At 35.2% G+C, this 115,343-nt stretch carries 120 protein-coding genes and 5 pseudogenes (1 of these 125 running past the window's edge); 93 read left to right on the plus strand and 32 right to left on the minus strand.

Annotated elements, in window-relative coordinates:
- Together AC3WTA_RS17040 and AC3WTA_RS17045 are read right to left on the minus strand one after the other, a co-directional pair.
- Positions 1 to 576: collagen-like repeat preface domain-containing protein (locus tag AC3WTA_RS17040; protein WP_141521286.1), on the minus strand; the 576-nt coding region annotated here is incomplete at its 3' end.
- 113 nt (positions 577 to 689) lie between these two features.
- On the minus strand, positions 690 to 1,655 hold the full coding sequence (locus tag AC3WTA_RS17045) for a tyrosine-type recombinase/integrase (RefSeq protein ID WP_000450155.1): 966 nt from the start codon (positions 1,653 to 1,655) through the stop codon (positions 690 to 692).
- A 113-nt stretch (positions 1,656 to 1,768) separates the two neighbouring features.
- Here AC3WTA_RS17045 and spoVK point away from each other — a divergent pair, with 113 nt between their 5' ends.
- Positions 1,769 to 2,725, plus strand: coding sequence for a stage V sporulation protein K (gene spoVK / locus AC3WTA_RS17050; protein ID WP_000438183.1), 957 nt, complete (start codon positions 1,769 to 1,771; stop codon positions 2,723 to 2,725).
- 30 nt (positions 2,726 to 2,755) lie between these two features.
- Here spoVK and AC3WTA_RS17055 read toward each other — a convergent pair whose 3' ends face one another.
- Together AC3WTA_RS17055 and AC3WTA_RS17060 are read right to left on the minus strand one after the other, a co-directional pair.
- Complete coding sequence (locus AC3WTA_RS17055) at positions 2,756 to 2,893, minus strand: hypothetical protein (protein WP_000181494.1); 138 nt, start codon at positions 2,891 to 2,893, stop codon at positions 2,756 to 2,758.
- A gap of 99 nt (positions 2,894 to 2,992) precedes the next feature.
- Positions 2,993 to 3,616, minus strand: coding sequence for a trimeric intracellular cation channel family protein (locus tag AC3WTA_RS17060; protein ID WP_000312270.1), 624 nt, complete (start codon positions 3,614 to 3,616; stop codon positions 2,993 to 2,995).
- A gap of 92 nt (positions 3,617 to 3,708) precedes the next feature.
- Between AC3WTA_RS17060 and hflX the strand changes: the two genes are divergently transcribed.
- The 7 genes from hflX to AC3WTA_RS17095 all read left to right on the plus strand — a co-directional run bounded on the left by hflX (position 3,709) and on the right by AC3WTA_RS17095 (position 10,165).
- Positions 3,709 to 4,983: a GTPase HflX gene (gene hflX / locus AC3WTA_RS17065; RefSeq protein ID WP_000391405.1), complete on the plus strand. Its 1,275-nt coding sequence runs from the start codon at positions 3,709 to 3,711 to the stop codon at positions 4,981 to 4,983.
- On the plus strand, positions 4,976 to 6,247 hold the full coding sequence (locus tag AC3WTA_RS17070; RefSeq protein WP_000460307.1) for a methionine gamma-lyase family protein: 1,272 nt from the start codon (positions 4,976 to 4,978) through the stop codon (positions 6,245 to 6,247). Before hflX ends, AC3WTA_RS17070 begins: the two co-directional genes overlap by 8 nt.
- A 175-nt stretch (positions 6,248 to 6,422) precedes the next feature.
- Positions 6,423 to 6,812: a transcriptional repressor GlnR gene (gene glnR / locus AC3WTA_RS17075; protein WP_000656785.1), complete on the plus strand. Its 390-nt coding sequence runs from the start codon at positions 6,423 to 6,425 to the stop codon at positions 6,810 to 6,812.
- A gap of 48 nt (positions 6,813 to 6,860) precedes the next feature.
- Positions 6,861 to 8,195: a type I glutamate--ammonia ligase gene (gene glnA, locus AC3WTA_RS17080; RefSeq protein WP_000135339.1), complete on the plus strand. Its 1,335-nt coding sequence runs from the start codon at positions 6,861 to 6,863 to the stop codon at positions 8,193 to 8,195.
- A 304-nt stretch (positions 8,196 to 8,499) separates the two neighbouring features.
- Entirely contained in the window at positions 8,500 to 8,823 is a 324-nt protein-coding gene (locus tag AC3WTA_RS17085) for a PadR family transcriptional regulator (protein ID WP_001102620.1), read from the plus strand.
- A complete protein-coding gene (locus AC3WTA_RS17090; protein WP_492332943.1) occupies positions 8,816 to 9,358 on the plus strand; it encodes a DUF1700 domain-containing protein in 543 nt (180 codons plus the stop codon). The genes AC3WTA_RS17085 and AC3WTA_RS17090 overlap by 8 nt, the downstream gene beginning before the upstream one ends.
- The gene (locus tag AC3WTA_RS17095; RefSeq protein ID WP_000976124.1) at positions 9,359 to 10,165 is read left to right on the plus strand and encodes a DUF4097 family beta strand repeat-containing protein; all 807 of its coding nucleotides are present in this window, start codon (positions 9,359 to 9,361) and stop codon (positions 10,163 to 10,165) included.
- Positions 10,166 to 10,253: 88 nt separating this feature from the next.
- On the opposite strand, the gene lexA is transcribed toward AC3WTA_RS17095, so the two are convergent.
- On the minus strand, positions 10,254 to 10,874 hold the full coding sequence (gene lexA / locus AC3WTA_RS17100; RefSeq protein WP_000413737.1) for a transcriptional repressor LexA: 621 nt from the start codon (positions 10,872 to 10,874) through the stop codon (positions 10,254 to 10,256).
- Between the two features lie 142 nt (positions 10,875 to 11,016).
- Here lexA and AC3WTA_RS17105 point away from each other — a divergent pair, with 142 nt between their 5' ends.
- Entirely contained in the window at positions 11,017 to 11,673 is a 657-nt protein-coding gene (locus AC3WTA_RS17105) for a YneB family resolvase-like protein (RefSeq protein ID WP_000991474.1), read from the plus strand.
- 45 nt (positions 11,674 to 11,718) lie between these two features.
- Positions 11,719 to 11,958 carry a DUF896 domain-containing protein gene (locus AC3WTA_RS17110; protein WP_001190582.1) on the plus strand — a complete coding sequence of 80 codons (240 nt, stop codon included), beginning with the start codon at positions 11,719 to 11,721 and terminating at the stop codon, positions 11,956 to 11,958.
- A 39-nt stretch (positions 11,959 to 11,997) separates the two neighbouring features.
- Here AC3WTA_RS17110 and AC3WTA_RS17115 read toward each other — a convergent pair whose 3' ends face one another.
- The gene (locus AC3WTA_RS17115; protein WP_001069267.1) at positions 11,998 to 13,581 is read right to left on the minus strand and encodes a bifunctional metallophosphatase/5'-nucleotidase; all 1,584 of its coding nucleotides are present in this window, start codon (positions 13,579 to 13,581) and stop codon (positions 11,998 to 12,000) included.
- 184 nt (positions 13,582 to 13,765) lie between these two features.
- On the opposite strand from AC3WTA_RS17115, the gene AC3WTA_RS17120 reads away from it, so the two are divergent.
- The 15 genes and pseudogenes from AC3WTA_RS17120 to AC3WTA_RS17190 all read left to right on the plus strand — a co-directional run bounded on the left by AC3WTA_RS17120 (position 13,766) and on the right by AC3WTA_RS17190 (position 28,596).
- Positions 13,766 to 14,704, plus strand: a complete 939-nt coding sequence (locus AC3WTA_RS17120; protein WP_000915074.1) for a phosphate/phosphite/phosphonate ABC transporter substrate-binding protein — start codon at positions 13,766 to 13,768, stop codon at positions 14,702 to 14,704.
- 84 nt (positions 14,705 to 14,788) lie between these two features.
- Positions 14,789 to 15,562, plus strand: coding sequence for a phosphonate ABC transporter ATP-binding protein (gene phnC / locus AC3WTA_RS17125; RefSeq protein ID WP_070169034.1), 774 nt, complete (start codon positions 14,789 to 14,791; stop codon positions 15,560 to 15,562).
- A complete protein-coding gene (gene phnE / locus AC3WTA_RS17130) occupies positions 15,559 to 16,353 on the plus strand; it encodes a phosphonate ABC transporter, permease protein PhnE (protein ID WP_000996078.1) in 795 nt (264 codons plus the stop codon). The genes phnC and phnE (AC3WTA_RS17130) overlap by 4 nt, the downstream gene beginning before the upstream one ends.
- Positions 16,353 to 17,156 (plus strand): phosphonate ABC transporter, permease protein PhnE, encoded by an 804-nt coding sequence (phnE, locus tag AC3WTA_RS17135; RefSeq protein ID WP_070169033.1) that lies wholly within the window; start codon positions 16,353 to 16,355, stop codon positions 17,154 to 17,156. Before phnE (AC3WTA_RS17130) ends, phnE (AC3WTA_RS17135) begins: the two co-directional genes overlap by 1 nt.
- 74 nt (positions 17,157 to 17,230) lie before the next feature.
- The gene (locus AC3WTA_RS17140; RefSeq protein ID WP_001207847.1) at positions 17,231 to 17,713 is read left to right on the plus strand and encodes a hypothetical protein; all 483 of its coding nucleotides are present in this window, start codon (positions 17,231 to 17,233) and stop codon (positions 17,711 to 17,713) included.
- 223 nt (positions 17,714 to 17,936) lie between these two features.
- Positions 17,937 to 19,937 (plus strand): transketolase, encoded by a 2,001-nt coding sequence (gene tkt, locus AC3WTA_RS17145; RefSeq protein ID WP_000019757.1) that lies wholly within the window; start codon positions 17,937 to 17,939, stop codon positions 19,935 to 19,937.
- 156 nt (positions 19,938 to 20,093) lie between these two features.
- Positions 20,094 to 20,534 (plus strand): sporulation inhibitor of replication protein SirA, encoded by a 441-nt coding sequence (sirA, locus tag AC3WTA_RS17150; RefSeq protein WP_000860651.1) that lies wholly within the window; start codon positions 20,094 to 20,096, stop codon positions 20,532 to 20,534.
- 78 nt (positions 20,535 to 20,612) lie between these two features.
- A complete protein-coding gene (locus tag AC3WTA_RS17155) occupies positions 20,613 to 20,834 on the plus strand; it encodes a YneF family protein (RefSeq protein WP_001123316.1) in 222 nt (73 codons plus the stop codon).
- A gap of 125 nt (positions 20,835 to 20,959) precedes the next feature.
- A complete protein-coding gene (locus AC3WTA_RS17160; protein WP_000862361.1) occupies positions 20,960 to 22,711 on the plus strand; it encodes an ABC transporter ATP-binding protein in 1,752 nt (583 codons plus the stop codon).
- Positions 22,711 to 24,474 (plus strand): ABC transporter ATP-binding protein, encoded by a 1,764-nt coding sequence (locus tag AC3WTA_RS17165; protein ID WP_000145979.1) that lies wholly within the window; start codon positions 22,711 to 22,713, stop codon positions 24,472 to 24,474. Before AC3WTA_RS17160 ends, AC3WTA_RS17165 begins: the two co-directional genes overlap by 1 nt.
- A 132-nt stretch (positions 24,475 to 24,606) precedes the next feature.
- A pseudogene (locus AC3WTA_RS17170) lies at positions 24,607 to 25,577 on the plus strand (GH25 family lysozyme); the annotation flags it as partial.
- Positions 25,578 to 25,796: 219 nt separating this feature from the next.
- Positions 25,797 to 26,816 carry a nuclease-related domain-containing protein gene (locus AC3WTA_RS17175; protein WP_000385078.1) on the plus strand — a complete coding sequence of 340 codons (1,020 nt, stop codon included), beginning with the start codon at positions 25,797 to 25,799 and terminating at the stop codon, positions 26,814 to 26,816.
- A 6-nt stretch (positions 26,817 to 26,822) separates the two neighbouring features.
- Positions 26,823 to 27,389: a hypothetical protein gene (locus AC3WTA_RS17180; RefSeq protein WP_098828877.1), complete on the plus strand. Its 567-nt coding sequence runs from the start codon at positions 26,823 to 26,825 to the stop codon at positions 27,387 to 27,389.
- Between the two features lie 206 nt (positions 27,390 to 27,595).
- A complete protein-coding gene (locus AC3WTA_RS17185) occupies positions 27,596 to 27,742 on the plus strand; it encodes a BC1881 family protein (protein WP_000644411.1) in 147 nt (48 codons plus the stop codon).
- 98 nt (positions 27,743 to 27,840) lie between these two features.
- Entirely contained in the window at positions 27,841 to 28,596 is a 756-nt protein-coding gene (locus AC3WTA_RS17190; RefSeq protein ID WP_000974680.1) for a sulfite exporter TauE/SafE family protein, read from the plus strand.
- Positions 28,597 to 28,905: 309 nt separating this feature from the next.
- Here the strand turns inward: AC3WTA_RS17190 and AC3WTA_RS17195 are convergent, their stop codons facing one another.
- Positions 28,906 to 29,112 carry a DUF3903 domain-containing protein gene (locus tag AC3WTA_RS17195; RefSeq protein WP_000624204.1) on the minus strand — a complete coding sequence of 69 codons (207 nt, stop codon included), beginning with the start codon at positions 29,110 to 29,112 and terminating at the stop codon, positions 28,906 to 28,908.
- 141 nt (positions 29,113 to 29,253) lie between these two features.
- On the opposite strand from AC3WTA_RS17195, the gene AC3WTA_RS17200 reads away from it, so the two are divergent.
- Entirely contained in the window at positions 29,254 to 29,667 is a 414-nt protein-coding gene (locus AC3WTA_RS17200) for an NUDIX hydrolase (protein WP_098828878.1), read from the plus strand.
- 12 nt (positions 29,668 to 29,679) lie between these two features.
- On the opposite strand, the gene AC3WTA_RS17205 is transcribed toward AC3WTA_RS17200, so the two are convergent.
- Positions 29,680 to 30,357, minus strand: coding sequence for an LrgB family protein (locus tag AC3WTA_RS17205; RefSeq protein WP_000578956.1), 678 nt, complete (start codon positions 30,355 to 30,357; stop codon positions 29,680 to 29,682).
- Complete coding sequence (locus tag AC3WTA_RS17210) at positions 30,354 to 30,719, minus strand: CidA/LrgA family holin-like protein (protein ID WP_000872362.1); 366 nt, start codon at positions 30,717 to 30,719, stop codon at positions 30,354 to 30,356. The genes AC3WTA_RS17205 and AC3WTA_RS17210 overlap by 4 nt, the downstream gene beginning before the upstream one ends.
- Positions 30,720 to 30,871: 152 nt before the next feature.
- On the opposite strand from AC3WTA_RS17210, the gene alsR reads away from it, so the two are divergent.
- On the plus strand, positions 30,872 to 31,777 hold the full coding sequence (gene alsR / locus AC3WTA_RS17215; RefSeq protein ID WP_000423222.1) for an acetoin biosynthesis transcriptional regulator AlsR: 906 nt from the start codon (positions 30,872 to 30,874) through the stop codon (positions 31,775 to 31,777).
- Positions 31,778 to 31,840: 63 nt separating this feature from the next.
- Here the strand turns inward: alsR and AC3WTA_RS17220 are convergent, their stop codons facing one another.
- The gene (locus tag AC3WTA_RS17220) at positions 31,841 to 32,440 is read right to left on the minus strand and encodes a YgaN family protein (protein WP_001220595.1); all 600 of its coding nucleotides are present in this window, start codon (positions 32,438 to 32,440) and stop codon (positions 31,841 to 31,843) included.
- Between the two features lie 174 nt (positions 32,441 to 32,614).
- Between AC3WTA_RS17220 and AC3WTA_RS17225 the strand changes: the two genes are divergently transcribed.
- The 3 genes from AC3WTA_RS17225 (at position 32,615) to AC3WTA_RS17235 (ending at position 35,129) form a co-directional block, all read left to right on the plus strand.
- On the plus strand, positions 32,615 to 33,172 hold the full coding sequence (locus AC3WTA_RS17225; RefSeq protein ID WP_000050588.1) for an FtsX-like permease family protein: 558 nt from the start codon (positions 32,615 to 32,617) through the stop codon (positions 33,170 to 33,172).
- 108 nt (positions 33,173 to 33,280) lie between these two features.
- The gene (locus AC3WTA_RS17230; RefSeq protein WP_000180644.1) at positions 33,281 to 34,192 is read left to right on the plus strand and encodes an ABC transporter ATP-binding protein; all 912 of its coding nucleotides are present in this window, start codon (positions 33,281 to 33,283) and stop codon (positions 34,190 to 34,192) included.
- Positions 34,185 to 35,129, plus strand: coding sequence for an ABC transporter permease (locus AC3WTA_RS17235; protein ID WP_000482782.1), 945 nt, complete (start codon positions 34,185 to 34,187; stop codon positions 35,127 to 35,129). The genes AC3WTA_RS17230 and AC3WTA_RS17235 overlap by 8 nt, the downstream gene beginning before the upstream one ends.
- Before the next feature lie 37 nt (positions 35,130 to 35,166).
- On the opposite strand, the gene AC3WTA_RS17240 is transcribed toward AC3WTA_RS17235, so the two are convergent.
- Together AC3WTA_RS17240 and AC3WTA_RS17245 are read right to left on the minus strand one after the other, a co-directional pair.
- Positions 35,167 to 36,312 carry a M20 peptidase aminoacylase family protein gene (locus AC3WTA_RS17240; RefSeq protein WP_000729786.1) on the minus strand — a complete coding sequence of 382 codons (1,146 nt, stop codon included), beginning with the start codon at positions 36,310 to 36,312 and terminating at the stop codon, positions 35,167 to 35,169.
- A gap of 88 nt (positions 36,313 to 36,400) precedes the next feature.
- Positions 36,401 to 37,309: an EamA family transporter gene (locus tag AC3WTA_RS17245; RefSeq protein WP_000947017.1), complete on the minus strand. Its 909-nt coding sequence runs from the start codon at positions 37,307 to 37,309 to the stop codon at positions 36,401 to 36,403.
- 325 nt (positions 37,310 to 37,634) lie between these two features.
- Here AC3WTA_RS17245 and AC3WTA_RS17250 point away from each other — a divergent pair, with 325 nt between their 5' ends.
- From AC3WTA_RS17250 to AC3WTA_RS17260, 3 genes are all read left to right on the plus strand, one after another.
- Positions 37,635 to 37,778, plus strand: coding sequence for a peptidase T (locus tag AC3WTA_RS17250; RefSeq protein WP_098208976.1), 144 nt, complete (start codon positions 37,635 to 37,637; stop codon positions 37,776 to 37,778).
- Positions 37,779 to 37,794: 16 nt separating this feature from the next.
- Entirely contained in the window at positions 37,795 to 38,502 is a 708-nt protein-coding gene (gene ccdA / locus AC3WTA_RS17255; RefSeq protein ID WP_001152684.1) for a cytochrome c-type biogenesis protein CcdA, read from the plus strand.
- A gap of 90 nt (positions 38,503 to 38,592) precedes the next feature.
- A complete protein-coding gene (locus AC3WTA_RS17260; RefSeq protein ID WP_001028637.1) occupies positions 38,593 to 39,099 on the plus strand; it encodes a CcdC family protein in 507 nt (168 codons plus the stop codon).
- A 71-nt stretch (positions 39,100 to 39,170) separates the two neighbouring features.
- On the opposite strand, the gene AC3WTA_RS17265 is transcribed toward AC3WTA_RS17260, so the two are convergent.
- Together AC3WTA_RS17265 and AC3WTA_RS17270 are read right to left on the minus strand one after the other, a co-directional pair.
- Positions 39,171 to 39,602: a DUF2621 domain-containing protein gene (locus AC3WTA_RS17265; RefSeq protein ID WP_000889390.1), complete on the minus strand. Its 432-nt coding sequence runs from the start codon at positions 39,600 to 39,602 to the stop codon at positions 39,171 to 39,173.
- A 103-nt stretch (positions 39,603 to 39,705) separates the two neighbouring features.
- Positions 39,706 to 40,002, minus strand: a complete 297-nt coding sequence (locus AC3WTA_RS17270; protein ID WP_000262403.1) for a hypothetical protein — start codon at positions 40,000 to 40,002, stop codon at positions 39,706 to 39,708.
- A 244-nt stretch (positions 40,003 to 40,246) separates the two neighbouring features.
- Between AC3WTA_RS17270 and AC3WTA_RS17275 the strand changes: the two genes are divergently transcribed.
- Together AC3WTA_RS17275 and AC3WTA_RS17280 are read left to right on the plus strand one after the other, a co-directional pair.
- Complete coding sequence (locus AC3WTA_RS17275) at positions 40,247 to 40,834, plus strand: AAA family ATPase (protein WP_070169031.1); 588 nt, start codon at positions 40,247 to 40,249, stop codon at positions 40,832 to 40,834.
- Entirely contained in the window at positions 40,831 to 41,403 is a 573-nt protein-coding gene (locus AC3WTA_RS17280) for a DJ-1/PfpI family protein (protein WP_000722192.1), read from the plus strand. Before AC3WTA_RS17275 ends, AC3WTA_RS17280 begins: the two co-directional genes overlap by 4 nt.
- 13 nt (positions 41,404 to 41,416) lie before the next feature.
- On the opposite strand, the gene AC3WTA_RS17285 is transcribed toward AC3WTA_RS17280, so the two are convergent.
- The gene (locus AC3WTA_RS17285) at positions 41,417 to 42,364 is read right to left on the minus strand and encodes a class I SAM-dependent methyltransferase (RefSeq protein WP_000166767.1); all 948 of its coding nucleotides are present in this window, start codon (positions 42,362 to 42,364) and stop codon (positions 41,417 to 41,419) included.
- Between the two features lie 194 nt (positions 42,365 to 42,558).
- Here AC3WTA_RS17285 and hutP point away from each other — a divergent pair, with 194 nt between their 5' ends.
- From hutP to AC3WTA_RS17335, 10 genes are all read left to right on the plus strand, one after another.
- Complete coding sequence (gene hutP, locus AC3WTA_RS17290; protein ID WP_000926520.1) at positions 42,559 to 42,999, plus strand: histidine utilization transcription antiterminator HutP; 441 nt, start codon at positions 42,559 to 42,561, stop codon at positions 42,997 to 42,999.
- Positions 43,000 to 43,102: 103 nt separating this feature from the next.
- On the plus strand, positions 43,103 to 44,620 hold the full coding sequence (gene hutH, locus AC3WTA_RS17295; RefSeq protein WP_000631836.1) for a histidine ammonia-lyase: 1,518 nt from the start codon (positions 43,103 to 43,105) through the stop codon (positions 44,618 to 44,620).
- A 23-nt stretch (positions 44,621 to 44,643) separates the two neighbouring features.
- Positions 44,644 to 46,302: a urocanate hydratase gene (hutU, locus tag AC3WTA_RS17300; RefSeq protein ID WP_000416701.1), complete on the plus strand. Its 1,659-nt coding sequence runs from the start codon at positions 44,644 to 44,646 to the stop codon at positions 46,300 to 46,302.
- A 12-nt stretch (positions 46,303 to 46,314) separates the two neighbouring features.
- The gene (gene hutI, locus AC3WTA_RS17305) at positions 46,315 to 47,586 is read left to right on the plus strand and encodes an imidazolonepropionase (RefSeq protein ID WP_000887534.1); all 1,272 of its coding nucleotides are present in this window, start codon (positions 46,315 to 46,317) and stop codon (positions 47,584 to 47,586) included.
- Positions 47,565 to 48,536, plus strand: a complete 972-nt coding sequence (gene hutG / locus AC3WTA_RS17310) for a formimidoylglutamase (protein WP_000399819.1) — start codon at positions 47,565 to 47,567, stop codon at positions 48,534 to 48,536. Before hutI ends, hutG begins: the two co-directional genes overlap by 22 nt.
- A 281-nt stretch (positions 48,537 to 48,817) precedes the next feature.
- A complete protein-coding gene (locus AC3WTA_RS17315; protein WP_170771247.1) occupies positions 48,818 to 49,279 on the plus strand; it encodes a CarD family transcriptional regulator in 462 nt (153 codons plus the stop codon).
- Positions 49,280 to 50,197: 918 nt separating this feature from the next.
- Positions 50,198 to 51,325, plus strand: coding sequence for an alkene reductase (locus AC3WTA_RS17320; protein ID WP_000204412.1), 1,128 nt, complete (start codon positions 50,198 to 50,200; stop codon positions 51,323 to 51,325).
- A gap of 67 nt (positions 51,326 to 51,392) precedes the next feature.
- Positions 51,393 to 52,961, plus strand: a complete 1,569-nt coding sequence (locus AC3WTA_RS17325; protein ID WP_000005190.1) for an FMN-binding glutamate synthase family protein — start codon at positions 51,393 to 51,395, stop codon at positions 52,959 to 52,961.
- A 382-nt stretch (positions 52,962 to 53,343) separates the two neighbouring features.
- Positions 53,344 to 54,282 carry a ring-cleaving dioxygenase gene (locus AC3WTA_RS17330; RefSeq protein WP_492332944.1) on the plus strand — a complete coding sequence of 313 codons (939 nt, stop codon included), beginning with the start codon at positions 53,344 to 53,346 and terminating at the stop codon, positions 54,280 to 54,282.
- Between the two features lie 24 nt (positions 54,283 to 54,306).
- Entirely contained in the window at positions 54,307 to 54,918 is a 612-nt protein-coding gene (locus AC3WTA_RS17335) for an alpha/beta hydrolase (RefSeq protein WP_000975460.1), read from the plus strand.
- A 47-nt stretch (positions 54,919 to 54,965) separates the two neighbouring features.
- On the opposite strand, the gene AC3WTA_RS17340 is transcribed toward AC3WTA_RS17335, so the two are convergent.
- Positions 54,966 to 56,498: a BA3702 family sensor histidine kinase gene (locus AC3WTA_RS17340; RefSeq protein ID WP_000087690.1), complete on the minus strand. Its 1,533-nt coding sequence runs from the start codon at positions 56,496 to 56,498 to the stop codon at positions 54,966 to 54,968.
- Between the two features lie 235 nt (positions 56,499 to 56,733).
- On the opposite strand from AC3WTA_RS17340, the gene AC3WTA_RS17345 reads away from it, so the two are divergent.
- On the plus strand, positions 56,734 to 57,105 hold the full coding sequence (locus tag AC3WTA_RS17345) for a VOC family protein (protein ID WP_001246940.1): 372 nt from the start codon (positions 56,734 to 56,736) through the stop codon (positions 57,103 to 57,105).
- A gap of 20 nt (positions 57,106 to 57,125) precedes the next feature.
- On the opposite strand, the gene AC3WTA_RS17350 is transcribed toward AC3WTA_RS17345, so the two are convergent.
- On the minus strand, positions 57,126 to 57,935 hold the full coding sequence (locus tag AC3WTA_RS17350; protein ID WP_000251341.1) for a YitT family protein: 810 nt from the start codon (positions 57,933 to 57,935) through the stop codon (positions 57,126 to 57,128).
- A gap of 144 nt (positions 57,936 to 58,079) precedes the next feature.
- Between AC3WTA_RS17350 and AC3WTA_RS17355 the strand changes: the two genes are divergently transcribed.
- The 4 genes from AC3WTA_RS17355 to AC3WTA_RS17370 all read left to right on the plus strand — a co-directional run bounded on the left by AC3WTA_RS17355 (position 58,080) and on the right by AC3WTA_RS17370 (position 61,543).
- Positions 58,080 to 58,883 carry a protein phosphatase 2C domain-containing protein gene (locus AC3WTA_RS17355; protein WP_000865497.1) on the plus strand — a complete coding sequence of 268 codons (804 nt, stop codon included), beginning with the start codon at positions 58,080 to 58,082 and terminating at the stop codon, positions 58,881 to 58,883.
- Between the two features lie 14 nt (positions 58,884 to 58,897).
- The gene (locus AC3WTA_RS17360; protein WP_000402968.1) at positions 58,898 to 59,350 is read left to right on the plus strand and encodes a peptidoglycan recognition protein family protein; all 453 of its coding nucleotides are present in this window, start codon (positions 58,898 to 58,900) and stop codon (positions 59,348 to 59,350) included.
- Between the two features lie 17 nt (positions 59,351 to 59,367).
- Positions 59,368 to 59,619 carry a DUF2164 domain-containing protein gene (locus AC3WTA_RS17365; RefSeq protein ID WP_001983516.1) on the plus strand — a complete coding sequence of 84 codons (252 nt, stop codon included), beginning with the start codon at positions 59,368 to 59,370 and terminating at the stop codon, positions 59,617 to 59,619.
- A 445-nt stretch (positions 59,620 to 60,064) separates the two neighbouring features.
- Positions 60,065 to 61,543, plus strand: coding sequence for a DUF4822 domain-containing protein (locus AC3WTA_RS17370; protein WP_002096386.1), 1,479 nt, complete (start codon positions 60,065 to 60,067; stop codon positions 61,541 to 61,543).
- Positions 61,544 to 61,770: 227 nt separating this feature from the next.
- Here AC3WTA_RS17370 and AC3WTA_RS17375 read toward each other — a convergent pair whose 3' ends face one another.
- Together AC3WTA_RS17375 and AC3WTA_RS17380 are read right to left on the minus strand one after the other, a co-directional pair.
- Positions 61,771 to 61,983, minus strand: coding sequence for a CsbD family protein (locus AC3WTA_RS17375; protein ID WP_000160658.1), 213 nt, complete (start codon positions 61,981 to 61,983; stop codon positions 61,771 to 61,773).
- Between the two features lie 171 nt (positions 61,984 to 62,154).
- Positions 62,155 to 62,967 (minus strand): annotated as a pseudogene (locus tag AC3WTA_RS17380) (GNAT family N-acetyltransferase).
- Between the two features lie 152 nt (positions 62,968 to 63,119).
- Here AC3WTA_RS17380 and AC3WTA_RS17385 point away from each other — a divergent pair.
- From AC3WTA_RS17385 to AC3WTA_RS17425, 9 genes and pseudogenes are all read left to right on the plus strand, one after another.
- Positions 63,120 to 63,323, plus strand: coding sequence for a hypothetical protein (locus tag AC3WTA_RS17385; protein WP_000810206.1), 204 nt, complete (start codon positions 63,120 to 63,122; stop codon positions 63,321 to 63,323).
- Between the two features lie 3 nt (positions 63,324 to 63,326).
- Positions 63,327 to 63,495: pseudogene (locus tag AC3WTA_RS17390) on the plus strand (GNAT family N-acetyltransferase); the annotation flags it as partial.
- Positions 63,496 to 63,756: 261 nt separating this feature from the next.
- Positions 63,757 to 64,545: a helix-turn-helix domain-containing protein gene (locus AC3WTA_RS17395; RefSeq protein ID WP_000505612.1), complete on the plus strand. Its 789-nt coding sequence runs from the start codon at positions 63,757 to 63,759 to the stop codon at positions 64,543 to 64,545.
- 46 nt (positions 64,546 to 64,591) lie between these two features.
- Positions 64,592 to 65,443 (plus strand): ABC transporter ATP-binding protein, encoded by an 852-nt coding sequence (locus tag AC3WTA_RS17400; RefSeq protein ID WP_241950161.1) that lies wholly within the window; start codon positions 64,592 to 64,594, stop codon positions 65,441 to 65,443.
- Positions 65,444 to 66,094, plus strand: coding sequence for an ABC-2 transporter permease (locus AC3WTA_RS17405; RefSeq protein WP_001214691.1), 651 nt, complete (start codon positions 65,444 to 65,446; stop codon positions 66,092 to 66,094).
- Between the two features lie 136 nt (positions 66,095 to 66,230).
- Entirely contained in the window at positions 66,231 to 67,844 is a 1,614-nt protein-coding gene (locus tag AC3WTA_RS17410; RefSeq protein ID WP_000980197.1) for a long-chain fatty acid--CoA ligase, read from the plus strand.
- A 118-nt stretch (positions 67,845 to 67,962) separates the two neighbouring features.
- On the plus strand, positions 67,963 to 68,538 hold the full coding sequence (locus tag AC3WTA_RS17415) for a biotin transporter BioY (RefSeq protein ID WP_001093321.1): 576 nt from the start codon (positions 67,963 to 67,965) through the stop codon (positions 68,536 to 68,538).
- A 65-nt stretch (positions 68,539 to 68,603) separates the two neighbouring features.
- A complete protein-coding gene (locus AC3WTA_RS17420; RefSeq protein WP_000513186.1) occupies positions 68,604 to 70,067 on the plus strand; it encodes an acyl-CoA synthetase in 1,464 nt (487 codons plus the stop codon).
- Positions 70,060 to 71,151, plus strand: a complete 1,092-nt coding sequence (locus AC3WTA_RS17425) for an acetyl-CoA C-acyltransferase (protein ID WP_001077993.1) — start codon at positions 70,060 to 70,062, stop codon at positions 71,149 to 71,151. The genes AC3WTA_RS17420 and AC3WTA_RS17425 overlap by 8 nt, the downstream gene beginning before the upstream one ends.
- A 7-nt stretch (positions 71,152 to 71,158) precedes the next feature.
- Here AC3WTA_RS17425 and AC3WTA_RS17430 read toward each other — a convergent pair whose 3' ends face one another.
- The gene (locus AC3WTA_RS17430; RefSeq protein ID WP_088113589.1) at positions 71,159 to 71,740 is read right to left on the minus strand and encodes a DUF6434 domain-containing protein; all 582 of its coding nucleotides are present in this window, start codon (positions 71,738 to 71,740) and stop codon (positions 71,159 to 71,161) included.
- A gap of 104 nt (positions 71,741 to 71,844) precedes the next feature.
- Here AC3WTA_RS17430 and AC3WTA_RS17435 point away from each other — a divergent pair, with 104 nt between their 5' ends.
- Complete coding sequence (locus AC3WTA_RS17435) at positions 71,845 to 72,288, plus strand: NUDIX hydrolase (RefSeq protein ID WP_000446730.1); 444 nt, start codon at positions 71,845 to 71,847, stop codon at positions 72,286 to 72,288.
- 44 nt (positions 72,289 to 72,332) lie between these two features.
- On the opposite strand, the gene AC3WTA_RS17440 is transcribed toward AC3WTA_RS17435, so the two are convergent.
- The gene (locus AC3WTA_RS17440) at positions 72,333 to 73,535 is read right to left on the minus strand and encodes a serine-tRNA(Ala) deacylase AlaX (RefSeq protein ID WP_000435897.1); all 1,203 of its coding nucleotides are present in this window, start codon (positions 73,533 to 73,535) and stop codon (positions 72,333 to 72,335) included.
- A gap of 134 nt (positions 73,536 to 73,669) precedes the next feature.
- Here AC3WTA_RS17440 and AC3WTA_RS17445 point away from each other — a divergent pair, with 134 nt between their 5' ends.
- Together AC3WTA_RS17445 and AC3WTA_RS17450 are read left to right on the plus strand one after the other, a co-directional pair.
- Complete coding sequence (locus AC3WTA_RS17445) at positions 73,670 to 74,077, plus strand: hypothetical protein (protein ID WP_000965144.1); 408 nt, start codon at positions 73,670 to 73,672, stop codon at positions 74,075 to 74,077.
- Between the two features lie 67 nt (positions 74,078 to 74,144).
- Entirely contained in the window at positions 74,145 to 75,383 is a 1,239-nt protein-coding gene (locus AC3WTA_RS17450; protein ID WP_002203589.1) for an MDR family MFS transporter, read from the plus strand.
- Positions 75,384 to 75,623: 240 nt separating this feature from the next.
- On the opposite strand, the gene AC3WTA_RS17455 is transcribed toward AC3WTA_RS17450, so the two are convergent.
- Complete coding sequence (locus tag AC3WTA_RS17455) at positions 75,624 to 76,010, minus strand: Hsp20/alpha crystallin family protein (RefSeq protein ID WP_000516734.1); 387 nt, start codon at positions 76,008 to 76,010, stop codon at positions 75,624 to 75,626.
- 124 nt (positions 76,011 to 76,134) lie between these two features.
- Positions 76,135 to 76,257, minus strand: a complete 123-nt coding sequence (locus AC3WTA_RS17460) for a small acid-soluble spore protein P (RefSeq protein WP_000517650.1) — start codon at positions 76,255 to 76,257, stop codon at positions 76,135 to 76,137.
- 121 nt (positions 76,258 to 76,378) lie between these two features.
- Here AC3WTA_RS17460 and AC3WTA_RS17465 point away from each other — a divergent pair, with 121 nt between their 5' ends.
- Together AC3WTA_RS17465 and pdaB are read left to right on the plus strand one after the other, a co-directional pair.
- Positions 76,379 to 76,642, plus strand: coding sequence for a hypothetical protein (locus AC3WTA_RS17465; protein WP_001146292.1), 264 nt, complete (start codon positions 76,379 to 76,381; stop codon positions 76,640 to 76,642).
- Positions 76,643 to 76,687: 45 nt separating this feature from the next.
- The gene (pdaB, locus tag AC3WTA_RS17470; RefSeq protein WP_096001630.1) at positions 76,688 to 77,413 is read left to right on the plus strand and encodes a polysaccharide deacetylase family sporulation protein PdaB; all 726 of its coding nucleotides are present in this window, start codon (positions 76,688 to 76,690) and stop codon (positions 77,411 to 77,413) included.
- 41 nt (positions 77,414 to 77,454) lie between these two features.
- On the opposite strand, the gene sspO is transcribed toward pdaB, so the two are convergent.
- Positions 77,455 to 77,604: a small acid-soluble spore protein SspO gene (gene sspO / locus AC3WTA_RS17475; RefSeq protein WP_000518057.1), complete on the minus strand. Its 150-nt coding sequence runs from the start codon at positions 77,602 to 77,604 to the stop codon at positions 77,455 to 77,457.
- A gap of 291 nt (positions 77,605 to 77,895) precedes the next feature.
- Between sspO and acnA the strand changes: the two genes are divergently transcribed.
- A complete protein-coding gene (gene acnA / locus AC3WTA_RS17480; RefSeq protein WP_000238585.1) occupies positions 77,896 to 80,619 on the plus strand; it encodes an aconitate hydratase AcnA in 2,724 nt (907 codons plus the stop codon).
- A gap of 127 nt (positions 80,620 to 80,746) precedes the next feature.
- Entirely contained in the window at positions 80,747 to 82,375 is a 1,629-nt protein-coding gene (locus AC3WTA_RS17485) for an ABC transporter ATP-binding protein (protein WP_000937168.1), read from the plus strand.
- A gap of 23 nt (positions 82,376 to 82,398) precedes the next feature.
- On the opposite strand, the gene AC3WTA_RS17490 is transcribed toward AC3WTA_RS17485, so the two are convergent.
- On the minus strand, positions 82,399 to 82,656 hold the full coding sequence (locus AC3WTA_RS17490) for a hypothetical protein (protein ID WP_001083871.1): 258 nt from the start codon (positions 82,654 to 82,656) through the stop codon (positions 82,399 to 82,401).
- Between the two features lie 249 nt (positions 82,657 to 82,905).
- Here AC3WTA_RS17490 and AC3WTA_RS17495 point away from each other — a divergent pair, with 249 nt between their 5' ends.
- From AC3WTA_RS17495 to sspN, 4 genes are all read left to right on the plus strand, one after another.
- Positions 82,906 to 83,481 carry a TlpA family protein disulfide reductase gene (locus AC3WTA_RS17495; RefSeq protein WP_000269060.1) on the plus strand — a complete coding sequence of 192 codons (576 nt, stop codon included), beginning with the start codon at positions 82,906 to 82,908 and terminating at the stop codon, positions 83,479 to 83,481.
- Between the two features lie 115 nt (positions 83,482 to 83,596).
- Entirely contained in the window at positions 83,597 to 84,544 is a 948-nt protein-coding gene (locus tag AC3WTA_RS17500) for a 3'-5' exonuclease (protein ID WP_000526921.1), read from the plus strand.
- Between the two features lie 141 nt (positions 84,545 to 84,685).
- On the plus strand, positions 84,686 to 84,829 hold the full coding sequence (locus AC3WTA_RS17505) for an FbpB family small basic protein (protein ID WP_001254698.1): 144 nt from the start codon (positions 84,686 to 84,688) through the stop codon (positions 84,827 to 84,829).
- Positions 84,830 to 84,872: 43 nt separating this feature from the next.
- Positions 84,873 to 85,007, plus strand: coding sequence for an acid-soluble spore protein SspN (gene sspN / locus AC3WTA_RS17510; RefSeq protein WP_000527987.1), 135 nt, complete (start codon positions 84,873 to 84,875; stop codon positions 85,005 to 85,007).
- 67 nt (positions 85,008 to 85,074) lie between these two features.
- Here the strand turns inward: sspN and AC3WTA_RS17515 are convergent, their stop codons facing one another.
- Positions 85,075 to 86,367, minus strand: a complete 1,293-nt coding sequence (locus AC3WTA_RS17515; protein WP_000614842.1) for a glycoside hydrolase family 18 protein — start codon at positions 86,365 to 86,367, stop codon at positions 85,075 to 85,077.
- Positions 86,368 to 86,476: 109 nt separating this feature from the next.
- On the opposite strand from AC3WTA_RS17515, the gene AC3WTA_RS17520 reads away from it, so the two are divergent.
- Positions 86,477 to 86,896, plus strand: coding sequence for an acyl-CoA thioesterase (locus AC3WTA_RS17520; protein WP_000495804.1), 420 nt, complete (start codon positions 86,477 to 86,479; stop codon positions 86,894 to 86,896).
- A gap of 26 nt (positions 86,897 to 86,922) precedes the next feature.
- Here the strand turns inward: AC3WTA_RS17520 and AC3WTA_RS17525 are convergent, their stop codons facing one another.
- Positions 86,923 to 87,213 (minus strand): HesB/YadR/YfhF family protein, encoded by a 291-nt coding sequence (locus AC3WTA_RS17525; protein ID WP_001054448.1) that lies wholly within the window; start codon positions 87,211 to 87,213, stop codon positions 86,923 to 86,925.
- Between the two features lie 108 nt (positions 87,214 to 87,321).
- A complete protein-coding gene (plsY, locus tag AC3WTA_RS17530) occupies positions 87,322 to 87,918 on the minus strand; it encodes a glycerol-3-phosphate 1-O-acyltransferase PlsY (RefSeq protein ID WP_000258967.1) in 597 nt (198 codons plus the stop codon).
- A gap of 225 nt (positions 87,919 to 88,143) precedes the next feature.
- Here plsY and AC3WTA_RS17535 point away from each other — a divergent pair, with 225 nt between their 5' ends.
- The 8 genes from AC3WTA_RS17535 to AC3WTA_RS17570 all read left to right on the plus strand — a co-directional run bounded on the left by AC3WTA_RS17535 (position 88,144) and on the right by AC3WTA_RS17570 (position 99,108).
- Positions 88,144 to 90,000 carry an anaerobic ribonucleoside triphosphate reductase gene (locus AC3WTA_RS17535; RefSeq protein ID WP_000941750.1) on the plus strand — a complete coding sequence of 619 codons (1,857 nt, stop codon included), beginning with the start codon at positions 88,144 to 88,146 and terminating at the stop codon, positions 89,998 to 90,000.
- Entirely contained in the window at positions 89,997 to 90,449 is a 453-nt protein-coding gene (gene nrdG, locus AC3WTA_RS17540; RefSeq protein ID WP_000867068.1) for an anaerobic ribonucleoside-triphosphate reductase activating protein, read from the plus strand. Before AC3WTA_RS17535 ends, nrdG begins: the two co-directional genes overlap by 4 nt.
- A gap of 18 nt (positions 90,450 to 90,467) precedes the next feature.
- Positions 90,468 to 91,145, plus strand: a complete 678-nt coding sequence (locus AC3WTA_RS17545; RefSeq protein ID WP_001044675.1) for a response regulator transcription factor — start codon at positions 90,468 to 90,470, stop codon at positions 91,143 to 91,145.
- Between the two features lie 203 nt (positions 91,146 to 91,348).
- Positions 91,349 to 92,590: a S1C family serine protease gene (locus tag AC3WTA_RS17550; RefSeq protein WP_000542628.1), complete on the plus strand. Its 1,242-nt coding sequence runs from the start codon at positions 91,349 to 91,351 to the stop codon at positions 92,588 to 92,590.
- 79 nt (positions 92,591 to 92,669) lie between these two features.
- Positions 92,670 to 93,083 carry a CoA-binding protein gene (locus AC3WTA_RS17555; RefSeq protein WP_000151395.1) on the plus strand — a complete coding sequence of 138 codons (414 nt, stop codon included), beginning with the start codon at positions 92,670 to 92,672 and terminating at the stop codon, positions 93,081 to 93,083.
- Positions 93,084 to 93,457: 374 nt separating this feature from the next.
- Positions 93,458 to 95,422, plus strand: a complete 1,965-nt coding sequence (gene parE, locus AC3WTA_RS17560; protein ID WP_001062190.1) for a DNA topoisomerase IV subunit B — start codon at positions 93,458 to 93,460, stop codon at positions 95,420 to 95,422.
- Position 95,423: 1 nt separating this feature from the next.
- Positions 95,424 to 97,847, plus strand: coding sequence for a DNA topoisomerase IV subunit A (gene parC, locus AC3WTA_RS17565; protein ID WP_001147484.1), 2,424 nt, complete (start codon positions 95,424 to 95,426; stop codon positions 97,845 to 97,847).
- 229 nt (positions 97,848 to 98,076) lie between these two features.
- A complete protein-coding gene (locus tag AC3WTA_RS17570) occupies positions 98,077 to 99,108 on the plus strand; it encodes an oxidoreductase (RefSeq protein WP_000719729.1) in 1,032 nt (343 codons plus the stop codon).
- Positions 99,109 to 99,165: 57 nt separating this feature from the next.
- On the opposite strand, the gene AC3WTA_RS17575 is transcribed toward AC3WTA_RS17570, so the two are convergent.
- The gene (locus AC3WTA_RS17575; RefSeq protein WP_000171328.1) at positions 99,166 to 99,609 is read right to left on the minus strand and encodes a VOC family protein; all 444 of its coding nucleotides are present in this window, start codon (positions 99,607 to 99,609) and stop codon (positions 99,166 to 99,168) included.
- 82 nt (positions 99,610 to 99,691) lie between these two features.
- Here AC3WTA_RS17575 and AC3WTA_RS17580 point away from each other — a divergent pair, with 82 nt between their 5' ends.
- On the plus strand, positions 99,692 to 100,636 hold the full coding sequence (locus tag AC3WTA_RS17580) for a helix-turn-helix transcriptional regulator (protein WP_000750563.1): 945 nt from the start codon (positions 99,692 to 99,694) through the stop codon (positions 100,634 to 100,636).
- A 94-nt stretch (positions 100,637 to 100,730) separates the two neighbouring features.
- Here AC3WTA_RS17580 and AC3WTA_RS17585 read toward each other — a convergent pair whose 3' ends face one another.
- Positions 100,731 to 101,333 (minus strand): TetR/AcrR family transcriptional regulator, encoded by a 603-nt coding sequence (locus AC3WTA_RS17585; RefSeq protein ID WP_240515195.1) that lies wholly within the window; start codon positions 101,331 to 101,333, stop codon positions 100,731 to 100,733.
- Positions 101,334 to 101,488: 155 nt separating this feature from the next.
- On the opposite strand from AC3WTA_RS17585, the gene AC3WTA_RS17590 reads away from it, so the two are divergent.
- From AC3WTA_RS17590 to AC3WTA_RS17605, 4 genes and pseudogenes are all read left to right on the plus strand, one after another.
- Positions 101,489 to 102,382, plus strand: a complete 894-nt coding sequence (locus AC3WTA_RS17590; RefSeq protein ID WP_000626605.1) for an ABC transporter ATP-binding protein — start codon at positions 101,489 to 101,491, stop codon at positions 102,380 to 102,382.
- Positions 102,375 to 103,181, plus strand: a complete 807-nt coding sequence (locus AC3WTA_RS17595) for an ABC transporter permease subunit (RefSeq protein WP_001041452.1) — start codon at positions 102,375 to 102,377, stop codon at positions 103,179 to 103,181. Before AC3WTA_RS17590 ends, AC3WTA_RS17595 begins: the two co-directional genes overlap by 8 nt.
- A gap of 50 nt (positions 103,182 to 103,231) precedes the next feature.
- Positions 103,232 to 103,603 (plus strand): VOC family protein, encoded by a 372-nt coding sequence (locus AC3WTA_RS17600; protein ID WP_001015954.1) that lies wholly within the window; start codon positions 103,232 to 103,234, stop codon positions 103,601 to 103,603.
- Between the two features lie 210 nt (positions 103,604 to 103,813).
- Positions 103,814 to 104,239: pseudogene (locus tag AC3WTA_RS17605) on the plus strand (sigma-70 family RNA polymerase sigma factor); the annotation flags it as partial.
- Here AC3WTA_RS17605 and AC3WTA_RS17610 read toward each other — a convergent pair.
- Positions 104,211 to 104,306, minus strand: a pseudogene (locus tag AC3WTA_RS17610) (hypothetical protein); the annotation flags it as partial. The pseudogenes AC3WTA_RS17605 and AC3WTA_RS17610 sit on opposite strands and share 29 nt — an antisense overlap.
- On the opposite strand from AC3WTA_RS17610, the gene AC3WTA_RS17615 reads away from it, so the two are divergent.
- The 6 genes from AC3WTA_RS17615 (at position 104,276) to AC3WTA_RS17640 (ending at position 113,332) form a co-directional block, all read left to right on the plus strand.
- A complete protein-coding gene (locus tag AC3WTA_RS17615; protein WP_000368965.1) occupies positions 104,276 to 105,274 on the plus strand; it encodes a hypothetical protein in 999 nt (332 codons plus the stop codon). The pseudogene AC3WTA_RS17610 and the gene AC3WTA_RS17615 overlap by 31 nt on opposite strands.
- 17 nt (positions 105,275 to 105,291) lie before the next feature.
- Complete coding sequence (locus AC3WTA_RS17620; protein ID WP_000432318.1) at positions 105,292 to 106,329, plus strand: LCP family protein; 1,038 nt, start codon at positions 105,292 to 105,294, stop codon at positions 106,327 to 106,329.
- 346 nt (positions 106,330 to 106,675) lie between these two features.
- Positions 106,676 to 108,388 (plus strand): peptide ABC transporter substrate-binding protein, encoded by a 1,713-nt coding sequence (locus tag AC3WTA_RS17625; protein WP_000727523.1) that lies wholly within the window; start codon positions 106,676 to 106,678, stop codon positions 108,386 to 108,388.
- Between the two features lie 377 nt (positions 108,389 to 108,765).
- A complete protein-coding gene (locus AC3WTA_RS17630) occupies positions 108,766 to 110,472 on the plus strand; it encodes a peptide ABC transporter substrate-binding protein (RefSeq protein WP_000728448.1) in 1,707 nt (568 codons plus the stop codon).
- Positions 110,473 to 110,756: 284 nt separating this feature from the next.
- Positions 110,757 to 112,463: a peptide ABC transporter substrate-binding protein gene (locus tag AC3WTA_RS17635; RefSeq protein WP_000728490.1), complete on the plus strand. Its 1,707-nt coding sequence runs from the start codon at positions 110,757 to 110,759 to the stop codon at positions 112,461 to 112,463.
- A gap of 149 nt (positions 112,464 to 112,612) precedes the next feature.
- On the plus strand, positions 112,613 to 113,332 hold the full coding sequence (locus tag AC3WTA_RS17640) for a class I SAM-dependent methyltransferase (RefSeq protein ID WP_492332945.1): 720 nt from the start codon (positions 112,613 to 112,615) through the stop codon (positions 113,330 to 113,332).
- Positions 113,333 to 113,372: 40 nt separating this feature from the next.
- Here AC3WTA_RS17640 and AC3WTA_RS17645 read toward each other — a convergent pair whose 3' ends face one another.
- The gene (locus AC3WTA_RS17645) at positions 113,373 to 113,756 is read right to left on the minus strand and encodes a hypothetical protein (RefSeq protein WP_000554974.1); all 384 of its coding nucleotides are present in this window, start codon (positions 113,754 to 113,756) and stop codon (positions 113,373 to 113,375) included.
- A 134-nt stretch (positions 113,757 to 113,890) separates the two neighbouring features.
- Between AC3WTA_RS17645 and AC3WTA_RS17650 the strand changes: the two genes are divergently transcribed.
- The 3 genes from AC3WTA_RS17650 to AC3WTA_RS17660 form a co-directional block, all read left to right on the plus strand.
- Complete coding sequence (locus AC3WTA_RS17650; protein WP_000842880.1) at positions 113,891 to 114,226, plus strand: hypothetical protein; 336 nt, start codon at positions 113,891 to 113,893, stop codon at positions 114,224 to 114,226.
- A gap of 71 nt (positions 114,227 to 114,297) precedes the next feature.
- On the plus strand, positions 114,298 to 114,636 hold the full coding sequence (locus tag AC3WTA_RS17655; protein ID WP_000693979.1) for a VOC family protein: 339 nt from the start codon (positions 114,298 to 114,300) through the stop codon (positions 114,634 to 114,636).
- A 256-nt stretch (positions 114,637 to 114,892) separates the two neighbouring features.
- A protein-coding gene (locus tag AC3WTA_RS17660; RefSeq protein WP_000702094.1) for a vWA domain-containing protein crosses the window boundary here: on the plus strand, positions 114,893 to 115,343 show its beginning. Its footprint extends 1,649 nt past the window's final position; 451 of the gene's 2,100 nt are visible here — the first part of the coding sequence; it begins with the start codon at positions 114,893 to 114,895; the stop codon falls past the right edge of the window.

The following is a 115,343-nucleotide window of genomic DNA, read 5'->3' on the forward strand; positions in this document are numbered from 1 at the left end:
AGGTCCAGTGGCACCAGTAGAGCCTGTGTTACCTTGAGGCCCAGTAGCACCGGTAGCGCCTGTGTTCCCTCGAGGTCCAGTAGGCCCAGTAGGCCCGGTAGGACCTCTGCCGAACGAAGCTGAATTAACTAGAGTAGTTTGTAACTCTGCAATTAATTTAAGGAGTTCTTGGAGTGTACAATGATCGATTCGGAATAACTTTGTGATGTAAAGTAAATAATTAATTAAAATTTGGAGTTCAACAAATACAGCACTTGCTACGAAAGTTGGATTTTTTAATATAGTTATTAAGTTTTTAATAATAGCTAATCCTTGCGCTTTCAGGGAGGAAGTAGCTTCTAGTGAACAAATAAATTTACTTAGTAGGTTCAATGTATCAATTAGATCTTCAATATTTTTGGGAGATGGATTTGCAAAAAGTTTTGGGATTATTTTTGTTAAATCGATAATGATTGCGCGAAATGTTCTAAGTTGTGCTTTAGTAATTGGGATCGATGGGGTATTTGGGATTCGTCCAGCGCTACTTGGAAAGCATGGTTTGGAGAATTTGTTTTGACTGTCGTCATAACGAGACATTAAATCTCTCCTTTCTAATGAGAATGTGAATGAAACTCATCATAGTAGATGCAAAAATTAGTTAAATGGTCATAGTAAAATCGTTTGTTTAAAGAAAAAATAGAAAAAACGCCTTATGATAAGGCGTTTTTTCTATTTTCTGCGTATTGATAATATCGTTTTAGTGAAACTTTTGATTTGAATCCAGCTAGTTTTATAATTTCTGACTCTGGAGTTTCTTTTTTTATTAAGTTTAAAATATAGGTGTTACGAAAGTGTTGTCCTGAGATTCCTTTGCGTAAATTAGCTCTAGATACTTCAAGGCGAATCATTTTTTGGATAGCGATTTCTGTTAATCCCTTCGGTGCATCATTTTCGTATACCCATCTGTATGTTCCGCGATTAAAATCAAATGCGATAAATAATGGGTCATGACTATGGTATTTTGGACGAACGGGTTCAGGGATGCTTTTGTAATAAGTATATAGTTGTTTTTTGTCTTCGTTAGTTAATGTAATTGTTCTTTCTACCCCTGCGGTTGCTGGGATAGAAAATGTGTTAGTTTCAAAGTGAACGTGATGCATAGTTAACGCTGTAAGTTCCTGTAAGGATAATCCATAGTCGATTAATAAGTTTAAAATAGCAACATTACGATCCATTAATAAAGGGCGCACAGGACGTTGTTTTTCTGAAAGTCCTTCTAATGAAGTGATTATATGTTTTAATCTTTTTTCTTCATCAGATGAAATGAAATCTTCGTTACGAAGTGTGCGGTCTGGTTGAATAGAAATTTCCATGTTCTTTAATGGGTTAGGGATATTTAGAAAATGATGCATTCTATTTAATACAATAAATACACGGTGCATCGTTTTCTCTGAGTAATGTCGATTCTTTTTTAGGTCGGAAAAGTAATCTTCGTAGTCTTTTGTACAAAGTGTAGCCCATATATTACTGGAAGGGAGCTTTTTGTTTTTTTCTAACCAATGTCCGAAATCTTCAATGTCATAAACATAACGTTTAATGGTTGAAGCTTTTCGGCCTTTATTCAATAAAAAAATAGAAAAGGCTTGTATTGTATCATGGAATTCCGATGTCTCCATAGTCCCACCACCTTCATTATTTCTTATATTATAGCAAACTTTTCTGAAAATAGTCATTTGCAAGGGAGACAGGAATAATAATATTTGGTGAGTGGATAAAATGAGGTGATTGTATGGAACAATCGATGCGAAAGAAAAATAATAATCAAATTAACATTGTGTTAAATCATCGAAAGAAAATTTCTTTACCAGCCGCAGAAAATAAAACAGTAATTTCAAATGAAACTACTACGAAACATGAGATGCTGCAAAGAATTGAAGAAGAGATGGGGAAGCTTGTTGGGATGGATGATATAAAAAAGATAATAAAAGAAATATATGCTTGGATTTATGTGAATAAAAAAAGACAAGAAATAGGGTTGAAATCTGAGAAGCAAGTACTCCATATGTTGTTTAAAGGGAATCCAGGTACAGGGAAGACAACTGTTGCTAGAATGATAGGGAAATTGTTGTTTGAGATGAATATTTTATCAAAAGGGCACTTAGTTGAAGCTGAACGTGCAGATCTTGTAGGAGAGTACATCGGACATACAGCTCAAAAAACAAGAGATTTAATAAAAAAAGCAATGGGAGGTATTTTGTTTATAGATGAGGCGTATTCATTGGCTCGAGGGGGAGAAAAAGATTTTGGGAAAGAAGCAATTGATACGCTTGTAAAACATATGGAAGATAAACAACACGGTTTTGTATTGATTTTAGCTGGATATTCAAGAGAGATGAATCATTTTCTTTCATTAAATCCAGGACTACAATCACGTTTTCCATTTATAATTGAATTTTCTGATTACTCAGTAAATCAACTGTTGGAAATTGGGAAGAGGATGTATGAAGAGCGTGAATACCAGTTATCGAAAGAGGCTGAATGGAAATTTAGAGATCATTTACATGCTGTAAAGTACTCGTCGCAAATTACATCGTTTAGTAATGGACGATATGTACGGAATATTGTTGAAAAATCGATTCGTACACAGGCTATGCGGTTGTTGCAAGAGGATACGTATGATAAATATGATTTAATTGGGATATCAAGTTGTGATTTGATGCTTGAAGAGGAGACGCACAGTACGTAAACTGTGCGTCTGTTTTTTGTATAAGTGCTTTTACTCTTTTTTTGCTTTTCCTTGATAAGATTTATGGAAGTGTTCCATTTTAGCGCTTTTTTCGTGTGCAGAATTAGGATCGTGTCCAATTTGACCTACTGAGCTTTTTTGAGCGCCTTTATTAACATGGTTTGTCATTTGTATTCACCTCGCTTTGAGGATTAGTATAAACATTATGTAAAGAAAAACTCATTAGAAAAGAAAAACCTCTTTACGATATGTAAAGAGGTTAGATTGCTATTTATGCATTGAACGTTCTTTTGTATCGATACGTCTATGCGGTAAATGCCATTTGTAATGAATAGAAACCATGCGGAAGCAAACAATTAAAATGAATAAGGTATATAGAGCCCAATCGCTAACAATAATTTGAGCGCCGATTAAGAAACCTGCTAGAATCGTCCAAAAGGCATATACTTCAGCTCGAAGGACGAGAGGTTTTCTGCGGGCTAAAAGATCGCGGATGATACCACCGCCAATACCAGTTAAAACAGCTGCTACGATTGTAGCGCTAATTGGTAAATTTAATTTTTGAGCATATAATGCTCCTTGTACGGCGAATGCTGATAAGCCGATAGCATCAGTGATATTTTCCCACTTTTTCCAATGTCTAATTAATTTATTAGGAAAAAGAAAAATAATCGTCATTGATAGTAGTGCGATTTGGAATAACATGTCTTGTTGCCAAAACGCGACAATCGGATAACCGATTAATAAATTACGAAGGGCACCTCCCCCAAATGCGGTTGCCATTCCTAAAATATACACCCCGAAAATATCATAATCCTCTTCCATTGCAACAATGGCTCCGCTTAGTGCGAAAGCGATTGTGCCTATGATGCTAAAAATCTCCCATGCCATGAATTTTCTCCCCCGCTAACTAGATGAAATGTGCTTCCTCTGCTATTATATTAGAAGGTTTAAATTTCGAAAAGGATGAGTGAACATATTTGATGGAAGAAAAAGAAAAAGTCATATTAGTAGGCTGTCAATTGCCACAAGATGATGATGAAAAGTTTATGCATTCCATGAAAGAGCTTGCATCGCTAGCGAAGACTGCACGAGCAGAATTGTTAGTGTCTACAACGCAAAAACGACCGAAGTTTCATCCGGCGACTTATATAGGTAAAGGTAAATTAGAAGAGCTTACAATGTTAACGGAAGAATTAGAACCGGATGTTATCGTATTTAATAACGAATTAACGCCGAGTCAAATTCGGAATTTATCCTCGGTATTAGATGCGAGGGTAATTGATCGAACGCAACTAATATTAGATATTTTTGCGCAACGTGCGAAGTCGAGGGAAGGTAAGCTTCAAGTAGAATTAGCTCAGTTGCAATATACAATGCCACGTCTTATGGGGCAAGGATTGTCTTTATCACGTCTTGGTGGTGGTATTGGAACGAGAGGGCCGGGTGAGACGAAACTTGAGACGGATCGTCGTCATATTCGATCACGCGTTGATGAAATAAAGAAACAACTTGCAGTTGTTGTGGAGCATCGAAAAAGATATCGTGAGAGAAGAAAAGATAATAAAGTATTTCAAGTTTCATTAATAGGGTATACGAATGCGGGAAAATCTACACTGTTTAATAGATTGACGGAAGCAGATACGTTTGAAGAAAACTTGTTGTTTGCAACGCTAGACCCGACGACAAGGAAGATGCCGTTACCTTCAGGTTATACAGTATTACTGACTGATACGGTGGGCTTTATACAAGATTTACCTACGTCATTAATTGCTGCTTTTCGTTCGACATTAGAAGAAGCTGGTGAAGCGGATGTTATTTTACATGTAGTTGATTCAGCGGATCCTAATTATGTAGGGCATGAGAAAACAGTAAAACAATTATTGTCAGAACTTGAAATTAATCATATTCCTATTATTACGTTATATAATAAAAAAGATGAATTACATCAAAATTTTATTCCGTTTCCGAAAAGTGACTTCTTAATGACTAGTGCCTTTGAACAAAGTGATTTATTGCATATAAAAGAAGCGATAGAAACGAAAATGAAGGAAGAAATGAATCGTTATCAAGTGGAAATTCCACCGAGTGAAGGTAAGTTGTTAATGCTATTAAAGACGGAGACGCTATTAACAAAGATGGAGTTTCTGGAAGATAAATTTGTATATGATTGCGTGGGGTATATTTTTGCTCATTCATCGCTTAATGTGCAATTAAAGAGATTTTTAGTGGAAGAAGGAGAAAATAAAAATGTTTGATCGTTTGAAAAATGGAGAAAAAATTGCTCCAATCGTAAAAGAAGTAGAGAGCCAGATTACAGAAGTACATAAACGCGCGGATGAAGTAATTGAAAGCAATCAGTTTCGAGTGTTAGAAAGTTTCCGTAAACATAAAATTAGTGATTCGCATTTTATTCCGACGACAGGTTACGGTTATGATGATATTGGCCGTGATACGTTAGAAAAAGTGTATGCGGATGTATTTGGAGCGGAAGCTGGTCTTGTTCGTCCGCAAATTATTTCAGGTACTCATGCTATTTCTACAGCGTTATTCGGTGTTTTACGTCCGGGAGATGAGTTATTGTACATCACTGGCAAACCGTATGATACGTTAGAAGAAATCGTTGGTGTACGCGGAAAAGGTGTAGGTTCATTTAAAGAATATAATATTGGTTATAATGCAGTTCCGCTTACTGAAGAGGGGCTTGTTGATTTTGGAGCTGTTGCGACTGCAATTCATAGTAATACGAAGATGATTGGGATTCAGCGCTCAAAAGGTTATGCTACTCGTCCATCGTTTACTATTTCTCAAATTAAAGAGATGATAGCATTCGTTAAAGAAATTAAACCTGATGTTGTTGTGTTTGTAGATAACTGTTATGGTGAGTTTATTGAAGAGCAAGAGCCATGTCATGTTGGTGCAGATTTAATGGCAGGTTCGCTTATTAAAAATCCTGGTGGTGGAATTGTTAAAACTGGTGGTTACATTGTTGGTAAAGAACAGTATGTTGAAGCGTGTGCATATCGTTTAACATCTCCGGGAATCGGTGCGGAAGCAGGGGCATCTTTATACAGTCTGCAAGAAATGTATCAAGGTTTCTTCTTAGCGCCGCATGTAGCGGGACAAGCACTAAAAGGTGCGATTTTTACAGCTGCATTTTTAGAGAAGTTAGGAATGAATACATCACCAGCATGGAATGCACCAAGAACAGATTTAATTCAGTCTGTTCAATTTGATGATAAAGATCGTATGATTGCATTCTGCCAAGCGATTCAATATGCATCTCCAATTAATTCTCACTTCACTCCATATGCCAACTATATGCCGGGTTATGAAGATGATGTAATTATGGCTGCGGGAACGTTTATTCAAGGTGCAAGTATTGAATTGTCAGCTGATGGTCCAATTCGTCCGCCTTATGTTGCTTACGTGCAAGGTGGGTTAACTTATTCACATGTGAAGATTGCGATTTGTTCTGCAATTGATGCGTTAATTGAAAAAGAATTATTAACAATTTCTTAAGGGGAAGCTGTCGATTTCGACAGCTTTTTTCTAATGAAAGTAATGATTAATTTCATTAGAAAAAAGAATGAAAAAATTTATAAAAAAATCATGTAAGAAAAGCTAACATCTATTGACACTAAACGTAACATGGTATAAAATGAGAAGCAGTTAAGGCGAAGGAGGAACTGAAACAATGAAAGAAGATAGACGTTCTGCCCCGCTGTTTCCTATTGGTATTGTTATGGATTTAACACAATTATCTGCACGTCAAATTCGCTACTATGAAGAGCATAATCTTGTTTCTCCAACCCGTACAAAGGGGAATCGTAGATTATTTTCATTTAACGATGTAGATAAGTTGTTAGAGATTAAAGATTTATTAGATCAAGGTTTGAATATGGCTGGTATTAAACAAGTGTTACTAATGAAAGTAAATCAAACAGAAACAGTGAAAGTAAAAGAAGAAACGAAAGAAATTTCAAAAACTGAGCTTCGCAAAATACTTCGAGATGAACTACAACATACAGGTAGATTTAATCGGACTTCATTGCGACAAGGTGACATTTCAAGGTTTTTTCACTAAAGATAACTGATTCTGAAGGTGTTTAGAGGGACTAAGGAGGAATTTATAATGGCTAGGTACACAAGAGAAGATATTTTCCGTTTGGCGAAAGAAGAGAATGTAAAGTATATCCGCTTACAATTTACGGACCTTTTAGGAGTAATTAAAAACGTAGAAATTCCAGTGAGCCAATTAACAAAAGCTCTTGATAACAAAATGATGTTTGATGGATCTTCTATTGAAGGTTTCGTACGTATTGAAGAATCGGATATGTATTTATATCCGGATTTGGATACTTGGGTAATTTTCCCTTGGACAGCTGAAAAAGGGAAAGTAGCTCGATTAATCTGTGATATTTACAATGCAGATGGCACTCCATTTGATGGTGATCCACGTAACAACTTAAAGCGTGTATTAAAAGAAATGGAAGCATTAGGATTCTCAGATTTCAATCTTGGACCAGAGCCGGAATTCTTCCTATTTAAAGTAGATGAAAAAGGAAATCCAACATTAGAATTAAACGATAACGGTGGGTACTTCGACCTTGCGCCGATGGATCTAGGGGAAAACTGTCGTCGTGATATCGTTCTTGAACTTGAAGAAATGGGCTTTGAAATTGAAGCGTCTCACCATGAGGTTGCTCCAGGGCAACACGAAATTGACTTTAAATATGCAAATGCAATTCGCTCATGTGATGACATTCAAACATTCAAACTTGTTGTAAAAACAATTGCTCGTAAACACGGTTTACACGCAACATTTATGCCAAAACCATTATACGGTGTGAACGGTTCAGGTATGCACTGTAACTTATCACTATTCAAAAATGGTGAGAACGTATTCTTCGATCAAAACGGTGAATTACAATTAAGTGATGATGCTCGTCACTTCATCGCAGGTATTTTAAAACACGCACCAGCATTTACAGCGGTAGCAAATCCAACTGTAAACTCTTACAAGCGTTTAGTACCTGGATACGAAGCTCCTTGTTACGTAGCATGGTCTGCACAAAACCGTAGCCCATTAGTACGTATCCCTGCATCTCGTGGTATTAGTACACGCGTAGAAGTACGTAGTGTTGACCCAGCTGCAAACCCATATTTAGTAATGGCTACATTATTAGCAGCAGGTCTTGATGGAATTAAAAACAAATTAACTCCACCAGCTGCAGTAGACCGTAACATCTATGTAATGACGAAAGAAGAGCGCGAAGAAGCTGGCATCGTTGACTTACCAGCAACATTAGCGCAAGCATTAGTTACATTACAATCTAATGAAGTAGTATGCGGTGCACTAGGAGAGCATTTACTTGAGCACTTCATCGAAGCGAAAGAGATTGAGTGGGACATCTTCCGCACGCAAGTTCACCAATGGGAACGCGATCAATATATGTCTCTATACTAAGAGAGAAAAAAGCCTTGATACTACGGTATCAGGGCTTTTTTTATTTGTGGGCAAATATAAAGGCTTGTGAAATGAATTAGATGGGTGCCCGCAAAATGCCCGAAAAAAGTCATGTGGATTATTTAAAATGCGTGCTAGCTATGAATGAAAATGTGGAAGTTGAAATATGGTGTGGATGTATTTAATTCGAAAATTAAGTATTGAAAAATATAGTACCTTGCAATGAATAATACTAAGTGTTATATTATGGATATAATAGGTACCGTGTATTGAATAGTACTGAAATGAGAAAGGGGGATTGACCTTGAACGTTCAGTTTAAAAAAGGCGTGTTAGAACTTTGTGTTTTAGCACTTGTGAAACGTAAAGATTGTTACGGCTATGAACTTGTTCAGCAAATCTCAAATAAATTTTTAATATCGGAAGGGTCAGTGTATCCTTTATTACGTCGTTTAACGAAAGAAGGATATTTTCAAACGTATTTAAAAGAATCTACAGAGGGGCCACCTCGTAAATATTATCAACTAACGGAGCAAGGGGAGACGCAACTGAATTTGTTAGTAACGGAGTGGCGTGATTTTGCAAAAGGCGTACAAGAAATTATTGAAGGGGTGGAATGGGATGAGTAAAGAACAGTTCCTTAAAGAATTATCAAGTCATCTTAGAAAGTTACCGGAAGAAGAGGGGAAAGATATTTTATTTGATTATGAAGAGCATTTTCAGTTTGGGAAAGAAGAGGGGAAAACTGAATCGGAAATAATAAAAGGCCTTGGTTCTCCGAAAGTAATTGCGAAAGACTTACTTGCTTTGTATCGCTTTGATGAAATGAAAAAGGACCCATCTACTTCGAATATAACAAGGGCTGTCATGGCTGCGATTGGACTTAGTTTGTTTAATTTCATTATTGTGTTAGGCCCGTTAGTTGCAATTATCGCTTTTATATTTTCTTTTTGGGTCGGTGGGATTGCTAGTGTAGTGACACCATTTTTGGTTATTGCAAAAGTATTTATGGGTACTTTTATATGGTTGGATGTATTCGTTAGTATAACGTTTGTTGGAGTAGGTTTGTTGTTATGTATTATCGCTTATTATAGTACGAAGTGGTTTAAAAAGTTATGCGTACGTTATGTAATATGGAACTTCAAAATGATAAAAGGGGAGTAGATGATGAAGAAAATATTGTTAGTAGCTATCGCTTGTATCATTATTGGAGTAATAGGGATTTCACAAACATATGAAAAAGCAGTGCAAACTGCAGAAAAAGGAAACAAAGAAGACGTTATTAAAAACGAAACATTAAAAAATATACAAGTTAAGTTAGACGCTGGGGATATTGTTGTCCAAAAATCTCCCGACTCTTCTTTTTATGTAAAGCACACAGGAGATGCACGTAAACAAGAGATTCGTATTGCCGAAGATGGTGATACATTAAAAATTATTGGGGAAAGAGAAAAAGGTGCTTCATTTGATTTTTCCTTTTACAATTTCAAGTTTCAAACGTCTACATTGACTATATTTGTACCAGAACGTTCTTACCAAGAGATAAAAATAAATTCATCAACTGGACAAATAGAAGTAAGTGATGTGAAAAGTGATCGTGTAAGTGTTGGGACACTCGCTGGAGAAGTAGATTTGAAACATGTCACAGCTAAGAGTGTGGAGGGTTCTACAAAAGCTGGTGAGGTGAATTTAAAAAAGGTAATAGGGAAAGTAACAGCGAAAACGGCTAGCGGGGATGTATATGTTGTGGATCATGATCCGAAGTATGATGTAGAGGCAAGTTCAACTGCTGGGGATGTAGATATTACTTTATTAGAAAAACCACAAGATGCAGTTATAACTGGGCAAAGCGCTGCTGGCGACGTGATGATTTTTAATGAAGAAAATAAAAATATAACAATTGGCAATGGTAGTAAAAAGATTAGCGGTAAAACAGCTGCTGGCGATGTGACGATTGAAACTCGTTCATAAGAAATAAAATGTATGAAAATCTATCAAAATACAAAAAAAGAAGATAATTACCGTATATAGATAAGGTAATTATCTTCTTTTATTATTCTTAATGTAAATCACGATATACGCCAATTACTTTTCCAATAACTGACACTTGTTTTAAAATGATAGGTTCTAATGAAGAGTTTTCCGGTTGTAGACGGAAATGGTCTTTTTCTTTATAGAAACGTTTAACAGTTGCTTCGTTATCTTCTGTTAAAGCGACTACAATTTCACCGTTGTATGCAGACTGTTGTTGGCGAACAACAACTAAATCCCCATCGAAAATACCAGCTTCAATCATACTATCTCCGGAAATACGTAACATAAATACTTGGTCTGCTCCAGCAACAATGCTAGCTGGAAGTGGGAAGTGATCTTCTACACTTTCAACTGCTGTAATCGGTAATCCAGCAGTAACTTTTCCGACAATTGGAACTTGAATAACAGATTGTGTTTCTGTATCCATTCGGTTGTCACCTAAAATTTCAATTGCTCGTGGTTTTGTTGGATCGCGTCGAATATATCCTTTTTCTTCTAGTCGTGATAAATGTCCGTGCACTGTAGAACTAGAAGCGAGGCCGACTGCTTGACCGATTTCACGTACGGAAGGTGGATATCCTTTTTCTTGTACTTTTAGCTTAATAAAGTCGAGAATGTCTTGCTGGCGTTTCGTTAACTTTTCCATGTTTTCTAACACCTCGTTTTCTTTCATTTTTCTTATTAATAAGTATAACATGCGAAAAAACATTCTACAAACATAAGTTCGAACGAAAGACGAATTTATGATACACTAATAAGGAAAATATAGTGAGAAAGAAGGGTTCAAAATGAATGCAATTATTTATGCACGTGTGAGCACAACAAAAGAAGAACAGGAAACATCATTATTGCGTCAAAAAGATGAATTATTGCATTTAGCTGAGCGCTATCAAATGAATGTTGTAAAGGTGATTGAGGAGCAGGCTAGTGGTTATACAATTGAACGTGATGGCATATTAGAAGTGCTAGATACAATTCGCGATGAACAAGTTGATGTACTTCTCATACAAGATGAAACGCGCCTTGGTAGAGGGAATGCAAAGATTGCATTAATGCACTGTTTACATAAAGAGGGAATAAAAGTATATACGCATAGGCATAATGGAGAATTAGAACTCTCTGACTCTGATTCGATGGTGCTAGATATAATTGGGATTGTTGAAGAGTATCAAAGAAAGATCCACAATTTAAAAATTAAACGTGGCATGCAAAGAGCGGTAGAGAAAGGATTTCGTCCAGAGAATAATTTGAAAAATCGTCATTTAAGTATAGGACGTGAGAAAAAAGAAGTGCCAATTGAGGAAATTGTACGTTTACGCCGGAATGAATTAACTTTTGAAGAAATTGCAGCAACACTTCGTGGTTTTGGTCATGATGTTTCAAAAGCAACTGTACATCGAAGATATGTAGAATATACAAAGCAATTGCTTGATAAAGAGGACTAACTATTGTATGATAATAATCAGTTTTGAGTAAAAGGGGGATTCGAGATGCAAAGTCACGAACTCATTGAACGCATTAACTTCTTAGCGAAAAAAGCAAAAGCTGAAGGTTTAACTGAAGAAGAACAACGTGAGCGCCAATCGCTACGTGAACAATATTTAAAAGGATTTCGTCAAAATATGTTAAACGAACTTAAAGGAATTAAAGTTGTTAACGAAGAAGGTACTGATGTTACACCGGCGAAATTAAAAGCTTTAAAAAAGCAAGATAATGCAAAATTAAACTAAAAGATGGGCGAAGCCCATCTTTTTTATTTATTATATCCGTTATTTAATAACTTTCCAGTTGTTATTGACTGTTGCTTCTATCTTTTTGTGCTTCAATATATAGTTAGCGATAAGTTCAGACATATCTGTTGGTATGTCTTTTATTACGGGCTTATTTTGAAACATAAAGAAGTTCCCTCCGCCGCTTGCGCGATAATTATTCATAACGACGTCATATTCTTCGTTCATATGAAGTGGAGCGCCTTTATACTGTAAGGATTCTGCTCTCTCGCCAATTGGTTTGGAAATGTTTAATACGTACGAAATTCCTTCCCACATATCGTAATTATAGTGTTGCGGCTTTGGTTCTATGTAGGCAGGGTTTACGATGATAGTTCCATCTGCTTTTAATATGAAATAAGAAGCAGAGAGTTCAAGGGCATCTTTTATATCCGCTCCAGTTATTCTAATTACTTTTAATGTATTTGGATAAATATAATTAGAAACGATGTCACGCATTGTTACGCGATTAGGGAAACCTGGAGATGTATTATGGAATAAGCTTGTACAAGAAATGGAAACATTAGCTATATCCATTTGTATTTTATTTATGAATTCAATAAAAGGATGATCTTGCAAACGAGTTTGCATAGCATCTGAAATTTGCATGTCCCCATAGATTATTCCAATTGGTTGATCGAGCCAATTTTGTGTATTCTCTTCATAATCAGATGCTAAGGAAAGAACATCTGAATCTGCCTCAATTCCTTGCACCGTCAACAACTCTGAATAACTTTCTTTTTTAAGCCACTTCTGTTCCATTCTTTCGAAGGTTACGGTTATTTTTCCAACTGATTGCCCATTACATCCAGTCTGTAAAATTGTTACACCATTCATTACGGTGTGAGCGATTTCCCGGTGTTGGTGGCCTGTTAGTAAAATGTCTATGCCTTCAATTTCATGGCACATTGCATATCCTTGGTTTTCACCTGTTAAAACTTCAGTCGGTAACCCAGTTTGTAAATCGCGTTCAAATCCCCCATGGTAGGCTACGACTAATAAATCGGGTTTCTCGTGTTCGCGAATGTAAGAAACCCATCTTTTTGTTGTTTCTAATGCATCTTCAAATTGTAAATCTTGAATGTGATGGGGTTGTTCCCAATTGGGAATGTAATGCGTTGTCATCCCTAAAATAGCAATTTTTATATTTGATTCAATATGTTTTATTATATATGGTTTCCCGAAATAAGGTTCTTTTCTGTTTTTATCTAAAATATTTGCTGATAGATAGGGAAAGTTTGCAGTAGAAATAGCATTATTTAATATGTCCATTCCATAATTAAATTCATGATTCCCAATAACTGCAGCATCATAACGTAAATAGTTCGCTAATAAAGACATTGGATTTTTCTTATCTTCTTCATATGTAGCGTAATGATAAGTAAAGGGTGTTCCTTGTATGAAGTCACCGTTATCAATTAAAAGAACGTTTCTATTTTGGGAACGTTCTTTTTTTATAAGAGTAGAAATTTTGGCTAAACCAATTTCAGCTTGAGAGTTATCTTGGTAGTGAATTGGATAAACAGTGCCATGTATATCACTTGTTAATAAAATGTTTAAAGTTACAATTTGATTTGGATTCAATATCATTCACCTTTTCTATTGTTATCTACTAATTAAGCATATCAAATATATGAAGAGAATTTTAATGAGAATGTATAGAATGTGTAAAGATTCTGTAAATAAGCAATTATACGTGAAAATGTGTGATATATTTCTTCATGTTTACGGAAGGCGATTTTATAACAACAAAAATGGAGGCATTAATATGTTGAAAAAAGTTTTTGCAATGAGTACGACAGTTGTACTAGCGGCGGGATTATTAAGTGGTTGTGGAACGAAAGAATCAAGTGCAAGTAAAACTGAAGATACGAAAAAAGGTTATGTACCGAAGACCTTAAATGTTCAATTTGTTCCTTCTCAAAATGCAGATACGTTAGAGGCGAAGGCAAAACCATTGGAAAAGCTATTAAGTGATAAGTTAAATATTCCAGTAAAAGTTAGTATTTCAACGAATTACAATACAATTGTAGAAGCGATGGCATCTAAGCAAGTAGATGTAGGATTTTTACCCCCAACAGCGTATGTGCTAGCGCATGAGAAAAAGGCTGCAAACGTAATTTTACAAGCACAACGTTTTGGAGTAGATGATGAAACGGGAGCTCCTACAAAGGATTTAGTAGACTTTTATAAATCTGAGTTTGTAGTTAAGAAAGATTCAAATATTAATAGTGTAAAAGATTTAAAAGGTAAAAAAATTGGTTATCAAGATGTAACGTCATCAGCGGGATATGTGTGGCCTGCGGCTGTACTATTAAAAGAGGGCGTTGATCCGTTAAAAGATGTGAAACCTGTTACATTAAAAGGTCACGATCAGTCGCTTATTGCGCTTTTAAATGGTGATGTAGATGCAGCTGTTGTATTCCAAGATGCTCGTAATATTGTGAAAAAAGATTATCCGAATATATTCGATCAAACGAAAATAGTGAAATTTACGGAAAACATTCCAAACGATACGATTTCGGTACGTTCTGATTTAGATGCAGAGTGGAGTAAGAAATTACAGGACGCTTTCATTGAAATAGGAAAGAATGAGGAAGGTCACAAAATCATTAAAGAAGTATATTCACATGAAGGATATGTTAAATCTGATGATAGTAAATTTGATATCGTTCGTGAATATGGAAAGAAAGTAAAAACGCAATAATACATATGGAAATGGCAGCTAACTGGAAGGTGTATGTTTCCAGTTAGTTTGCCATTTTGAATACATAGAAGGTAGGTAAGATGTGTGATAGAATTTCGAAATGTTTCCAAAATGTATTCGAATGGTACAAAAGGATTGAATAATATAAACTTGAACATTCAAAAAGGTGAGTTTGTTGTAATGGTAGGGCTGTCGGGGGCTGGAAAGTCTACACTTCTTAGATCGGTAAATCGCCTTCATGAGATTACAGAAGGAGAAATCTTGATTGAAGGTGAGTCTATTACTGCTGCGAAAGGAAAAGAATTACGACGCATGCGCCGGGATATTGGTATGATTTTTCAAAGTTTTAACCTTGTAAAACGATCAACGGTTTTGAAGAATGTATTAGCTGGGCGTGTTGGATACCATTCGACTTTTCGTACAACGTTAGGTCTATTTCCAAAAGAAGATTTGGAGCTTGCCTTTCAATCGTTAAAAAGGGTGAATATTTTAGAAAAAGCATATGCGCGAGCTGATGAATTATCAGGAGGACAACAGCAACGTGTATCGATTGCTAGAGCGTTGGCGCAAGAAGCAAAAATCATATTGGCAGATGAACCTGTTGCGTCGTTAGATCCGCTAACAACAAAGCAAGTATTAGATGATTTGAAAAAAATTAATGAAGATTTTGGGATTACAACAATTGTAAACTTACATTCTATTGATTTAGCTAGGCAATATGCGACACGCATTATTGGATTACATGCAGGCGAAATTGTTTTTGATGGTTCAGTAGAAGAGGCAACGGATGAAAAATTTGCTGAAATTTATGGAGACGTAGCGCAGAAAAGTGAATTATTAGAGGTGGCAGTTAAATGAATGACGCGACGATATATTCGAAATCGATACCGAAGCCGCCGAGTAAGTTGAAACATATGTTAACGGCTATTCTAGTCATTTTACTGTTGTGGGGAAGTAGTGTACAGGTCGACGCATCATTTTCAAAGCTAGTAGTTGGTTTTCCTAATATAATTGATTTGTTAAAAGAGATGGTGCCGCCTGATTGGAGTTATTTTCAAGTTATTACAACAGCGATGTTAGATACAATACGTATGGCGATTATGGGGACGACTTTAGGAGCGATTTTAGCTATTCCACTGGCACTATTTGCGGCAAGTAATGTGTTTACTAGTACATTTTTGTACGGTCCAGCTCGATTGGTTTTAAATTTTATCCGAACGATACCAGATTTATTATTAGCGGCAATTTTCGTAGCTATTTTTGGAATAGGACCACTTCCAGGTATTTTAGCTCTTACTTTTTTCTCAATTGGGCTCGTGGCGAAATTGTTGTATGAGTCAATGGAATCGATTGATCCAGGTCCATTAGAGGCGATGACAGCAGTAGGAGCAAATAAAGTGCAATGGATTGTGTATGGGGTAATTCCGCAAGTGAAAGCACATTTTGTCTCCTATGTTCTTTATACATTTGAGGTGAACGTACGTGCAGCAGCTGTTTTAGGTTTAGTAGGAGCGGGTGGTATTGGGTTGTACTATGACCGTACACTTGGATTTTTACAATATCAACAAACTGCATCTATTATTATTTATACTCTTGTTGTTGTATTGTTAATTGATTATGTAAGTACATTGTTGCGGGAGAAATTATAATGAGTAAAACGACGATAATTGTACCAAAACCGAAGAAACCGAGTGTGTATCGCTGGTTTATTTTTATAGCACTTGCATTTGTTTATGTATGGGCTTTTTCAGGAGTCCCGCTAGAGGGAATAAAGGATACGGCAGGAGAAATTACAAAAGCAATTATGACAGGTGTATTGAATCCAGATTGGTCGTATGTATCTTTGCCAGATGGTGAAGATTTATTACATGGCTTAATTGATACGTTGGCAATTGCGATATTAGGTACATTTATTTCTGCCTTTTTATCTGTTCCATTCGCTTTTTGGGCGGCAACGAATATGAGCAGTGGAAAATTAACGTCAGGAACTGGGAAATTTGTACTTAGTTTTGTTCGTACATTTCCTGAATTAGTTATGGCTCTTTTATTTATAAAAGCTGTTGGACCAGGCTCCTTTGCCGGAGTTCTAGCTTTAGGATTACACTCTATCGGAATGTTAGGGAAATTATATTCAGAAGGAATTGAAAATATAGATAAAGGACCGACGGAAGCGTTAATAGCTACAGGTGCGAATCGCTTTCAAATACTTTGGTATGCAGTATTGCCACAAGTATTACCGGATTTTCTATCGTATACGTTATACAGGTTCGAAATTAATGTACGATCCGCTGCTATTTTAGGTGTTATTGGAGCAGGTGGGATTGGTACGCCTCTAATTTTTGCACTGAGTTCACGCAATTGGTCTCGTGTGGGTATTATTTTATTGGGTATTATTTTAATGGTAATTATCATTGATTTTATTTCAAGTTCGATACGGAAGAAAATTGTATAATTTATTTTAAGCACCTATAAAAGGTGCTTTTTTATATAATAAGAATAATAAATGTGAGCAATAGGGGGGATAATTTGGCTTTACAGCACGAGTTTGTATTTGTTTCGAATGAAAAAAAAGGGTTGGATTTTATAGGTATAGATTGGATTGAACTTTGTTTTCTATATAAAGAAGAGGCAAAGATAGATGAGTGTGTTGTATTAAGTGATGAGCTAATCGTATATCTATTAGATTTTACCCATTGGATTCCGAACTATTATCCAGCGAAAAGAGCAGAAGGATTTGGAATTCACTATTATGGTATTACGAAAATAGAACAGCAAGGGGCAGTGATAGCAGAACAGTTATTTTGTTCGCTAGTTAACATGTTTTCTCTAGCGCCAGAAACAATCGAACTGACAGGGCAGTTTCAATGGGAAAATGATAATAATACTGATGGAGAATATGAAAGATACGTATTTGATCGAGATAAATTATGCCAAGATTTAAATTCTTTTATTCGTTTGCTTTGCAGAGTGAAAAATGGGGAAGGATATATTTTGCATTATGGAATTTGAAAATGATGAATAAATATACAGATAATTCCCTTTCTTTTTAAAATAAAAATAATGAAAAAGTATGTCATATTGAATGCCCATACATTCCCTAAATCATTGATTTTTTTATGAAAATCCAAAAAAATATCAACATATTTGTCGATACATGTTGTATAATCTTGCGTGGGAAGCTATCATATAAATGTATAAAACGTTTACTAATATAAGCGAAGGGAAGAATAGCATGTCACATTCAATCGAACAACTTTCTATCAACACGATTCGCACATTATCCATCGATGCGATTGAAAAAGCAAACTCTGGTCACCCAGGAATGCCAATGGGTGCAGCACCAATGGCTTATACATTATGGACTCAATTTATGAAACACAATCCAAATAACCCAACGTGGTTTAACCGTGATCGTTTCGTATTATCTGCAGGTCATGGTTCAATGTTATTATACAGCCTACTTCACCTATCTGGTTATGATGTAACAATGGATGACTTAAAGAACTTCCGTCAATGGGGAAGCAAAACTCCAGGACATCCTGAGTACGGTCATACAGCAGGTGTAGACGCAACTACTGGTCCACTTGGACAAGGTATTGCAACTGCTGTAGGTATGGCAATGGCTGAAAGACATTTAGCGGCTAAATATAACCGTGATGCGTATAATGTAGTAGATCATCATACATACGCTATTTGTGGTGATGGAGATTTAATGGAAGGCGTTTCTGCTGAAGCATCTTCATTAGCTGCTCATTTACAATTAGGTCGTCTAGTTGTGCTTTATGATTCAAACGATATTTCATTAGATGGCGATTTAAATCGTTCATTCTCTGAAAGTGTAGAAGATCGTTACAAAGCATACGGATGGCAAGTAATCCGTGTTGAGGATGGAAACGATATTGAAGCTATCGCGAAAGCAATCGAAGAAGCGAAAGCTGACGAAAAACGCCCAACGCTAATTGAAGTAAGAACGACAATTGGTTTCGGTTCTCCAAACAAATCAGGAAAATCAGCTTCACATGGTTCTCCACTTGGTGTAGACGAAACAAAATTAACGAAAGAAGCATATGCTTGGACTGCTGAGCAAGACTTCCATGTAGCAGAAGAAGTATATGACAACTTCCGTAAAACAGTACAAGATGTTGGTGAAACTGCGCAAGCAGCGTGGAACACGATGCTAGGTGAATATGCACAAGCATACCCAGAATTAGCAAATGAATTGCAAGCGGCAATGAATGGTCTTCTTCCAGAAGGTTGGGAGCAAAACTTACCAACTTATGAATTAGGATCAAAAGCAGCAACTCGTAATTCTTCAGGTGCTGTAATTAATGCAATTGCAGAGTCTGTACCATCATTCTTCGGTGGATCTGCTGACCTTGCTGGTTCTAACAAAACATACATGAATAACGAAAAAGACTTTACAAGAGATGATTACAGCGGTAAAAACATTTGGTACGGTGTACGTGAGTTTGCAATGGGTGCAGCAATGAACGGTATTGCACTACATGGCGGTTTAAAAACTTACGGTGGTACGTTCTTCGTATTCTCTGATTACTTACGTCCAGCAATTCGTCTTGCAGCATTAATGCAATTGCCAGTAACGTATGTATTCACACACGACAGTATCGCTGTTGGTGAAGACGGTCCAACACATGAACCAGTCGAGCAATTAGCAGCGCTTCGTGCAATGCCAAATGTATCTGTTATTCGTCCAGCTGATGGTAACGAATCTGTTGCAGCTTGGAGACTAGCTCTAGAATCTACAAACAAACCAACTGCTTTAGTATTAACTCGTCAAGACCTTCCAACATTAGAAGGTGCAAAAGACGATACGTATGAAAAAGTAGCAAAAGGTGCATATGTAGTTTCTGCAAGCAAGAAAGAAACGGCTGATGTAATCTTACTTGCAACTGGATCTGAAGTAAGTCTAGCTATTGAAGCACAAAAAGTTCTAGCAGTAGACGGCGTTGACGCAGCTGTTGTCAGCATGCCATCTATGGATCGCTTTGAAGCTCAAACTGCTGAGTACAAAGAATCTGTATTACCAAAAGCAGTAACAAAACGTTTCGCAATCGAAATGGGTGCTACATTCGGATGGCACCGTTACGTAGGTCTTGACGGAGATGTGTTAGGTATCGATACATTCGGTGCTTCTGCTCCTGGTGAGAAGATTATGGAAGAGTATGGATTTACTGTAGAGAACGTTGTTCGTAAAGTAAAAGAAATGCTTTAATGATTTTAGAAAAATCTCTCCAGCATGGAGAGGTTTTTCTATGTAAATGAGTTTTTTCGACAGAAAAAGTTTTTTATCTCTCCGCAGTCAGACAATCATTGCAAAATTTCTTCTATATAATGAAGGGAAAAGGTTGTCCAGATTGGGAGGCAAAAGATGAAAACGTATGAATTGTATTTAATTCAAGAGGATATTGCGAAAGCTTACTTTGGTCGTGAATATTTGTTTTTTGATTTATTTTCTCGATTTTCAGAATCTGTTTCCCTTTCGGAGAAAAAAGTGTTATATAAACAAATGATGTATATAACGAGGCCATTACAAGTAATGAAAATTCATCATAAATTAGAACAAGCTTTGCGGGTTCTTGGTAAATATGATCGAACACACCATACACATACACTTTATACAGGAGCGGAATACGGCGAAATAATGGTGAAACCACACTATATTCGCATGAATACCTCTGGAAATGTCTCTATGGAAACGACTTTCTTTGAGGTGTTAAGAAAGTGTGAATTAACATTTTTAGCTATGGATTATGAAAATACAAAGTATGGATGGCTGAATCCTCTAAAACAAGTACGAACATATGTGTAAAAAATGTCGAATTGTATCTTGTCTTATTGAAAAGGTTTTAGTACACTGTAAGGTAGACAACATGAAGGAGGAAAATATATGCCAATTTGGTTAGGTATTCTAGTGGGCGTAGTAGCACTAGTAGCAGGCGTGGCGTTAGGATTTTTCATTGCCCGCAAATACATGATGAACTACTTAGAAAAAAATCCACCAATTAATGAACAAATGTTAAAAATGATGATGATGCAAATGGGACAAAAACCTTCCCAAAAGAAAATCAATCAAATGATGAGCGCGATGAGCAAGCAACAAACAAAATAAGCGCTAAAGGGCACTCGATAAGAGTGCCCTTTCCTATTGGATTTTTCGAAGCGTTTAAAACTTTTAAAAATTCAGTATTTTTGGTAAACTGAAAACATCGCTCATTTTAAGAGAGGAGGATAAAAATGAAGGTATTTATTAATTTAGCGTGGTTTTTTAAACAAGAAAAACGAGCGTACATAATCGGAATTATTATGTTATTTGGTGTCGCGCTTCTTGAACTTGTAGCTCCGAAAGTACTAGGTATTGTAGTAGATGAAATTAATAATGGAACATTAACATCTGAAAAATTGTTGAAGTGGGTTATTCTGTTAGTAGTTGTAGGGATTACTATGTACATATTACGTTATTTATGGCGTATTATGATTTTTGGATCTTCGTTAAAACTAGCCCGTCAATTACGAAAGAATTTATATGAACATTTTACAAAGATGAGCCCATCTTTCTATCAATCACGTCGTACGGGTGATTTGATGGCGCATGCGACTAATGATATTCAGGCGATTCAACAAACTGCTGGATCGGGCGTTTTAACACTTGTTGACTCATTAGCGGTTGGGGGATGTGTACTCGTAGCGATGGGTTTTACAATTAGTTGGAAGTTAACATTGTTAAGCTTAATTCCAATGCCGATTGTAGCGATTTCGACAAATTATTATGGAACGTTATTACATAAAAGGTTTCATAAAGCGCAGCAATCGTTTTCAGAAATCAATGATAAAGTGCAAGAGAGTATGAGTGGGATGAAGGTAATTCGATCACTTGGACAAGAGAAAGAAGATTTACAAGCATTTCGAAAAAAATCAGAAGATGTTGTACATAAAAATATGTTAGTCGCACGTATTGATTCGTTGTTTGATCCAACAATCTCTCTTATCGTTGGATTTTCTTTTTTAATTGCAGTGTGTTACGGGTCAGTATTAGTTGTGAGGGGTGAATTAACTGTAGGTGATCTCGTTACATTTACAACGTATTTAGGTACCCTCGTTTGGCCAATGTTAGCCTTTGGATGGTTGTTCAACATTATGGAACGTGGGCGTGCTTCGTATGACCGTGTAGAAAAAATTCTCTCGCAAAAATCAGATGTAGTAAATAGAGAAGATGCTGTACATAAAGTAGCAAGCGGTGATGTTACATTTGCGGTCGATTCATTTTCATATAAGAAAAATGAACTGTTACAGCTAATAGATGTTCACTTTGATTTGAAGAAGGGTGAAACACTAGGCGTTGTCGGACGTACAGGAGCAGGGAAAACGACTTTATTAAAATGTTTAATCCGTGAGTATGATCATTTTAGTGGTGAATTAAAAGTTGGGGAGCGGGATATTCGCGATGTAACACTTTACGGTGTCCGTTCTGCCATTTCATACGTGCCGCAAGATCATTTTTTATTTTCAGCGAGTATTGGGGAGAATATTGCCTTCGGAAAGGCGGATGCTACATATAATGAAATAACCCGCGCTGCAGAGATTGCTTGTATTCATAATGACATCCTCCAATTTTCAGAAGGATATGAAACGGTAGTAGGAGAAAGAGGCGTTTCGTTATCTGGAGGCCAAAAACAGAGAATCTCTATTGCACGTGCTTTATTAACGAATGCGGAAATTTTAATTTTAGATGATTGTTTATCAGCGGTAGATGCAAAAACAGAAGAAACGATTTTAAATGCATTAAAGAGGGAAAGAGAAGGAAAAACAACGATTATTACTGCTCATCGTTTAAGTGCAATTCAACATGCCAATCTTATACTTGTTGTGGATGAAGGCAGAATTGTGCAACGAGGTACACATGAACAATTAATGAAAGAAAACGGTTGGTATAAAGAAATGTACGAGAGCCAGCAGTTAGAAGCATTAGTCGAGAAAGGAGGCGTATGATGACCGGGAAGAAGCGGAGTGATTTAAGTAGATTACTTTCTTATATGAAGCCATATAAAAGGTTGCTATCTTTAGCATTTATCTTTTTAGTTGGTGCAACTGTAACTGAAATGATGGGTCCTTTTTTAATTAAACAATTTCTTGATGAACATTTAGTACCACGTAACTTTGATCAATCAGCACTTGTTACTCTATTTGTAGTGTATCTTATTGCTCACTTATTAAAAGTATTATTTACTTATTTAGACTTATTGTATTTTCAAAATATCGCTTTTAAAATTGTTCAAGATATGCGTGTTGAAGTATATGATCATGTTCAAAAGTTGTCATTAAGTTTCTTTGATCGTACGCCGATTGGTACGCTTGTATCGCGCATAACGAATGATACGGAAGCAATTAAAGATTTTTATGTCAGTGTATTATCCACATTTGTCAAAAATGTAGTCTTTTTAATAGGTATTTTAGTAGCAATGTTTTTATTAAATGTAAAACTAGCCCTATTTTCTCTCATATTAATTCCGATAATGTTTGCGATTATGGTGCTATATCGCCGGAAAAGTGCAGCCTTTTATTTAGAAGTACGTAATCAATTAAGCGTGTTAAATGCAAAGTTAAATGAGTCCATTCAAGGAATGAATATTGTTCAAGTGTTCAGACAAGAAAAGCGTATGAGAAAAGAGTTTGAAGAAGTGAATAATAAACATTATAGTGCAGGGCGGCGGACGTTAAAGTTAGACGCGTTACTTTTACGTCCAGCAACTGATTTAGTTCATATTGTGGCTATTGCGTTAGTACTTGGTTTATTTGGAATTGATGCATTGAAGAGTCCTGTTGAAGTAGGTGTCTTATATGCGTTTGTTAATTATATACATCGTTTCTTCCAGCCTGTAAATGAGATGATGATGAAATTATCATTCTTCCAACAGGCACTTGTTTCATCATCACGTGTATTTCATTTAATGGATGAGAAAGATTTAGCTCCAGTTCAAAAAGGGGATGGAAATCCTCAAGTTGTTAATGGAGAAATTGAATTTAAAAATGTTACTTTTTCGTATGATGGAAAACGTGATGTTTTAAAAAATGTATCTTTTCACGTGAAACAAGGGCAAACGGTTGCTTTCGTTGGGCACACTGGTAGCGGAAAAAGTACTATTATGAATTTGTTAATGCGATTTTATAATATTAAGTCTGGAAATATTGTAATAGATGGTGTAGATTTAGAGAAATTTGAAGAACGAGAAATTAGAAAGAAAATAGGACTCGTATTGCAAGATGCATTTTTATTTGCGGGAAATGTAAAACAAAATATTCGTATGTACAATGAAGAAATTACGGATGAAGAAGTAAAAGAAGCGGCACAGTTTGTGCAAGCGAATACGTTTATTGAAAAATTACCAGAGCAGTATGAAACAGAAGTAGTAGAAAGAGGAGCTGCATTTTCTAGTGGTCAACGCCAATTAATTGCTTTTGCTAGAACGATAGCAACGAATCCGAAAGTATTAGTATTAGATGAAGCAACAGCTAATATTGATACAGAAACAGAAGATGCGATCCAAACAGCATTACAGCAAATGCGAAAAGGGAGAACGACTATAGCAATTGCACACAGATTATCTACAATTCAAGATGCAGATCAAATTTTTGTTATGCATGATGGAGAAATAGTAGAAAGAGGAACACATCAAGAATTACTGAGTGAGCAAGGGTTGTATTATAATATGTATTTACTACAAAATAAAGGGATCTTACAAAAGGCCTTGTAATTACAAGGCCTTTTTACTTTGTTTATAAAATATGTTTGCTCTCAATGTCTATAGTATAAACGTCGTGACCCTTTATTAAAGTTGTACATATTGTATGTATACGAAATGAAAAAAATTGATAGGAGCTTTTATATGCAAGATAGATCTAGTTCAAATATTACGTTTATCGATGTGTCTCATTGGGAAGGGAACATTGATTGGAATGCAATGAAGGGATCGGATCGGGTATTTCAGCGGCGTATGCAAAAGCGACAGAAGGTGTGAATAATCTTGATCCGACTTTGGTTCAAAATGTACAAGCAGCGCGAAATGCGAATGTATTAATCGGTGCATACCATTTTGCACATCCAGAACTAAATGATGCAATTTCAGAAGCGAAACATTTTGTGAACATATTACAAAGCAATCAGACAGACTTAATGCCAGTTTTAGATTTAGAATCACCGATAAATCCGAGTAATAGTAATTTAACTGGTACTGCTATATCTAATTGGGCAAGAAGTTTCATAAATTATGTGAAACAGGCTACTGGAAAAGACGTCATGTTATATACAGGAGTTTGGTATATTAATGAGTTTGGAATTAACGGATTAAGTGATATTCCACTTTGGATTTCTAAATACTCTAGTACGCCGCCTGCTGATGCTGGTGGATGGACAGAGTGGACAGCATGGCAATACACAGATTCTGGTCGAATTTCAGGTGTAGTAGGAAATTGTGACGTATCAGCAGCGGTTTCATTAGAAGCTTTGCAAGGAAATGGAACCAATGGTGGTGGAAATGTTTCTCCACCTAGTACTGCTACTGCAGTCTACGGCGTTGCTGTAATTAAAGGCGATAATGTAAATTTACGGAGTGGACCATCTTTACAATCTAGTGTAATTCGCCAGCTAAATAGAGGAGAATCGTATGAAGTTTTGAGTGAACAAGATGGTTGGCTTGCTTTAGGTGGAAACGAATGGATATACTATGATCCAAGTTACATTCAGTATAAACATTATGTGGCGACTATTACTGGTGATAATGTGAATCTGCGGGATGCTCCATCATTAAATGGAAATGTTATAAGACAGTTACATCGCGGTGAGGCTTATAGAGTATGGTGTACAATAAAATGCACGTAAAAGGTATCTCGCCTGAGATGCCTTTTATTCTGCTATTTGCAGGCAACCTGAAACAATCAGTGGGGAATGGGGAAAATCGCTTATTAAAGTCTCTCTTCATTAAAAATATGTAATTTTTACAAAGTGTATATTGAAAGCATAGTATAATATAATGGATGTTTATAAAAATAAATGAAAATGAAATAAAGGAGTAAAAATATGGATTATTTGCTAATAGGTGTGATTTTATTATTATTAGCTGTAGCATTCGTGCTGTTCTATAAAAATAAGCAGCTAGAATCAGAGAGTCAGCAAGTAGAATTTGAAAAGAAACAAGCAATTGAAACGTATGAAAATGAAATTGCAGCTACAGTTACAGAGCATAAAGAACAACAAAATACATTAAAAAATATGGAACAGAAGAAATACAATGATTTACAAATAAGTGCAGCTAGAGAACTTGAAAATATGCGTATGTTGAAAAATCAATTAGCTGTGCAACATAGTAAAGAACGCACTGAAGTGCAAGAAAAGCATAGTAACGAAATACATATGTTTCAACAATTAATTGCAAATTTGCGAGAGTATACGAAAAATGGAGCTGAAGTGAATACACACGAAACATTACATTATATGAAGCGAGGCTTCGTAGATCAAGGCATAATAAAAGATAATGAATTTCATATTATGCCGAATGTTTTTATTAGAAATCAGCACGGTGGAAATGATTTTCGAATTCATCATCTTGTTTTAAGTAAAACGGGTATGTATGTACTTGAGACGAAAGAATGGACAGGGAAATTAATTCATGGCTTAACGAAAGACAATGCTAGTATATATTCATTTATGATTGATGAAATTGGCAAGTATCAACAAGAGGAAGAGAAAGAAGAGACGTTTGCATACATTACAGGTGAAGATTCATTAACGATACAAGTGAAAAATGAAGGGAATCCAGTATATAGAGCGAAGAAACTATCGCATATTCTATACAATTGTTTGAAAGAAGTACAAGTAGATATTGTAAAGGAAAATGTAAAACCGATTGTATATTTTTATAATGAGAGCGGGAAAGAAGTGCTAGATCTTTCTGAAGAAAAAACGCCGAGATTAAAAGATAGAGAGCAAATTGTAACGTTCTTCAGAAATGAGATCTTAACAGGGAAAATAATATATACTGAGCAAGAGTTAGAAAAACTTCGAGAAACCATTAATCGAATAAATTATATAATGAATTAAAAAGAGGTGGGCTTTCTGAGTACTATATTAAGGGGTATTTTGTATGTTTATATTTGTTTGTATATACTAATGTATCTTGCTTTTATGTTTATTATTGGTATGGCTCATATGTCATTAAGTGTAACGAGCGTTTTTGTAATAGTCGTGCCATTTGTTTTATTAGTTATGATTCAAAAGTCGATCTTATATGTTGCTAAAAATCGTAATGAAGAAAAGAAGCAAATGTCGGGAGTGTTAATAGTAGCACTTATTCCGTTAATAGTATGTACTGCACAATTAAGTATGAATACATACACTTCAAAGTTTAATCAAGATCGATGGTTACATGCTGAAGATAAACGGGTACATATGGTAGATGATCTAATACAAAAATATAAATTAACAGGAAAATCAAATGAAGAAATTACACAATTATTAGGAACGCCTACTGAAACGAGAAATGGAGAAAACGGGGTTATCACTTCGTACTATCTTGGAACTGAACGTGGCTTTATCCCTATAGATAGTGAACATCTTGTTTTACAATTTGACAAAGATGGTAGAGTTTTGAAATATAAGGTGCAGAGAGATTAAATAAATTTAGAAGCTATATGTTATAGCTTCTTTTTTATTTTTCAATACGTTACGGAAGGGAGAGAAGGGTTTTGAAGGGAATAAGGAATGAAAGCGGAGGTGATGCATATATATAGATGCATTGGGTTATTTTTATCGTGCATAAACGGGCAGCCTAATTAAAGTTTCACTGTATCATATTGTATAAATGAAAAGGAGGTAAGACGGTGAAAGCAATCCCGACTGATGTCCTGAGTAAAGAATTAATGGAAAGAGAAGGAGTTATATCTATTACAGTAAAGGAATTTGAAAAGATAGAAGTAGCTGGAGTAGTAGTCGCTGGTCCTGCAGTTATTTTGATTAATCAAGATTAAGTACATATTATTGAAATAAAAAGCATCCATCTAGGATGCTTTTTATTTGTATACAAGGAAGAATATAATGGATAATTGCTTTACTGGAGGGAAAGTTTGTGGCAATTATTATAACGATGTTAGTAATGGGAGTTTTATTAGGATTTGTTGGAGCAGGGGGAGCTGGTTTTATTATCGCAATACTCACTTTAGTATTCCGCATTCCTATTCATGTTGCGCTTGCAACGTCTTTAACTGCTATGGCATTTACGACATTATCTGGGGTTATAAGTCATTATCGTGAAGGAAATGTTGTGGTTACTATAGGCGGGATTGTTGGTGGATGTGGAGCACTTGGTTCTTATATTGGTGCAAAGCTTGGTTCACTTATACCACCGCATCTTCTTCATTGGTTTACAGCTGGGATGTTATTTTTATCTGCAATTTTTATGTTTGTTAAATTAATTAAGTTTCAAAATAGGGAAGAACTACTTTTAGCAGAAATTAAAGATTTTTCGAAAGAAAATATAATGAAATGTATATGTCTTGGATTAGTCACTGGAATGATGGCTGGTTCATTCGGGATTGGTTCTGCACCATTTATTCAACTTGGATTAATGGTTCTATTAGGTTTAACAATCCAGCAATCTGTAGGAACAACAATGCTTGTTATATTGCCGATTGCGATTGGAGGTGGGATAGGATATAGTTCAGAAGGGTATCTAGATTATATATTGTTATTGCAAGTATTAATTGGGACGATGTTAGGAGCGTATATCGGAGCGAAGTTTACAAATTATGCACCACGTATGCTTTTGAAGTTTTCAATGATTATGACACCAGTTGTAGCTGGATGTATGTTATTGATGGAATAAAAATAATATAGCAAACTAATATGTTTTACGAATGAATTATGTAAGTAATTCATATTTCCCATATAAAAGGATTTGCTTTAATATAATGAGTGTAAAGTTCGAGTATTTGAAGTAATACTTGAATTATATCCCTATCCCTTTTCTAAAAATGCGAACAAGTTTTGCCCTATTCTATTCAATAATTAATTGCATAGAAATATATTGTTCGATGACCATTATGGAACGTACATAATGGGAAAATCCCGATCCTTAAAGAGGATGCCCCTAATCTTCATGTGAAAATATGATCGGATAAGAAAGCTGACCAATTTATGGTCGGCTTTCTTTTTGTTCAATAGTTATTTCTTCTTTAATTTCTGTTTGCAATAATAAAGCTTTTCCGAAACGACGTTTACATTCCGCACGCACTTTTTCAATGGCTAGTAGCTGAGTAGTGGCGGGAACTGTTACGATAGCTTGGCGTGGTTTTCGATTTTCTTCACAAAAGACACATTCCACAACATATTTAGAAATCATATTTTCATCCTTCCATTTTTAATTTCTAAGAAGGGATTGTCTATGAAGTTGATGTAAGTTTTCGTCATCGTTTTCCTTTTTTCCTCTTTTTTCAAGGGGAAAATAAAGAAGAAGACGAATAGTAGTAGGGGAGGGATGTATATGGAAAGATGGATAGGTTGTGCAGCAGTATGTATAAATGAAAAAAATGAAGTTTTAATGGTGTTGCAAGGGCAAAAGGGTGAAGAAAAAAGGTGGTCTGTTCCAAGTGGAGGGCTTGAAAAGGGAGAGACACTAGAAGAATGTTATATTCGAGAAGTTTGGGAAGAAACAGGTTACAATGTGGAAGTTGTAAATAAAATATACGAAAAAGAGGGTATTACATACGGGGTTCCTGTATACGTTCATTATTATGTCGTTAAAAAAATAGGCGGTAGTATGAAAATCCAAGATCCTGATGAGTTAATACATGAAATTACTTGGAAAAGGATAGATGAAGTGAAGGAATTAACGCTATCTTTCCCGGAGGATTATGAGATTTTAAATAAATATATAATAAAAAAAGCAAGTGTTTAAACACTCGCTTTTTTAATGTATCCATGATAAGAAAAGCGGAACGATAACTAAACTAGCTCCTGCTGTTAAAAGCATAGATAAACTTGCAATGGTTCCTTCTACAGGGCCGATTTCGAATGCTTTTGATGTACCGGTTCCATTTGCGCTCGTGCCTAACATAATGCCTTTTGCGAGCGCTGTTTTAATACGGCATATACGTATGAGAGAAGGTCCGAGCAATGCTCCTGTTAACGCAGTTAAAACAACAAATACAGCTGTTAATTGTGACATACCACCGATCATTTCTGAAATGGCCATTGCAATTGGTGTCGTTACAATATGAGGTGCTAAACTATGTTCTAACGATGAATCAATTTGAAAATAATTTGCTAGTAGTGCTGAAGTAATAACTGATAAAAACGAGCCGACAATGACATTAAGTAAGATAGCTATTCCATGTTTCTTGAGTAAATCAAAGTATTTATAGATTGGCCATGCAAAAGCGACTGTTGCAGGCTTTAATAATTCTGTTAACCATTGCCCACCTGTTTCATATGTTTCATAAGGTGTGTCTAGTCCGAGTAATAAAGCAATTAAAATAATAGGGCAGACGAGAAGAGGAGAAAGTAAGCTCCAATTCCAGCGTTGATACATTTTCTTCGATATCCAATATGTGAATAGTGTTAATAGTAAACAAAGAAAGCCGATCATTGTGTGGATCCTTTCCGCTTTAGTAGCAATTCTGTTAGGAGTCCTGTAGCGAGAGTGACACAAAGTGTACTAATCATAATAATTAAAATGAGATCGATTCCATATTGTGATAGTGTATCTTTGTAGCGTATGACAGCGACTGCAGAAGGAATGAAAAATAAAATAAGTTCTTTTAATAAAAAGTCTGCTCCGTCCTGTATCCATTCTTTTTTCACTAGGTTAAATTTTAATGAAATTAACAATAAAAAAATACCGATTATACTTCCTGGAACTGGGAGGTGTGCCTGTTTTGCAATCCATTCACCTGTCCAAGCGAAACAAAATAATAATAAAATTTGTCCGCTTAATTTCCACCATTTCATACAGTACCCACCTCTTTCTTTTTTTACATAAAAATTGTAAAAAAGAATTAACAATTTCTACTATACGTTCATTCGAAAAATTTGTCTAATATATAAATTATATGTTATTAATATATTAGATGTATTAATTGAAAGTGAAAAGGGTGTCCAAAATGGAATTACGGCATTTGCAATATTTTGTTGTAGTGGCAGAGGAGTTACACTTTGGACGAGCAGCTGCTCGTTTACAAATGACACAACCACCGCTTAGTCAACAAATTCAGCAATTAGAAAAAGAAATGGGAGTTATGTTATTTTCAAGAACGAAGAGAAAAGTTGAATTAACAGAAGCTGGAGAAATGTTTTTAAAAGAAGTAAAAAAAGCGTTCGAACAAATTGATAAAGCAGTAGAAGTTGCACAAAGTGCCCAAAGGGGAGAAGTGGGCTCACTTTCAATTGGTTTTGTAGGTGCGGCGATATATGATATTTTACCATCTATCGTAAGGGAGTATAGAAAGAAATTTCCGAGAGTGTCTGTTGCATTACATGAACTGTCAACACCGGATCAGGTGCATGCACTTCATGATAACCGTATTGATATTGGCTTTTTGCGTCCGCCAATTCCAACGCAATTACTAGAGTTAGAACCAATTCAAAAACTTTCTTGTACGTTATGTTTACCGAAGGCACATCCACTTGCTGAAAAGGAAGAAATACATATTGAAGATTTAAGAGACGAACCGTTCGTATTTATTACGAGACCGGTATGGCCAGCGTTATACGATACAATTTTATCACTTTGCCGCGACGTAGGATTTAGTCCACACATTGTACAAGAAGCAACGGAATATCAAACAGTTATGGGACTTGTAGCGGCAGGAATCGGAATTACGGTAATACCTGTATCGGCGAATAAATTGTATAAAACCGAAGTCGTATATAAAGAGTTATGTGATTCGAATTTTGTTGCAGAAATGTCAGTAGCGTACAAAAAAATGAATACTAATCCAGAACTTTTAGAGTTTTTGAAAATTGCAAGAGAGAAGAAAAGAATAGAAGTTGAGGATGAGATTAATTAATTTGTTAAAAAGTACACCTCATTAAACACTAAAGCGGAAATGCAATATAATTGCATTTCCGCTTTAGTGTTCTTTTTTTAGTTCTATACTAAAGAGATAAACATGTTCGTTTTCTTGTAATAGTTGGTCAATAGCAGTTTTTTCCTCAAGCATTGGAATTCTTACGGTTTCTTTATTCGTTTTTATTATAGCCGCTAAAGTCGTCTTTTGATTGTATGTTAAGTTTATTGCAGATTGAAGAGTAGTAGAGGTAGAGCTATTTACGATTGGAGGTGCTTCTTCAGGAGCGAGCATGGAACTACCTTCAATATTAACATACCAATGTTTTTGCACTTGTACATCTTTATCGAGTTGGGATTGAGGTGGTAAAAAAGAAAGCTTTACTTTCTTTTTTTGAAAATGGGAGGTAGCTATATTCGCAATTATGTTTGTTTTTTTACCATTTTGATAATAATCAATTGTAGCATGTATTTCATCTTTTTCATTTTTTAGGGTAACGTTATAAAACATGCTGTCTCCTTCTTGAAAAGGAGTCATTTGTAAAATAGAAGTTTGTTCTTTTGTTAATTTATATGGCTCAACAATGGCATCTGCATTGTTTTTAAGTGGGCTACAACTTGTGAGAAATAATAAAGAAAAGATTAATAGCAATTTTATGCGCATGCAACCCCCTCCTTTTTACAATTATATTATGAATATGATTTTTTTACCATTTTGTTTTCTAGGACTAAAGACTTAGAAAAAATTCAGATTGTAGTGCGATGTTTAAAATGTCATATTTTTATACACTAGTAGTATAGAATGAGTATGGTATGAAGTAAGGTAGGGGAAGAATATATGTCTTTATGTCAGTTAGTGAGAAAAAATATAAGAACATTTGCTGCCAAAAGGATGAAGCAATTCATGTGGGTTGCTATGAGTACTATGATTTTATTTTTTATGATATCGCTCCAATTTAATGAAGGAGCTATTGGGAAATTAGAGACTACACTTTTATTTCAAATGAGCTTTTACATGCTGTTTATTGTATTCATTTTTATTTGTATTTTTACTACATATAAAATAACGTTTTCTCTTCTGCAAGTGAGGAAAGAGGAAATTAAATCTTATGTAGCAGAGAATAGGAAGAGAAATGACGTACTATGTTTATTATGTCAGGAGCAATTATTTATTTATGGAGCAGCGTTTGTTTTTGGATTAGTGAATGGGATGTTATTTTTGAAATTATTTACGATTATCTTTATGAAAATAGCAGGAATACAAGGGATAAATAGTGCACCGATTACAATATATGCAATAGTAGTTGTTAGTATAATTATGATCGTTATCGTCCTATTATCGATGATGCAATGTTTTCGATTTGTTCAAAGTTTACAAGATGAAAATTCATTTTAATTCAAGGGAAAGGCATGAGAAATCATGCCTTTTCCTATTTTACACATAAAAATAATCATGTTACAGTGTAAAGACCTGACAAAGAATGGGAAGGAAAGGTTGTATAGTATGACAAATGAACAATCAATTGTAAAGGTTGAGCGGTTAACGAAGCGAATCGGTTCAAAGACACTTGTAGAAAATATTAGTTTCGAAGTTAAAAAGGGTGAAGTAGTTGGTTTGCTCGGACCAAATGGTGCTGGAAAAACGACTTTAATGAGAATGATGGTCGGCATGATTCGTATGACAGAGGGAGAAGTTTGGATTGACGGCCAATCTGTAAAACAGCAATTTGAAAGTACGGCTTCGAAAATTGGAGCAGTAATTGAGACACCGGAATTTTATCCATTTTTGAGCGGCTATGAAAATTTAACATATTTTGGACGGATGAATGGCAATGTGACAGAAGAACGTATCGATGAAGTAGTGAAATTGTTAGGAATGGGACAAGTAATTGACCGTAAAGTAAAAGCATATTCACTCGGCATGAGACAACGTTTAGGAATTGCTCAAGCGCTTATTCACGATCCAGATGTATTGATATTAGATGAACCAACGAATGGATTAGACCCTAGTGGAATACATGAAATGAGAATGTACATAAAGAAAATTGCACATGAACAAGGAAAAGCGGTACTTGTATCTAGTCACTTACTTTCAGAAGTTGAATTAATGTGTGACAGAGTTATCATTATTCAGCACGGAGAATATGTGGCGACGCAAAATATTCAGCATAATCAAAGCGAAGAGATGGAGACAATCCGTATACGTGTAGATGATGCGAATAAAGCAGCAGAAATGTTAGACCAAGATGTTTTAATAAAAGGTAATGATCTACTTATTACTGTAAAAGATGAAGAAATCCCAAATGTTATTCGTACATTGCTTGAGAAAAATATTCAAGTGTATCGTGTATATGAAGAAAGAAAAACGTTAGAAGAGCAATTTTTAGAATTAACAGGGGGAAAAGATATTGTTTAATTTAGTGTATAACGAACTGTATAAAATATTTAAGCGAAAGCGAACGATTATTCCCTTTGCAGTTATTGCAGTATTAATAATTGGATTAGGATGGGTTACGGTAAAGTATTTAGAACCGGAAACAAAAGGATGGAAAGCCGATTATACAGAACGAACTGTAGAAATTGAGAAAAAGCTAGGCATGAAAAAAGAAGCTATTTTAGCGGAACGATCTGGGGACGAGCTTGTAAAGGAATATCAGCTTAAGATGAAGCATTTAGATACAGATACAGCACCGGCAAGCAGTTCTCCGCTTTCTTTCATGAGAGATACAGGTTTTATCGTATTTCCAATATTGCTCCCATTTATCCTCGTGTATGCAAGTACAATTTTTGCGAATGAATATAGCTGGGGAACATATAAATTTTTAACGATACGACCAGCGAGTCGATTTAAAATTTTGACAGCTAAATTTTTAGCAATTGTGATATTTGCAGCGTTATTGTTTATATTTAATATGATTTTCTCCACTTTATGTGGACTTGTTATTTATAAATTCCAACAGCCTGCATGGAGCGAGCTTATTTTCCAAGATGGAAATATTATAAAACAAAATATTTTTGTGGAAGCTAGTAAGTATTATATTTTATCGTGGTTGCCGACCATTGTGTACGCAGCGTTTGCATTTATGATTTCTGTATTAACAAGATCTAGTGGAGGCGCGATTGGTATTTCACTATTTCTTGCTTTATCAGGAAATATTGCATTATTAGCAGCAACTAGATATGATTGGGCGAAATATTTATTGCCAGCAAACACAGATTTATACAGTATTTCAAAGAATGGAAGTTTTATTGATGGAGTAACATTCCCATTTGCTTCATGTATGTTATTACTATATTTATTTGTATTTTTAAGCATTTCCTATACAGTATTTTTAAAACGCGATTTAACTTAAAAAAAGGAGCCGTTAAGTATTTCTTAACGGCTCTTTTTTATGCAAATTGTTTAAGTGCTTTTTCAGCTAACAAAGCGAAGTATTCTGCACTTATAGGTAATGCTTGCTCATCTACTGTAAAAGCTGGATGATGCCATTCATGTGTACCACTCGTTCCCATAAAAACGAATGAACCAGGTATTTCTTGTTGATAAAAAGAAAAATCTTCTCCGGCCATCGACGGGGTAGGAGAGATGATATTTAAATTCATTTTTTCAGCAACTTGAGAGGATAAGTTTGTTAAAGATGTATCGTTCTGAACAGCAGGAGGACCTGCATAAAAACGAAATTCTGTTTTTACACCTAATGCATCAGAAACCCCTTGAATAATACGTTTCATGAGAGCTGGAATCTTTTCACGTGTTTCAGTTTGGAATGTACGTACAGTTCCTTCCAGCGTTGCTTTTTCAGGAATTACGTTCCACGTATTTCCTGAATGGATGTTTGTGACACTGACGACGACATTATGTGAAGAGCTTATATTTCGGCTTACAATTGTTTGGAGTGCCATCACGATTTGAGAGGACGCGACAATAGGGTCTACCCCAGCATCTGGTACAGCTGCATGTGTACCAACTCCGTGAATTTCAATTTCAAATCGATCGACCCCGGCCATCAGTGGACCATCTTTAATACCGATTGTACCTACTGGTAAATCAGGTTTATTATGCATACCGAAAATAGCTTGCACGCCATGTAAATGCCCGGCTTCAATTACTTTGCAAGCACCATTGCTACTTTCTTCAGCTGGTTGGAATATAAAGCGTACAGTTCCGCTAAGAGAAGATTCTTTTTCTTTTAATAAATAAGCGGCACCTATAATAGCAGCTGTATGAAAATCATGCCCACAAGCATGCATTTTACCGGGAATTTTTGAAGCGTACGGTAAATTTGTTTCTTCTTGAATAGGAAGGGCATCAATATCAGCACGGATTGCTATAATTGGTCCGCTATTATTCCCTGAAATTTCAGCAATAACGCCTGTTTCTAAACTAGAATTTATAATCGTAATGTTTTTCTCTTCTAACCAATTTTTTATAGTCTTCGTCGTTTCAAATTCTTCGTATGATAATTCTGGATGCTCATGTAAATTTCGACGAATAGAAATTAGCATCTCAGTTAATTGCTCTAGATTTGCTGCCACGTATAATGCCTTCTTTCTTAAATAAAGTATTTACATTAAGTATACAATAAGAAAAGAGAGGATTCTCAAATGAAAATCCTCTCTCGTTTTATGCTGCCAATTTTTTGTGTGTATGATGTTTACGATAACGTCCACGCATTGCATAGGCAATTTGCGGGATTGCAATACCGATTAAAATAAGTGATACACCGATCCATTGTGAAGATAGCACCGCTTCTTTTAAAACGAATACAGACATAATTGTTGTAACTGGTAGTTCTGCTGCACCAAGAATAGTCGCTAAGCCAGAACCGATCTTTGGAATACCGATTGTAAAGGCGATAGAAGGAATAACGATACTAAATGTTCCTAATCCTAAACCGTATTTCCAAAGTCCTTCAGAAATTGCACCGCTAAAAATAAATGTTGGCGGGAATACGATCATTACTAAAGTTAAAGCGCCAGTCATTAAGAGAACACCGCGCGGTAATGAAGGTACTTCAACAGCAACTTTTCCGCTCACGAAAATGTATGTTGCGAATGTAACAGCAGATAATAAACCTAGTATGATTCCAGTCATATCGAAATCACCTGCTGATTTCTCTAGTAAACCACTTGATAAAAATGTACCTGCAAGTAAGAAAATAACGGAAATAACCTTTTCTCTTGAAGGTAATGTTTTTGTTACGACTGCTTCAATAATAATTCCAACCCAAACGAATTGGAATAAAAGTATAATTGCAATAGATGCTGGTACAGTTTTTAATGAAGCATAATAAAAAATTCCAGTAAAACTTGCAGATGTACCTGCAACGAATAAAATTAACGCTTGTTTTAATGGAACACGATGTCTAGAAAATAGAAGAGTAATAGCAAGCAAAATAATCCAACCGAACAAATATTGGCTGCCAATTACCTCTCCAAGTGAAAATCCGTCTGCATAGGCAAGTTTAACGAAAATAGCTAAAATCCCATAACTACACGCTCCTAATAAAACTAAAAGAGAATAACGAAGCATGAAAAATTCCTCCCATCTATATGAAATTGTTCCTAACGGACATATATAACTAGAGGGAAGTATACAAAATTAAAAATGAAGGGTCAAATAAAAGAAAAGTATGACATTTTATAGAATAATAATAAAAGTATGATATTTATGCATAATCTTGAAATTAGTAATAATAAAAGTATTGTAAAATCAGCTTCGTATTGTATAAAGACAGCATTTGAAAAAAATATTTTTTAGGGAGATAGAAGGGTAGTCCATTATAGTGTGCTAATCATTTGAGAAACTATGTTACCTTTGTTATGTTAATAACAATTAGAGAAGTTTCGTAGTCCAATTGAGATTGTTCTATATAATAGAAGGAAATAAAAACGTTTTATTAGAAACTGTTTGTAAGGGTAGTTTTTCTTATTATCACGTGGTTAAAGTGAGTTCACGAATTGTTCATAGTATTTTTATGTGTTTTTGCTACAATATGTAAGGAGAGGAGTGGAATCATGCAAGATATTAGTATTTTTTTAGCGTTTGGCGCTGGATTTTTATCATTTATTTCCCCATGTTGCTTACCGCTTTATCCGGCATTTTTATCGTACATAACAGGTATGTCGGTTTCTGAGTTGAAAGAAGAAAATGCAATGCTTCGTAAAAGAAGTATGATACATACAGCGTTTTTCTTACTTGGATTTTCAATTATATTTATTGCAATTGGGTTTGGTACAAGTTTTATTGGAGGCATCTTTACAAATTATAAAGATTTAATTAGACAGTTAGGTGGTATATTTATCATCGTGTTCGGTCTTATTATTGTCGGTGTATTTAAGCCGAAGTTTTTAATGCAAGACCGTAAATTTACGTTTAAAAATCGTCCGAGTGGCTATTTTGGATCCGTTCTAATTGGATTGGCCTTTGCTGCAGGGTGGACGCCTTGTACTGGACCTATTTTAGTGTCTGTCATTGGATTAGCAGCAACAAATCCAGAATCAGCAATGATTTATATGATAGCATACATACTTGGGTTTGCTATCCCATTTTTCGTGCTATCATTCTTTATTACGAAAATGTCTTGGATTAAAAGAAATAGTATGAAATTCATGAAAATCGGGGGATACGTTATGATTGTCATGGGTATCTTCCTATATTTTAACTGGATGACGAAAATTATCGTATATTTCTCAAGTTTATTTGGTGGTTTTACCGGTTTTTAGTATTATTCTGTGAAAATGTTGGAAATACTAACGGAAAAGCATATAATGAAAGTATATTTTGCATATAGCCACAAAAAAGGATGAGAAAATATGAACATAGTTGTTTTATCCAGTATCGTTGCTGTTTGTATGGCTGTTGGTGCGATGTTTATTCGTTTAAAAGCAGCTAAGAAACCGGCAACATTGAAAAAAATTATACTTCCACCATTTTTTATGAGCACGGGAGCGTTGATGTTTGTTTTTCCTGAATTTCGATTAACTCCAGCAGAAATGTTAGAAGCAATTGGCGTCGGTTTGTTTTTCTCTATTTTTCTTATTAAAACATCTAAATTTGAAATTAGAGGACAAGAGATTTATTTGAAGCGTTCAAAAGCATTTGTTTTTATATTAATTGGATTACTTGTCGTGCGGATTGTATTTAAAACATACTTAAGTCAATCTCTTGATTTAGGACAACTTAGTGGCATGTTCTTCTTACTTGCATTCGCGATGATTGTGTCATGGAGAATTGCCATGTACCGTTCCTTTACGAAATTACAGAAGGAAATGGAAAAAGAAGATGGTTTTTATAATGAAAAAGATATGAAATTAACTTGAAAACGTTATATGTATAAAATAAAAAGGACAGCGTCAAAGGCGCTGTCCTTTTTATTGAAAATAATGTGAAGTTACTTTGCGAGTAAAGATTTATAGTTAGAATAATCAATCTCTTTTTCTTGTAGTTTTTTTACTAAAAATTTATGATCACGTTTCGGTGTAGCAATAATATATCCTTTAATAATTAAATCTTGTGTAATTTGAGAGGCTTTTTCTTGTAATGCCAGTTCTCCGATTTTGCCAGCAATTTTTGATTTAGCAACATCGCGAAATAGTTCTGGAACAGGACTTACGAGCTCTTCTAACAATTGTTTTTGTTCTTCATCCCATAAATGTCTAGTTTTATTAATATAGTGCTCTTCCCAATCTAAAATGGACATACCATCTTCTTTAGGTAATCGTTTTAGGAATTTTCTGAACATAAAGTATCCACCGATAGACATAAGTCCTAATAAAATAACAGTCCATAGCACTATGAACCAACTGAACCATCCTTCGAGCAAGCTTATCCCCCCTTAATGATTGCGGTTTTCTTTTATTCATATTATAAACAGTGATATTCATAGAAAGCAAGAACGCTTGGTCATTTTGACCAAGCGTTATCATTTAAACAAAGTATAGTTGTTCAACACATAAATTATTATTATCATCTTCTACATATTCAATGATTAATGTGCCAACTTTACGATCTTTATCTTCAGTTGTGAAAATAGAGTAAGAAGTAAAACGTGCTGTTGATAGGCCGCTTATATGTGTAGGTAAAGAAATGTAGTCGTTATCGCGGAAGAATTCCATCAGTTCAATATCTTCAAATTCTTTTCGATCAACTTGTTTGTTTGTATAGCGGCGTTGAAGTTGTTTTAAAGACTCATTCCAAGAAATTGCTTTTGTATCGTATACCATTGTTCTATCTCCTTACTGTATGTAATCATTAAGAACATACGTTCTAAACTAGTATACTCTTTTTATTAGAAAAGGGAAAGCAAAAAATAATGTAAGCTTGGATTTCCAAGCTTACATTATTGATGCGTCCGTCATAATCTCTATTTTTATTATAAGTTAGATAAGAATAAGAAACAAGATGATATATATTCCGTTGATAGTTTTTAAAATTCTGTATATTATAGATATAATAAAATGCAAGGGAATGAGAGGAATGGCATATGTAATTTCACTCCAAGGACCGATGGCAGGTGGAAAAACAACATTGGCTAAAAGGTTAGAGAGATGTGGGCTTTCAGTTATATATGAAAATCCATATCCAATTGTAGAAAAGCGAAAACAATTAAATTTGGATATGAATTCAAAAGAAGGATTTATAATAAATCAAAAAATGTTTATGGAAGTAAAAATAAAGGAGTTTCAAAATGTGAAAGATTCAGTCGTGATTTTTGATCGCGGACCAGAAGATATTGAATTTTATACACTCTTTTATCCGAAAGTGATAGGGAAAGAGTGGGATATAGAAACAGAATTAAAAGATGAATTGTATAAATTAAGAGAATGCTGTTCGGATGCAATTTTTTATTTAGATGTTTCGAAAGAAAATTTATATGATAGAAAAAATAATGACGGGGCAAGAAATCGAAGTACATTCGAAGAACAATTTAAATTAGTAGAAACTGAAAAAGAATGGTATAAACAATTTCCTGTAACTTATGTGGACACGAATACATTAACAGTGGATGAGTTAGAAGCATATTTTATGGGCTGGTTAAAGGAGAAAGGACTATGAAAAAAATATTATTATTCGTATACCCAACATTTGCGGAGTTTGAAATAACAGTAGCAACAGCATTGCTGAAAAAGAAATATGAAATCATTACTGCGGGCTTAACAAAAGAGTTGATTATAAGTGAAACAGGCTTGCAAGTACAACCGCATATAGAATTAAGTGAAGTGCGTGTAGATGAATATGAGGGGATTATCATTCCAGGGGGAGACGCAGTACATATGAAAGACGCAGATATTCTCTTTTCAGTCATTCGCCAATTTTCTGAAAAAGAAAAATTAGTAGCTGCGATTTGTGCTGGACCGTATGCGTTAGCAAGAGCAGGTTTATTTAAAGGGATTTCTTATACAGCGACTATAGATTATCAAAAGTTAGATTGTTTTCCAGTAGAAAATTTTGTGTATGAAGAAGTTGTGCGACACTCAAATATTATTACAGCACAGGGGCATGCATTTGTACCATTCGGAATAGCAGTTGCCTCTTATTTTGGAGTAGCGAACGAACATAATATAAATTTTTACGGTGGTAAGGGCAATATGATGATGGAGAAACTTTTACATGAGAATGTGTAAAAGCTAGCATTTGCTAGCTTTTTTCTTTTTGACATCGATAAATGGCTAACGTTTTCGGGTCGCGCCATATACCGTTATGAAGTGACAATTCATTTTCTACTTCTTTTTTTAGCCATTCCTTCATTTCGGCGTGAAGATATGTATTATCAGGTATATTTAGCGATGGAAACATGCTAGAAATATAGTTTACAATCGGAGTAGCATGATGAAAAACGAGAGCATTATGAATAACTGCTTCTTCAACAGTTGGAAAAACAGATTGTAATATTTCTTTACCATTTTCTAAACAAAATGGAGTGACTGAAGATGTTGTTTTCGGTAAATCAAATGCGTCTAACATGCGGTTACACATTTCAACTATACGAGGTAATGTAACGTCAGAATTTGTTGTAGCTAAAAGTGAGCCTCCGGGACGAATTACTTTATGGAATCCTTGAACTGTTTTTTCGACATCTTTCATGTGATATAACATATGTCTTGCGATGACCCAGTCATAGCGATTAGCTTCAAAAGGAAGTTTACCAGCATCACCTAGTCTCCATTCAATTATGCTATTCTTTATTGCAGCTTCAGAAAGCATCGTTTTCGATTGATCAAAACCGGTTAGTTGGCCTTTATGACCGTTAGTTTGTAAAAGGGAAAGAAAATTTCCATTAGCACACCCAACCTCTAATATTTTTTCTTCTCCTTGAAGTTGTAAATGTTCCATGACGAGTTCATCTAAATTTACTTGTTTTTCTTCGTAATGTTTATGCGTATCGATACGTGTCTGTAAATGGTTGCTTACGTTATATTGGCGTTTTACATCATTCATTTTTTCACATTCCACCTTCGTGCAAAATTGCTGAATCGCGTGTGTTAATACGTCGGTTTTCTTTAAACCTTCGTAATGGAGTGCAGATTCAAACCTTTCAAGTAATTTTTCTTCAATTCGAAAATGAATATCTTTTCGCTTCGTCATTGAAATATCGCCCCTTTGTATCTGTTAGTGAGACTATAGCACGCCTGAAAAATTCGTGTAAATAATTTGTGTACACAAATGGAGGGGATGAAAAAATTGTTCGAATGTGAGTTTAAACTATTGACGATTTAACCGTTTTCATATATTCTTAAATTAAGAAATATTCAAATAATTAAAAGAAATGAGAGAGTCACATGCTTCTTCAAGGAACACATCGAATTGGTCGTATGGCCATGTTGTTGGCACTTGCGGATGAGAATGAAAGCCCTGTATTATCTATTCCAAAAGGTTGGAAGTATTGTACGGGGAAAGTGGGTTCGATGAATTCGCAAAAAGTTGTAGCAGCAATGGAAACAGCGGCTAAGAGCACCCAAGTTATTGAAACAGATGTTTACAGAGAAACACATGCACTTTATCATGCAATTATGGAAGCTTTGTACGGAGTGACGAGAGGTCAAATTCAGTTAGCAGACGTTCTTCGTACAGTAGGACTTCGCTTTGCGATTGTGCGCGGTAGACCATACGACGGAAAAAAAGAAGGCGAATGGGTTGCTGTTGCATTATATGGAACGATTGGTGCACCTGTAAAAGGATCTGAGCATGAGGCGATTGGTTTAGGAATTAATCACATATGATTTGCCCATAGTCTATTAGTTAGAAGGGGGCCTTACTTTTTTAGGACAGAAGTCTGTCTTAAAAAGATAAGGTCCCCTTTTGCCTTTTTAAGGAGGAAAAAGAATGATTACGTTAACAGGACACACATTGACAATTGAAGAAATGAAGAGGTTGTTACTTGAAGGGGAAGGTGTAACAGCTTGTCCAAATAGTATGCAAAAGGTGGCGGAGTGCCGCGAAGTTGTTGAGAAAATTGTAGAGGACGGAAAAGTCGTTTACGGTATTACAACTGGATTTGGAAAGTTCAGTGATGTGCTTATTCAAAAAGATGATGTAAAGGCACTTCAACACAATTTAATTCAGTCACATGCATGCGGTATAGGTGATCCATTCCCTGAAGAAGTATCACGAGGTATGTTAATTTTACGAGCGAACACGATGCTAAAAGGAGTATCTGGTGTTAGACCACTTGTTGTAAATATGCTTCTTGAGTTTGTAAATCGTAAAATTCACCCAGTCGTTCCGCAACAAGGGTCACTTGGTGCGAGTGGCGATTTAGCACCTTTATCTCATCTTGCGCTTGTATTATTAGGCGAAGGTGAAGTGTTCTATAAGGGGAAACGCGTTCATGCGATGGTTGCTCTTACAGAAGAAGGTCTTGAACCGATTGAACTTGAAGCGAAAGAAGGGCTTGCATTAATTAATGGTACGCAGGCGATGACAGCGCAAGGAGTTCTTTCTTATATAGAAGCAGAAGCAATGGCGTATCAAGCTGAATTCATTGCTTCGATGACAATTGAAGGATTACAAGGCATTATTGATGCATTTGATGAAAATGTTCATAAAGCGCGTGGTTATAAAGAGCAAGTGGAAGTAGCGAGCAGAATTCGTAACATCCTTCATGATAGTAAATTAACAACAAAACAAGGAGAACTACGAGTACAGGATGCATATTCACTTCGTTGTATCCCGCAAGTACACGGTGCTTCTTGGCAAGTTTTAAATTATGTGAAAGAAAAATTAGAAATTGAAATGAATGCAGCAACGGACAATCCACTAATCTTTGATGGTGGGGAAAAAGTAATTTCGGGTGGTAATTTCCATGGTCAACCGATTGCGTTTGCGATGGACTTCTTAAAAGTAGGAATGGCGGAACTTGCAAATATTTCAGAGCGTCGTATTGAGCGTTTAGTAAATCCGCAATTAAATGATTTACCTCCATTTTTAAGTCCAGAACCAGGACTTCAGTCTGGTGCAATGATTATGCAATACGCTGCAGCGTCACTTGTTTCTGAAAATAAAACGTTAGCACATCCAGCGAGTGTTGATTCAATCCCGTCATCAGCTAACCAAGAAGATCACGTAAGTATGGGAACAATCGCTTCACGCCATGCACATCAAATTATTCAAAATGTAAGACGTGTTCTTTCAATTGAGATGATTTGTGCGATGCAAGCAGCAGAATATCGCGGTATTGAAAACATGAGTACAGTGACGAAGAGCTTCTACCATCAAGGCCGTCAACAAGTACCTTCTATTACAAATGATCGCATATTCTCAACGGATATTGAAAATATTACGCACTGGTTAAAAACGAATTATTCGATAAAAGAAAGATTAGATGTAAACGCAGCACTATAAAATGAGAAAAGGGAGAGATTGAAATGGAAAAAGTTAAACAAACAATTCGCGCGCCAAGAGGTACTGAATTACAAACGAAAGGGTGGGTTCAAGAAGCTGCACTTCGTATGTTAATGAACAATTTAGATCCTGAAGTTGCTGAAAAACCAGAAGAATTAGTTGTATATGGCGGAATTGGCCGTGCAGCTCGTAACTGGGAAAGCTACCATGCGATTGTAGATTCATTAAAAACGTTAGAAAGCGATGAAACATTACTTGTTCAATCAGGAAAACCAGTTGCAATCTTTAAATCGCATGAAGATGCACCTCGCGTTCTTTTAGCGAACTCAAACTTAGTACCAAAATGGGCGAACTGGGATCACTTCCGTGAACTAGAGAAAAAAGGTCTTATGATGTACGGACAAATGACAGCAGGTAGCTGGATTTACATTGGAACACAAGGTATTTTACAAGGAACATATGAAACGTTTGGCGAAGCGGCACGTCAACATTTCGATGGTTCATTAAAAGGTACATTAACACTTACTGCTGGCTTAGGTGGTATGGGTGGTGCACAACCTCTTGCTGTAACGATGAACGGCGGTGTTGTCATTGCTATTGATGTTGATAAGCGCAGCATCGATCGTCGTATTGAAAAGAGATACTGTGATATGTATACAGAATCATTAGAAGAAGCATTAACGGTTGCGAACGAGTATAAAGAGAAGAAAGAACCAATTTCAATTGGTTTATTAGGAAATGCGGCAGAGATTTTACCAGAACTAGTGAAGCGCAATATTACGCCAGATTTAGTTACGGATCAAACATCTGCTCATGATCCATTAAACGGTTATATTCCAGTAGGTTACACATTAGAAGAAGCAGCGAAACTTCGTGAAGAAGATCCAGAACGTTACGTACAATTATCAAAAGAAAGTATGACAAAACATGTAGAAGCAATGCTTGCTATGCAAGAAAAAGGCGCAATTACATTTGATTACGGAAATAACATTCGCCAAGTTGCTTTCGATGAAGGTTTGAAAAATGCATTCGATTTCCCAGGATTCGTTCCAGCATTTATCCGTCCATTATTCTGCGAAGGTAAAGGACCATTCCGCTGGGTAGCACTTTCTGGTGATCCAGAAGATATTTATAAAACAGACGAAGTAATATTACGTGAGTTTGCGGATAATGAGCATTTATGTAACTGGATTCGTATGGCTCGTCAGCAAGTTGAGTTCCAAGGTCTTCCATCTCGTATTTGTTGGTTAGGTTACGGTGAGCGCGCGAAATTTGGTCGCATTATTAATGAAATGGTGGCAAATGGTGAATTATCAGCGCCAATCGTTATCGGTCGTGATCATTTAGATTGCGGATCAGTAGCATCTCCAAACCGTGAAACAGAAGCGATGAAAGACGGTAGTGATGCAGTAGCCGATTGGCCAATTTTAAATGCATTAATTAACAGTGTAAACGGTGCGAGCTGGGTGTCTGTTCACCACGGCGGTGGCGTTGGTATGGGTTATTCACTTCATGCTGGAATGGTTATCGTTGCAGATGGAACAGAAGCAGCAGCAAAACGTATTGAGCGCGTATTAACTTCTGATCCTGGTATGGGTGTTGTTCGTCACGTTGATGCAGGATATGACTTAGCTGTGGAAACTGCGAAAGAAAAAGGCGTTAACATTCCGATGATGAAATAAGGAGGAGAAAACATGCTGGACACTTTACTAATAAATATCGGTCAATTACTAACAATGGATCAAGAAGATGGCTTGTTAAGACGGGAAGCGATGAACACGCTTCCTGTTATCGAAAACGGTGCGGTTGGAATTGAAAATGGCGTAATTACTTTCGTTGGAACAGCGGAAGAAGCGAAAGGATTACAAGCGAAAGAAGTTATTGATTGCGGAGGGAAAATGGTTTCTCCTGGTCTTGTTGATCCGCATACTCACCTTGTATTTGGTGGATCTCGTGAAAATGAAATCGCACTAAAATTACAAGGAGTTCCGTACTTAGAAATTTTAGAACAAGGCGGAGGTATTCTTTCAACTGTAAATGCAACGAAACAGGCGTCGAGAGAAGAACTTGTTCAAAAAGCGAAATTCCATTTAGACCGTATGTTATCTTTCGGAGTTACAACTGTAGAAGCGAAGAGTGGTTATGGATTAGATGATGAGACGGAATGGAAACAATTAGAGGCAACTGCACAATTACAAAAAGAGCATCCAATCGATTTAGTTTCCACATTTTTAGGTGCTCATGCAGTTCCGAAAGAGTATAAAGGTAGATCGAAAGAATTTTTACAATGGATGTTAGACCTACTACCAGAAATGAAAGAGAAGCAATTAGCTGAATTCGTTGATATTTTCTGCGAAACAGGTGTGTTCTCTGTCGAAGAATCAAAAGAGTTTTTATTAAAAGCGAAAGAGCTTGGCTTTGATGTGAAAATTCATGCAGATGAAATTGACCCTCTTGGTGGTGCAGAAGCAGCGGCTGAAATTGGTGCAGCATCAGCGGACCATTTAGTGGGCGCTTCTGATAAAGGAATTGAAATGCTTGCAAACTCTAATACAGTAGCTACTTTATTACCAGGAACAACTTTCTATTTAAATAAAGAAAGCTTTGCTCGTGGACGTAAAATGATCGATGAAGGTGTTGCAGTTGCTTTGGCTACAGACTTTAACCCAGGTAGTTGTCCAACTGAGAACATTCAGCTTATTATGAGCATTGCAATGCTCAAGCTGAAAATGACACCAGAAGAAGTTTGGAATGCCGTAACAGTTAATTCTTCTTACGCAATTAATCGAGGTGATGTAGCTGGAAAGATTAGAGTTGGTCGTAAGGCAGATTTAGTTTTATGGGATGCTTACAATTATGCTTACGTACCGTATCATTACGGCGTGAGTCATGTAAATACAGTATGGAAGAATGGTAATATCGCATATACAAGAGGTGAACAATCGTGGAGCACGGCCACTATTTAAAGAAAAATGCAAAGTTTATCGATCGTGAAGTGACGAAATGGAGTGAGATGATTAAAGATTGGGAGGAAGGCTTGGAAATATTCGGTGCTGCCTTAATTGGAGCACCCCTTTCTAAACCATCTATTAGTCATTCAGGAGCAAGTTTTGCGCCAAAAACAATTCGTGCAATGTTAGATGCATATAGCACGTACGCAATTACAGAAGAACATGATATGAAAGAAAGTGTCTTATATGATTGCGGCGATATTACGATGCATGTGACTGATATAAAAGAAAGTCATAAGCGCATTGCGAAAACAGTTGGTCATGTAACGAAAGTAAATCCGAACATGATACCAATCGTTCTTGGTGGTGACCATTCGATTAGTTTTCCAAGTATAACAGGGTTTGCAAATAGTAAAGGGAAGGTCGGTGTTATTCAATTTGATGCCCATCATGATTTACGTAATTTAGATGATGGTGGCCCATCAAATGGTACACCGTTCCGTAGTTTGCTAGAAAATGATGTCATTAAAGGAAAACAACTCGTTCAAATCGGAATTCGTAATTTTTCAAATGCACGAGCGTACCATGAATATGCAAAAAAACATGGCGTGACAGTGTATACAATGAAAGATGTACGAGAGCGACAAATCAAAGATATCATCACAGAAAGTATTGAAGTATTAAGAAATCAAGGCGTGACTTCTATTTACATTTCTCTTGATATGGATGTACTAGATCAAGCATTTGCACCAGGTTGTCCAGCAATTGGTCCTGGCGGTATGGATAGTACGACTTTACTTGATGCGATTGAATTTCTTGGTAAAGAACCGCACGTTCAAGGGATGGATATAGTAGAAATTGATCCAACCCTTGATTTCAGAGATATGACGAGTCGAGTAGCTGCGCAAGTGATTATGAGTTTTCTTTTAGCGAGAGAGACAGTCCGTAAGCAGGTTAGTATATAGGCGTGAAATTAATAGGGAATGTTTAACGATTCAGTATGAAAAACACATTACTACTTATATGTAGTAATGTGTTTTTATGTAAAAAGAGAAGGTGAAATTAGAATGTATATATGTGTGGAAAAGTTAATAAGATTGCGGGTTTTTAATGATATTTTACGAAATTATTTTCTTAGTTCGAAAGGATTGACATTAAAAATAATTTTATGATAAAATAAAAATTTTGCTAAAAAATTGATTGTGTGTTAAGATTGAGAAGGTTACCATATATGGAGGTGGATTATTTGTTTCAAATTGGCGATAACATTGTTTATCCAATGCAGGGAGCAGGTATAATTAAAGCCATAGAAGAGAAGGAAATCACAGGAGAAAAACAACAATATTATGTTATAAAAATGTCGGGTAGTAATATGGAAGTAATGATTCCGGCAGGGAGAATATTGAGCTCAAATATACGACCAGTCACGGATATAACGGCAATAGCACACATATTGGATATTTTTCAACATGGAGAATCTGATAGATTACTTACGTGGAAACAAAGGTATAAATTGAACACTGATAAAATAAAGACGGGTAAAATACAAGAAGGTGCTGAAGTTGTACGTGATTTATTACGTATGCAGAAAGAAAAAGCACTTAATGCAAGCGAAAAGAAAATGTTAGATAACGCACACGAATTTTTGATTAGTGAACTGGGATTAATTGAAGGTATCACGGAAAGTCAAATAAAAAGCTTTTGTTAAGATTCATTACAAATAATGTATTAGATCCCAAAAAAGGTTTTGAATTTTTTGGGAACATAATTATAGAGAATTAATCATTTCAAAGACATTCAATTCTTTCAAACCACTTTTAGAGCATTAACCTCTTTTGTTATTACTACAATCAAATCCATTTTTATTTTTTAAATTCTTTACGAATATTCGAAGTTTAATTAAACACTTCGATAGAATAGTTACTTGATTTTTGCAATCCTGATTCACACTGGCACGGACGAGGAGCCGTAAGGATGAAAGAGAGGTAGGGCTTTCATTGTTTTAGGTTTATAAGTTATTATTTTTAGAAGAATACTGAACCACTCTCACTTCTACTGCTAAGGAATTTTTTATATGTGAAGAGATAATAATTGTTTATATTCTTTATATTAAAGAGATAAATGAATTGTTAGCCATATACGGTCAACTAAAAAGGAGTGTCATATAGTCGAATTATCGACTATATGACAGCTCCTTTTTTCATGGGGATTAGGAACGGATAAATAGAAAAAATACTTTCAACTATGTAGGAGTCTTTTATTCGTTCCTAAAATTTTTGTTTGTATAATAAAAAACAAATGAATGATTGAAACCTCGTAACTGTAAGTTTGAATATAGTACAGTGGAAATCGTTTTTTTTAGTAAATAGTTTGAAAAACAATTACCAATATATTCTATAGTAATAAAACTAGAAGAAAAGAAAACATCCACTTAACAAGTATTTTTCTCATCCACTTACTGAATATAAAAATAGACAGTAAGAGTCTTGAATACCAGAACCCTTAAAGTTAAAAAACAGTTAGTTTTATTATACGAATATTTCTACATAAGAGCGTATAAATTGACGTTACTATCTAAAAGTAAGTATGATGCGATTATAGTAAGAATTTTTTAGGGGGAAGAAAAATGACAAGTTCAAATAATAAAGCAGCAAGTATTTATGAAGGAACAAATATAAACGCTTGGGGATCTTTTGAAAATATTGAAGAAACGAAGTTATTTGACCCGATTCAAATTGGATCTTGGTCTCTTCGTAATCGCATAGCAATGGCACCGATGACGAGATGTTTCGCGAATCATGAAACGGGAGTCGTTGGTACTGATGTAGTCGAGTACTATAGAAAGCGTGCAGCTGATGAAGTTGGATTAATTATTACAGAGGGAATCGTCATTAGCCCAAGAGCAAAAGGGAATCCGGGAGTGCCAGGAATTTATACGCAAGAACAAATCAATTCGTGGAAGCCTGTTACAGAGGCAGTACATAAAGAAGGCGGAACGATTATTGCTCAAATATGGCATGTTGGCCGTATGAGTCATCACGAGATAATTGGTGGGCAAATGCCACAAGCACCGTCTGCTATCGCTGCAGAGGGAAATGTTCCGCGTTTTCGTAAACCGTTCGACATGCCAGAAGCAATGACGTTAGAAGAAATACAAGAGGTGATTGGTCAATACGCACAAGCTGCGAAAAACGCGATCGAAGCTGGATTTGATGGAGTAGAAATTCATGGGGCACACGGATATTTAATCGATCAATTTACTTATGAGTTCGCAAATAAGCGTACTGATAAATACGGCGGAGATTTAAAGCAAAGGCTAACGTTTATGAAAGAAGTAACGGAGGCTGTAATAGAAGCTGTTGGGGCTGATAAAACACTTCTTCGTTTCTCTGCTTTCAAAGGTGATAATCCAACTTATATGTGGGAAAACCCTGAACTTGCAATTGAAATGTTTGTAAATATGTTCAACGAAGTTGGATTAACGATGATTCACCCTTCAACGATGAATTATACGGCAGTTATTGCTGACGGAAAGAATTTTCATCAATTAGTAAGAAAATATTGGGAGGGTACGATTGTAGGAGTAGGGAATTTAAATCCGAAAGAGGCTGAAGAAGCGTTGCAAGAAGGAACAATTGATGTAGTGGCATTCGGAAGACCTTTAATAGCTAATCCAGATTTTGTTCATCGAATTAAAAATGCTGAAAGTTTAGTTGAATATGATGCGAAAGAGCATCTTGCTACATTAATTTGAATAAAGATAAAAGGAGAACACATCAGGTGTTCTCCTTTTATTATGGATTTTCATAGGAGGAAGCGGGATGAGTGAAACGCTACTCGTTATTATTAGTATATTGCTCTTATTGATGTTACTATTAATCATTTTTTTTATTATTACATTTTTTATTAAAAAACGGACGCATCATTCTATATTAAAGTTACATCCATACTTAGGAAGGATGCGTTATTTACTTGAAAAGATAGGACCGGAATTTAGGCAATATTGGTTTGATCATGATACGGATGGAAAGCCCTTTTCACGTTATGATTTTCAAAGTGTAATGTTTCTAGCAAAATACCGTTCAGAAATACTCGGTTTTGGATCAAAACGAGATTTTGATGCATCTGGATATTATATCGCTAATACATTATTTCCGAAATTAACAGATGAATTAAGTGTGAATGTAACGCAAGAACGTGAAGGGAAAAAGTATGTGATTCATAAAGAAGGGTTATTTTCACGAAGAGAAAAATTGACAGCGGATACAACGAATCTTTGGTTATATGAAGAAGACGATGCAATTATCGTCGGTGAAAACCGCAAATATCCGTGGAAGCTACATGGCATGTTTGGGGCATCTGCGACTTCTTACGGTGCGATTGGGGAAAATTATATTTTAGCGAGCGGGTTTGGTGCGAAGATGGCTGGCGGATCGTGGATTAATACTGGCGAAGGTGGCGTTATTCCAGAACATTTACATACAGGTGCGAATATCGTTGCGCAAATTGGTCCAGGATTATTTGGATATCGTGATGAGGATGGTAATTTTTCAATGGAGAAATTTATGGAGAAAGCAAAAGAAAGTAATATTAAAGCATTCGAATTGAAATTTGGGCAAGGTGCGAAAATACGTGGTGGCCATCTAGAAGGACAAAAAGTAAATGAGAAAATTGCTTCTGTTCGGAATGTGCGAGAAGGAGAAACGATTAATTCACCGAATCGATTTCCATTTTTAAAGAATGCAGTAGATACACTTTATTTTATTCAACGTTTGCAAGAAAACGGCGGTAAACCAGTTGGGATGAAGATTGTAATTGGACAGCAGGAACCGTTGGAAGATTTATTCAAAACGATGAAAGAGTTAAATATTTATCCAGATTTCATTACAATTGATGGTTCAGAAGGTGGATCAGGTGCTACGTATAAATCAATGGCAGATAGTATGGGAATACCGCTTATTCCAGCATTACTGACATGTATTGATACAGCGAATCATTACGGTGTTCGGGACAAATTCAAAGTGTTTGCCTCAGGGAAATTAATTACACCAGATAAAGTGGCAATTGCTTTAGCTATTGGTGCAGATGCTGTAAATTCAGCACGTGGATTTATGATGGCAAGTGGCTGTATAATGGCACTTCAATGTAATTCCGGACAATGTCCATCTGGAGTTGCCACGACGAATCCGCACTATCAAAAAGCGCTAGATCCGTATGAGAAGAAATGGCGAGTAATGAATTATGTTGTTAGTATGAGATATAGTTTGTTCTCACTTGCGGCAGCAGCGGGAGTAAAGAGCCCGCGTCATTTAACGAGAGAGCATATTGTGTTTAAAGATGAGGTGGGGCGGGTAGTTCCTCTTTCAGAATTGTTTCCTAGTAGTAAATAGAAGATAAGCTACGTTTAGTAGATTAAAAGTCATACGAAATAATTAGCGAAGAGAGTAAATGCTAACTAGCATTTACTCTCTTTTGATTTAAAATGAAAATAAGTGCTTATTGACAACTAAAAGTAAGTAACTTATAATAAATATTGAATTCAAGATAATTTATTTCCGAATAAAGATTTCAGATGGAGTAAATATTTTTTGGAATTTATCTCGAATTCGAGATAAATTTAGTGATATAGAAGATAATGCGTAATTTCACAACTTATATCTCGAATTGAAGATAAAATCATAACGATGGATTTTACTTTGCAGCATGGACAAAATGAATAATGAATTTTAATGTATAAAATTTTTTAAAATGAAATAAAAAGGGGCGGAGAAAATGGAAAAGAAAACAATGGGAATTCATCACATTACAGCAATCGTAGGACACCCACAAGAAAATGTAGATTTTTATGCTGGTGTGTTAGGTTTACGTTTAGTGAAAAAAACAGTGAATTTTGATGATCCAGGCACGTACCATCTTTATTTTGGTAACGAAGGAGGAAAGCCTGGAACAATTATTACGTTTTTCCCATGGGCAGGTGCTCGTGAAGGAATTATTGGTGACGGTCAAGTAGGCATTACGTCTTATGTCGTACCAAAGGGCGCAATGGAGTTTTGGGAAAATAGATTAGAAAAATTCGATATTTCGTATACAAAAATGACTCGATTTGGAGAGCAGTATTTAGAATTTGATGATCCACATGGTTTGCATATAGAATTAGTAGAAAGAGAAGAAGGCGAATTAAATAATTGGACTTTTGGAGAAGTTACGCCAGAAGTAGCAATTAAAGGATTTGGCGGTGCTGTTCTTTTATCTGCACAACCTCAAAAAACAGCTGAATTGTTAGAGCATGTTATGGGTCTTGAGAAAATTGGAGAAGAAGGTGAATTCGTTCGATTCCGTTCTTCTGCTGATATTGGGAATATTATCGACTTGAGGCTATCGACAATCGGGCGTGGCCAAATGGGTGTTGGTACAGTCCACCATATTGCTTGGAGAGCGACTAACGATGATGATCAACTCGACTGGAAAGAACATGTGTCTCGTTTTGGATACCACGTAACTCCTGTACAAGATCGCAATTATTTTAACGCAATTTATTTTAGAGAACACGGGGAAATTTTATTTGAAATTGCAACAGACCCTCCTGGTTTCGCTCATGACGAATCGTTAGAGACGATGGGTGAGGAATTAAAGTTACCAGAGCAATATGAACCACATAGAAAACAAATTGAACAAACACTTTTACCATTTGAAGTGAGAAATTTAGATTAAAGTGATTGAAAGGGGAAAAGGATTATGATGAAACATGTTTTTCAAAAAGGAAAAGATACGTCAAAACCAGTGTTGTTATTACTTCATGGTACAGGAGGCAATGAATTAGATTTATTACCACTTGCAGAAATAATTGATCCAGAAGCATCTGTATTAAGTGTTAGGGGAAATGTATTAGAACAAGGCATGCCACGTTTCTTCCGCCGATTAGCAGAAGGCATTTTTGATGAAGAGGATTTGATTTTCCGTACGAAGGAATTAAATGAGTTTTTAGATGAAGCTGCAAAAACATATGAATTTGATAGAAATAATATTTTAGCTATCGGTTATTCAAATGGAGCAAACATTGCTGCAAGCTTATTATTCCATTACGAAAATGCATTAAAAGGTGCTGTCCTTCATCACCCAATGGTACCTAGAAGAGGAACACAATTGCCTAATTTAGCGGGGAAATCCGTATTTATCGCTGCTGGGACAAATGACCCGATTTGTTCATCAGCGGAGTCAGAGGAATTGAAGGTACTATTAGAGAATGCAAACGCTACTGTTACAATGCATTGGGAAAATAGAGGACATCAATTAACGATGGATGAAGTAGAAAAAGCAAAAGAATGGTATGTCAATACAGTATTATAAAAGTAAAAAAAGAAGCATCTGCTAACAATTAGCAGATGCTTCTTTTTTTACGACTGAATTGCAAGATGAGATGAAGAAAGCGGAAGTTGAATATCAACGATCGTACCTTTATCTAACTCGCTTGAAATGTGTAATTTACCATGATGTTCTTCAATTATTTTGTAACACATCATTAATCCTAGTCCTGTTCCCTTTTCTTTTAAACTATAAAATGGTTCGCCTAAACGAGAGATACGTTCTTCTGGGATACCACAACCTTCATCGATAATCCGTATTAAAATAAAGGTATCATCTAATGGTTTTGTTTGGATGTAAATATTTCCGCCATTTGGCATTGCTTCTATCGCATTTTTTAATATATTTATAAAAACTTGTTTTAATTGGTTACCATCACATTGAATATCATGTTTGTAATCAAAATGATCCATAATGATATGAACACTATGCATAATAGCTGTTGGTAAAATAAATGTAACTACCTCTTCAATTAAAGCTTGTATGTTACAAGTTTGGATAGATAATACTTGTGGTTTAGACATCGCCATAAATTGACTCGTGATAGATTCCATTTGTGAAATCTCACTTAACATAACATCGATATACCATTTCTGCTCCTCATTTATTTCAGGGAGTAGCAATGTTAGAAAACCTTTTAGAGAAGTGAGTGGATTTCGAATTTCATGGGCAATTCCAGCTGTCAGTTGTCCGACTACTGCGAGCTTTTCTGATTTTCGTAATAACTTTTCCGTTTCTTTTAGCTCGGTAACATCTCTTCCCATTACGATAAGACCTTTACGGGAGCCGTCAGGATGATAAAGTGGAACTTTCGATATACTTAAGATTAGATCGAAATCATCTCTATGAATAATAAATTCCTCGCCATGAAGAATTTGTCTTTGTTGCCATGCTAGTTCGTCGACTTCTTCACAATGTAAAAAAGCCTCTCGGTACGCTTCGTTATATTGAATGAGTTCACTATCTTTTTTCCCATGGTAAGGTACATGATGGAAATTGAAACAAGAAAGTGCGTAATCATTTGCCTCAAGCCAGCGCCCCTCATGATCTTTAAATATAACAAACGCAGGCATGGAGTTCACTAATGTACGTAACCTCTTCTCACTTTCTTTTAGCATATTCTCAATTCTTTCTGATTTTTCAAGAGGCTTCATAATAGTATATACGCCAGTTAGACGATTTTGGACAAAAATAGGAACTAGTTTTGTCACGACGTCTAATAAGAATCCACTTTTATGATAAATAGATAAGATATACTCTTGTTGATTATCTGCTTCAGTATTCTTTATATTTTGTAATACTTGCTCAGAAATATGAGCTTCTAAAATAGAGGTAATATTTTTCTGTTCTAATTCTAAAGAATTGTAACCTAATATTCTTTCGGCAGAAGGATTTATATGTAGTATAACTCCCTCTAAATTTAATGAAATAATACTATCAGGATTGTGTTCGAACAGAGATGCGTACATTTCTGTTAATGAACGATCTTGTATATGGTTTCGCAAACGTCTAGAAATGTTCGGATGACGTTTTCTTTGAGTTGATGAATATTTTTTACGACTCATAATAGTTCCTCCGTACAAATAGCATCTAAAAAGATTTGTCTATCCATAACTATAATATAGATGTAATGTGTATTTCTATAAAAAATGGAAGTTATATAATAAATTTTGTTTTCTTTATTTTGGAAAAGTGAGTGTAAGGTCGTAATAAGGGGAGCTTATATTGTTTTATAAATCTTTTGTAAGTTACAGGAGTAGGTTTTCTTTATAACATTAGGGTAGAAGAGGGGGAGAGAAAATGAGAAATTATATTCAAGGTATCGATCATGTGCAAGTAGCTGCGCCTGTAGGGTGTGAAGAAGAAGCACGAGAGTTTTACGGTAATAAAATTGGTATGGAGGAAATAACGAAGCCAGAGGAATTAAAGAAGCGTGGTGGGTGCTGGTTTAAGTGTGGAAATCAAGAGATTCATATCGGAGTTGAGAAAAACTTCAATCCAGCTAAAAAGGCGCATCCAGCTTTTTATGTTTTAAAAATTGATGAATTTAAACAGGAGTTAATAAAGCAAGGCATTGAAGTAATAGATGATCATGCACGGCCAGATGTAATTAGATTTTATGTGTCAGATCCGTTCGGAAATCGAATTGAATTTATGGAAAATAAAAACTAGGTGGAAATCCACCTAGTTTTTTAACCTTTTCTAAACAATCCTAATACTTCAACCGTTTCGGTAATGTTAACGAATGCATGAGGGTCAATTTCGGAAATTGTTAATTTCATACTTGCTAATTCTTCACGAGAAATGACGGTCATAAGTACACGTTTTTTTTCGCTGGAATAAGCACCTTCACCATCAAGTAATGTAATTCCACGTACAACAGTTGAAAGAAGTTGTTTTTTCATTTTTTCTGCTTCATTTGTTACAATCATAAGTGTAACCTTTCGATGTTTCGTATGAATAGCATCGATGACTTTACCAGTTACATAAATTGATAGTAAGCTTGTAAGAGCAACATCCCAAGTGAAGAAGAATCCTGCAATTATTACAACGACTGCATTTAAAATAATAAGGAATCCACCAAGTTTAATGTCTCTTTTTCGAGACAATAGCATACCGATAATATCAAATCCACCAGTTGATCCATTACAGTTAAAAACAAGGCCGATACCAGCTCCAGCAATGACACCACCAAAGATAGATGATAAAAGTGGGTCTGTTGCTACGACTTTTACTGGAACGTAGTATAATGCAACAGATAATACAATAACAGAGATAACAGTGTTAAAAATCACTTTTTTTCCAAGGCCTATGTATCCTAAAATAAGGATAGGTAAGTTTAATACAAAGTTAATAATACCTGTGTTTACAGGCGTTACAATCCCTAAAATAATAGCAATTCCGCCAATTCCACTACTTAAAATTTTGTGGGGGATAAGGAAAAGATTAAATGCAATCGCAATAATAATAGAACCGATAATAACACCAAGAAATCTGACCATCTCTTTCCCGTCCTTCACTAAAAAATTCATATTATTTCAAGATTATATATGATATTGAAAGTTTTGCGTAAAAACAGTTTATTTCGGGAAATTAGATTAATCAAAAGAATTCGAGTATTTTATCATTTGAAAGGGGATACAGATATGAAGGTAAAAACGTATCAACAGAAAAGCCCGTTGAAGCAAGAATGTGAGGATTCTTATTTTTGTAATGAAGAAAAAAAGATGTATGGTGTATGTGATGGTGCAACACCGCTCGTCCCGTTTCGTGATGAAAAGGGACATAATGGAGCATACATCGCTTCGCATTTATTTGCAAGTTATTTTACTTCATTACGTGAAAATCATAGTTTGCAAGTTGCCGTTGCAAAAGCAAATGAAGCATTGCAAAGCAAAATGTTAGAGTATGAAGTAGATACGAGAAAGAAAGAGCATTTGTGGTGTACATGTATTGCGGCAGTTCAAATAGATGGTGAGAAAATTGAATACGCACAGTTAGGGGACTGTATGATTGTTGCAATACTTCAAAATGGAACGATGCAAGTATTAACGCAAGACACGGTTGAAGGAATTAGTAAACGAGCAAAAAAGAAGAGAGAAGAGGATCGTAAAAAAGGTTTATCTGTACCAGAAGAACATGTTTTTCAAGATGTGCGAGAACAGTTAAAATATAATCGTTATCTTGCAAATATGCAGGGCGGGTATTCTGTTGCGAATGGAATGAAAGAAGCGATACATTATTTACAACATGGTGAACTACATATAGATGAAGTGAGCGGGATTTTTATTTGTTCAGACGGATTATTCCATCCAGATTGGCCACTTGAACAAACTGTTGCATATATAAGAAGGAATAGTATAAATGAATATGTAGCAATTATTGAAGAGCTAGAAGAGGAAAAGAGAATAAGACCAGATGATAAAACAATTATGATGATTGATTTTTAAGGGAGGACGTTCAAATGGAAATCAAATGTGTTAATTTAACATTTCAAGATGAATTAGTTCCTTTAGAGAAAGTTAATAAACTGATTATCCACCATACATCCGAAGATGGATGGGATGTGTATAAAACACATGAATTTCATCAAAAAGTAAGAGGATGGAGCGGGATTGGTTACAATTATTTTATTGAAGAAGATGGAACTGTAGTCGAAGGGCGAGGTTTACATATTGGAGCACATGCGAAAGATAATAATAGAGATACAATTGGAATATGTATGACGGGTAATTTTGATAAATATGATCCAACTACCGCACAAATGAATGCATTGTATTCTTTATGTAAAATGTTTATGAAGCAGTTTGTTATAAAGAAAGAAAATATACTCGGTCATAGGGAGCTAGAAGGAGTTACAAAAAGTTGTCCTGGCAATCGCTTTTCTATGGTAGAGTTAAGAAACGTACTATCTTAAATATAGAGGAGTAAGAAATGATGATGAATATAAAAATACCAAATGATAAAAAAGAAGAGCTAGTAGCACAAATTCAGCAATTTTTCGTTGAAGAAGATTTAGATGAAATTGGGCGTTTCCAAGCAGAGCGTTTAATAGAAGAAATGATTAAATTAGTAGGGCCATTTGCATACAATCAAGCGATTGGAGATGCTAGAAAGCTTGTAACAGAGAAACTATCTAATATTGAAGAAGATTTGTATGTGTTAGAGAAGAGTGAAGGGAAGTAAAAAGAGCCATTTTGGCCGTATTCCGTCAATTATAAAATAAGTATTATGCCACGGCTTTTTCCGATGTTCTGTTTGGAAAAGGCCGTGAAGTTGTTTTTTGGCATATAAAATAAAGTTTCTCTTTTTTTTGTCAAAAAGAACCCTAGAACTAAAAACGTTATTCTTTCTTAACAAGCTAGATGAGAAAGAATAACGTTTTTTTAGATTGAGATTAAAAATATATTATCTTAATTTTATCTTTTTTTAATAATTTATTTATGGGCAATTTATAGTTGCTATTTATAATTCCTATATATAACAGCTATGGATACTACGAAAAAGAACTTTGGAGGTGTAACCAATTAGCTGTAATCAAAATGTAAAACATGAATTGCTCACATAGAATCTTCTTTTGGAAGATAAGTGGTGTAATTCTTTGTTAAATGAAGGAAGGGATTGGGAAGTTATGAATAAAACAATTTTAAAAACATGTATCATATCAGCAGTTTTAGGTGGAAGTCTATTAAGTGAAAAAAATGGAGAGGTGAAAGCAGAAGAGGTTACACCACAAACGAATCATACTGGTGTATTCAAAGATGTTCCAAAGGGGCACTGGGCATATGAGGCGATTCATCAATTAACAGGTGAGAAAATCATTTTCGGCTATGATGATGGGAGATTTGGTTTTGGCGATAACGTAACACGCGAACAAGTTGCAGCTTTAATGTATCGTTATTTTAATATGGCAGAAAACAAAAATTATGAGAACCCATATGGGGACGTAAGCGAAGATTCGACAAGCTATATAAAGGAAATTTTATCTTTAACAGAAATGGGCGTTTTTACGGGTGACGAGCATGGGGACTTTAGACCGAAGGCATCCTTAACACGTGCAGAGATGGCACAAGTTCTTACAAATGCTTTTCATTTAAAGGCAAAGAGTGATCATACTTTTAATGACGTTTCAACGAACTCATGGGCAAGAAATGCAATTAGTGCTGTTCAAACAAATAATATTGCAAAAGGAGTAGGAGGAGGGAAATTTGCTCCAAGTATGGATGTGACGCGTGAACAGTACGCACAATTTTTATACAATGTAATACAAGAAACTAAACAAACCGAGCAAACGAAAGGGCAACTACTAGCTAGCATACTTGGTGAAACAAATTGGAAAGGGACAAAAGTCTATGACAAAGATCATAATGATGTAACGAAAGAAAATCAAAATTTCATCGGGCTTGCAAAGTATGATGCTAAAACTGCAAGGTATGAATTTTTTAATGCAAGTACAGGAGAAAGTCGTAATGATAGCGGTACCTTTTTTATAACGAATGATGGAAAGAAAAGAGTGTTAATTTCTGAAACGCAAAATTATCAGGCAGTTGTTGAATTAACGCAATTAGACAAGGAGAAATTTACATATAAAAGAATGGGGAAAGATGCAAAAGGGAACGATGTAGAAGTGTTTGTTGAACATGTTCCTTACCATGAAAAAGAACTTTCTTTCACGCGACCGGATAAAAATTTAGAAATCTCGACAGGGAAAATAGTTACAGACGTTGATGGAGATGAAATTTTATCTAGTACACTATGGAACGGAACGGTGGTATTAGACGAACAGGGTAACAATGTAACAAAATACAACTCAAACTTAATCAGTCTAGCAAAATATGATAAAAATACAAATAAATATGAGTTTTTTAATGTGAACACAGGGGTAAGTCGTGGGGATTATGGTTTCTTCGATGTTGTACATGGGAATAAAATAAGAGCTCACGCTTCGTTAGGAAATAATAAATATGGTGCGGTCCTTGAACTTACAGAGTTAAATAAAGAGAAATTTACGTATACAAGAATCGGGAAAGATGCGAATGGAAAAGATATAAAAATCTTTGTTGAGCACGAACCGTATACAGGCGACCTAAAACCAAATTTCACAAAGTAATCTTTTACTCTAGCAAAGGTATTATGTTGGGGAATGTTGGTAAGGAGAAGCCTCAGTGATTAGGAAGTTATATAGTAGAAGAAAAATAGCTGTTTATAGACAAATAGATGCCTGAAGGCATCTATTTGTCGTTTTAAAATGATTTTACAGGTAAATATAAAATACAAATTCTTTTTTCTCGGATCTAGTAACTCCCTACTTGCACCACCATACATCTTTGTTCTTTTTTATTTATTCTCTTTATGCTCTTTATATTCATGTACTTTCTCTTTTACATTACCAACCGTATCTTTAGCAGTGCCTTTCACTTTATCCCATTTTCCTTCGGCTTGTAATTTTTTGTTGTCAGTTACTTTCCCGACAACTTCTTTTACTTCACCCTTTACTTTATCAATAGCACCTTCTACTTTTTCTTTTAAACCATGATTATGTTTAGTCATACATTTCTCCTCCTTGTAGTTTGATTAGAATTCTCTTTTCATATTGCAAGTTGAATGATGTATCTAGTAATAGCGTAACAAATATAGTTTGAATATTCAAATGATTAATAGGATAGAAAAGGAATTGTCATGAAATGTATAAAATTGTAATGAGAAGAGAAAGAATGTAAATTACATGTCTTTTGCAGTCCATATTGATTTTGTATAAGCAATTTTCATATGGGCACGTTCCATATTATTTTGACTGCCGCTACCGAACCTTGCTTGTCAGACTATTAAATGACAGTTTTTCGCTAGGGCTTTTTCTATTCGTTTTTGAATTAAGGCAGTATGACAGCCTTTACGCTGAAATTCTGGCAAAGTAGCAGAAGCAGCTAATGAAGCAATCCCATTATTTATATACAGGACACCAATGCCTGCAGGAGTATTTTGAACTTCGGCTATGAAAAAATGCCAGCCAGGTTTATTGTAGAGAATTTCGTTATTTTGCCGTACGCCATCTTTTGTAAAGGGTGGCATGTTAAATCCACGTACATATATGTCTGCAAAAATATGAAATTCATTTTCTTTTAGTTGGCGTACTGAAATGTTAGAAGGAAGAAGGGATGGATCTTCTCTCGGTATACTATATAAAGCGGTATGGAAGCTGGATTGGTAAAATCCTTTTTGAGATAAATATTGAAATAATTCAGCTGTACCTTGAGCGGGTGTAATTTCAAAACGACAAGGGATTTGTAGCGATTGATAATAAGAGATGGTTTCATCTATCTCATCTGTATTTGTAAAGGTAACGCCTTTTACTGTGTTAAAAGCAGGACCAGCAATTATTTTTGATGAAAAGGCAGTGGCACTCCCGAACTTTTTCATTTGTACTTGCATTGGATTTTCAGCTAACGCTTGTAGTGCTTTTAGTCTAGAAGAGAGCATATGTATTTCTGCGTTTTCAATTTCTTGAGCTGCATTGAGTGTCATAACTGTACTCATACTATTCCTCCGTCAATAAATATATTTCATAGTATATATACGATGTTTGTTCTGAGATTCCTGTTGAAATGTAAGAGAATAAGAAGTTTTTTGGAAGGGAAATGGAAGTGAACTGTCGAAGGGAGTGGAAACAGATTAAAGGTGGTGCTCTCATGAAACAGAAAGACGTGCAGACATGCTCTAATTGTGGTTCTCATAACATAGGAGAAGGAGAGTTTGTCGGTTATGCACAAATACGGAAAAAGGAGACGATGTTCACATCTTCACCAGTAGATGCTTATATTTGTACAGATTGCGGGAATATCCTTTTATTAAAAGTAAGACATTATGAAAAGTTTAAGCAGAAGCCGTTATGATTATTGAGAAGTGTTTTTATTAGGGGAGTTATTAGGAGTAATATTTTACATATATATGAGTATGCCTTATATAAGGAGATGACAACATATACTGTCGCTATATGACATACAAAAATGTATAGAAGAAATTGTGAATCAATATGAGGAAGAAAAATTAGTCCCTATTGGAATATTTCATATCGAAAACTCCTTTAAATGAATAAGGGAGTTTTTATTTTTTATAACAATAATTACCTTTAATTGTTATAATTAGTTATTAGGGGAGGGTGGTTTATTAACGCCACAATCTTAGGAGAAAAATAGCTAAATCGTATATAAAACCGCTATATAACACAATCGCAACCATAAGTTGACAAAGTGCAACCGCAGGAAGATAGAGATAAGGGCTATGTTTACATACAATTTAGTTAAGAAAACAAAGGGGGACACACATATGGGATTTGGTGAGAAGCTTTTTAAATTAAGAAAAGAAAAGGGGCTTTCTCAAGAAGCATTAGCTGAGAAATTAAACACAACAAGGCAAGCGGTTAGTAAATGGGAAAACGGTCAAGGTTTTCCTGAAACTGAAAAGTTAATAATGATTGGAAATGTATTTGAAGTATCACTCGATTATTTATTAAAAGAAACTGCTGAGCAAAGTAATGAAAATGTGGATGGTTATTATGTAAGTAAGGAAATGGCAGAAGGGTATATAGTATATGGACAAAAAATTTCTAAATATATTGCGTTAGGATTTAGTTTGCTTATTTTATCTACAATACCGTATTTATTATTTAAGGAAGATGCAACACTGTCGACATTCCTTGTCATTATTATTGCTGTTCTTGGAATTGGAGCAATGATGGTATCTGCAACGATAGAAGAGAGTCGATACAATGTATTGAAAAAGGAAGAACTATTATTTGATCAAAACTTTCTAAAAGAATTGACAAAAAGATATGCAATTATTAAGAAAAAGTATGCGGCAGTAATGATCATTGGATTTTGTTTTATAGCCGCAGGCGCAATCCCGTTTTTGCTTGAGAAAAAGCATATCACTTCAGGAGAATTAGTACAGTATCACCCTTATTGTATTGTACTTATTGCTATCGGAGTTTATCTTTTTGTTCGTGTGTTAGGAGTATTAGAGGCGTATCGAATTTTAGTAGAAAATAAAGAATATAGTAATCGTCTTATTTTTAAACTGAAAAAGAAAGTGAGAGAAAAAGTGGATAATTTTTAATAGGAGAAAACATATTTTTATTAAAAGTTAAGATAGGAGTGTAATGATGTCAAATCTTCTAGAAATTGTAAATTTAAGTAAAGCATTTGGAAATAAAGTTGTTTTAAGAGATGTTTCCTTCAATGTGCGGTCTGGATCAATTGTTGGATTCATTGGTAACAATGGAGCTGGGAAATCAACAACCTTTAAAACAGTATTACAATTAATTTCTAAAGATAATGGTACAGTAAAAATATTTGGTAAAGAAAATATAAATAAAGATGCCAAGATTAAGGAAAAGATAGGAGTCGTATTTGATGCTATGAATCTACCGGCTCATCTTACGATAAAGCAACTAAACAAAGTTTTTGAAAAGATGTTTGAATCTTGGGATCAAGATAATTTTTATCGATTAGTTCATTCTTTCTCTTTACCTACTAATGAGAAAGTAGGTAAATTCTCGCGTGGAATGTCAATGAAACTAACTATAGCTGTTGCGCTGTCACATAATGCAAAATTATTAATCCTAGATGAAGCGACGGGAGGTCTCGATCCTTCATCTAGAGAGGAGGTGTTGGAGGAATTAAAAAGTTTTGTGAGTAAAAATAATGGTGGTATACTACTTTCTTCTCATATTATGAGTGATGTAGAAAAAATAGCTAGCCATCTTATCATTATAAAAGATGGAGAAATTTTATTGAATGAAGAAAAGGATAAGGTTTTGGACAATTATGCCATTGTAGATGTTGATGAGGAACAACTAACTTTAATTAACAAAGATATAGTTGTGGTGAAAAGGAATAATGGTTCTTATTTCAATGTACTTGTATCAGATGTGCATAAACTACCAAATGGGATTGCTCATAGAACCATTTCGATAGAAGAAATGAGTGTCTTATTAACGAGGAGTGAAAAATAAATGAGAGGTTTATTATTGACAAACTATTATCTAGTGTATCGAACTTTCTTTATGTTCATGGGAATAGCGATATTAGGAGCAGGATTCGTTTTTTATTTTGGTGATGCTTCAATGTACCGTTTAATTGCTACGTTTATTATCTTTTTTGCTGCGATTCCTGCACTTGAAGTTATTAAATATGAGAGTAAGTCAGGTTATGAAAAGTATGTACTTACTTTACCGGTTACTAGAAATAACATTGTACAAAGTCACTACCTTTTCTATTTTTTAGTTGTAATCATTGGTACTGTATTATCATATGGCATATTTTATGTACATGGTTTCATTTCAGATACACCAATTGATGATGGTATATTTAATAGTGTTTCTTTAGGGACCTTCATCATTCTTAATGCTGGAGCGATAGCCTATCCACTCCTGTATGTTTTTGGAGCAGAAAAATCTGATGCTATTACAATTGGAGGCGCATGTGGGGGACTTGTTACTTATTTTGGATTACAAAGTGTAATTGGATATCTAATAGAACAATTTCCAATATCAAATTTAAATTCATCTGTATACGTTTCAATTCTATATACAATATTTGGCGTTATCATATATATCTTTTCTTATTTCATTTCGGTATTTATATATCGTAAGAAGGAATTTTAATATATTTTCTCTTAGTATTTTCTGAATTATTTCCAAAGAAATAATTCAGAAAATACAGAAAAATGTCGTGATTATTCGTAAAAGTCTGTTATAATAAACGAAAAATGAAAACGCTTTAAAGGGGGATGTAACCAATATGATGATGAATGTACCGCTAACAATTAGTTCTATGATGGAAAGAGCAGAGAAACTGTTTTCGAAGAAAGAAATTGTTTCACGGACACATGATACAGTTACGACGTTAACGTATAAGCAGTTAGGTGAAAGGACGAGAAGACTTTCAAGTGCGCTAAAAAAATTAGGAATTAAAGAAGGCGAGCGTATAGGAACGTTAGCGTGGAATCATCATCGACATGTGGAAGCGTATTTTGCTATTCCTGGTATTGCTTCCGTTTTACACACAATTAATATTCGTTTATCTCCTCAACATATTTCATACATTATTCAGCACGCAGAAGATCGCATTCTACTTATAGATGAAGATCTCGTACCACTCGTTGAAAATATTCAATCGCAATTATCAACTGTACAAGCCTACATTATTATGACTGATAAAGATGAACTTCCCAATACTACGCTAGAACCTGTATATCATTATGAAAAGCTATTAGAAGAAGGCGATCCAACTTTCCAATTTGTAAAAGATATTGATGAAAATACACCTGCTGGTATGTGTTATACGTCAGCGACTACAGGAAACCCAAAAGGTGTTGTATATACGCATCGTAGTACTGTACTACATTGTATGGCACTCGGTTTAGCGGATACAGCTGCTTTATCGGAAAGTGATGCGGCGATGGCAATTGTACCGATGTTCCATGTGAACGCTTGGGGGCTTCCTTTTGCAGCTACTTGGTTTGGAACTAAACAAGTTCTGCCAGGACCAATGTTTACTCCAAAAATTTTATTAGAGATGATTCAAGCTGAAAAAGTAACGATAGCAGCAGGTGTGCCGACAATTTGGCTCGGTGTATTACAAGAATTAGAAAATAATAGTTACGATTTATCTAGTATAACGAGAATATTATGCGGTGGTGCTGCTGCACCGAAAAGCGTTATTAAAGCATTTGAACAAAAATATAATGTTCCTTTCGTACATGCATATGGTATGACTGAAACAAGCCCACTCGTAACACTTGCACGTTTAAAAAGTTATGAAACAGAATTATCATATGAAGAGCAATTAGAAATCCGCTCAAAACAAGGATATCTTGTCCCTGGTGTAGAGATGAAAGTAGTCGGTACAAACGGTGAAGTGAAGTGGGATGGTACTGAGATGGGAGAGTTATGTTTACGAGCACCTTGGATCGCTGAAAGCTATTATAACGATGATCGTACTGTCGAAGGATTCCGAGACGGTTGGTTATATACTGGTGATGTTGTTACAGTTGATGAGGAAGGCTGCGTGAAAATTGTTGATCGTACGAAAGATGTTATTAAAAGCGGAGGTGAGTGGATTTCTTCAGTTGACCTTGAAAATGCATTAATGGCACATGATGCTATATTTGAAGCAGCTGTCGTTGCCGTTCCTCATCCGCAGTGGCAAGAGCGACCAATTGCCTGCGTCGTTCAAAAGAAAAATAGTACAGTAACAAAAGAAGAAATATATGAGTTTTTAAAACCACAGTTTGCGAAGTGGTGGTTACCAGACGATATTGTATTTATGGAAGAAATACCGAAAACATCTGTTGGGAAGTTTTTAAAACAGGCGCTTCGGAAAGAACTTGAGCATTTGTATAAAGAGAAATAATTGAAAAATTGTAAACCTATATTTGAAATGAGTTGACAAAGACTAAATAGAAAGATATTATAACTCCTATAATATGTTATCTAAAAATCGTTTTAAGTTTACAATAGGAGAAGCAAATATGAATACAAAAAACTTAGTTTTCGTCGCTTTATTTAGTTCTATTATGGGAGTGTTAGGGTTAATACCTCCAATTGCTCTTGCTATTACACCAGTTCCGATTACATTACAATCACTCGGTGTTATGCTTGCTGGTGGATTATTAGGATCACGTCTTGGTGCGTTAAGTCAGCTTATTTTCTTACTTATAGTTGGAGTTGGAGCACCATTACTTGCTGGTGGACGCGGTGGTCCAGGCGTATTTGTTGGGCCAAGTGCAGGATATTTACTTGGTTATATCGTTGGAGCGTTTGTCATTGGTTATTTAATTGAGCGTTTACGTGAAGTTTCTATAATAAAGGTATTATGTATTAATATAATTGGTGGTATTTTCGTAGTTTATGTATTTGGTATTATTGTACAAGCCTTCTTTATGGATGTTTCTATATGGCAGACGATGAAAGTAAGTGCCGTATTTTTACCAGGTGATTGCATAAAAGCGATTATAGCAGCAATTCTTGTAACGAAATTACATCGTTCATTGAAACATATTATTACGCCTGCTCTCAAGAGTGGGAAATATACAAATGCGGGATAAGAAAGAGAAGAAACACGTTTATTGCGTGTTTCTTTTTATTATTTTGTAAAGAAAGGACGTCTCAAATGGGGATTACAAAAGAATATAAAAAGTATGCCTCTTTACAAACAAATAAAATAGCAATAAAGGAAAATGATCGAGTATTAACATATAAAGAGTGGTTTGAGTCAGTATGTAAAGTAGAAAACTGGTTGAATGAAAAAGAATCGCAGAATAAAACGATAGCAATTGTATTAGAAAATAGTATGGAGTTTTTACAACTATTTGCTGGTGCTGCTATGGCCGGATGGGTTTGTGTGCCGTTAGATATAAAGTGGAAAGAGGATGAGCTCAAAGAAAGAATTGCGATCAGTAACCCGGCTATGATTGTGACAGAGCGATATAAGGTAAATGATCTACCGGATGAAGAAGGAAGAGTAATTGAAATTGATGAGTGGAAAAGAATGATAGAGAACTATCTTCCTACATATAATCCTGTAGAAAGTGTACAAAATGCTCCGTTTTATATGGGATTTACATCAGGATCGACTGGAAAGGCAAAAGCATTTTTACGTGCACAACAATCGTGGGTTCATAGTTTTGATTGCAATATACATGACTTCCATATGAAAAAAGAAGATTCTATTTTAATAGCTGGGACGCTCGTTCATTCTCTTTTTTTATACGGTGCAATAAGTGCATTATATGTAGGGCAAACGGTGCATATTATGAAAAAGTTTATTCCAGATCAAGTGCTGGATAAGTTAGAAACGGAACACGTTTCGGTCATGTATACAGTTCCGACAATGCTAGAATCTTTATATAAAGAAAATAGAGTAATAGAAAATGGAATGAAAATTATTTCGTCAGGAGCGAAATGGGAAGCTGAAGCGAAAGAAAAAATAAAGATTATATTTCCTTATGCGCAAAAATATGAATTTTACGGTGCATCGGAACTAAGTTTTGTAACAGCACTAGTTGATGAAGAGAGTGATAGAAGGCCAAATTCAGTAGGAAAACCTTGTCACAATGTGCAAGTTCGAATATGTAACGAAGCAGGAGAAGAAGTACAGAAAGGCGAGATAGGAACTGTTTATGTGAAAAGTGATCAGTTTTTTATGGGCTACATATTGGATAAGGTTTTAGTTCCAGAGTTGACTGCGGATGGCTGGATGACAGTGCGAGATGTAGGTTATGAAGATGAAGAAGGCTTTATATATATAGTAGGTAGAGAGAAGAATATGATTTTATTTGGAGGAATTAATATTTTCCCAGAAGAAATAGAAAGTGTATTACATGAACATACAGCTGTTGATGAAATAGTTGTAGTTGGCGTGAAAGATAGTTATTGGGGTGAAAAACCTGTCGCCATCGTAAAAGGAAGTGCTACGAAGCAACAATTAAAAAGTTTTTGCTTACAACGATTATCCTCGTTTAAAATACCGAAAGAATGGCATTTTGTAGATGAAATACCGTATACAAATAGCGGGAAAATCGCTCGTATTGCAGCAAAAAATATGATTGAAAACCTGGAGAAAATATATGAATAGAGCGGTTATTGTAGAAGCAAAAAGGACACCTATTGGTAAGAAGAATGGGATGTTGAAAGATTATGAAGTTCAGCAATTAGTAACGCCGCTTCTTACGTTTTTAAGTAAAGGAATTGAGAGAGAAATAGACGATGTCATATTAGGGAATATTGTGGGGCCGGGAGGGAATGTTGCGAGATTATCTGCTTTAGAAGCAGGACTTGGCTATCATATTCCTGGTGTAACGATTGACCGGCAATGTGGTGCCGGATTGGAAGCGATTCGTACTGCATGTCATTTCATTCAAGGCGGCGCAGGTAATTGTTATATTGCAGGAGGAGTAGAGAGTACAAGTACATCACCTTTTCAAAATAGAGCGCGATTTTCACCAGAAACAATTGGTGATCCTAATATGGGAGTGGCAGCTGAATATGTTGCAGAGCGTTATAATATAACGCGAGAAATGCAAGACGAGTATGCTTGCCTTAGTTATAAACGGACACTGCAAGCAGTAGAAAATGGATATTTACAAGATGAAATACTTTCTTTTAATGGATCTTTAGATGAGTCTATAAAACGAGAAATGAAGTATGAAAGAATGATTAAAAGAACTAAGCCCGCATTTTTACAAAATGGTACAGTAACGGCAGGTAATTCGTGCGGTGTAAATGATGGGGCATGTGCCGTTCTTGTAATGGAAGAGGGGCAAGCCCGAAAATTAGGATATAAGCCTGTACTTCGTTTCGTTCGTAGTGTTGTAGTTGGAGTGGATCCAAATCTTCCGGGGACTGGTCCGATATTTGCGGTGAACAAATTATTAAATGAAATGAATATGAAAGTAGAGGACATCGATTATTTTGAAATAAATGAAGCATTTGCTTCAAAGGTTGTTGCTTGTGCAAAGGAGTTACAAATTCCTTTCGAAAAATTAAATGTAAATGGTGGTGCAATTGCGCTAGGTCATCCGTACGGTGCATCTGGAGCTATGCTTGTGACACATTTGTTTTATCAAGCGAAAAGAGAGCATATGAAATATGGAATTGCGACGTTAGGAATTGGTGGTGGAATAGGGCTTGCGCTATTATTTGAGAAAGTGGAAAACTAGAAAGGGACTAGTTTTCTACTTTTTGAGGAACATAAGCATTGCTACCAGGTTTTGCTTTTATTTCATTCCAAGCAGCGATAGCATCAGCTTTTGATTTCCCTTTGTTATTTGGATCTTCGAAAAAGTCGCGAGTGAAACGATTGTATTCAAACTGCGCGCTAATAGTTGTTTTGTATGTAGGATCTTTTTTTCGTTCGTTTTCTTCATACCAAAACGTTAGCGCGTCTTCATATGTTTTTCCGACATTCTCTTTAAAAAACTTTTGAAGAGCTACTGTAAATCGGAAGTTTGCTCCGCTTTTTTCTTTGAAAAAAGCACGAACATCTTCGCTGCAGCGGTGATTGTTAGTAATAATCGTTTGAAGAGAAAGTTCTTTATAAGAGAGGGAAGCTTTACTCACCTTTTGACTAGAGCTGTTTTTTAATATTTTACCAGTATGTAAATAATGTGAGATACGCTCGGTTATTTCAATCTTAGAGCCACTAGCTGGCAAACCATGCTCACGACAAAATGTTTGGAGTTCTGCTTTTAACCAATAAAAGTTTTGGAAATCTTCAAGTGATATAGACTTTGTTAAAGGTGGACGCATAGATGTAACAACTTCTTTCTTCCATAATTTTCTTTAATTATAAAACGTATGTTCTTTTTGTGGAAGGGTTAATTTGTAAATATAACGGGAAGAGGAGATTACATATGGAAAGTGTAATGCAAGTTCGTGTTACGGGAATTTTAATTGAAGATGAAAAAGTATTGCTAGTAAAGCAAAAAGTTGCTAATCGCAATTGGTCTTTACCTGGGGGAAGGGTAGAGAATGGTGAAACGTTAGAAGAAGCGATGATTCGAGAAATGAGAGAAGAAACAGGATTAGAAGTTAAAATTAAGAATCTACTCTATGTTTGTGATAAACCAGATGCTAGTCCATCTTTATTACATATTACGTTTCTGCTTGAAAGGATTGAAGGTGAAATTACGCTACCTTCTAATGAGTTTGATTATAATCCAATTCAAGATGTGCAAATGGTACCGATTAAAGATTTAAGTCAATATGGTTTTTCGGAAACTTTTATAACTCTTATAAGTGAAGGTTTTGCAAGTGCATGGAGTTATCAAGGCTTGAAACAAAATATAGGTTTGTAAATATAGTTGAAGGATAGCAGTTAGCTATCCTTCATAAACATGTTTTACACTTCTGACTGTAAAGAAGAAACAAGTTGATTTAAAAATTCGTCCCCGGTCATAACCGCTTTTCCGCCACCACGAGCACTCTTTTTATTTCCGCCACCTTTTCCTTCAATTGTAGGAAGTGCCTCTTTTAAAAGAGCATTCATATCGAGCGTGACTGTTTTTCCACAAGCGAGGATGCATTGTAGTTTGTCCTCATTTTCAATAACGAAATATGTAATGGCATGCTCTTGTTGTTCTGTAATAATGGCAGAAAGCTTTGCGATTTCTTGCATAGAACGATTTGTAAATACTTTAGAAATAAGTATGCCGGTATGTTTTTCTGAAGGCTGTTGAAGTAGTTCGTTTGCCTCTGCAAATAATAATTTTTCATTCATTGTTTGTATTGTTTTTTCATTTTCTTTTTGAGAAGTAAGAAGTTGTGCTACTTTTGCTGGGATATCACTCTCGCTACTGTTTAATTGTTTAGAAACATCTTTCATAATTTGTTGTTGTTGGCCCATTAAATTTAGTGTGCGCCAACCAGCGATAAACGTTAATCGTATGCCACCTTTATTGCGCTCCCACCCTAGTACTTGAATAGGACCTACTTCACCTGTACGTTTCGGATGCGTTCCGCCACAGCCGTTGTAGTCGAAGTTTTCAATTATAACAACACGTATATTTTCTGTTATAGTCGGTTCTTTACGAAGGGGGAATGTTTTCGCTTTTTCTAAGTTCATCCACTCGATGCGGATGGGATGGTTTTCAAAAACAATTTTGTTTGCAATTTGTACTGCTTTTTCAACCGTTTCTGTATGAAGATTTTCTGTTTCTAAATCAATTGTTACCGTTTCTTTTCCAAGGTGGAATCCAATCGTAGGTATGTTAAAATGGTCCCAAAAAGCAGCAGATAAAATGTGCTGAGCCGCATGTTGCTGCATATGATCAAAACGGCGCTCCCAATTAATTTTACCTTCTACTTCTTCAGTATGTAATTGTTCTACAATGAAGTGATGAATTTCTCCATTTATCTCTTCTACATTGATTACATCGATATCATTTAATGTACCAGTATCATATGGTTGTCCGCCCCCTGTTGGATAAAATGCCGTTTCGTTTAAAATAACGTATAAGTTACCGTCTTTATCATAATCTTGTTTTATAACTTTTGTAGTAAAGTCTTGCTTATAAGCGTCAGTGTAATATAATTTTTGCTCCAATTTTCTTTCCCCTTTCGTTTTCACTAGTTTCATTGTAAAGCAATTGAAATTAGTTTCCTAATATTTCAGAAGAAAGAAACTATTTTTAGAATTTTCTTGCTATAATAAGAAGAAAATGCGGGGGTGGAATGAATATGTTATATGAAAACGGCGTAGATAAACTGCTTAGTTTAAGTAAAAATATTTCTGAATTGTATCGAGAATTAAATGAAATGACCCGGATTTTAACGGACTGTAATCGAGAAAGTGTGAAGTTTGATCGGTTATATGTAAAAGAGGTACTGTGGAAGAGAGAAGATGTAATAGAGAAATATGACCAGCTACTTGTGCAACTTTGTATAAATGAATGCTTTGATCTAAAAAGTGTCATTACAGGGGAATATAAGTATACATATGAAGAAGTAGAAAATATCGTTTTACAATTTAATGAGAAGTATAATGTCACAATTTTAATTAAAGATGTTTGTAAAGAATTACAGTTTACATATGGCATAGATATGGATATAACGAGAACAGCTCGAGTATCAACAGCTCAAGTATAAAAAGGGAAAAGAAAGCAGATCCTTTGCTTTCTTTTTTTATGTAAGAACGGGGAGAGTAGGTTTAGTGATGAAGGGGAAGTTACAAAATATTCATCCGTTAGGAATGACAATTATAATAGGGACTTTATTTTCGAGGTTTGCCACGTCAATGAGTATTCCTTTTTTAGCAATTTATTTAACGACTGTTAAAGGTGTATCAGCTGGAATGACGGGTGCTATTATCGGAACGAGTGCACTTGTTGGAGTGTTTGCTAGTTTTATTGGAGGGAATTTATCGGATCGATTCGGTCGAAACATGATTATAATATGGTCCATGATTGTTTGGGTGTTTGTATTTATAGGCTTTTCGTTTGCAAATCATGTTTTAAGTTTCTTTTTATTAAATGCTTTAAATGGATTATGTCGGTCTTTTTTTGAACCGACTTCAAGAGCATTATTATCAGATTTAACGAAACCAGAGTATCGTTTACTCGTATATAATTTGCGTTACGGTGCAATCAATGTTGGAGTGGCGATTGGCCCTCTTGTCGGATTACAGATTGGAAGCGCAAAATCAACAATTCCTTTTTTAGTAGCAGCTGGAGTATATATTCTATATACAGCTATATTAGCGTTCCAATTTAAGAAGTATCCAATTGAAAAAAAGAAAGTAAATACAGAAAAGCCTGTCACAATGTTGAATGCAGTTCGTATATTGCGAAAGGATGTCGTATTTTTAGTTGCATTAGTCGGTATTATTTTGAGTAATTGTGGTTTTTCTCACTTAACGACAACAGTATCTCAATATTTTGCAAATGCACATATATTTCAGGATGGAGTGACATTGTTTTCGTATATGTTAGCTTTAAATGCGATTGTTGTAGTCGTAATTCAATACCCTGTTATTCAAATATGTAAAAAGTATACACCGTTAGTATCTATTATGGTGGGAACCTTATTTGTGAGCGGAGGATTGTTTGGGTTTGGAATAGTAGAATCTACGCTAAGTGCTGCCGTCTGCACAATTATTTTTACAATTGGAGAAGTTCTCATGTTTTCAATGACGGATGTGTTTATAGATGATATAGCTGTTTCACATTTGAAAGGAACATATTTTGGAGCGATGGGATTTTCAGGAATTGGAGCAGTAATTGGTCCATGGCTTGGGGGCGTACTTCTCGATTATTACGGATATCAAAATGGGTTTGTAGTATTTTCAGTATTAGCTATATTTTCAACTGTAGCATTTCCTGTACTGTTAGTTACAAAAGGTTTATTGAAAAAAAGGCATGATAGAAATTGTAATTTAGAATTACATGTGAAATAAAATAAGACCCAGCAGATGACTGGGGCTTATTTTTGTATTTATCCCGCATTAACGGGCAGTAAGAACCCCCACCTAAAAATTCAGCGAAAGCAAAGAAGTTAGGTGGGGGATCAACTGCCCGTAAAAGCCCGATTGGTTCAACTAATATCAGTGGGGGATGAAGCCCCACTGATGAAATTTTCACTTTATCCCGCTATTTGCGGACAGTAAAACTCCTATTGATTACAGTTTTACTTTATTTTACTTCTCACTTTGAAAAAGAACTTTTTCTTCATGTTTATTAGCAACTTCATTTTTGGAAATATGAATGGCTAAATATCCATTCTCTAAGCAGGCTAGCATCTTCTTGTAAATAATAGTAGCGGGTAAAGGAATGATCCGCTGCAAAGAAATGTTTTCATGAAGTATGCAAATGTTTAGGCCTGTCTCCATCTTTTTAATGACTACATTTTGTTCGGATACATTTGGTACATCTGTTTCCAAAATGTACTCTTGTTCAGTTTCGCAAAGGTCAATATGAATTTGATTTGGGAAACTAAAGTTACTACAAGAATCAGAACAAAATTGATCCATCCATTCTTCGAAACCATCAACATGAAAAAGACAATCCTTCTTTTTCTTGCCCATGTAAGACACCCTCCGTAAAATCTCAATTCATACTATGTTATGCATGAATGAAGTGGGGGTGAAGAATAAATGGAAAAATATAAACATTGTATGTGACAAAGGTAGCTAGTGTGAACCTTTTGTTTTACATATCATGATGTGCATGATTTTTTTGGCGTGAATGGTTACGGTTTTTTACTTTATGCGATCCGCTTAATGGTTCAGGTTGTCCCTTTTTTTCTTTCGCTTCACGATTGTTTTTTCCCATTGTATGTGACACCTCCTCTTTCTCTTTAGAATGAGAGAAGTTTGCAAATTTATACGAGAATGTTTTTAGAAAAAAAGGTAAAGATAAATGGGACTAACTATTATGGAAAGGGGATTATATAATGCCATATCATAAAGATAAACAACAAGCTTTTCAAGCAGCGCAGCAAGGAGTTACACAAGCAGAACATGCATTTAACAACATTGTAAAAAATGATCCAAACTACGGTCATGATCTAAAAGAATTACGCCAAGAGGTTCAGGAAGCGTATGAACAGATTCAAAATGCGTTAGAAGTAGCTTCAGAAACACAACGTCCACAACTTGAGCAATACGAAAATAATCTCCAAAACATTATGCGAAATGTAGATCAGTTAGAAAAGTAAATGAGGTTGTTGTGTATTCGACAACCTCCTACTTTAATGAACATTATGCTAAAACAGAAAATTTTTTTAGTGGTTTTTTCTTTATTATGCGCAGTACATATATTTCAAGTGGAAAAAGTGGAAGCGAAAATGTTGCTCAGAAAAGAGCTAGAACCAACTGGCTATGTAACATGGGAAGTACCTAATAATGAAAAGATTATTGCCATTACATTTGATGATGGACCAGATCCGACTTATACAACACAAATTTTACATTTATTACGTCAATATAAAGCAGAAGCGACTTTTTTTATGATTGGATTTCGAGTTCAGCGTAATCCATATTTAGTGAAACAAGTGTTAAAAGAGGGACATGAAATTGGAAATCATACGATGAACCATTTGTATGCGAGTAATTCATCAGATGAAAAATTAGAAAATGATATTTTAGATGGAAAGAAATTTTTTAAAAAATGGGTGAAAGAACCTTTACTATTCCGTCCTCCTGGCGGATATATTAACGATGCTGTATTTAAAACAGCGAAAGAAGCAGGTTATCAAACTGTTCTATGGTCGTGGCATCAAGATCCACGTGATTGGGCGAATCCAGGGGTTGAATCCATTGTAAATCATGTAGTGAAAAATGCTAAAAGTGGAGATATCGTATTATTACATGATGGAGGAAATGATCGTAGTCAAACAGTAGCAGCGCTAGCAAAAATTTTACCTGAGCTGAAAAAACAAGGATATCGATTTGTAACGGTTTCGGAATTACTACGTTATAAACATTAGAAAAAATCCCAAAAGGAAAATATGCCTTTTGGGATTTTTCGTTACTGGTTCTTTTTACGTTTTTTATTATTTTGTCGCTCTGCTGGAGTTAAAGGTTCGTTTGCAAATTCTTCATTGTAACCAGTTCCTTGTCCTTGTGCAGATGCAGCATTCATTCCTGAAATAGTATGATTTGCTTTTCTTTTACCCATTTTATTTCACCTCTATAATATTTTTTGTATGTTGAATGATGAGCAGTTCATAGTATGTATGAACTGTAAGTAAAGCACTAATAGAGCACTTTACTTTATGGTAATAGTATTCATAAGGAGCGTGAACACTATTCAAATTTAGAAACATAAAGAAAACTTATGATAATCTATAAGTTTCTTATTATTTACTTATTTAGAAAGTTGTAATAAGATATTATCGTAAGGTATTGAAAAGTTTGTCTACATTTTATATTCAGACAACTTAGCCACGTTTAACAGGGGGGAAACATAATGGTCAAACATAATCCATTTCAATCACGTGCAACTTTTGAAGTAGATGGAAAAACGTATCATTATTATGATTTGAAAGCGCTTGAAAATACAGGGGTTGGCAACGTATCTCAATTACCATATTCCGTGAAAGTTTTACTTGAATCAGTACTTCGTCAAGTAGACGGACGTGTAATTACAGAAGAACATGTTACAAATTTAGCGAAATGGGGAACGAAAGATGTGCAAGATATCGATGTTCCATTTAAACCATCTCGTGTAATTTTACAAGATTTCACTGGTGTTCCAGCTGTTGTAGATTTGGCTTCGCTTCGTAAAGCAATGGCAGATATGGGCGGGGATCCTGATAAAATTAATCCGGAAATTACTGTAGACCTTGTAATTGATCACTCTGTACAGGTTGATAGAGCGGGTACGGCAGACGCGCTTGCATTCAACATGGACTTAGAGTTTAAACGTAATGAAGAACGTTATAAATTTTTAAGCTGGGCACAAAAATCATTTGATAACTATCGCGCAGTGCCACCAGCTACAGGTATTGTACACCAAGTAAACCTTGAATATTTAGCACCAGTTGTTCATGCTGTGAAAAATGCTGAAGGTGACTTAGTTGCATACCCAGATTCATTAGTTGGAACAGACTCACATACAACAATGATTAACGGTATCGGCGTTCTTGGATGGGGCGTTGGTGGTATTGAAGCAGAAGCGGGAATGCTTGGACAGCCTTCATACTTCCCAGTACCTGAAGTAATCGGTGTGAAATTAACTGGTACACTTCCAAGTGGTACTACAGCAACTGACGTTGCATTAAAAGTAACACAAGTATTACGTCAAAAAGGTGTAGTTGGTAAATTCGTTGAGTTCTTCGGTAATGGACTAAAAAGCATGCCTTTAGCTGACCGTGCAACAATTTCAAACATGGCACCAGAATACGGTGCAACTTGTGGATTCTTCCCAATTGACGATATTTCATTAGAATACTTACGTTTAACAGGTAGAGATGAAGAGCAAATTCGCATTGTTGAAGAATACTGTAAAGCAAATGGTTTATTCTATACAGCAGACAGCAAAGATCCAATTTACACTGATCTTGTTGAAATTGATTTAAATACAATCGAATCTAACCTTTCTGGACCGAAACGCCCACAAGATTTAATTCCACTTTCAGATATGAAAGATGCGTTCCATAAAGCTGTTGTAGCACCAGTTGGAACACAAGGACTTGGATTTAATGAGCAAGAGTTCGATAAAGAAGTGAAGGTTACATTAGAAGATAAAGAAGTAACGATGAAAACAGGTGCAATTGCAATCGCTGCAATTACAAGCTGTACAAATACATCAAACCCATACGTATTAATTGGGGCAGGTCTAGTTGCGAAGAAAGCAATTGAAAAAGGGCTTGTAGTACCTGAGTACGTAAAAACATCATTAGCACCAGGATCTAAAGTTGTTACTGAATACTTAGATAAATCAGGTTTAACAACATATTTAGATCAATTAGGTTTCCAAACAGTTGGTTACGGCTGTACGACTTGTATCGGTAACTCTGGTCCGTTAGCAGAGGAATTAGAAGAAGCAATCGCAGCAAACGATTTATTAGTAACATCTGTTTTATCTGGTAACCGTAACTTCGAAGGTCGTATTCATCCACTTGTAAAAGCAAACTACTTAGCATCACCACCACTTGTTGTGGCATATGCACTTGCAGGTACTGTTGATATTGACTTGAAAAATGATGCAATCGGTAAAGATGCAAATGGCAATGCTGTTTACTTCAACGACATTTGGCCATCAGCTAAAGAAATTGAAGATGTAGTTCAAAACGTTGTTACATCTGAACTGTTCAAGAAAGAATATGCACAAGTATTTAACAGCAATGAGCGCTGGAATGAAATCCAAACTTCAAATGAAGCTTTATATACTTGGGATAATGATTCAACATATATTCAAAACCCACCGTTCTTTGAAGGATTATCTAAAGAGCCAGGTGAAGTTGAAACGTTATCAGATTTACGCATAGTTGGTAAATTTGGAGACTCTGTAACGACAGACCATATTTCACCAGCAGGTTCAATCGGTAAGCATACACCAGCAGGACGCTACTTATTAGAAAACGGCGTACAACCTGTTGACTTTAACTCTTACGGTTCTCGTCGTGGTAACCACGAAGTTATGATGCGTGGTACATTCGCGAACATCCGTATTAAAAACCAAATCGCACCAGGAACAGAAGGCGGATACACAACATATTGGCCAACTGGTGAAGTAACATCAATCTATGATGCTGCTATGAAATATAAAGAAGATGGCACAGGTCTTCTAGTTGTTGCTGGTAAAGATTACGGTATGGGAAGTTCTCGTGACTGGGCTGCGAAAGGTACAAACTTATTAGGTATTAAAGCAGTAATCGCAGAAAGCTTCGAGCGTATTCACCGTAGTAACTTAGTATTAATGGGTGTATTACCACTTCAATTTAAAGGTGGCGAAAGCGCTGAAACGTTAGGCCTTGTTGGTAATGAGTCATTTGAAATTCAAATTGACAAAACAGTTAGACCACGCGATCTTGTAAAAGTAGTTGCAACTGATGCAGATGGCAACGAAAAACAATTTGAAGTAGTAGCTCGTTTCGATAGTGAAGTAGAAATTGACTACTACCGTCACGGTGGTATCTTACAAATGGTTCTTCGTGAGAAAATTGAAGAGTCAAAAGTTTCGAACTAAATAATTGAAATGAACGATAAGGAAGCTAACAACTGTTAGCTTCCTTATTTTATGGAAAGGGATGAAACCATTTGGTTTCATCCCTTTCTTTTTACTATAAAAATGGAGGGAACATCATGAAAGAATATTGTTACCGTTACAGAAAGAAAAATTATTAGTAATAGCAGCTGTATGTAGTGGATGCTTTGCTGCTATTTTAAATTTATCTCGTCCACTATTCATGGGATTAATTGTAGATAACCTTATTCAACGAGAGTTAAAGGAGGCGTATCTTTACATTACTTTGTTTGCAGCTAGCCGCTTGTTGATGTGGGTGAACAATCTTTCATTTGATTATGTAAGTTCAAAAGCGAGTCAGCGAATATTACGAGAGAAGCGTATAGATGTATTGCGTCATTTCTTCTCATTACCGTTTGAAGAGAGTGAGAAAATTAAACAAGGAGAGTTAGAGACGTTAGTTGTGTCTGATATTCCAAACTGGATCAGATTATATGGGTCCATATTAATAGAATATATACACGCCATTGCACAATTTATAGGTGCGTTCATAGCACTACAACATATAGATATACAGTTCATATTGTGGGTAACTCCGTTTTTATTTTTTAGTGCAACGGTTCCGATGGTGATGGGGAAAAAGGTAAGAAATATTGCAAGCATTGCTCAAAACAATCAATCAAGTGTTGTAGAGATGGTGTCACAGTTTGTAAAAGGAGCACAAGATTTACGGAGTTTGCAAAAAGAAAAATGGGCCATTCGCTTATTTAAGGGAGTAACGGCACAGTCTTATAAATCGGAAGTAAAGAAGACGATGATGCAACACTGCATTGGAGTAGTTGGAACAGTGATTGAAACAGGAGCATATATCGTTGTTCTCATTATAGGCGCGCAGAAAATAATGAAAGGGGAAATGGAAGTTGGCTCGATTGTTGCAGTATTAGCCACAATTGAAATGCTCTTTTTTCCAGTCCGCTACGTGGGCGATTTATTAATGATGACACAAGTTGCAGTTGCTTCGGCAAATAGAGTTTTTTCCTTTTTAGATAAACGAGTGGCAAATAGTAATCTAGAAAGAGCGATGGGGATGACAGTAACAAATGTTTCATTTCAGGAGAATGATGAAGAGAAATGCAGAATTCATAATATTGATTTGCAAATTAATCCAGGTGAACTCGTTATTATTGTAGGAGAAAGTGGAGCAGGAAAAACAACGCTTTTAAAATTAATGACAGGGTTGTATAAACCATCTAATGGTCACATTGTTTATTATGGTGATGAGGCTCGTATGACTACAGTGTGGCAAGAACCTCGTTTCTTTCGGACGACAGTAAAAGAGAATATGTATTTCGGTGAAGAGTATATAGAACACCAGTTAGAAAAAAATATTGAACTTGTAAATGTGAAGCCGATAATTAGAGATTTATCGGAAGGGATTCAAACTGTACTACATAAAAGTGGTGAAGAATTTTCGGGAGGAGAAAGAAAACGTTTTGCATTATTGCGAGCAATTGGTTCAAATCCGAATCTTATTATTTTAGATGAACCAACTGCAGGATTAGATCCGAGCAATCAAGAAACTGTTTGGAATATGATAGAAGGATTAGGAAGAGATGTAACGCGAATTGTGGCAACACATGATGTAGAGAAAGCGATACTAGCAGATCTTGTTGTTATAATGAGAGAAGGCAGTATTGTGGCATGTGGAAGTCCTGAAAAATTAATAAATAGTCATTCGTTTTTACAGAGATATGAATAAAGATAAGAGCACTGTTCTTATCTTTATTCAGCGTCATTTATTTGATACTCGATCGATTCGGAGTGATTCAGATCAACGTTAAAAGTAGCAGTCATAAGGAAAGTTGCAATTCCGAGAATTAAGAAAAGGACGAATGAGACTAGAGAGACGTAGAGACAAATACGCCCTACTTTCTTTTTTTCAAGGTCTTTACTAAAGAGTGAAATGATCCATGTAATAATGCCGATTGGGTATAAAAGAAAACTAAGAATATATAATGTTATTTTTTCGAATGAATTCATAAACAATCCCCCTTTTGTTGAAGGTTATATAAGAAAGTAAAAAGGTGAATGGGTCCATAAGGAGATAAGAAACACGTCATCTGTTTTTCTAATTATATGATAAAAAGGAAAAAATTTCACTTTAAATAAGAATATTCTAATTATTTTGACTGTGAATATTTCCAAGCTTGTCCGTATAAGCTAAAATAAGGTATATAGTATTTGGGTAATTAGGTTAATAAGAAGATAAATACGTTAGGGTGATATAAAATGTGGCGGAAGCTTACGATTATTGTAGTGTTACTTTGTTTAGCGGGATATGCAGCTTATGAACAGTTTGGTAAAAAAGATCAGGCGGTACAAGGGGAGCAAGAAAAAAGTGAAGCTGCTATGAAAGAGATGATTGCAAGTAATGGTATCGAAATAGGGAAGAGTGCGCCAAACTTTGAATTAACGAAGTTAGATGGAACGAATGTAAAGTTATCAGATTTGAAAGGAAAGAAAGTGATTTTAAACTTTTGGGCAACGTGGTGTGGACCTTGCCAGCAAGAAATGCCGGATATGGAGGCTTTCTATAAAGAACATAAAGAAAATGTAGAAATTTTAGCAATAAATTATACGCCTTCAGAAAAGGGTGGGGGAGTAGAAAAGGTAAGCAATTTTGCGAAAGAAAAAGGAATTACTTTTCCTATTTTATTGGACAAGAACATTGATGTGACAACAGCGTATAAAGTAATTACGATTCCAACTTCGTATTTTATAGATACGAAAGGTGTCATTCAAGATAAGTTTATTGGACCGATGACGCAAAAAGAGATGGAGAAACGGATTGCTAAATTAAAATAACGGTGAAAAGGTAGAGGTGGAAAGTTACCATTTCTGCCTTTTCTTTTTCACGTAGTGATAGCAGCATGTTATGATAAAAGAAATATAAACGTTTAGAGGTAAAGGAGTGTTTGGAGTGGGGAATATATCCTTACCGTTAGATTATGTTGTAATTGATTTTGAAACAACAGGATTTAACCCTTATAATGATAAAATTATTCAAGTAGCAGCAGTGAAATATCGTAATCATGAACTAGTAGATCAATTTGTTTCCTATGTGAATCCAGAGCGTTCAATTCCGGACCGAATAACGAGTTTAACAGGTATTACAAATTATCGTGTTTCAGATGCACCGACGATTGAAGAAGTATTACCTTTATTTTTAGCATTTTTACATACAAATGTTATTGTCGCTCATAATGCATCTTTTGATATGCGTTTTTTAAAAAGTAATGTAAATATGCTTGGGCTGCCTGAACCTCAAAATAAAGTGATTGATACTGTGTTTTTAGCGAAGAAATATATGAAGTACGCACCTAATCATAAACTTGAAACGTTAAAGCGAATGCTTGGCATTCGTTTAAGTTCTCATAATGCATTTGATGATTGTATTACTTGTGCAGCTGTTTATCAAAAATGTGCATCTATTGAAGAAGAAACAAACAGGAAATCGAATACAGAAGTACTTGATGAAACAGCAGTATATGAAGCAGTAAAAAAGATACTTGTACGAAATAAACGTGATATCGAATGGATTCGTTGTATGAATGTAGGAAGCTATTTAGATATAAAAGCTTTTTATCCAGTTATGAGAGTAAAAGTAAAAGGGCGAAAGAAATACGTATTAACAGAGATATTAGAAGATGATGTGAAAGAAATATGTACGAGTTTAAATTGTGAACCGGCGTTAAAAAATGAAGTTGGTAATACGAGAATTATGCTTAATAGCTTAGAGGATGTCCTGAAATTAGAAAGTTATATTTTAGGACAGTATGATTTCGTACTGCAAGCGCTAAGTGAGTATAAACAAAGTGAAATGAATGCAGATGAAAAGTTAAAAGAATATTTAAATATAATGGTATAAAAAACTCCGTGTACAAGAAGTTGTACACGGAGTTTTTTTAGGAGTACTAAAACATAAAATTTTCTTGCAAATCTGATTAAAGAGTTTTTCATTTGCTCATACTATGTATAGTAAGAATGTGAAGGAGAGAGGGTGAACAGCATGAGAAGAAGTCGCCGTAAATCATTTGACGAACTTGTGAAAGAAAATAAACAACAATTATTAAGTGATCGTGATGCAATCGATCGCATTGAAGAGCGTATTGAAAAACGTTATGAAATGCAACTTTTTAAGCAAGCTGAATAATTCTTAACACTAGTACGATACTAGTGTTAAGGAGGCGATAGTAATGGGTAATCCGAAAAAGAATTCAAAAGACTTTGCACCGAATCATATTGGAACACAATCAAAAAAAGCTGGTGGCAATAAAGGAAAGCAAATGCAAGACCAAACAGGCAAACAACCGATTGTTGATAACGGTTAAAAAGGGAGAATGTTGTCATTCTTCTTTTTGTGACGGATTTTTAATAGTCAAAAAGGGCTGACTTATGTCAGCCCTTTTTCGTAATCGTAAAATTTTCAACGAGTAAACGCCAATTTTGCGGGAATGGTAAGCCAATCTTCCAGTAACTAATACCGCCTATACCTTGTTCTTTCATTAAATTGAATTTGCTTTGAACAGACCGTGAATCTTCAAACCAAACTTCGTGTTGTACGCCGTTTTCGTCAAAGTAATTAAAATGAGGAGCTTGAGCTGTGAAATCATAGCGGATAGGAACATTGTATTTACGAGCTAGTGCAACAGCTGCGACAGAGCTAATTGCTTTTGCAGGCGGGTTACCTTGTTTGAACGGAAGTTTCCAATCGAATCCGTATAAGTTTTGCCCCATCATAATTTTTTGTGGAGGCATTTGAGATTTTGCGTATTGAAGTACTTCTTTTACAGGACCGATAGGAGAAATAGCCATCGGTGGACCACCTTGCCAACCCCAGTCGTATGTCATAATGACGACGAAATCAACAATTTGTCCTTGTGCCTTATAATCGTGAGCTTCGAAAAATTTGCCCTTTTGATTTGAACTTGTTTTCGGTACAAGCGTTGTACTCAATGTGTACCCGCTAGGTAAGCGTGTTTTTACAGTTCGTAAAAAACGATTATACGCTTCACGATCTTCAGGTGCCACACTCTCGAAATCAAAATGAATGTCTCGCATGCCATATTTTTCAGCTGTTTGCAAAATGTTAGTAATAAATTTGTTTTGAATCGTTGCATCGCGTAAAATAACCGATGTCAGATCGGCACTGAAATTTCCATTTTCAATATTTGTAATAACGAGCATAGGGATGGTATTACCTTGCGTTGCAATATTAGCGATTTTAGCTGTTTCAGTTGGTTCTTTTAACGTACCATCTCTTTTTGCCTCGAAACTGAAGTAGGCCAAATATGTTAAAAATGGATTAATGGCACGCGTAGCATTAACCAAACTTTCTTTTATTGGTATTGTTGAAGGTTGTAAATAAGCGATGGATTCTACTGCGCGTTTTGTCCCTTTTGGTATATATAATTGCTGTCCAACATGGAGAATGGATTTTAAAGATAAGTTATTAACCTTAGCTAAACTAGCGAGAGGTACGTTATATGTTTGAGAGATTCGATATAGGCTATCGCCAGGCTGTACATAATAATTATTCCCTTTCGTATTAACGATCAGTGCCTGACCTACAACGAGTGTTTCAGCTGGATTTAGTCCATTGTCCTTTACTATTTCGTCAGGTGTTGATCCATACTTTGATGCCAAGCTATATACGCTATCACCGCTACGAACAGTTACAATTTGAATCATATGCTTGCTCCTTTCAGTAAAAGATTCACTGTTTTTATTTTATTTTTGATGTCACTGTATTATGATTAAATGTATGCAAGGCAGCAGAAGTGAAAGAAGGCGAATACATATGTTTGTAGCAGAACATGAAGTTGAAATCCGTTATGCGGAAACAGATCAAATGGGTGTTGTTTACCATTCAAACTATTTGGTGTGGCTTGAACTAGGTCGCACGAAACTTATACAAGATTTAGGATTTTCATATGTTGAAATGGAGAAAGAGGGAATTATTTCTCCTGTGTTAGACTTGCAAATTTCATATCGTAAAGCGATGCGTTACGGAGAAAAAGCAATTGTGAAAACGTGGATTGATACTGTTAGTCCGCTTCGCGTTGTATATGGTTATGAAATATATAACGGTGAAGGTGAACTTTGTATTACTGCAAGTACGACGAATATTTGCGCGAAAAAAGAAGGATTTAGGCCCGTATCATTTAAAAAGTTATATCCAGAGTGGTATGCGAAATATGAGGAAATTAAGAAAAAATAAAAAAGCGTGGCAGAAGCCACGCTTTTTTATTTTTCATAATTAAATTGCGGGAAATCATCACCGTCGTTAAATGTAACAGCTAAATTATGTCCATCGAAGAACCACTCATCGTCGCCTTCAATAAAGAAGTTAATACCTTCTTCTTGAGTTTGAACAGCAGGATGTGCAGGATCATCTTTACGAATACCTAAAGAAAGTCCTTTTTGCACAGTACTGCAACCGCCGTATTGTACGAAAAGGCGTAGTGTTTCACCCGATTGTAAGTTTAATTCGTTTTTATACCATTGTGCTGCTTCTTTTGTTACGGAAAGATTCATGTATAGTTCCTCCAAATTATGTTGCTTTTTCTTTAGTATAAAAAATAACGCAAAAAGACGCTATTAATATGCTTCACGTTTTCTTTTTGCGTTATGTGGGTTACGATCTTATTTTTGCTTTTTTGAAAAGTTTGCTTTCGGTTCAGTTTTATTTATAATTCGTCCGATATTTGCACGGTGTTTATAAATAACCATACCTGCTAATAAACACATCGCAATAATGAAGATTTTATCCCCGCTAACAATGGATGCAATAACAGCAACGACGGCTGTTACCATAGAAGAAAGTGATACGTATCTTGTTGTAAATAAAAGGCTAAAAAAGACAACAGCTAATATTGCAAAAACAACTGGAGAGTAGCATAATAGCACGCCAGCAGAAGTTGCAACAGCTTTACCACCACGGAATTTCGCGAAAATCGGATACACATGTCCAAGAACAGCTGCTAACCCGAACCATAATGGGTGAACATCTAATCCGAAAATAATCGGTAGACTTGTTGCTAATGTACCTTTTAAAATGTCAGCAATTGTAACGATAAAACCTGCTTTTTTCCCTAGTGTGCGGAATGTATTTGTTCCGCCTAGATTACCGCTTCCGTGCTCACGAATATCGATTCCGTAGCCGATTTTTCCAACGACTAGTGCGAATGGAATCGAGCCAAGTAAGTAGGCAACGATAAATAAAAGATATGTAGTAACCATAAGTTCAGTCTCCTTTATTCAAATGTGTTGATAAAGGGTAAAAAGAGTTTTTCCCGTATATTGTACCATACATTTGTAAAGAGCACATTTCTTTTTTGTAAATGAAAAATTCATTATTTCGTGAAAAAAATTTCACAGGAATGTTACATTTCTCACAGAAACACCAAGACTATATGTAGTAACATTTTAATCAAAAGACAACAACATATTGGTGGAGGGTTATAAATGTTACAACGAAATGTACGTGGAGAAGAATTAATGAGAGTATTTGAGACGATTGTCCACGGTAGTGAGCAAGATTTAATGCAAGAAAATGCAAATGTAGATGGTCGCTCTCCGATGGGAGTAATGGGAACGTTCGCATCAGAGAGTGCAAAATATTATGCAGTTGAAAATTTATTGTCAGATCAAGTGAAAAAAGCGATAAATCAAAATATATTATATCCACATGACTTAGATTTTTATGCGACAGGAACGACGACTTGTTCGCAAATTCCGTTAGCGCAAATGCTTGCGAACGGTTTTCATACCGGACATGGGCATATGAGACAACCGCAGGATATTAAAAGTGCATTGGCTCTTGCGTCTATTATTTTTCAGGCGAATCAAAATATGCAGCACGGTGGTCAATCATTTGCACTCTTTGATATTGATTTAGCTCCATATGTGAGAAAAACAGTAGCGAGACATAAGAAACGATTACAGTCATATCCGCTTACGAAAGAACAAATAGAAGAATTTGCATGGAAAGAAACAGAAAATGATACGTATCAGGCGTGTGAAGCTTTCGTTCATAATTCAAATAGTATGCATAGTAGGGGCGGGGGACAAGTACCGTTTATTTCTATTAATTATGGAACAGACACATCAAAAGAGGGACGGTTATTAGTTAGACAGCTTTTAAAAGCGACACAAGCTGGTCTTGGTAAGGGGGAAACACCAATTTTTCCAATTCAAATTTTAAAAATGAAAAAAGGTGTGAACTTTGAAGAATGTGATCCGAACTATGATTTATTTGAATTAGCGTTAGAGACAACGGCTGAACGATTATTCCCTAACTTTTCATTTTTAGATGCGCCATTTAATGCAGTACATTATGACGGACGACCGGAAAGTGAAGTATGTTATATGGGATGTCGTACCCGTGTTATGTCTAACATACATGGAGAAGAAACAGCGATTGGAAGAGGCAATTTATCATTTACGTCTATCAACTTAGTGAAATTAGCGTTAATTAGTGGTTCAAAAGAAGCATTTTTTGAAGCGTTAAATTATTACTTAGATTTAGGAATTAAGCAATTATTAGAGAGATTTGAGTATCAATGTACGAAGCGAGCAAGAGATTTTCGATTTTTATATTCACAAGGTGTATGGCGCGGTGGAGAGAAATTACAGCCTGAAGATTCTGTAGCATCCATTTTAAAGCAAGGGACGTTAAGTCTTGGTTTTATCGGTCTTGCGGAGTGCTTAGTAGCTTTAACAGGAAAGCATCATGGAGAAGATGAAGAATCATGGAAACTCGGGTATGAAATCATTTCCTTTATGAGAGATAGAATGGATAAAGCAACGGAAGAACATGAACTGAATTTCTCAGTAATTGCAACTCCTGCGGAAGGGTTATCAGGGAAGTTTGTGAAAAAAGATAGGGAAGAATTTGGTGTGATTAGCGGTATAACGAACCATAATTATTATACGAATTCATTCCATATTCCAGTTTATTATAACATGCAAGCGATAAATAAAATTCGTTTAGAAGGACCTTTCCATGCCCTATGTAACGGGGGACATATTACGTACATTGAACTAGACGGAGCAGCTATGCATAACAAACAGGCGTTAAAACAAATTGTACGAGCGATGGCAGAACATGGCGTTGGGTACGGTTCAATTAATCATCCTGTTGATCGTTGTAAATGCTGCAGTTATCACGGAGTTATTGGTAATGAATGTCCAAGTTGCGGAAATGGAGACGAGGCTAATATAGAAAGAATTCGCCGTATAACAGGTTATCTTGTAGGAGATATGTCGAAGTGGAATAGTGCGAAACGTAGTGAAGAGATGGATCGGGTGAAGCATAAATGAAAGTGATGAACATCATTCATGATAGTGTAGTAGATGGGGAAGGGTTGCGGACAGTCGTGTTTTTTGCGGGCTGTCCGCATCGTTGTTTCGGTTGCCATAATCCGAAATCGTGGAATATTTGTAATGGAACTGAAATGACAGTAGAAGAAATTGTGAACGAGATTGCAAGTAATTCATTAACTGATGTAACATTTTCAGGTGGAGATCCATTTTTTCAAGCTGCTGAAGTGAAAAAAGTAGCAAAAGCTGTGAAAGACTTGAAAAAAAATCTTTGGATGTATACAGGTTATACGTTAGAAGAGATACAGAGTTCTCAAAATAATGATATGATAGAGTTGTTACATTATGGGGATGTTTTAGTCGATGGAAGATTTGAAATCGAGAAAAAAGATTTAACACTTCCATTTCGCGGAAGCTCCAATCAACGTATTATTCGATTGAAAGAGTAAAAAGGCGGGATAGATTATATGAATAAAACAGTATTACTTGTTGAAGATGAAAGAAGATTACGTGAAATCGTTAGTGATTATTTTCGTAATGAAGGCTTTGAAGTAATCGAAGCAGAAGACGGAAAAATAGCGTTAGAATTATTTGCAGAGCATGAAATTGATTTAATTATGTTAGATATAATGTTACCAGAAATAGATGGATGGTCTGTTTGTAGACGAATTAGAAAAGAATCAGCAGTACCAATCATTATGTTGACAGCACGTTCGGATGAGGATGATACATTACTAGGATTCGAATTAGGTGCGGATGAGTATGTAACGAAACCTTTCAGCCCGAAAGTGTTAGTAGCTCGTGCGAAGACGTTATTGAAACGTGCGGATGGTGTGGTAGGAGTAGCGGAAGAAAATGCCATGTCTTTAGCTGGAATAGAAGTGAATCGTCTATCTAGAACCGTTTTAGTAGATGGAGAAGAAATTATATTGACACATAAGGAATTTGAACTTCTTGTTTATTTAATGGAGAACAAAGGAATTGTGTTGTCACGTCAACATTTATTAGATCAGTTATGGGGATATGATTACTACGGTGATGACCGAACGGTTGATACTCATATTAAAAAACTACGAAATAAGCTAGGAGATAAAGCGAAGCATATCGGTACTGTTATTCGAGTGGGTTACAAATTTGAAGAATAACCGTTAAATTACTATGCGCTTTGGCTTTGGGATATAGCAAATTTATACTCTCTTTTGTAGGTGGAATGTACAAAAAATACTTTTCTTGTCTACAATGATAGATAAGAGTATTTTTTTAATTGGATTTCACGATGAGTTCACAAGAAGGACACAAACTGTGACTATACTGAAAGTACGAATTCACCAGAGAGGGGAAATAAAACATGGGATATTACGACGGACCGAATTTGAATGAAGAGCATAGTGAAACGAGAGAAATGAAAAAAACAGGTAGTAAAAAAGGATATTTTTTCACAGGTTTAGTTGGAGCAGTAGTCGGGGCTGTCACAATTAGTTTTGCGGCACCATATATGCCATGGGCTCAAAATAATGGAGCGGTTGTATCATCATTCAGTTCGGATTCAAAAGTTGAAGGTACTGTAGTTCCTGTGGTCAATAAAGCAAAAAATGAAACTGATTTACCTGGTATGATTGAAGGCGCGAAAGATGTAGTTGTAGGTGTTATTAATATGCAACAAAGTGTTGATCCATTTGCAATGCAACCGACAGGCCAAGAACAACAAGCTGGCTCAGGATCAGGTGTTATTTATAAAAAAGCAGGAAATAAAGCGTATATTGTAACGAACAACCATGTAGTAGATGGAGCAAATAAACTTGCTGTAAAACTAAGTGATGGTAAAAAGGTAGATGCAAAACTTGTAGGGAAAGACCCTTGGTTAGATTTAGCGGTTGTAGAAATTGATGGATCTAATGTAAATAAAGTTGCCACTTTAGGTGATTCAAGTAAACTTCGTGCGGGTGAAAAAGCGATTGCAATTGGTAACCCACTAGGGTTTGATGGAAGTGTAACGGAAGGTATTATTAGTAGCAAAGAACGTGAAATTCCAGTAGATATCGATGGCGATAAGCGTGCAGATTGGAATGCTCAAGTTATTCAAACAGATGCAGCAATTAACCCAGGTAATAGTGGTGGTGCGTTGTTTAACCAAAATGGTGAAATAATTGGGATTAATTCAAGTAAAATTGCACAACAAGAAGTTGAAGGAATTGGATTTGCTATTCCAATTAATATTGCAAAGCCAGTTATTGAATCACTTGAAAAAGACGGAGTGGTGAAACGTCCAGCTCTTGGAGTAGGTGTCGTTTCATTAGAAGATGTGCAAGCTTATGCAGTAAATCAATTGAAAGTACCGAAAGAAGTAACAAACGGCGTTGTATTAGGTAAAATTTACCCAATATCACCTGCAGAAAAAGCTGGTTTAGAGCAATATGATATTGTAGTATCATTAGATGATCAAAAAGTAGAAAATTCACTTCAATTCCGTAAATATTTATATGAAAAGAAAAAAGTAGGCGAGAAAGTAGAAGTTACATTCTATCGTAACGGTCAAAAAATGACGAAAACAGCTACTTTAGCAGATAATTCAGCTACAAAGAATCAATAATTGAAATAAAAGAAAGTCTCTTTCATATTGAAAGAGACTTTCTTTATCGGCTATACTAAAGGAATAGGAGGGATAGATTATGACAATTGAAAACCCAACTCGTACGGAAATTGGTGAAGTATTAAAGAAAAGCAAAACGATTGCAGTTGTTGGATTATCGGATAAGCCAGAACGTACATCGTATATGGTTTCAAAAGCAATGCAAGATGCTGGGTATCGCATTATTCCAGTAAACCCAACAGTAAATGAGGTGCTTGGAGAAAAAGCAGTTTCTTCACTAAAGGATATTAAGGAACATGTGGACATTGTAAATGTATTCCGCCGTTCAGAATTTTTAATGGATGTTGCGAAAGAGTTTGTAGAGATTGATGCAGATGTTTTTTGGGCACAATTAGGAGTACAAGATGAAGATACATATAAACTTTTGCAAGAAACAGGCTATACTGTAATAATGGATCGTTGCATTAAAGTAGAACATGCGATGACAAAATAGTATAGGTTTTAAAGAGAGAAAGATTGATTCAGCCCTCGTTATAAATAAGTAGGGCCGATGAACGAGGTGTTCATCATGAGATTTTTTAAAGGCTGTTTTTGGGGATTGTTACTTGTTATCCCATTTTGGATATTGATCATTTGGATCATGATAAAGGTTTGGAATGTATAATCTTGGCATACATATCCATTTCTCGTTGACAAACGATTATTTTTCTGAAATAGTAGCCTAGAGGAATCCTTGTGAAAAAACAAGGATTTTTCTATTGAAAATGGTATATAAAAGAGATAAGATAACTTGCCAAAACTATAGTCGAGGCGTTATTCTATAATAGAAACATATGTTCTGATTTGATTAGGAAAGGGGCAAGGAGTTTGGCGAAGCATCAGTTCCAATATAATGAAGATGCAATTCAAGTGCTAGAAGGACTTGAAGCCGTTCGAAAACGCCCGGGTATGTATATCGGGAGTACGGATAGCCGTGGATTGCATCATTTAGTATATGAAATAGTAGATAACTCCGTTGATGAAGCGTTAGCGGGATTTGGCGACGAAATTTCTGTCGTAATACATAAAGATAATAGTATTAGCGTTATAGATAAAGGGCGAGGGATGCCTACGGGAATGCATAAACTTGGGAAACCTACACCTGAAGTCATTTTAACTGTACTTCATGCCGGTGGTAAATTTGGTCAAGGTGGTTACAAAACGAGTGGTGGTTTACACGGTGTTGGGGCATCAGTTGTAAATGCCTTGTCAGAATGGTTAGTAGTAACGATTAAACGTGACGGAAATATTTATGAACAACGCTTTGAAAATGGTGGTATTCCTGCAACGACACTGGAGAAGATCGGGAAGACGAAAGAGTCTGGTACGACAATACATTTTAAACCAGATACAACGATTTTCAGTACAACAAATTACAATTATGAAACATTATGTGAGAGATTACGTGAATCTGCATTCTTATTAAAAGGAATGAAAATCTCGATAAAAGATGAACGTAATGATTTAGAGGATGTCTTTCATTATGAAACAGGAATTGAAGCTTTCGTTTCATACTTAAACGAAGAGAAAGATTCGATTCATCCGGTTGTATACTTCACTGGTGAACAAAACGGAATTGAAGCAGAGTTAGCATTCCAGTTTAACGATGGCTATTCAGAAAACATTCTTTCGTTTGTAAATAACGTACGTACAAAAGATGGGGGAACACACGAAGCTGGATTTAAAACAGCAATGACGCGTGTGTTCAATGAGTATGCTCGTAAAGTATCGTTATTAAAAGAAAAAGATAAAAACTTAGAAGGTACAGATATTCGTGAAGGTGTAGCGGCTATCGTTTCTGTACGTGTACCAGAAGAAGTACTTCAGTTTGAAGGGCAAACGAAAGGGAAACTTGGTACAAGTGAAGCTCGTTCTTCAATTGATGCAATTGTATCTGAGCATTTAGCTTACTTTTTAGAAGAAAACCCGGATGTTGCTACACTTCTTGTGAGAAAGGCAGTTAAAGCAGCGCAAGCACGTGAAGCTGCTCGTAAAGCGAGAGAAGAAGCGCGTACTGGTAAAAAGAAAAAGAAATCAGAAGGTACATTAAGTGGTAAGTTAACACCAGCACAATCACGTAACCCGCAAAAAAATGAACTGTACCTAGTAGAGGGTGACTCTGCCGGCGGTTCCGCGAAACAAGGTCGAGATCGACGTTTCCAAGCGGTATTACCGTTACGTGGTAAAGTAATCAATACAGAAAAAGCAAAACTTGCTGATATCTTTAAAAATGAAGAGATTAATACAATCATTTACGCTATTGGCGGTGGTGTAGGGAATGAATTCGCTGTTGAAGATATTAACTACGATAAAGTTGTAATTATGACCGATGCTGATACAGATGGTGCGCACATTCAAGTATTGTTACTAACGTTCTTCTACAGATATATGAAACCACTTATCGAAGCTGGCAAAGTATTTATTGCACTTCCTCCTTTATACAAAGTAAGTAAAGGAAAAGGTAAGAGTGAAGTGATTGAGTATGCATGGTCTGATGAAGAATTAGATGGTGTAACAAAAAAAGTCGGTAAAGGCTACATGCTGCAGCGCTATAAAGGACTTGGCGAAATGAATGCCGATCAATTATGGGAAACAACTATGAATCCTGAAACACGTACATTGATTCGTGTGAAAATTGACGATGCATCAAGAGCGGAGCGCCGAGTTACGACATTGATGGGTGATAAAGTAGAACCTCGCCGTAAATGGATCGAACGAAATGTACAATTTGGTATGCAAGAAGAAGGAAATATTTTAGAAAATGAAATGATTATGGAGACGGAGGTGGAATAACATGCAGGCAGAGAAGTTTCATGACCTCCCGCTTGAAGACGTGTTAGGTGACCGCTTTGCACGTTATAGTAAATATATTATTCAAGATCGCGCGCTTCCAGATGCGCGTGACGGTTTAAAACCGGTACAAAGACGTATTTTATATTCCATGTATGTAGAAGGAAATGTACATGATAAAGCGTTTCGTAAATCAGCTAAAACAGTCGGTAACGTTATTGGTAATTACCATCCGCACGGTGATTCCTCTGTATATGAGGCGATGGTACGTTTAAGTCAAACTTGGAAAGTACGTAACGTTTTAGTTGAAATGCATGGTAATAATGGTAGTGTTGATGGCGATCCAGCAGCGGCAATGCGTTATACGGAAGCTCGATTATCACCAATTGCATCTGAGTTATTACGTGATCTTGATAAAGAAACAGTGGAATTTGTGTCAAACTTCGATGATACGAGTGAAGAACCTGTTGTATTACCAGCAATGTTCCCGAACTTATTAGTGAACGGATCTACAGGGATTTCAGCTGGTTATGCAACAGAAATTCCTCCGCATCACCTTGGGGAAGTAATTGATGCGACGATGATGCGTATTGATAAGCCGAATAGTACTGTTGATGATTTATTAACAGTTATGAAAGGGCCAGATTTCCCGACCGGTGGTATTATTCAAGGGATTGATGGTATTAAAAAAGCGTATGAAACAGGAAAAGGTAAAATTATTATTCGCGGAAAAGCGGAAGTTGAAACGATTCGTGGTGGTAAGCAACAAATCGTTATTACAGAAATTCCGTATGAAGTAAATAAAGCGAACCTTGTTAAAAAAATGGATGAATTACGTCTAGATAAAAAACTAGATGGAATTGCTGAAGTACGTGATGAGACAGATCGTACAGGTCTTCGTATCGTTGTAGAGTTAAAAAAAGAAGTAAATGCTGAAGGTATTTTAAATTATTTATATAAGAATACAGATTTACAAATTCCATATAACTTTAATATGGTTGCGATAAATAATCGTCGTCCTACACTTATGACGTTACCAAAAATTTTGGATGCATATATTGGACACCAAAAAGAAGTTGTAACAAAGCGTTCTCAGTATGAATTACGAAAAGCGGAAAATCGTCAACATATTGTTGAAGGTTTAATGAAAGCATTATCAATTTTAGATCAAGTAATCGAAACGATTAGATCTTCTAAAGATAAGCGTAATGCGAAAGATAACTTAAGTGCTAAATTCGGCTTTACAGAAGCACAATCAGAAGCAATCGTTTCGTTGCAATTATATCGTTTAACAAATACAGATATTACAGCACTAGAAAAAGAAGCGGATGAATTAAGTACAAAAATTGCAGAATTACAGGCAATTTTACAAAGTGAAAAAAGACTTTTTCAAGTTATTAAAACAGATTTGAAGAGAGTAAAGAAAACATATAGTGATGATCGCCGTGCTATTATTGAAGAACAAATTGAGGAAATTAAAATCGATGTGGAAGTTATGATTCCGCAGGAAGATGTCATCGTTACTGTAACGAAAGAAGGATATGTGAAACGAACAGGTTGGCGTTCACATAATGCATCGAACGGGAAAGACTTCGGTATGAAAGAGGGTGACATCTTACTGGAGCGATTCGATACGAATACGACAGAGACAGTCCTCTTATTTACGAATAAAGGAAACTATATATATCTGCCAGTATATGAAATGCCAGAAATTCGTTGGAAAGATTTAGGTCAACACGTTGCGAATCTCGTTTCGCTCGAGCGGGATGAAATGATTATTTGGGCGACCGTCGTACCGAACTTTGAAGAAGAAAAACGATTTATTGTATTTGTTACACGAAATGGTATGATTAAGAAAACAGAATTAAACCAATATAAAGTTCAGCGTTATTCAAGAGCGTTCGTCGCTGTGAATTTGAAAAAAGATGATTATGTTGTAGATATATTTGCAACAGATGGAACGAGTGATATTGTTCTTGCAACCTATGGTGCATATGCACTTATTTTCCATGAAGATGAAGTAAGTCCAGTCGGTGTAAGGGCCGCTGGTGTGAAAGCAATTAACTTAAAAGAAGATGATTATGTCGCTTCTGGTAAACCGTTAAATGGTGACAAAGATCAACTTATTCTCGTAACGCAGCGCGGTGCTGTAAAACGTCTAAAAGCATCAGAAATTGAGAAATCAACGAGGGCGAAGCGAGGTCTTGTTATTTTCAAGGAGTTAAAACGTAATCCATACCGTATTGTCGGTATTGAAATTGTTAGAGACGATGAACTAGTTTACATGAAGACAGAGAAACACATTGTAGAAGAAATTGATCCGAAAGCGTATCGAAATAAAGACCGGTATAGTAACGGTAGTTTAGTGCTAGATGTTAACGATACAGGTGAAGTTATTGAAACGTGGACGAAAAAACGACCGGAGTAAAAAAGGCATCTTGCTATGAATAATGGCAAGATGCTTTTTTCTAGGCAAATTATTATGTAAATAATAATAATCTTGTTATAATAACTGAATGAAATCGTTCTCATAAAGTGAAACTTTAATCAATCGGACTTTTACGAGCAGTTGATTCCTCAACTAACTTCTTTACTTTCGCTGAATTTTGAGGTAGGGGTCTTACTGTCCGTTAAAGCGGGATAAATGGAGGGGCAACATGAAAAAAATAGGTGTAGGAATTGTAGGATTTGGATTTTCTAGTACAACATTTCACATTCCATTATTACAAACGATAGAAGAATATGATATTCGTGCTATTTTATCATCAAAAGAAGAACTCGTGAAACAAGCATTACCAAATGCTGAAGTTGTTGGCACAATTGAGGAATTAGTAAATCGTGCTGATATTGACTTAGTGGTCATTACTTCACCGAATACAACTCATTTTCCATATGTAAAAGAAGCAATTTTACATGGTAAGCATGTAGTTGTGGAGAAGCCATTCGTTGTTTCAATTGAAGAAGGCGAAGAACTAATTTCATTAGCAAAACAGCATAATGTGGTGTTAAGCGTATATCATAATCGCCGTTTTGATAATGATTTCTTAACGATAAAGAAATTGTTAGAAGAAAACAGAATAGGGAATCTATACGCATATGAAGCGCATTTCGATCGTTTTCGCCCGAATGTACGAGATCGCTGGAGAGAAAAGAATTTACCAGGATCAGGGATATTATATGATTTAGGGTCGCATTTAATTGACCAAGCATTATCATTATTTGGGAAACCAGATGCGATAAGTGCAGATGTAATCAAACAACGACCAGGTGCAGAGATTGATGATTACTTCCATGTTATACTTCACTACGGTGTGAAACGTGTCACTTTACATAGTAGCAGTTACGTAAAGCAAGCAGGTCCACACTTTACACTGCATGGAGATAAAGGTTCTATCGTGAAATACGGTATGGATTCACAGGAAGAACAATTAAAAAATGGAATGAAGCCAGGCGATAACGGTTATGGAGTAGATGCTGAAGAGAATTTCGCTACTTTAGACACGGAAGAAAAGCTAGAGCGTATTTCGACAGAAGTTGGCTGTTATGATATGTATTATAAAGGTGTAAGAGATAGTATTATAAATGGTGAGAAACCACCTGTAACAGCACAAGAAGGCATAGAAGTTATTCGACTTATTCAATTAGCGATTAAAAGTAGTGAAACGGGTAGAGTTATCACTGTAAAATAAAAAAGACACGAATTTCGTGTCTTTTTTTATTGAGAATATGTGAATAGGGCTAATTATTTAGCCTAATCGTTTGTCATACATTAATTGGATTTGTATGCCGTATGGATCTTCAATAATACCATATGCTTCACTAAAGATATTTTTTTCTAGTGGAGAGATTACCTTCACGTTCTTATCGGAAACTAAATTATTATAAAATCTTTGTATTTCTTCTAAATTAGCACTTTGAATGCAAAGTGACATGTTATTTCCAACGTTATAACGTTCCTTAGGATTCATTGTATCTTCTGCTATCATTAGCTTTGTATTCCCAATTTTTAAAACAGAGTGAGCAATATGATCCTTATTTTCACTTGTAATTTTAAAAGAACGATCTCTTTTCGCCAGTTCTTCATACGTAACAATCATTAACTGCTTAGCTTCTAAATTGCGTGTATAAAAATTAATTGCCTCCTTTGCATGCCCATTCATTGAAAGAAAAATAGCTATTTCTAATGTCATAAATATATAACTCCTTTATTAGTTAATAATTATAATATAGACTAAAAAGGTTTCAATACATGACACCTTTCGGGAGGGAAATATGAAAAAAACGGAACGAATTAATGATATGCTTATTTTCTTAAATAATAAAAGGCATTTTAATTTAAAGGATTTAATGGTTAGATATGCTATTTCTAAAAGTACAGCTTTACGAGATATTCAATCATTGGAAGAAATAGGTGTACCAATATATTCTGAACTAGGTAGAAATGGAAGTTATAAAATTATAGAAAATAGCGTGTTATCGCCAATTTATTTTAGTGTGGATGAAATGTATGCGTTATACTTTTCGATTCTTACATTAAATGGATACAAGACGAAACCATTTAATATAGAAAGTATTGCACTTGAAAATAAATTTAAACATGTATTACCTGATAATGTGAGTAAAAATATTTCAATTATGGAACGAACGCTTTCTTTTGAAGTAACAAATCATAGTAATTTTAGTCCGTTCTTAAAAGAAATTTTACAGGGAATTTTTGCTGAGCGAGTTTATCATTTAACATATTTAAAAAAAGATGAGGAGAAAGTATTGGTCGCCCAATTTATTCGAATAGAATCTAAATTTGGCCAGTGGTATGCTAAAATCTTTAATTTTGAGACAAATCATGTTCAAATAATTAGATGTGATAAAATTCTTTCTATTGTGGAAACAAGCAATACGAATCCAAAAAATCTTGAAGAATTATTAAGTTATCTTACTACTTTTCACAGAAAGCCGGATGCAATTGATTTTCGTGTCATTGTTAATCAAAAAGGAAAAGACATTTTTGATAAAGAGAATTATCCTTCCATGAAGATACAAAAAGGAAATGAAAATTATAGTATAACAGGCTATTTTAACAAGCAAGAAGTTGAATTTATTTCAAGTTATTTTCTGAATTTCGGTGAAACGATTATCTCAATTCAGCCAGTTATGCTAAAAGAGTTAATCTATAATAAGGTATTATCTATAAAGCAGCATTTAACTGCTTTAAGATAAAGTTAGTTTTAATCATTTTATTGACATGAAAAAGCCCTTGAGATTTAAATATCCAAAGGGCTTTTTTGTGATTTTATTTATTCTTTAGAAAAAATTATTTTTCTGGGACGGACAGTCCATAAAAGAACATCGTAACGATATCTTGTATATGTTTTTCGCGATCTCCTTCAAGAAGCTGAGCCCCGAAATCATCACCTAGTTTAGTGAACATTTGAATGTATAGTAACATCATTTCTTTAGTAAGGTGAGGGTTAATTTCATTTTTTTGCTGTGCTTGTTCTAATATTTCTAAATACCAAGGTAGGATTTTTTCGTTTTGATAACTATAAATAAATTCTCGGAGCTCTTCATCTCTTTGCATCATTTGTAGTAACATATCTGGCTGAAATAACCCACCAGTATTCATTTTTCTTACAATCATTTTTTGCATCATATCATGAAAAGGTAATTTTTCCGCTGCAAGATCTTTATAATATTGAAATTCAGATATGATATATTCTTGTATAAGCTCTCTAAATAATGCTTCTTTACTTCCGAAATGATTATAAATGGTAACTTGAGAAACGTTTGCTTCTTTTGCAATGTGCTCTATTTTCACTTCATTAAATCCACGTTCTGAAAATAATACGAAAGCAGCTTCTTTAATAGCACGTTTTTTCTTTTCTTTCACTTTTTCAAAGCCGTTCAATGCAATCACCTCAATTAAAATATACAAGAAAAAATAATGGAAAACAATATTTTTGAAATATGGACATATAAATATTTCAAAAAGTTGTTGCGAATATGAAAGATGAGGAGTACAATAATTTTGAAATATCACATATTAAATATTTCAAAAAATGAGGTGGAATTATGATTTCAGTTCAAAATGTCACAAAACAGTTTTCAAATGGAAAAGGTTTGTTTCATATTACATTTGATGTAAAAGAAGGGGAAGTATTTGGTTACTTAGGACCAAATGGTGCTGGGAAATCCACAACAATTCGTACTTTAATGGGATTTATAAAACCGACAGCTGGAAAATCTTTAATTTTCGGATTAGATTGTTGGAATGATGCCGCAAAGATTCAAAGGGAAGTTGGTTATTTACCAGGAGAAATTTCTTTTATTGAAGGAATGAACGGATTAGAGTTTTTAAAGTTAATGCAAGGAATGCGCGGCTTAAAGGATACGAAAAGACGAGATGAATTAATAGAACGTCTACAATTTGATGTGAAAACACCGATTCGAAAAATGTCTAAAGGAATGAAGCAAAAAGTAGGAATTGTTGCTGCTTTTATGCATGATCCGGAAGTGTTAATTTTAGATGAACCGACTTCAGGACTCGATCCACTTATGCAGCAAGTGTTTATAGATTTAATATTAGAAGAAAAGCAAAGAGGGAAAACAATCCTTATGTCATCGCACATTTTTACTGAGATTGAGAGAACTTGTGACAGAGTGGCTATAATTAAAGATGGTCGCCTTGTAACGGTTGAAAATATTCATGATTTACAAAGCTTGAGACGACAGGTAATAGATGTAACCGTATCATCGCAAGAAGAGATTGAATCTCTTACACAATGTAATTTGCAATTTGAAGCGGTGAAAGGTAGAGAAGCATCGATTATTGTGCAAGGAAACTATCAAACTGTTTTACAAACACTTTCAAACTATAATGTAACGGCGCTTCAAACGAGAGCAATGGATTTAGAACATTTATTTATGCATTATTATGATAAGAAAGAAGGGATAAAGCATGAATAAGCAATTGTTTTTAGCTAGTTTGAAAGAAACACAAAAAAGTATTTTGAGTTATGCAACTGGTGCAGCTCTATATTTATGGTTGTTAATTTGGATCTTCCCTTCAATGGTATCAGCGAAAGGGTTAAATGAATTAATAAGTGCTATGCCTGATAGTGTGAAAAAAATTGTTGGAATGGAAAGTCCGATTCAAAACGTAATGGATTTTTTAGCTGGCGAATATTATAGTCTATTGTTTATTATCATATTAACAATTTTTTGTGTAACAGTTGCAACGCATTTAATTGCTCGTCATGTTGATAAAGGAGCGATGGCATACTTGCTAGCAACACCTGTATCTAGAGTGCAAATTGCAATCACGCAAGCGGCTATTCTCGTATTAGGGCTACTAATCATAGTAACTGTTACGTATGTAGCGGGTATAGTAGGTGCAGAGTGGTTTCTACAAGATAATAACTTAAATAAAGAATTATTCCTGAAGATAAATATAGTCGGTGGGTTAATATTTTTAGTCGTTAGTGCGTATTCATTTTTCTTTTCTTGTATATGTAATGACGAAAGAAAGGCACTTAGCTACTCAGCAAGTTTAACTATTTTATTTTTCGTAACGGATATGGTAGGTAAATTAAGCGATAAGTTAGAGTGGATGAGAAATATATCATTATTTACGCTATTTCGTCCGAAAGAAATTGCTGAGGGAACGTATAATATATGGCCAGTGAGTATAGGTTTAACTGCTGGAGCACTTTGTATTTTCATAGTAGCAATTGTAGTGTTTAGGAAAAGGGATTTACCGTTGTAAAGTAGAAAGTCCACTGAGAAAGTGGGCTTTTTTTGATGAGGAGGAAACGAATGAATCATTTGTTCCGGGTTAAGCTATATGTAAATGATATTGAGAAGTCATTATTGTTTTATGAAGAAGTAATTGGTTTACAGTTGTATAAAAGAAGTATGCATGCAGCACGCTTTAATCACGATCACTTTTCTCTGTTACTAGCTACTGATTCAACATTGAGTGAAAATCACTATTTTTACAATCGGAAAGACATGAAGGGGAATGGCTTTGAACTAATTATTGTTGTCAATCGGATTGAAGAAGTATATGAACGTTGTAAAGAGAAGCGATGCACAATACAAGAAGAAATTCAAACTTATCCGTGGGAGATGCGGGGATTTAAAGTTGTCGATCCAGATGGATATTTCCTTAGAATTACATCTGAGTAAAGGTAAACATGAAGAATGTTTACCTTTTTTTATGGAAATATTCAAAAAATGAACCTTTTTCTAGGCTCATCCGTCTAATACATGTAAAGTTAAATTTGAAGTGAGGATGAAACAGGAGGAGCAATTGTGAAAGTAATCCCTTTATATAAAATGATTGTAAAAGAAGAAACCGATGTTTCCTTAGCGAAAAAAGGTGATCATGAAGCTTTTATGGCGCTTATACATACAGAAAAAATGAAGATGTATCGTATTGCAAAGGCTATGTTACGTGATGAGACAAATATAGAGGATGCGATACAGGCAACAATTTTAAAAGCCTATGAAAATATAAAAAAATTAAAAAAAGAAGAGTTTTTTCAAACTTGGTTAATTCGAATTTTAATGAATGAGTGTAACAATATTATTAGAGCGTATAAAAAGGTAATTGTGACAGAAGAGAATGATTACAATATGAGTGCGTGTGATCAGTATGAAGATATAGATTTGTGTAATGCGATTCAATCGTTACATGAAGAATTAAGAGCTGTTACGGTTCTTTATTATTATGAAGATATGAATCAAGAGAGTATAGCAAAGCTTTTAGAAATACCAAAAGGAACAGTGAAATCGAGATTGTCACGTGCGAGGGAACAACTGCAAAAACGATTAAAGATGGAATAGGAGGTGTAAAGAGTGGATAATAAAAAATTATTTGATGAGAAATTAAAAAAGAGAATAAAAGACGAGAATGTTATAGTACCGCCAGAGTTAAATGAAAAGATTAATCGTACACTACATAATCTCCCTGTAAAAAAGAAAGGTTACAGAGTTTATATGATGGTTATAAGTGCAGCGGTTCTAACACTTTCAATTGTGTCTATGTCGGAGTTTTCTGATCAAATTTTTGCTCAAAATGGTGGAGTATTTGAATACGTAAAGAAAAAGGCGTTTTCTGATTATGAAAATGAAGAAGAAATAAAATCGAACGTAAATTATCCAGATAAAGAAAAAATTCATGAAAAGATGTTGGATTCCATTGATCATTTTAAAAATATTTCAGGACAATTTGAGGAATATTCTAGTTCGTCAAGAATTGCTACAACATACAAATATGCGATTGATACGGAGCAACAAAGTGGTATCTCTTCGAAAGAAGATAAACTAGCGAAAAAACGAACAATTATATATAACGAGGGCAAGAAAAAAGAATTTGATGATGAGAAGTATACATATAAAGAGACAAAATGGAGCCCGAAGGAAAAAAACTATGAACTATTAAAATTAAATCCCACAGAAAGGTTATTGAGAAAATCAGGCGAGAAAAAAAGATACGATGATGAATATGTGGGATTCGCGAAGTATAGTATGCAATCAGAATTTGCGGATCTATTAATTCGATATAAAGATTGGAATTATAAAGAAACGAAGTATCTTGGACTGGATTGCTACAAAATAGAAGGGACAATAAACATAGAAATGCCTGTAAGTACATCTGAAGATTTAAGAGGGAAATTTGAAATGATTGTAGAGAAAAATACAGGGATTATGCTAAAATTCCTTAGTTTCCACGAAGGTATGATTCAATATTCGATTACGACTGAATGGATACAAATAAACAAAGGATTGAAAGAGAATGTATTTCAAAAGGATAGCGCTAATTATGAAAAATTGAAAAACATATTAGGTGAATAGAAAACGGAGGGAAATATATGGAGAATACCTCTTCTTCAAGAGAAAAGAAAAATAAAAGAAAATATAAGAAGACAACGGTAATAAGTGTCTTGTTAGTAGTATTACTATTTGGCGGAGTTGGATACAGTGCTTATGTGTATATGAAAACTTCTAATCTCGTACAAAAGTCTAGTTTGAATTTAGCGCGTGGTGAAAAATCAAACTTACGTGAGAACGCCGTAAAACCAATTACAAATAATGTTTCACTTTTAATTATGGGAATTGATGAAAATCAAGAACGACAAAAGGAGTATAATGGTGCTTTTCATACAGATGCACTACTGTTAGCTACTTTTAATAAAGATGATAAGACAGTGAAATTAACGAGCATACCACGTGATACATATACATATGTTCCAGTTGAAAAGAAAAAAGATAAAATAACACATGCATATGGAAGTGGTTTCGTTAAAAATGGTAAAGATGGAGGACCGCAAGCTTCAGTGGAAGCGGTAGAAAAATTGTTACAAGTGCCTGTTGATTATTTTGTGAAGTTTAATTTTAATGCATTTACTAAAATTGTTGATGGATTAGATGGGATTGAAGTAAATGTCCCAGTTGAATTTACGGAGCAAAATAGTAAAGATGAACCTGACGCAATCCATTTGAAAAAAGGACTACAAAAATTAACAGGGGAAGAAGCACTTGCACTGGCAAGAACGCGTCATATTGATAGTGATGCAATGAGAGGTCAGCGCCAACAACTTGTTATTGAAGCGATGTTAAGTAAATTAAAAAGTGTAGGCTCGATTACGAAGCTAGAAAAAGTAGTTGAGGCGATTGAAGGCGATTTTAAAACAAATTTAGTAATGGATGATATTTTATCTTTTTATAAATACGGTTTAAATGGTTCAGTTGAAAAGATTCAATTAGGCGGAGATGATTTATATTTACCTAACGGTCCGAATGGGCAACGTGTATATTATTATAACCCTAATAAAAAAGATCTACAGAGTTTGAGTAATACGCTTAGAACACATCTAGGATTAAGTGAAAAGCAGATTGAGGAGAATTGAAGCAGGCGTAATGTCTGCTTTTTATTTTTGTAGAAAAGAGGTTTGTTACGATATACATTATTTATTAACAATAATTTACAAGTGTTTTATAGTGTAGGGAGATAAAGACTATTAAATCAATACATAGAATTCAATGAGATATAGTGTTTCGAAAGAGTATGGAATTTTTATGAATATTACTGTAAAAAAATAATTTTTTAAAAATTTTCAATAATAACACTTTACAAAACTCGAAAAATTAGTAGAATAATAGTTAATAAGAATCTTCTGATAAATATATAAAGAAAAACAGAATTATCAGAAAATTCTTAAATGAGAGCGTTAAGAATTAGGGAGGGTACAGAAAGTGAAAAAGAAAAAAATGAAAAAACTAACAGCAGTTGTAGCACCAGTTTTAGCAATGAGTATGGCATTGACAGCATGTTCTACATCAGGCGGAGATAAGAAAACAAGCACAAATTCTAGCTCTGGTGGAGATAGCAAATCAGAAGAAAAATTAGCAGCGAAACAAGTGCTAAATCGTACAGAAACAAATGAGATTCCAACAATGGATACTTCTAAAAATACTGATACATTAGGTTCTCAAATTTTAGGGAACACAATGGAAGGTTTATATCGATTAGATAAAGATAACAAACCAATCCCAGCTGCTGCAGAGTCAAGCACGAAGAGTGAGGATGGTAAAAAATATACATTTAAATTACGTAAAGATGCAAAATGGTCAAATGGTGATCCTGTAACAGCGAAAGATTTCGTATACGCATGGCAACGCCTATTAGATCCAAAAACAGCTGCTGAGTATGCATTTATCGCATTCCCAATTAAAAATGCAGAAGCGGTTAATAAAGGTGAAAAACCTGTAACTGAACTAGGAGTAAAGGCAGTAGACGACCTTACTTTAGAAGTTGAATTAGAACAAGCAGTGCCATACTTCTTAAACTTAGTAGCATTCCCATCGTACTATCCATTAAATGAGAAGTTCGTAAAAGAAAAAGGGGATAAATACGGTTTAGAGTCTGATACAACAGTATATAACGGACCGTTCGTTCTTACTGATTGGAAGCATGAGCAAGGCTGGAAACTAAAGAAAAACGATCAATATTGGGATAAAAAGACTGTAAAACTAGATGAAATCAATTATAGTGTAGTAAAAGAAGTAGCTACAAGAGTAAACTTATATGATACAAATGCAATTGATTTCGCGCTATTAACAGGTGAATTCGTTGATAAGTATAGAAACAATAAAGAAGAGTTTGGCTCATACTCACAAGTAAGTACTTACTTCTTACGTATGAATCAAAAACGTGGTGGACAAGATACACCGTTAAAGAGCCAAAAATTACGTGAAGCAATCGCACTTTCAATCGATAAAAAGAATTTATCAAACGTTATTTTAAATGATGGATCTAAGCCTGCGGACTTCTTAGTACCGAAAGGATTAGCAACTGGACCAGACGGTAAAGACTTCCAAGAAACATTTAAAAATGGTATTAAACCAGATGCGAAAAAAGCAGCAGCTGCATGGAATGAAGCGAAAAAAGAGCTTGGGAAAGACCAAGTTACAATTGAGCTATTAAACTATGACACTGGTAATGCGAAAAAAGTTGGGGAATATGTAAAAGATCAAATTGAGAAAAACTTAAAAGGTGTAACTGTTAATATTAAACTTCAGCCATTCAAACAAAAGCTGAAATTAGAAACAGAGCAAGACTATGATATATCATTTGCTGGTTGGGGACCTGACTACGCTGACCCAATGACATTCTTAGATATGTTCCAGTCTAATCATTCTCATAACCAAATGAGCTTCGCTGATTCAAAATATGATGATATGATCAAAAAAGCTGGCGGAGAATTAATGGGTGACGCGAAGAAACGTTGGGAAGAGCTAGGAAAAGCTGAGAAATTACTTCTTGAGCAAGATGTAGCACTTGTACCTTTATACCAACGTGGTGATGCATACGTTCAAAAACCAAATGCAAAAGGCATCGTTCATCATAACATTAGCCCAGAGTATAGCTTCAAGTGGGCATACATGACTGAAAAAGATGGAAAATAATTTTAAACAGTAATACTATCTTTAAGTGGATATATACACGTTTCTTAGCTTATTTTGTAGTGAGAATCTCATCGTCCACAATAGTAAGATAAAATGATAGAGCATTTCAAAAGTAGACTATTTACTTTTGGAATGCTCTTTTATTATGAGATTAAATGTAAATAAATCAATAGATATAAGGAAGGATTTGTATAGTGATAATAGTAAAAAAAACAATTGTTACTATAATAAAAGAATAATTTTTAGAATATTTTAAAAATAGCTTTACAAAACCCGAAAAATTAGTAGAATATTAATTAATAAGAATTTTCTGATAACTAGTTATTAGAAAATCTATCAAAATTAGTTTCGTACATATAATTGGGGAGGGTACAAAAATGAAGAAAAAGATGAAAAAGTTCACGGCGGTTGTAGCGCCAGTTTTAGCGATGAGTATGGCGTTGACAGCGTGTTCTGGATCTGGTGGGGAGAAGAAATCAACTACGACGTCTAGTGGTGGTGGGGAAGAGAAAAAATCTGAAATTAAATACGCAGCGAAACAAGTGTTAAATCGTACAGAACAACAGGAAATTCCAACGATGGATACTTCTAAATCTACTGATACGCTAGGGGCACAAATTTTAGGAAACACGATGGAAGGATTATATCGTCTTGATAAAGATAATAAGCCAATCCCAGCAGCTGCAGAATCTAGTACGAAAAGCGAGGATGGCAAAAAATATACATTCAAATTACGTAAAGATGCAAAATGGTCGAATGGTGATCCTGTAACAGCGAAAGATTTCGTATACGGATGGCAACGCTTACTCGATAAAAATACTGCTGCAGAATATGCGTTTATTGCTTTCTATATTAAAAATGCAGAAGCAATTAATAAAGGTGAAAAACCTCTAACAGATTTAGGAGCAAAAGCGGTAGATGATTATACGCTAGAAGTAGAATTAGAAAAGCCAGTACCATATTTCTTAAATTTACTAGCATTCCCGTCATACTATCCTTTAAATGAGAAATTCGTAAAAGAAAAAGGAGATAAGTTCGGTTTAGAAGCAGATACAACGTTGTATAATGGACCGTTTGTGATGGCTTCATGGAAACATGAACAAGGATGGCAGCTAAAGAAAAATGATAAGTACTGGGATAATAAGACTGTAAAATTAGAAGAAATTAACTACAGTGTAGTAAAAGAAGTTGCGACGAAAGTAAATTTATATGATACAGGATCAATTGATTTCACATTATTATCAGGAGAATTCGTTGATAAGTATAAATCGAACAAAGAGGAGTACGGTGAGTATTCAGAAGCGAGTACATTCTTCTTACGTTTAAATCAAAAACGTAACGGACAAGATACACCGTTAAAGAGCAAAAAACTTCGTGAAGCAATCGCATTATCAATTGATAAAAAAGGTTTAGCAAACGTTATTTTAAATAACGGTTCAAAAGCAACAGATCAATTAGTACCAAAAGGACTTGCGACAGGACCAGACGGTAAAGATTATCAAGATACATTTAAAAATGGTCTGAAATATGATCCGAAAAAAGGTGCAGCAGCTTGGGAAGCAGCGAAAAAAGAACTTGGAAAAGATCAAGTGACAATTGAATTACTAAGCTATGATGATGGTACTGCGAAAAAAATTGCTGACTACTTTAAAGATCAAATTGAGAAAAACTTAAAAGGTGTAACGGTTAACACGAAAATTCAGCCGTTCAAACAAAAACTAAAATTAGAGTCAGCACAAGATTATGAAGTTTCGTTTGCAGGTTGGAGCCCAGATTATTCGGATCCAATGACATTTATTGATATGTTTGAATCGAAGAGCCCGTATAACCAAATGAGTTATTCGAATCCAAAATACGATGAAATGGTAGCAAAAGCAGGGAATGAATTATTATCTGATCCGAAGAAGCGTTGGGAAACGTTAGGAAAAGCAGAGAAATTATTCCTTGAAGAAGATGCAGGATTAGTTCCTTTATATCAAACAGGTAGAGCGTATGTAATGAAACCGAATGTAAAAGGAATTGTGAAACATAACATCAGTCCAGAATATAGTTTTAAGTGGGCTTATGTAACGGAAGGGAAATAATAAAAAAGAGCGTGTTCAAAGTAGAAACATTACTATTAACACGCTCTTTTTCTATTCAATTAAATAGAGAAGAATAAGAAAAGTAGTACTGACATATAGTAGATGGGGGAGAATTCGTATAGTAGTAATAGTAAAATACATAGTTACTATGAAAATAAAATAATGGAAACTTCAAAAATGAGGATAATTACCAAGATATTAATTGGTGAAAAAGTATTACTAACTAAGTTCATAGAAAATCTCTCAAAGTTAGTTTCGTACATATAATTGGGGAGGGTACAAGAATGAAGAAAAAAATGAAAAAACTAACGGCAGTTGTAGTGCCAGTTTTAGCAATGAGTATGGCGTTAACAGCATGTTCTGGATCTTCTGGTGGGGAGAAGAAACCGACTACAACGTCTAATAATGGCGGGGAAGAGAAAAAATCTGATATAAAATATGCAGCGAAGCAAGTGCTAAATCGTACAGAAACGAATGAAATTCCGACGATGGATACTTCAAAAAGTACAGATACACTTGGCGCACAAATTTTAGGGAATACGATGGAAGGGTTATATCGCCTTGATAAAGATAATAAGCCAATTCCTGCTGTGGCAGAATCTAGCACAAAAAGCGAGGATGGTAAAAAATATACATTTAAATTACGTAAAGATGCAAAATGGTCAAATGGTGATCCAGTAACGGCGAAAGATTTCGTATTTGCATGGCAACGTCTAGTAGATCCAAAAACAGCTGCTGAATATGCATTTATTGCTTACTATATTAAAAATGCAGAAACAATTAATCAAGGAAAAGCAGAAGTTGCTACATTAGGTGTAAAAGCGGTAGATGACTATACGCTTGAAGTAGAACTAGAAAGACCAGTACCATATTTCTTGAATTTAATGGCATTTGCGTCATACTATCCATTAAATGAAAAGTTCGTAAAAGAAAAAGGAAATAAATTCGGTTTAGAATCTGATACAACAGTATATAACGGACCGTTCGTTCTTACTGATTGGAAGCATGAGCAAGGCTGGAAATTAAAGAAAAATGATCAGTATTGGGATAAAAAGACTGTAAAACTAGATGAAATCAACTTTAGTGTAGTAAAAGAACCAGCTACTAGAGTGAATTTATATGATACAGGTGCGATCGATTTTGCACTTTTATCAGGTGAATTTGTTGATAAGTATAGAAATAATAAAGAGGAGTTTGGCGCATATTCGGAAACAAGTACGTTTTACTTACGTCTAAACCAAAAACGTGGTGGGCAAGATACACCGTTAAAGAGCAAAAAACTACGTGAAGCAATCGCATTATCAATTGATAAAAAAGCTTTAACGAATGTCATTTTAAATGATGGTTCAAAACCAGTGGATTACTTAGTACCAAAAGGTTTAGCGAGTGGACCAGACGGTAAAGATTTCGCAGAAACGTTCAAAAATGGTTTAAAACAAGACTCCAAAAAGGCAGCAGCAGCTTGGGAAGAAGCGAAAAAAGAACTTGGAAAAGATCAAGTCACAATTGAACTTTTAAATTATGATACTGGTAATGCGAAAAAAGTTGGGGAGTATGTAAAAGATCAAGTTGAAAAAAACCTAAAAGGCGTGACAGTAAATATTAAACTGCAACCATTTAAGCAAAAGCTTAAATTAGAATCAGACCAAGATTATGATTTTTCATATGGTGGCTGGAATCCAGATTATGCGGATCCAATGACGTACCTTGATATGTTTGAAACGACAAATTCTCAGAACCAGATGAGCTACTCAGATTCAAAATATGATGACATTATTACTAAAAGTAAGACAGAATGGATGGCTGATGCAAAAAAACGTTGGACAGAGTTAGGAAAGGCTGAGAAAATTTTACTTGAAGATGATGTAGCGCTTGTACCTTTATATCAAAATGCTCGATCCTATGTAATGAAACCAAATATAAAGGGAATTGTGAAACATAATATTAGTCCGGAATATAGTTTCAAATGGGCGTATGTAGAAGAGAAATAATAAAGTGAAACCTTAATCAGGCTGCCTGGTGAATAGTGGGATAAAAAGAAAAATCATTTTCAAGTTGCGGTATTAGAGCACTTGAAAATGATTTTTCTATGCACTTTTATTCCTTCCTTGAATATATAAAATAAAAAAGGGAGAATCCCATGGAACGAAATGCATACATCGATTTCCTAGCTTATTACGGAATAGGGAGTGCTCATCCTGGTGGTTTTACGTTAACAAAACAATTGTTAGCACAATTGCCTTTTAGATATGGAGCAAATGTCCTTGAAATCGGCTGCGGTACGGGGAAAACAGCGGCATATATGACAAAAGAATATGGTTATAAAGTAACGGCGGTTGAAAAGAATGAGATTATGATTCAAAAGGCGAAGGATAGATGGTCGTTTGAAGGAATAGACATTCAATTAATTGAAGGAAATGTAGAGCAATTGCCTTGTTTGCATGAATCATTTGAGTTCGTACTTGGAGAATCGATACTCGCTTTTACAGAGAAAGAAAGGGTTATTTCGGAGTGCTATCGTGTACTACAGAAAGACGGTAAGCTTGTTGTCATTGAAATGATTATTGATAGGCACATTGATAAGGGTGAGGAAGAAAAAATTTCCCAACTATACGGGATGAAAGAACTATTAACTGAGAATGAATGGGTACAATTATTTCAGAAAGCAAATTTAAAAAGAATTACAATTGCTGGCGGTGGTACAATTGCAGAAACGATCTCTGGCTATATAGAAGAGCCAGAATGGAATGTATCACAATTTATCCCAAATGAGTTATATGAGGCATGGGTACAGCATGAAAATGTACGACTTATGTACCAACATATTTTAGGGCATCGTATTTTTATATGTGAAAAATAAAGAAAGAGAGTTGACTAAAGGTAGTCAACTCTTTACTATGTTAAATGAAAAATAATGCAGCTAATGTAATTCCGAAGATGAAACCAAATCCGAGTTCAACGCCCCAGCCGCCGCCTCCCCAGCCGCCACAACTACCGCAACCACGACCGCCACATCCACAGCCGCTGAATCCACCACCACAACCAAATCCGCAACTATCACATCTGCTAAGGCCCCCACAAAGGTCACAGCCACCGTTTGCATATGCGTCATAGTATCCAAATCCTGTATCAAAAGATGAGCGCTGTTGCACTGGTTCAATCCATACAGAGCTTTTTGTCACATCAATTATTTTGCCTAAATGAATGCGACCATCACGATCTTCAATGCGAACGACTTTACCGAAATAACGTTGGCACGTATCGTAACATTTTTGTCTATGCATATTCTTTCCTCCTTCCCCATTACAGTAATACGATATGTAAAGGGGACAAGTGCGGCTTGTATGAATGCCCTATCTATCATAATTGTTATAGGAAAGGGGAAATATAGTAAGAGGATATATAAGGAGGAAAAGGCATGAAATCTACAGATCAGTTTCAGATATACGAAGTACCGTGGGAAGAGTTTATTGAAGCTTTGCGAAAGGAAATGAAGAAGCAAGTTGGGGCAGATATTATTGATACAGTAGTTTGCAATTTAGAAGATGGTTTTGAAGTGTATACATATGTGCAGGGGGATTTGGATTTTGAATATAAGGAAGCGCTGGAAAGGAAATACGGGAGCGATGCAAAAACTCCTAATGTGTTAACGATTATGTTATTAGCTAGCATTTATAGTACAAGTGAAGAGAATTTACGCTTACATGCGGATAATAAAGATAATCCGATTGTTGAAGTGTATGTGAAGCAATAAAACACGCTGTGAAAGGCGTGTTTTTTATTTGTGTGATAAAATGTTAGAAAATTAAGAAAGATGGTGATGGTTTGAAAATTAAACATCTTAATTTAACAGTTTCAGATGTAGTAGCTGCTAGAGAGTTTTTAGAAAAATATTTTGGTTTAACTTGTAGCGGGGCAAGGGGAAATGGCTTTGCGGTTATGCGTGATAACGATGGGTTTATATTAACGTTAATGAAAGGGAATGACGTACACTATCCAAAAACATTTCATGTAGGATTTCCACAAGAAAATAATGAACAAGTAGATAAGATAAATCAAAGATTGAAGGAAGATGGATTTTTGGTTGAGGCTCCTAAACGTGCACATGCGTATACGTTTTATGTGGAAGCACCTGGTGGATTTACAATTGAAGTGATGTGTTAGTTCAAAATCAAACTTTTTAATATGTGTTTTCAATATGAAAAGTAGGAAAAGTCTGTTTTAAGTGTAGAGCTTAAACAGGCTTTTTTACTTATAGTATCGGATGGAAAACGCTAGAAGGAATCATATTCAGCTTATATAACTATTTACATAATAAAGTTATGGTGTGTTAGTTGTCCTAAAATACAAGTCATATATCTTGTTTCCTCTCATAAATTTAAACATAGGAATTTGTCTACAAAGGTGGCGAAGCCTCATCATGAAAATTCGAATTTGTGCCACATTCATGTTGTTTCTATTTATATGGTTACATCCTTTTTGGACTTTTGCAAAAGGAGAGGAGGCAAAGGAAAGGGTCGTTTCACTTGTATATGATGATTCGGGCAGCATGAGAAATAACGATCGCTGGAAATATGCCAATTATGCTTTGCAAAGTTTAGTTGCGCTATTAGATGAAAAAGATAAATTCTCTTATGTTCCAATGAGCAAGCCGAATGATCCATTAAACATTTCGTTAACGAAGGATAAGAGACAAACAGAAATTGAGGGGATTGGAGCATGGAAAACGTATTTAAATACTCCGTTTAGCGCAGTAGAAACGGCGATGCAATCTATAAAAAAGGAAGCAGATATAGATGGAAAACGTGAATTTTGGCTTATTGTCTTAACTGACGGGGCATTTAATGATTTAGAGAAAGATAAGGTTGGCG

The sequence above is a fragment of the Bacillus sp. EB106-07-01-XG149 genome, from assembly GCF_058791555.1.

Excerpts from the sequence above, each read along its gene's own strand:
- AC3WTA_RS17095 (WP_000976124.1), top strand. The coding sequence starts at position 9,359 with ATGATGAAGAAAATATTGTTAGTAGCTATCGCTTGTATCATTATTGGA.
- AC3WTA_RS17245 (WP_000947017.1), bottom strand. The coding sequence starts at position 37,309 with ATGCTTCGTTATTCTCTTTTAGTTTTATTAGGAGCGTGTAGTTATGGG.
- AC3WTA_RS17160 (WP_000862361.1), top strand. The coding sequence starts at position 20,960 with ATGAAGGTATTTATTAATTTAGCGTGGTTTTTTAAACAAGAAAAACGA.
- AC3WTA_RS17375 (WP_000160658.1), bottom strand. The coding sequence starts at position 61,983 with ATGACTAAACATAATCATGGTTTAAAAGAAAAAGTAGAAGGTGCTATT.
- AC3WTA_RS17325 (WP_000005190.1), top strand. The coding sequence starts at position 51,393 with ATGAGTGAAACGCTACTCGTTATTATTAGTATATTGCTCTTATTGATG.
- AC3WTA_RS17110 (WP_001190582.1), top strand. The coding sequence starts at position 11,719 with ATGCAAAGTCACGAACTCATTGAACGCATTAACTTCTTAGCGAAAAAA.
- AC3WTA_RS17370 (WP_002096386.1), top strand. The coding sequence starts at position 60,065 with ATGAATAAAACAATTTTAAAAACATGTATCATATCAGCAGTTTTAGGT.
- hutH (WP_000631836.1), top strand. The coding sequence starts at position 43,103 with ATGATTACGTTAACAGGACACACATTGACAATTGAAGAAATGAAGAGG.
- phnE (WP_000996078.1), top strand. The coding sequence starts at position 15,559 with ATGAATGACGCGACGATATATTCGAAATCGATACCGAAGCCGCCGAGT.
- AC3WTA_RS17055 (WP_000181494.1), bottom strand. The coding sequence starts at position 2,893 with ATGACAAACCATGTTAATAAAGGCGCTCAAAAAAGCTCAGTAGGTCAA.
- AC3WTA_RS17165 (WP_000145979.1), top strand. The coding sequence starts at position 22,711 with ATGACCGGGAAGAAGCGGAGTGATTTAAGTAGATTACTTTCTTATATG.
- AC3WTA_RS17365 (WP_001983516.1), top strand. The coding sequence starts at position 59,368 with ATGATGATGAATATAAAAATACCAAATGATAAAAAAGAAGAGCTAGTA.
- ccdA (WP_001152684.1), top strand. The coding sequence starts at position 37,795 with ATGCAAGATATTAGTATTTTTTTAGCGTTTGGCGCTGGATTTTTATCA.
- AC3WTA_RS17600 (WP_001015954.1), top strand. The coding sequence starts at position 103,232 with ATGAATCATTTGTTCCGGGTTAAGCTATATGTAAATGATATTGAGAAG.
- AC3WTA_RS17555 (WP_000151395.1), top strand. The coding sequence starts at position 92,670 with ATGACAATTGAAAACCCAACTCGTACGGAAATTGGTGAAGTATTAAAG.
- hflX (WP_000391405.1), top strand. The coding sequence starts at position 3,709 with ATGGAAGAAAAAGAAAAAGTCATATTAGTAGGCTGTCAATTGCCACAA.
- alsR (WP_000423222.1), top strand. The coding sequence starts at position 30,872 with ATGGAATTACGGCATTTGCAATATTTTGTTGTAGTGGCAGAGGAGTTA.
- AC3WTA_RS17230 (WP_000180644.1), top strand. The coding sequence starts at position 33,281 with ATGACAAATGAACAATCAATTGTAAAGGTTGAGCGGTTAACGAAGCGA.
- AC3WTA_RS17645 (WP_000554974.1), bottom strand. The coding sequence starts at position 113,756 with ATGCATAGACAAAAATGTTACGATACGTGCCAACGTTATTTCGGTAAA.
- AC3WTA_RS17260 (WP_001028637.1), top strand. The coding sequence starts at position 38,593 with ATGAACATAGTTGTTTTATCCAGTATCGTTGCTGTTTGTATGGCTGTT.
- AC3WTA_RS17275 (WP_070169031.1), top strand. The coding sequence starts at position 40,247 with ATGAGAGGAATGGCATATGTAATTTCACTCCAAGGACCGATGGCAGGT.
- AC3WTA_RS17505 (WP_001254698.1), top strand. The coding sequence starts at position 84,686 with ATGAGAAGAAGTCGCCGTAAATCATTTGACGAACTTGTGAAAGAAAAT.
- AC3WTA_RS17415 (WP_001093321.1), top strand. The coding sequence starts at position 67,963 with ATGAATACAAAAAACTTAGTTTTCGTCGCTTTATTTAGTTCTATTATG.
- AC3WTA_RS17320 (WP_000204412.1), top strand. The coding sequence starts at position 50,198 with ATGACAAGTTCAAATAATAAAGCAGCAAGTATTTATGAAGGAACAAAT.
- spoVK (WP_000438183.1), top strand. The coding sequence starts at position 1,769 with ATGGAACAATCGATGCGAAAGAAAAATAATAATCAAATTAACATTGTG.
- lexA (WP_000413737.1), bottom strand. The coding sequence starts at position 10,874 with ATGGAAAAGTTAACGAAACGCCAGCAAGACATTCTCGACTTTATTAAG.
- AC3WTA_RS17465 (WP_001146292.1), top strand. The coding sequence starts at position 76,379 with ATGCCATATCATAAAGATAAACAACAAGCTTTTCAAGCAGCGCAGCAA.
- AC3WTA_RS17590 (WP_000626605.1), top strand. The coding sequence starts at position 101,489 with ATGATTTCAGTTCAAAATGTCACAAAACAGTTTTCAAATGGAAAAGGT.
- tkt (WP_000019757.1), top strand. The coding sequence starts at position 17,937 with ATGTCACATTCAATCGAACAACTTTCTATCAACACGATTCGCACATTA.
- AC3WTA_RS17515 (WP_000614842.1), bottom strand. The coding sequence starts at position 86,367 with ATGATTCAAATTGTAACTGTTCGTAGCGGTGATAGCGTATATAGCTTG.
- AC3WTA_RS17650 (WP_000842880.1), top strand. The coding sequence starts at position 113,891 with ATGAAATCTACAGATCAGTTTCAGATATACGAAGTACCGTGGGAAGAG.
- sspN (WP_000527987.1), top strand. The coding sequence starts at position 84,873 with ATGGGTAATCCGAAAAAGAATTCAAAAGACTTTGCACCGAATCATATT.
- AC3WTA_RS17210 (WP_000872362.1), bottom strand. The coding sequence starts at position 30,719 with ATGAAATGGTGGAAATTAAGCGGACAAATTTTATTATTATTTTGTTTC.
- AC3WTA_RS17155 (WP_001123316.1), top strand. The coding sequence starts at position 20,613 with ATGCCAATTTGGTTAGGTATTCTAGTGGGCGTAGTAGCACTAGTAGCA.
- AC3WTA_RS17545 (WP_001044675.1), top strand. The coding sequence starts at position 90,468 with ATGAATAAAACAGTATTACTTGTTGAAGATGAAAGAAGATTACGTGAA.
- AC3WTA_RS17455 (WP_000516734.1), bottom strand. The coding sequence starts at position 76,010 with ATGGGCAAGAAAAAGAAGGATTGTCTTTTTCATGTTGATGGTTTCGAA.
- AC3WTA_RS17490 (WP_001083871.1), bottom strand. The coding sequence starts at position 82,656 with ATGAATTCATTCGAAAAAATAACATTATATATTCTTAGTTTTCTTTTA.
- AC3WTA_RS17345 (WP_001246940.1), top strand. The coding sequence starts at position 56,734 with ATGAGAAATTATATTCAAGGTATCGATCATGTGCAAGTAGCTGCGCCT.
- AC3WTA_RS17270 (WP_000262403.1), bottom strand. The coding sequence starts at position 40,002 with ATGGTATACGATACAAAAGCAATTTCTTGGAATGAGTCTTTAAAACAA.
- AC3WTA_RS17385 (WP_000810206.1), top strand. The coding sequence starts at position 63,120 with ATGAAACAGAAAGACGTGCAGACATGCTCTAATTGTGGTTCTCATAAC.
- AC3WTA_RS17060 (WP_000312270.1), bottom strand. The coding sequence starts at position 3,616 with ATGGCATGGGAGATTTTTAGCATCATAGGCACAATCGCTTTCGCACTA.
- AC3WTA_RS17430 (WP_088113589.1), bottom strand. The coding sequence starts at position 71,740 with ATGCGTCCACCTTTAACAAAGTCTATATCACTTGAAGATTTCCAAAAC.
- AC3WTA_RS17405 (WP_001214691.1), top strand. The coding sequence starts at position 65,444 with ATGAGAGGTTTATTATTGACAAACTATTATCTAGTGTATCGAACTTTC.
- AC3WTA_RS17630 (WP_000728448.1), top strand. The coding sequence starts at position 108,766 with ATGAAGAAAAAGATGAAAAAGTTCACGGCGGTTGTAGCGCCAGTTTTA.
- AC3WTA_RS17355 (WP_000865497.1), top strand. The coding sequence starts at position 58,080 with ATGAAGGTAAAAACGTATCAACAGAAAAGCCCGTTGAAGCAAGAATGT.
- AC3WTA_RS17435 (WP_000446730.1), top strand. The coding sequence starts at position 71,845 with ATGGAAAGTGTAATGCAAGTTCGTGTTACGGGAATTTTAATTGAAGAT.
- glnR (WP_000656785.1), top strand. The coding sequence starts at position 6,423 with ATGAAAGAAGATAGACGTTCTGCCCCGCTGTTTCCTATTGGTATTGTT.
- nrdG (WP_000867068.1), top strand. The coding sequence starts at position 89,997 with ATGAAAGTGATGAACATCATTCATGATAGTGTAGTAGATGGGGAAGGG.
- AC3WTA_RS17620 (WP_000432318.1), top strand. The coding sequence starts at position 105,292 with ATGGAGAATACCTCTTCTTCAAGAGAAAAGAAAAATAAAAGAAAATAT.
- AC3WTA_RS17420 (WP_000513186.1), top strand. The coding sequence starts at position 68,604 with ATGGGGATTACAAAAGAATATAAAAAGTATGCCTCTTTACAAACAAAT.
- hutU (WP_000416701.1), top strand. The coding sequence starts at position 44,644 with ATGGAAAAAGTTAAACAAACAATTCGCGCGCCAAGAGGTACTGAATTA.
- sspO (WP_000518057.1), bottom strand. The coding sequence starts at position 77,604 with ATGGGTAAAAGAAAAGCAAATCATACTATTTCAGGAATGAATGCTGCA.
- AC3WTA_RS17395 (WP_000505612.1), top strand. The coding sequence starts at position 63,757 with ATGGGATTTGGTGAGAAGCTTTTTAAATTAAGAAAAGAAAAGGGGCTT.
- AC3WTA_RS17450 (WP_002203589.1), top strand. The coding sequence starts at position 74,145 with ATGAAGGGGAAGTTACAAAATATTCATCCGTTAGGAATGACAATTATA.
- AC3WTA_RS17595 (WP_001041452.1), top strand. The coding sequence starts at position 102,375 with ATGAATAAGCAATTGTTTTTAGCTAGTTTGAAAGAAACACAAAAAAGT.
- sirA (WP_000860651.1), top strand. The coding sequence starts at position 20,094 with ATGAAAACGTATGAATTGTATTTAATTCAAGAGGATATTGCGAAAGCT.
- AC3WTA_RS17445 (WP_000965144.1), top strand. The coding sequence starts at position 73,670 with ATGTTATATGAAAACGGCGTAGATAAACTGCTTAGTTTAAGTAAAAAT.
- AC3WTA_RS17045 (WP_000450155.1), bottom strand. The coding sequence starts at position 1,655 with ATGGAGACATCGGAATTCCATGATACAATACAAGCCTTTTCTATTTTT.
- AC3WTA_RS17410 (WP_000980197.1), top strand. The coding sequence starts at position 66,231 with ATGATGATGAATGTACCGCTAACAATTAGTTCTATGATGGAAAGAGCA.
- AC3WTA_RS17090 (WP_492332943.1), top strand. The coding sequence starts at position 8,816 with ATGAGTAAAGAACAGTTCCTTAAAGAATTATCAAGTCATCTTAGAAAG.
- AC3WTA_RS17575 (WP_000171328.1), bottom strand. The coding sequence starts at position 99,609 with ATGACATTAGAAATAGCTATTTTTCTTTCAATGAATGGGCATGCAAAG.
- AC3WTA_RS17280 (WP_000722192.1), top strand. The coding sequence starts at position 40,831 with ATGAAAAAAATATTATTATTCGTATACCCAACATTTGCGGAGTTTGAA.
- AC3WTA_RS17495 (WP_000269060.1), top strand. The coding sequence starts at position 82,906 with ATGTGGCGGAAGCTTACGATTATTGTAGTGTTACTTTGTTTAGCGGGA.
- phnE (WP_070169033.1), top strand. The coding sequence starts at position 16,353 with ATGAGTAAAACGACGATAATTGTACCAAAACCGAAGAAACCGAGTGTG.
- AC3WTA_RS17120 (WP_000915074.1), top strand. The coding sequence starts at position 13,766 with ATGTTGAAAAAAGTTTTTGCAATGAGTACGACAGTTGTACTAGCGGCG.
- AC3WTA_RS17200 (WP_098828878.1), top strand. The coding sequence starts at position 29,254 with ATGGAAAGATGGATAGGTTGTGCAGCAGTATGTATAAATGAAAAAAAT.
- AC3WTA_RS17285 (WP_000166767.1), bottom strand. The coding sequence starts at position 42,364 with ATGACGAAGCGAAAAGATATTCATTTTCGAATTGAAGAAAAATTACTT.
- AC3WTA_RS17550 (WP_000542628.1), top strand. The coding sequence starts at position 91,349 with ATGGGATATTACGACGGACCGAATTTGAATGAAGAGCATAGTGAAACG.
- AC3WTA_RS17570 (WP_000719729.1), top strand. The coding sequence starts at position 98,077 with ATGAAAAAAATAGGTGTAGGAATTGTAGGATTTGGATTTTCTAGTACA.
- AC3WTA_RS17335 (WP_000975460.1), top strand. The coding sequence starts at position 54,307 with ATGATGAAACATGTTTTTCAAAAAGGAAAAGATACGTCAAAACCAGTG.
- glnA (WP_000135339.1), top strand. The coding sequence starts at position 6,861 with ATGGCTAGGTACACAAGAGAAGATATTTTCCGTTTGGCGAAAGAAGAG.
- AC3WTA_RS17225 (WP_000050588.1), top strand. The coding sequence starts at position 32,615 with ATGTCTTTATGTCAGTTAGTGAGAAAAAATATAAGAACATTTGCTGCC.
- AC3WTA_RS17460 (WP_000517650.1), bottom strand. The coding sequence starts at position 76,257 with ATGGGAAAAAACAATCGTGAAGCGAAAGAAAAAAAGGGACAACCTGAA.
- AC3WTA_RS17195 (WP_000624204.1), bottom strand. The coding sequence starts at position 29,112 with ATGATTTCTAAATATGTTGTGGAATGTGTCTTTTGTGAAGAAAATCGA.
- hutI (WP_000887534.1), top strand. The coding sequence starts at position 46,315 with ATGCTGGACACTTTACTAATAAATATCGGTCAATTACTAACAATGGAT.
- AC3WTA_RS17640 (WP_492332945.1), top strand. The coding sequence starts at position 112,613 with ATGGAACGAAATGCATACATCGATTTCCTAGCTTATTACGGAATAGGG.
- AC3WTA_RS17330 (WP_492332944.1), top strand. The coding sequence starts at position 53,344 with ATGGAAAAGAAAACAATGGGAATTCATCACATTACAGCAATCGTAGGA.
- AC3WTA_RS17350 (WP_000251341.1), bottom strand. The coding sequence starts at position 57,935 with ATGGTCAGATTTCTTGGTGTTATTATCGGTTCTATTATTATTGCGATT.
- AC3WTA_RS17070 (WP_000460307.1), top strand. The coding sequence starts at position 4,976 with ATGTTTGATCGTTTGAAAAATGGAGAAAAAATTGCTCCAATCGTAAAA.
- pdaB (WP_096001630.1), top strand. The coding sequence starts at position 76,688 with ATGCTAAAACAGAAAATTTTTTTAGTGGTTTTTTCTTTATTATGCGCA.
- AC3WTA_RS17175 (WP_000385078.1), top strand. The coding sequence starts at position 25,797 with ATGGATTATTTGCTAATAGGTGTGATTTTATTATTATTAGCTGTAGCA.
- AC3WTA_RS17340 (WP_000087690.1), bottom strand. The coding sequence starts at position 56,498 with ATGAGTCGTAAAAAATATTCATCAACTCAAAGAAAACGTCATCCGAAC.
- AC3WTA_RS17220 (WP_001220595.1), bottom strand. The coding sequence starts at position 32,440 with ATGCGCATAAAATTGCTATTAATCTTTTCTTTATTATTTCTCACAAGT.
- AC3WTA_RS17360 (WP_000402968.1), top strand. The coding sequence starts at position 58,898 with ATGGAAATCAAATGTGTTAATTTAACATTTCAAGATGAATTAGTTCCT.
- AC3WTA_RS17535 (WP_000941750.1), top strand. The coding sequence starts at position 88,144 with ATGTTACAACGAAATGTACGTGGAGAAGAATTAATGAGAGTATTTGAG.
- AC3WTA_RS17425 (WP_001077993.1), top strand. The coding sequence starts at position 70,060 with ATGAATAGAGCGGTTATTGTAGAAGCAAAAAGGACACCTATTGGTAAG.
- AC3WTA_RS17525 (WP_001054448.1), bottom strand. The coding sequence starts at position 87,213 with ATGAATCTTTCCGTAACAAAAGAAGCAGCACAATGGTATAAAAACGAA.
- AC3WTA_RS17105 (WP_000991474.1), top strand. The coding sequence starts at position 11,017 with ATGAATGCAATTATTTATGCACGTGTGAGCACAACAAAAGAAGAACAG.
- acnA (WP_000238585.1), top strand. The coding sequence starts at position 77,896 with ATGGTCAAACATAATCCATTTCAATCACGTGCAACTTTTGAAGTAGAT.
- plsY (WP_000258967.1), bottom strand. The coding sequence starts at position 87,918 with ATGGTTACTACATATCTTTTATTTATCGTTGCCTACTTACTTGGCTCG.
- AC3WTA_RS17205 (WP_000578956.1), bottom strand. The coding sequence starts at position 30,357 with ATGATCGGCTTTCTTTGTTTACTATTAACACTATTCACATATTGGATA.
- hutP (WP_000926520.1), top strand. The coding sequence starts at position 42,559 with ATGCTTCTTCAAGGAACACATCGAATTGGTCGTATGGCCATGTTGTTG.
- AC3WTA_RS17580 (WP_000750563.1), top strand. The coding sequence starts at position 99,692 with ATGAAAAAAACGGAACGAATTAATGATATGCTTATTTTCTTAAATAAT.
- parC (WP_001147484.1), top strand. The coding sequence starts at position 95,424 with ATGCAGGCAGAGAAGTTTCATGACCTCCCGCTTGAAGACGTGTTAGGT.
- AC3WTA_RS17400 (WP_241950161.1), top strand. The coding sequence starts at position 64,592 with ATGTCAAATCTTCTAGAAATTGTAAATTTAAGTAAAGCATTTGGAAAT.
- AC3WTA_RS17635 (WP_000728490.1), top strand. The coding sequence starts at position 110,757 with ATGAAGAAAAAAATGAAAAAACTAACGGCAGTTGTAGTGCCAGTTTTA.
- AC3WTA_RS17520 (WP_000495804.1), top strand. The coding sequence starts at position 86,477 with ATGTTTGTAGCAGAACATGAAGTTGAAATCCGTTATGCGGAAACAGAT.